Source organism: Paraburkholderia solitsugae (genome assembly GCF_013177695.1).
In the GTDB taxonomy this organism is placed as follows: Bacteria; Pseudomonadota; Gammaproteobacteria; order Burkholderiales; family Burkholderiaceae; genus Paraburkholderia; species Paraburkholderia solitsugae.
In genome coordinates this window covers 57,672-159,464 of record NZ_WOEY01000015.1, presented here as the reverse complement: position 1 = coordinate 159,464, position 101,793 = coordinate 57,672, and the positions used below count along the sequence as shown (strand labels likewise).

88 protein-coding genes and 1 pseudogene (1 of these 89 cut by a window edge) are annotated in these 101,793 nt (G+C 62.0%); 40 read left to right on the top strand and 49 right to left on the bottom strand.

Annotated features, from left to right (window positions below):
* The first annotated feature begins 495 nt into the window (after nt 1–495).
* The gene (locus GNZ12_RS03750) at nt 496–1,752 is read left to right on the top strand and encodes a tetratricopeptide repeat protein (RefSeq protein WP_172309064.1); all 1,257 of its coding nucleotides are present in this window, start codon (nt 496–498) and stop codon (nt 1,750–1,752) included.
* Between the two features lie 163 nt (nt 1,753–1,915).
* On the opposite strand, the gene GNZ12_RS03745 is transcribed toward GNZ12_RS03750, so the two are convergent.
* The gene (locus GNZ12_RS03745) at nt 1,916–2,185 is read right to left on the bottom strand and encodes a DUF1488 family protein (RefSeq protein WP_172309063.1); all 270 of its coding nucleotides are present in this window, start codon (nt 2,183–2,185) and stop codon (nt 1,916–1,918) included.
* A gap of 686 nt (nt 2,186–2,871) precedes the next feature.
* On the opposite strand from GNZ12_RS03745, the gene GNZ12_RS03740 reads away from it, so the two are divergent.
* Entirely contained in the window at nt 2,872–4,224 is a 1,353-nt protein-coding gene (locus GNZ12_RS03740; RefSeq protein WP_172309062.1) for a hypothetical protein, read from the top strand.
* A 1,080-nt stretch (nt 4,225–5,304) separates the two neighbouring features.
* On the opposite strand, the gene GNZ12_RS03735 is transcribed toward GNZ12_RS03740, so the two are convergent.
* The 5 genes from GNZ12_RS03735 to GNZ12_RS03715 all read right to left on the bottom strand — a co-directional run bounded on the left by GNZ12_RS03735 (nt 5,305) and on the right by GNZ12_RS03715 (nt 11,686).
* Nucleotides 5,305–6,942, bottom strand: a complete 1,638-nt coding sequence (locus GNZ12_RS03735; RefSeq protein WP_172309061.1) for an APC family permease — start codon at nt 6,940–6,942, stop codon at nt 5,305–5,307.
* A gap of 134 nt (nt 6,943–7,076) precedes the next feature.
* Entirely contained in the window at nt 7,077–7,613 is a 537-nt protein-coding gene (locus tag GNZ12_RS03730; protein WP_235993577.1) for a glycine cleavage system protein R, read from the bottom strand.
* Nucleotides 7,614–7,672: 59 nt separating this feature from the next.
* Nucleotides 7,673–8,806 carry an aminomethyltransferase family protein gene (locus GNZ12_RS03725; protein WP_172309060.1) on the bottom strand — a complete coding sequence of 378 codons (1,134 nt, stop codon included), beginning with the start codon at nt 8,804–8,806 and terminating at the stop codon, nt 7,673–7,675.
* Between the two features lie 300 nt (nt 8,807–9,106).
* Entirely contained in the window at nt 9,107–9,694 is a 588-nt protein-coding gene (locus GNZ12_RS03720; protein ID WP_235993582.1) for a helix-turn-helix domain-containing protein, read from the bottom strand.
* Between the two features lie 72 nt (nt 9,695–9,766).
* Entirely contained in the window at nt 9,767–11,686 is a 1,920-nt protein-coding gene (locus GNZ12_RS03715; protein ID WP_172309058.1) for a PAS domain-containing protein, read from the bottom strand.
* A gap of 79 nt (nt 11,687–11,765) precedes the next feature.
* On the opposite strand from GNZ12_RS03715, the gene GNZ12_RS03710 reads away from it, so the two are divergent.
* Entirely contained in the window at nt 11,766–13,577 is a 1,812-nt protein-coding gene (locus GNZ12_RS03710; RefSeq protein WP_172309057.1) for a histidine kinase, read from the top strand.
* Between the two features lie 105 nt (nt 13,578–13,682).
* Here GNZ12_RS03710 and GNZ12_RS03705 read toward each other — a convergent pair whose 3' ends face one another.
* The 4 genes from GNZ12_RS03705 to GNZ12_RS03690 form a co-directional block, all read right to left on the bottom strand.
* Nucleotides 13,683–14,273 carry a dimethylamine monooxygenase subunit DmmA family protein gene (locus GNZ12_RS03705; protein ID WP_172309056.1) on the bottom strand — a complete coding sequence of 197 codons (591 nt, stop codon included), beginning with the start codon at nt 14,271–14,273 and terminating at the stop codon, nt 13,683–13,685.
* A 16-nt stretch (nt 14,274–14,289) separates the two neighbouring features.
* Nucleotides 14,290–15,966 (bottom strand): APC family permease, encoded by a 1,677-nt coding sequence (locus tag GNZ12_RS03700; RefSeq protein WP_172309055.1) that lies wholly within the window; start codon nt 15,964–15,966, stop codon nt 14,290–14,292.
* A gap of 162 nt (nt 15,967–16,128) precedes the next feature.
* Nucleotides 16,129–17,199: a heme-dependent oxidative N-demethylase family protein gene (locus GNZ12_RS03695; RefSeq protein ID WP_172309054.1), complete on the bottom strand. Its 1,071-nt coding sequence runs from the start codon at nt 17,197–17,199 to the stop codon at nt 16,129–16,131.
* 23 nt (nt 17,200–17,222) lie between these two features.
* Nucleotides 17,223–18,179: a PDR/VanB family oxidoreductase gene (locus GNZ12_RS03690; protein WP_172309053.1), complete on the bottom strand. Its 957-nt coding sequence runs from the start codon at nt 18,177–18,179 to the stop codon at nt 17,223–17,225.
* Between the two features lie 427 nt (nt 18,180–18,606).
* Here GNZ12_RS03690 and GNZ12_RS03685 point away from each other — a divergent pair, with 427 nt between their 5' ends.
* The 8 genes from GNZ12_RS03685 to GNZ12_RS03650 all read left to right on the top strand — a co-directional run bounded on the left by GNZ12_RS03685 (nt 18,607) and on the right by GNZ12_RS03650 (nt 30,827).
* Complete coding sequence (locus tag GNZ12_RS03685) at nt 18,607–19,719, top strand: aminomethyltransferase family protein (RefSeq protein ID WP_172309052.1); 1,113 nt, start codon at nt 18,607–18,609, stop codon at nt 19,717–19,719.
* Nucleotides 19,720–19,862: 143 nt separating this feature from the next.
* Nucleotides 19,863–22,055, top strand: a complete 2,193-nt coding sequence (locus GNZ12_RS03680; RefSeq protein WP_172309051.1) for an oxidoreductase — start codon at nt 19,863–19,865, stop codon at nt 22,053–22,055.
* A 164-nt stretch (nt 22,056–22,219) separates the two neighbouring features.
* Nucleotides 22,220–24,382, top strand: a complete 2,163-nt coding sequence (locus GNZ12_RS03675) for a heterodisulfide reductase-related iron-sulfur binding cluster (RefSeq protein WP_172309050.1) — start codon at nt 22,220–22,222, stop codon at nt 24,380–24,382.
* A 21-nt stretch (nt 24,383–24,403) separates the two neighbouring features.
* Complete coding sequence (locus tag GNZ12_RS03670; RefSeq protein ID WP_172309049.1) at nt 24,404–26,008, top strand: hypothetical protein; 1,605 nt, start codon at nt 24,404–24,406, stop codon at nt 26,006–26,008.
* The gene (locus GNZ12_RS03665) at nt 26,005–26,805 is read left to right on the top strand and encodes an electron transfer flavoprotein subunit beta/FixA family protein (RefSeq protein ID WP_172309048.1); all 801 of its coding nucleotides are present in this window, start codon (nt 26,005–26,007) and stop codon (nt 26,803–26,805) included. The genes GNZ12_RS03670 and GNZ12_RS03665 overlap by 4 nt, the downstream gene beginning before the upstream one ends.
* Nucleotides 26,802–27,761, top strand: a complete 960-nt coding sequence (locus GNZ12_RS03660) for an electron transfer flavoprotein subunit alpha/FixB family protein (protein ID WP_172309047.1) — start codon at nt 26,802–26,804, stop codon at nt 27,759–27,761. Before GNZ12_RS03665 ends, GNZ12_RS03660 begins: the two co-directional genes overlap by 4 nt.
* A 246-nt stretch (nt 27,762–28,007) precedes the next feature.
* Nucleotides 28,008–28,652 (top strand): two-component system response regulator NarL, encoded by a 645-nt coding sequence (narL, locus tag GNZ12_RS03655; protein ID WP_172309046.1) that lies wholly within the window; start codon nt 28,008–28,010, stop codon nt 28,650–28,652.
* A 171-nt stretch (nt 28,653–28,823) separates the two neighbouring features.
* Nucleotides 28,824–30,827, top strand: a complete 2,004-nt coding sequence (locus GNZ12_RS03650; RefSeq protein WP_172309045.1) for a sigma-54-dependent Fis family transcriptional regulator — start codon at nt 28,824–28,826, stop codon at nt 30,825–30,827.
* Between the two features lie 18 nt (nt 30,828–30,845).
* Here GNZ12_RS03650 and gph read toward each other — a convergent pair whose 3' ends face one another.
* From gph to GNZ12_RS03620, 6 genes are all read right to left on the bottom strand, one after another.
* Complete coding sequence (gene gph, locus GNZ12_RS03645; RefSeq protein ID WP_172309044.1) at nt 30,846–31,619, bottom strand: phosphoglycolate phosphatase; 774 nt, start codon at nt 31,617–31,619, stop codon at nt 30,846–30,848.
* A gap of 53 nt (nt 31,620–31,672) precedes the next feature.
* Nucleotides 31,673–32,545, bottom strand: a complete 873-nt coding sequence (locus GNZ12_RS03640; RefSeq protein ID WP_172309043.1) for a phosphoribulokinase — start codon at nt 32,543–32,545, stop codon at nt 31,673–31,675.
* A 135-nt stretch (nt 32,546–32,680) separates the two neighbouring features.
* Nucleotides 32,681–33,745, bottom strand: coding sequence for a class 1 fructose-bisphosphatase (locus GNZ12_RS03635; RefSeq protein ID WP_235993576.1), 1,065 nt, complete (start codon nt 33,743–33,745; stop codon nt 32,681–32,683).
* A 34-nt stretch (nt 33,746–33,779) separates the two neighbouring features.
* The gene (gene cbbX, locus GNZ12_RS03630) at nt 33,780–34,670 is read right to left on the bottom strand and encodes a CbbX protein (RefSeq protein ID WP_172309042.1); all 891 of its coding nucleotides are present in this window, start codon (nt 34,668–34,670) and stop codon (nt 33,780–33,782) included.
* A gap of 44 nt (nt 34,671–34,714) precedes the next feature.
* A complete protein-coding gene (locus GNZ12_RS03625; RefSeq protein WP_172309041.1) occupies nt 34,715–35,131 on the bottom strand; it encodes a ribulose bisphosphate carboxylase small subunit in 417 nt (138 codons plus the stop codon).
* A gap of 34 nt (nt 35,132–35,165) precedes the next feature.
* Entirely contained in the window at nt 35,166–36,635 is a 1,470-nt protein-coding gene (locus GNZ12_RS03620) for a form I ribulose bisphosphate carboxylase large subunit (protein WP_172309040.1), read from the bottom strand.
* Between the two features lie 163 nt (nt 36,636–36,798).
* On the opposite strand from GNZ12_RS03620, the gene GNZ12_RS03615 reads away from it, so the two are divergent.
* The 8 genes from GNZ12_RS03615 to fae all read left to right on the top strand — a co-directional run bounded on the left by GNZ12_RS03615 (nt 36,799) and on the right by fae (nt 44,787).
* The gene (locus GNZ12_RS03615; protein ID WP_172309039.1) at nt 36,799–37,755 is read left to right on the top strand and encodes a LysR family transcriptional regulator; all 957 of its coding nucleotides are present in this window, start codon (nt 36,799–36,801) and stop codon (nt 37,753–37,755) included.
* Nucleotides 37,756–37,970: 215 nt separating this feature from the next.
* Nucleotides 37,971–38,993 (top strand): beta-ribofuranosylaminobenzene 5'-phosphate synthase family protein, encoded by a 1,023-nt coding sequence (locus GNZ12_RS03610; RefSeq protein WP_172309038.1) that lies wholly within the window; start codon nt 37,971–37,973, stop codon nt 38,991–38,993.
* 25 nt (nt 38,994–39,018) lie between these two features.
* Nucleotides 39,019–39,936: an NAD(P)-dependent methylenetetrahydromethanopterin dehydrogenase gene (locus GNZ12_RS03605; protein ID WP_172309037.1), complete on the top strand. Its 918-nt coding sequence runs from the start codon at nt 39,019–39,021 to the stop codon at nt 39,934–39,936.
* Between the two features lie 77 nt (nt 39,937–40,013).
* Nucleotides 40,014–41,231 (top strand): ATP-grasp domain-containing protein, encoded by a 1,218-nt coding sequence (locus GNZ12_RS03600; RefSeq protein ID WP_172309036.1) that lies wholly within the window; start codon nt 40,014–40,016, stop codon nt 41,229–41,231.
* On the top strand, nt 41,206–42,234 hold the full coding sequence (mch, locus tag GNZ12_RS03595) for a methenyltetrahydromethanopterin cyclohydrolase (RefSeq protein ID WP_172309035.1): 1,029 nt from the start codon (nt 41,206–41,208) through the stop codon (nt 42,232–42,234). The genes GNZ12_RS03600 and mch overlap by 26 nt, the downstream gene beginning before the upstream one ends.
* A 1-nt stretch (nt 42,235) precedes the next feature.
* On the top strand, nt 42,236–43,213 hold the full coding sequence (locus GNZ12_RS03590) for an ATP-grasp domain-containing protein (protein WP_172309034.1): 978 nt from the start codon (nt 42,236–42,238) through the stop codon (nt 43,211–43,213).
* Nucleotides 43,210–44,184: a triphosphoribosyl-dephospho-CoA synthase gene (locus GNZ12_RS03585; RefSeq protein ID WP_172309033.1), complete on the top strand. Its 975-nt coding sequence runs from the start codon at nt 43,210–43,212 to the stop codon at nt 44,182–44,184. Before GNZ12_RS03590 ends, GNZ12_RS03585 begins: the two co-directional genes overlap by 4 nt.
* A gap of 93 nt (nt 44,185–44,277) precedes the next feature.
* Nucleotides 44,278–44,787 carry a formaldehyde-activating enzyme gene (gene fae, locus GNZ12_RS03580; RefSeq protein WP_172309032.1) on the top strand — a complete coding sequence of 170 codons (510 nt, stop codon included), beginning with the start codon at nt 44,278–44,280 and terminating at the stop codon, nt 44,785–44,787.
* Between the two features lie 105 nt (nt 44,788–44,892).
* On the opposite strand, the gene GNZ12_RS03575 is transcribed toward fae, so the two are convergent.
* On the bottom strand, nt 44,893–45,396 hold the full coding sequence (locus GNZ12_RS03575; protein WP_172309076.1) for a dihydroneopterin aldolase: 504 nt from the start codon (nt 45,394–45,396) through the stop codon (nt 44,893–44,895).
* 330 nt (nt 45,397–45,726) lie between these two features.
* On the opposite strand from GNZ12_RS03575, the gene GNZ12_RS03570 reads away from it, so the two are divergent.
* The 4 genes from GNZ12_RS03570 to GNZ12_RS03555 are packed head-to-tail and all read left to right on the top strand — an operon-like array spanning nt 45,727 to nt 49,046.
* Complete coding sequence (locus tag GNZ12_RS03570) at nt 45,727–46,326, top strand: flavoprotein (RefSeq protein ID WP_172309031.1); 600 nt, start codon at nt 45,727–45,729, stop codon at nt 46,324–46,326.
* 22 nt (nt 46,327–46,348) lie between these two features.
* Complete coding sequence (locus tag GNZ12_RS03565; RefSeq protein WP_172309030.1) at nt 46,349–47,734, top strand: DUF6513 domain-containing protein; 1,386 nt, start codon at nt 46,349–46,351, stop codon at nt 47,732–47,734.
* Nucleotides 47,735–47,736: 2 nt separating this feature from the next.
* Complete coding sequence (locus tag GNZ12_RS03560; RefSeq protein WP_172309075.1) at nt 47,737–48,321, top strand: DUF447 domain-containing protein; 585 nt, start codon at nt 47,737–47,739, stop codon at nt 48,319–48,321.
* The gene (locus tag GNZ12_RS03555) at nt 48,318–49,046 is read left to right on the top strand and encodes a (5-formylfuran-3-yl)methyl phosphate synthase (protein WP_172309029.1); all 729 of its coding nucleotides are present in this window, start codon (nt 48,318–48,320) and stop codon (nt 49,044–49,046) included. The genes GNZ12_RS03560 and GNZ12_RS03555 overlap by 4 nt, the downstream gene beginning before the upstream one ends.
* On the opposite strand, the gene GNZ12_RS03550 is transcribed toward GNZ12_RS03555, so the two are convergent.
* From GNZ12_RS03550 to GNZ12_RS03540, 3 genes are read right to left on the bottom strand one after another with little or no spacing between them, the layout of a single operon-like run.
* A complete protein-coding gene (locus tag GNZ12_RS03550; protein ID WP_172309028.1) occupies nt 49,028–49,618 on the bottom strand; it encodes an amino acid kinase family protein in 591 nt (196 codons plus the stop codon). The two genes, GNZ12_RS03555 and GNZ12_RS03550, sit on opposite strands and share 19 nt — an antisense overlap.
* A gap of 36 nt (nt 49,619–49,654) precedes the next feature.
* Nucleotides 49,655–50,710 (bottom strand): hydantoinase/oxoprolinase family protein, encoded by a 1,056-nt coding sequence (locus GNZ12_RS03545; protein WP_172309027.1) that lies wholly within the window; start codon nt 50,708–50,710, stop codon nt 49,655–49,657.
* On the bottom strand, nt 50,700–51,713 hold the full coding sequence (locus GNZ12_RS03540) for an ATP-grasp domain-containing protein (RefSeq protein ID WP_172309026.1): 1,014 nt from the start codon (nt 51,711–51,713) through the stop codon (nt 50,700–50,702). The genes GNZ12_RS03545 and GNZ12_RS03540 overlap by 11 nt, the downstream gene beginning before the upstream one ends.
* 12 nt (nt 51,714–51,725) lie before the next feature.
* On the opposite strand from GNZ12_RS03540, the gene GNZ12_RS03535 reads away from it, so the two are divergent.
* From GNZ12_RS03535 to GNZ12_RS03515, 5 genes are all read left to right on the top strand, one after another.
* Nucleotides 51,726–52,490, top strand: coding sequence for a HisA/HisF-related TIM barrel protein (locus GNZ12_RS03535; protein WP_172309025.1), 765 nt, complete (start codon nt 51,726–51,728; stop codon nt 52,488–52,490).
* A gap of 265 nt (nt 52,491–52,755) precedes the next feature.
* Entirely contained in the window at nt 52,756–54,036 is a 1,281-nt protein-coding gene (locus GNZ12_RS03530) for a molybdopterin-binding domain-containing protein (RefSeq protein WP_172309024.1), read from the top strand.
* A complete protein-coding gene (locus GNZ12_RS03525) occupies nt 54,033–55,733 on the top strand; it encodes a formylmethanofuran dehydrogenase subunit A (protein ID WP_172309023.1) in 1,701 nt (566 codons plus the stop codon). The genes GNZ12_RS03530 and GNZ12_RS03525 overlap by 4 nt, the downstream gene beginning before the upstream one ends.
* A gap of 14 nt (nt 55,734–55,747) precedes the next feature.
* Nucleotides 55,748–56,695, top strand: coding sequence for a formylmethanofuran--tetrahydromethanopterin N-formyltransferase (gene fhcD / locus GNZ12_RS03520; RefSeq protein ID WP_172309074.1), 948 nt, complete (start codon nt 55,748–55,750; stop codon nt 56,693–56,695).
* Nucleotides 56,692–57,516: a formylmethanofuran dehydrogenase subunit C gene (locus tag GNZ12_RS03515; RefSeq protein WP_172309022.1), complete on the top strand. Its 825-nt coding sequence runs from the start codon at nt 56,692–56,694 to the stop codon at nt 57,514–57,516. Before fhcD ends, GNZ12_RS03515 begins: the two co-directional genes overlap by 4 nt.
* 32 nt (nt 57,517–57,548) lie before the next feature.
* Here GNZ12_RS03515 and GNZ12_RS03510 read toward each other — a convergent pair whose 3' ends face one another.
* A complete protein-coding gene (locus GNZ12_RS03510; protein ID WP_172309021.1) occupies nt 57,549–58,460 on the bottom strand; it encodes a LysR family transcriptional regulator in 912 nt (303 codons plus the stop codon).
* A gap of 289 nt (nt 58,461–58,749) precedes the next feature.
* Between GNZ12_RS03510 and glyA the strand changes: the two genes are divergently transcribed.
* The 7 genes from glyA (at nt 58,750) to GNZ12_RS03475 (ending at nt 68,487) form a co-directional block, all read left to right on the top strand.
* Nucleotides 58,750–60,045 (top strand): serine hydroxymethyltransferase, encoded by a 1,296-nt coding sequence (gene glyA, locus GNZ12_RS03505; RefSeq protein WP_172309020.1) that lies wholly within the window; start codon nt 58,750–58,752, stop codon nt 60,043–60,045.
* A gap of 42 nt (nt 60,046–60,087) precedes the next feature.
* Nucleotides 60,088–61,323 carry an aminotransferase class V-fold PLP-dependent enzyme gene (locus GNZ12_RS03500; protein WP_172309019.1) on the top strand — a complete coding sequence of 412 codons (1,236 nt, stop codon included), beginning with the start codon at nt 60,088–60,090 and terminating at the stop codon, nt 61,321–61,323.
* A 43-nt stretch (nt 61,324–61,366) separates the two neighbouring features.
* Nucleotides 61,367–62,323 carry a D-2-hydroxyacid dehydrogenase gene (locus tag GNZ12_RS03495; RefSeq protein WP_172309018.1) on the top strand — a complete coding sequence of 319 codons (957 nt, stop codon included), beginning with the start codon at nt 61,367–61,369 and terminating at the stop codon, nt 62,321–62,323.
* A 71-nt stretch (nt 62,324–62,394) separates the two neighbouring features.
* Nucleotides 62,395–63,573, top strand: coding sequence for a malate--CoA ligase subunit beta (locus GNZ12_RS03490; protein ID WP_172309017.1), 1,179 nt, complete (start codon nt 62,395–62,397; stop codon nt 63,571–63,573).
* Nucleotides 63,574–63,583: 10 nt separating this feature from the next.
* Complete coding sequence (sucD, locus tag GNZ12_RS03485; protein WP_172309016.1) at nt 63,584–64,489, top strand: succinate--CoA ligase subunit alpha; 906 nt, start codon at nt 63,584–63,586, stop codon at nt 64,487–64,489.
* Nucleotides 64,467–67,433 (top strand): phosphoenolpyruvate carboxylase, encoded by a 2,967-nt coding sequence (locus GNZ12_RS03480; RefSeq protein ID WP_172309015.1) that lies wholly within the window; start codon nt 64,467–64,469, stop codon nt 67,431–67,433. Before sucD ends, GNZ12_RS03480 begins: the two co-directional genes overlap by 23 nt.
* A gap of 76 nt (nt 67,434–67,509) precedes the next feature.
* Complete coding sequence (locus GNZ12_RS03475; protein ID WP_172309014.1) at nt 67,510–68,487, top strand: HpcH/HpaI aldolase/citrate lyase family protein; 978 nt, start codon at nt 67,510–67,512, stop codon at nt 68,485–68,487.
* Between the two features lie 74 nt (nt 68,488–68,561).
* On the opposite strand, the gene GNZ12_RS03470 is transcribed toward GNZ12_RS03475, so the two are convergent.
* The 21 genes from GNZ12_RS03470 to GNZ12_RS03370 all read right to left on the bottom strand — a co-directional run bounded on the left by GNZ12_RS03470 (nt 68,562) and on the right by GNZ12_RS03370 (nt 89,379).
* Nucleotides 68,562–70,139 (bottom strand): pyridoxal phosphate-dependent decarboxylase family protein, encoded by a 1,578-nt coding sequence (locus tag GNZ12_RS03470; RefSeq protein WP_328805942.1) that lies wholly within the window; start codon nt 70,137–70,139, stop codon nt 68,562–68,564.
* Nucleotides 70,140–70,194: 55 nt separating this feature from the next.
* Nucleotides 70,195–71,094: a bifunctional methylenetetrahydrofolate dehydrogenase/methenyltetrahydrofolate cyclohydrolase FolD gene (folD, locus tag GNZ12_RS03465; RefSeq protein WP_172309013.1), complete on the bottom strand. Its 900-nt coding sequence runs from the start codon at nt 71,092–71,094 to the stop codon at nt 70,195–70,197.
* Nucleotides 71,095–71,097: 3 nt separating this feature from the next.
* Nucleotides 71,098–72,456, bottom strand: a complete 1,359-nt coding sequence (locus tag GNZ12_RS03460; protein ID WP_172309012.1) for an FMN-binding glutamate synthase family protein — start codon at nt 72,454–72,456, stop codon at nt 71,098–71,100.
* Between the two features lie 16 nt (nt 72,457–72,472).
* Nucleotides 72,473–73,171: a GltB/FmdC/FwdC-like GXGXG domain-containing protein gene (locus GNZ12_RS03455; protein WP_172309011.1), complete on the bottom strand. Its 699-nt coding sequence runs from the start codon at nt 73,169–73,171 to the stop codon at nt 72,473–72,475.
* Entirely contained in the window at nt 73,159–74,067 is a 909-nt protein-coding gene (locus GNZ12_RS03450) for a class II glutamine amidotransferase domain-containing protein (protein WP_172309010.1), read from the bottom strand. The genes GNZ12_RS03455 and GNZ12_RS03450 overlap by 13 nt, the downstream gene beginning before the upstream one ends.
* A gap of 59 nt (nt 74,068–74,126) precedes the next feature.
* Nucleotides 74,127–75,455, bottom strand: a complete 1,329-nt coding sequence (gene glnT / locus GNZ12_RS03445; RefSeq protein WP_172309009.1) for a type III glutamate--ammonia ligase — start codon at nt 75,453–75,455, stop codon at nt 74,127–74,129.
* A gap of 98 nt (nt 75,456–75,553) precedes the next feature.
* A complete protein-coding gene (locus GNZ12_RS03440) occupies nt 75,554–76,243 on the bottom strand; it encodes a hypothetical protein (RefSeq protein WP_172309008.1) in 690 nt (229 codons plus the stop codon).
* Nucleotides 76,240–79,209 carry a glycine cleavage T C-terminal barrel domain-containing protein gene (locus GNZ12_RS03435; RefSeq protein WP_172309007.1) on the bottom strand — a complete coding sequence of 990 codons (2,970 nt, stop codon included), beginning with the start codon at nt 79,207–79,209 and terminating at the stop codon, nt 76,240–76,242. The genes GNZ12_RS03440 and GNZ12_RS03435 overlap by 4 nt, the downstream gene beginning before the upstream one ends.
* A complete protein-coding gene (locus GNZ12_RS03430) occupies nt 79,210–79,467 on the bottom strand; it encodes a sarcosine oxidase subunit delta (RefSeq protein WP_172309006.1) in 258 nt (85 codons plus the stop codon). It abuts the gene before it with no gap.
* A gap of 15 nt (nt 79,468–79,482) precedes the next feature.
* Nucleotides 79,483–80,724: an FAD-dependent oxidoreductase gene (locus tag GNZ12_RS03425; protein WP_172309005.1), complete on the bottom strand. Its 1,242-nt coding sequence runs from the start codon at nt 80,722–80,724 to the stop codon at nt 79,483–79,485.
* A gap of 81 nt (nt 80,725–80,805) precedes the next feature.
* The gene (gene purU, locus GNZ12_RS03420) at nt 80,806–81,666 is read right to left on the bottom strand and encodes a formyltetrahydrofolate deformylase (RefSeq protein ID WP_172309004.1); all 861 of its coding nucleotides are present in this window, start codon (nt 81,664–81,666) and stop codon (nt 80,806–80,808) included.
* A 150-nt stretch (nt 81,667–81,816) separates the two neighbouring features.
* Nucleotides 81,817–82,176, bottom strand: coding sequence for a hypothetical protein (locus GNZ12_RS03415; RefSeq protein WP_235993574.1), 360 nt, complete (start codon nt 82,174–82,176; stop codon nt 81,817–81,819).
* Entirely contained in the window at nt 82,163–82,840 is a 678-nt protein-coding gene (locus tag GNZ12_RS03410; RefSeq protein WP_172309003.1) for a hypothetical protein, read from the bottom strand. Before GNZ12_RS03410 ends, GNZ12_RS03415 begins: the two co-directional genes overlap by 14 nt.
* A 62-nt stretch (nt 82,841–82,902) precedes the next feature.
* Nucleotides 82,903–84,297 (bottom strand): APC family permease, encoded by a 1,395-nt coding sequence (locus GNZ12_RS03405; protein WP_172309002.1) that lies wholly within the window; start codon nt 84,295–84,297, stop codon nt 82,903–82,905.
* A 36-nt stretch (nt 84,298–84,333) separates the two neighbouring features.
* Entirely contained in the window at nt 84,334–84,474 is a 141-nt protein-coding gene (locus GNZ12_RS03400) for a hypothetical protein (RefSeq protein ID WP_172309001.1), read from the bottom strand.
* Nucleotides 84,475–84,478: 4 nt separating this feature from the next.
* Nucleotides 84,479–84,859: a hypothetical protein gene (locus GNZ12_RS03395; protein WP_172309000.1), complete on the bottom strand. Its 381-nt coding sequence runs from the start codon at nt 84,857–84,859 to the stop codon at nt 84,479–84,481.
* A gap of 53 nt (nt 84,860–84,912) precedes the next feature.
* Nucleotides 84,913–85,242 (bottom strand): hypothetical protein, encoded by a 330-nt coding sequence (locus GNZ12_RS03390; RefSeq protein ID WP_172308999.1) that lies wholly within the window; start codon nt 85,240–85,242, stop codon nt 84,913–84,915.
* A gap of 463 nt (nt 85,243–85,705) precedes the next feature.
* Nucleotides 85,706–86,101: a group II truncated hemoglobin gene (locus GNZ12_RS03385; protein ID WP_172308998.1), complete on the bottom strand. Its 396-nt coding sequence runs from the start codon at nt 86,099–86,101 to the stop codon at nt 85,706–85,708.
* 13 nt (nt 86,102–86,114) lie between these two features.
* Nucleotides 86,115–87,143: an NAD(P)H-dependent flavin oxidoreductase gene (locus GNZ12_RS03380; protein WP_172308997.1), complete on the bottom strand. Its 1,029-nt coding sequence runs from the start codon at nt 87,141–87,143 to the stop codon at nt 86,115–86,117.
* Between the two features lie 85 nt (nt 87,144–87,228).
* Nucleotides 87,229–88,371, bottom strand: a complete 1,143-nt coding sequence (locus GNZ12_RS03375) for a porin (RefSeq protein WP_172308996.1) — start codon at nt 88,369–88,371, stop codon at nt 87,229–87,231.
* A 489-nt stretch (nt 88,372–88,860) separates the two neighbouring features.
* Nucleotides 88,861–89,379, bottom strand: coding sequence for a hypothetical protein (locus tag GNZ12_RS03370; protein ID WP_172308995.1), 519 nt, complete (start codon nt 89,377–89,379; stop codon nt 88,861–88,863).
* 368 nt (nt 89,380–89,747) lie between these two features.
* On the opposite strand from GNZ12_RS03370, the pseudogene GNZ12_RS03365 reads away from it, so the two are divergent.
* Nucleotides 89,748–90,953: pseudogene (locus GNZ12_RS03365) on the top strand (chorismate-binding protein); the annotation flags it as partial.
* Here GNZ12_RS03365 and GNZ12_RS44115 read toward each other — a convergent pair.
* The 3 genes from GNZ12_RS44115 to GNZ12_RS03355 all read right to left on the bottom strand — a co-directional run bounded on the left by GNZ12_RS44115 (nt 90,929) and on the right by GNZ12_RS03355 (nt 92,242).
* Entirely contained in the window at nt 90,929–91,198 is a 270-nt protein-coding gene (locus tag GNZ12_RS44115; RefSeq protein WP_328805943.1) for a M20/M25/M40 family metallo-hydrolase, read from the bottom strand. The pseudogene GNZ12_RS03365 and the gene GNZ12_RS44115 sit on opposite strands and share 25 nt — an antisense overlap.
* Before the next feature lie 181 nt (nt 91,199–91,379).
* The gene (locus GNZ12_RS03360) at nt 91,380–92,033 is read right to left on the bottom strand and encodes a PLP-dependent transferase (RefSeq protein ID WP_328805941.1); all 654 of its coding nucleotides are present in this window, start codon (nt 92,031–92,033) and stop codon (nt 91,380–91,382) included.
* Entirely contained in the window at nt 91,973–92,242 is a 270-nt protein-coding gene (locus GNZ12_RS03355) for a Sir2 family NAD-dependent protein deacetylase (RefSeq protein WP_235993571.1), read from the bottom strand. The genes GNZ12_RS03360 and GNZ12_RS03355 overlap by 61 nt, the downstream gene beginning before the upstream one ends.
* A 1,417-nt stretch (nt 92,243–93,659) precedes the next feature.
* On the opposite strand from GNZ12_RS03355, the gene GNZ12_RS03350 reads away from it, so the two are divergent.
* Nucleotides 93,660–93,857, top strand: a complete 198-nt coding sequence (locus GNZ12_RS03350; RefSeq protein WP_172308993.1) for a hypothetical protein — start codon at nt 93,660–93,662, stop codon at nt 93,855–93,857.
* A gap of 121 nt (nt 93,858–93,978) precedes the next feature.
* Here GNZ12_RS03350 and GNZ12_RS03345 read toward each other — a convergent pair whose 3' ends face one another.
* Nucleotides 93,979–94,164 (bottom strand): hypothetical protein, encoded by a 186-nt coding sequence (locus tag GNZ12_RS03345; protein WP_120298521.1) that lies wholly within the window; start codon nt 94,162–94,164, stop codon nt 93,979–93,981.
* 1,104 nt (nt 94,165–95,268) lie between these two features.
* Between GNZ12_RS03345 and GNZ12_RS03340 the strand changes: the two genes are divergently transcribed.
* The 3 genes from GNZ12_RS03340 to GNZ12_RS03330 all read left to right on the top strand — a co-directional run bounded on the left by GNZ12_RS03340 (nt 95,269) and on the right by GNZ12_RS03330 (nt 97,270).
* Nucleotides 95,269–96,252: a GlxA family transcriptional regulator gene (locus tag GNZ12_RS03340; protein WP_172308992.1), complete on the top strand. Its 984-nt coding sequence runs from the start codon at nt 95,269–95,271 to the stop codon at nt 96,250–96,252.
* A 16-nt stretch (nt 96,253–96,268) separates the two neighbouring features.
* On the top strand, nt 96,269–96,448 hold the full coding sequence (locus GNZ12_RS03335; protein ID WP_172308991.1) for a hypothetical protein: 180 nt from the start codon (nt 96,269–96,271) through the stop codon (nt 96,446–96,448).
* A 513-nt stretch (nt 96,449–96,961) separates the two neighbouring features.
* Nucleotides 96,962–97,270: a hypothetical protein gene (locus GNZ12_RS03330; protein ID WP_172308990.1), complete on the top strand. Its 309-nt coding sequence runs from the start codon at nt 96,962–96,964 to the stop codon at nt 97,268–97,270.
* Nucleotides 97,271–97,501: 231 nt separating this feature from the next.
* Here the strand turns inward: GNZ12_RS03330 and GNZ12_RS03325 are convergent, their stop codons facing one another.
* The 3 genes from GNZ12_RS03325 to GNZ12_RS03315 form a co-directional block, all read right to left on the bottom strand.
* Nucleotides 97,502–98,242 carry a carboxypeptidase regulatory-like domain-containing protein gene (locus tag GNZ12_RS03325; RefSeq protein ID WP_172308989.1) on the bottom strand — a complete coding sequence of 247 codons (741 nt, stop codon included), beginning with the start codon at nt 98,240–98,242 and terminating at the stop codon, nt 97,502–97,504.
* A 19-nt stretch (nt 98,243–98,261) separates the two neighbouring features.
* Entirely contained in the window at nt 98,262–100,640 is a 2,379-nt protein-coding gene (locus tag GNZ12_RS03320) for a YjbH domain-containing protein (protein WP_172308988.1), read from the bottom strand.
* Between the two features lie 852 nt (nt 100,641–101,492).
* Nucleotides 101,493–101,793, bottom strand: the 3' portion of a protein-coding gene (locus tag GNZ12_RS03315; protein WP_172308987.1) for a hypothetical protein. The gene runs 32 nt beyond the window's last position; the window shows 301 of its 333 coding nt (coding positions 33–333); its start codon lies off the right edge, out of view; it ends in the stop codon at nt 101,493–101,495.

Sequence of the window (101,793 nt, the reverse complement as noted above, 5' to 3'; positions counted from 1 at the left end):
CGACATGACGAGTCTGGATCGTGCGAGCTCAGACTCAAAGGAACTGCGTATGACCTGAATACCGCATACCGCTGATTGCAACAAAAAGAGCTGATCGGCGCTTGACAACTCACTGCTCATAGAAGTCCGTCCTGACTAATTACGCCTTGCTGATGTTTCACTCATGCGACACTTCGGACCGAAGCCACGGCGTCCAATAATCCGTTTAGGGGGCCACCACCTCCACACGCAGGGACGGGGGAATCAGGAGTGAGCCCTGGTAGTTTGGAAATCATGCGCACGAATCGCGCTATTGAACTGTGCCATTTCCTCGTTTCGTCATTGAAACAATTCAGCGAAGAAACGAAGGAAATGGCTTTCCACGTCCTGCCTTCGGCGCTTCAATCGAGATGTGGCTCCCTTCTTGCTTTGCAGCTGTTTGCTTGGGATGGTCCCAGGCGCCAGTGGACAAGAACAACACATGCAATAAGTAGAACTACCCCGGGGGAGTAAGACATGCCTAATTGGATGCTACTTGTCATTGCCGTCACCATGCTGGCAGGATGTGGGCAAGACGTTACGGACGGAATCAAAGCCTACAAAGCCGAGGACTTCGCGAATGCGAAGAGAATATTCGAAGGGCACTCAACGAACGGGGATGCCCAACTCTACCTCGCTAGGATGTACCGGTACGGCGAGGGGGTGAGCAAAGATTTAAAGACTGCTGATGTGTGGTACCAGAAGTCTGCTGGTCAATCTCAGCCAGAGGCAATGCGCGAATACGGCGCCGAGCTATTGGATAGCCCGGATCCCAGTAAGGGAGTTCGTTTGTTGGACGAGGCTGGTCAAGCTGGTGATCCGCGCGCGTACGCCGACCTCGGCTTCCATTACCTGTACAAGGACCGCACAGGCAAACTCGCTCTCGATGCCTTCCAGAAGGGAGGGAACTACTTCCAAGCCCTGTACGGCACAGCTCAGGTCCTGGAGATGGGCGGCACTGCCGTATCCCAGGATCCGAAGGCGGCAAGAGCAAAAATGGAGGCTGCTCTTGCAAATCCCGATCCCGAGCTATCGGGGATGCTGGAGTCCGTGGCGTTCAACCTCGCAGAGTACTACATGTATGGATTCGGTGGGCCAACCGATTCTGCGCGAGCTTTCGATCTGGTCAGCAAATACCCCGGCCCGGAAACCCGTACGCTTGCAGCATGGATGCAATTTCTTGGTATGGGAACCCCCAAGAAGGAGCAGGAAGCCGTCGCTGAATGGAAAAGGATCGAGAGTGGTCACGAGAGACTGATTTATTCGGAACCTTACCTTTGGGCCGGACTATCGATGGCCTACTTCAGTGGCATTGGCGTCGAAAAAGATGCGGTAAAAGCGGAGCTCTACCGGCAGAGGATCCTCCCCGTGTTTGCCGGCAGCTTCCTTCCCGCGTTGTTAGGCACGCAGGGACTCATCCCAGGAGGGTGCGAACTACGCAGGTTGACGTTGTCACACGGAGAAAAGCCAGACCGCTATCGCGCAGTACTCGCCATGACCTGGCTAGAGGTCGCGAAATGTGAAAATAAAAAAGGCGATCTTTCCGGCGCTTTCCAATCGGCGAGAGTGGCAGCTGACCTAGGCAACGTCGACGCACGGATTTTTAGAGTAAGCGTGCTCGCACAGATGACGCCGGGGGATGCAAAACACGCGTTAATGTTCGAGAGTGTCATCGATGGACTCACAGCACTCTCGCAAACCGGCGTATTAGACAAGGCTGAGCGGAAACCGTAATCGGTGCGGAAAGGCCACGTTGACGCTCAGGGCAGCGCGCACATGCGCGATCAGCACGCAGCTTTTGACATAACACCTGGTTAACAACATTTGAACGATCGTGCTTTTTTAGGTGTCTGTCAGGCGCACCTCGACGCGACAGTTATCGTTAGCCAGCCGTCGGTTATCGGGTCAGGAAATCGTTGACGGTCAGCCGCAGCGGCTCGTCGGGCCGCGCAAGGAACTTTCTTTGTGCGACTGCGACGATACGGTTGCGACCGTTTTCAAATATTTTGAGCGTGCGCGTCGCGTCGGCGCTACGCGTTAGCCAGAAATGCTCTTCGAGTGCGTCACGCGCAATTGCGCCTTCGACCTCGCGGCCCCGGATCGACAGCATGAAAACCACAACGCGTCCGTCCGGCGAGACGGCGGGCGCGCGATCAAGAACGTCCATGAAGCACCTCGACGATATCATTCGCGGCCTTTGTATTTGTACTGCGCCGCGCACAAATAAATCTACCAGAAGTTGAAAGCAGCACGATCGTCAATGACGCAACGATTCAACCTCACCAGGTATCCGTTATCGATAGTCGCGAGGCGGCTGAGGTGTTGCAGGCGGTTTTGTGTGTTGAGGTGTACGCAATCGATACAGACGGTTAGTTGCGTATTAGAAGTCAACATTCTCCGTTATGGTGAGCTTTTTCGGGAGTGCGCGTGTACCACCATCTGGCGAGTGGTCCGGCACTACAGCGTGAAGACACCTACCTAAAAGGCTGAATTTACCAGCGAGAACGCAATAGTCGTTTCTGGAGAAGCATTCGTAGATCGCGGCGCGTATCAGTGACGACGTCAATGTAAATCGTGTCGTCGCGCACCTCATATATAGTCCGATTCTGCCCGCTCAAGGCTTCCCGGAAATTCAGACCGCCGAAATCTGCAAGCTTTCAGTTTGTTGAGTTGACGCACAGACTGGCGGCTTATCGCGCGCTTTCGCTATTGGCACCACAACCGACGGGTGCAACGCCGTCAGCGCTTGGGTGACCAGAACGGCTCGTTGGCTGACGACAAGCCCGGCGTGAGTACCCCCTCGCATATAATCCCCGCATTGATAGTGATTTCACCGGCGGAGAGCCCCACTTTATGAGTCAGCCACATGGGCGATATGCGGGACCTCGAGACAAGGGCCCGCGTCAATCGCGCCAACCATCGACTTCTCATCGACAGAACAAGCCATACGTAAAAACGCCACCTTCGCGGGATCCAAACCAGACGGCATCCATTTTCAAAACGCGTTCGTTTAAATGGCTGGTCGATGCGGTGGGCGCGGAGAATATTGCACTGGGACTCGATTCCAACCTGACGCGCGTGGCCGAATTAATAAACGGCGAGAGATTCACACCCGAGACGGCCTTCCACATTGAAACGACGCTCGGGCTACCCGATGGGTTTTTCGATCAACCCAATCCTGCCCTCACATCCGAGACCATCAGTCGTTTGAAGGCGCCGCTTGACTTTATTCGCGCTAACGCTGAACCGGAATCGGCGGACGAGCAGGCATCGGAACCGGCTCCTGCAATATCAGCGAACCACCACCCTACCCCCACTGACCGTTTGCCCAGGGAACCAGAAATGTCAAAGAGAACCGATGGCGGCTCGCCACAGGCCGTCGCGAAGGGCAAGCCCACAGCAACAAGGACTGCCACGGTTACTTCGTCGAAACCGACATCAGCGAAAGCTAAAGCGTCCCTGAAGTCGGGGGCCCAGCAATCCTTGCCGTTGAACCACGTGGCGGCTCTGCAAAACATTCGTCGCGCCAACCTGCACGTACTCACCTCTCGGAAGGGATCGAAGGTGCGGCTCAGCGCGGCAATGAGTATCAGCGCCTCCAACCTGGACAATCGTCTGTATGGGCAGAAGCGCATGGACGATGCTGAAGCCAGCCGCTTCACTGAACGCCTCGGGTTGCCAACTGCCTGGCTGGACATTCCGCGTTCAGTCACGGACATTCCTGAGTCGGTGTCGGCTCTGCTTGATCCACAGTTGGGTCAACCTGCGTCTGATCAACAGGAGCTATCAGCTGCGATAAGGCCGGAAGCGGCGGTGGCAAGAAAGTCCGCGGGTAAGAAGGCGAAAACCGCGAGCGATCGACACGCCCAACCGTCCGAGGCGGATCACGCCAGCGATGCCGCCGTGACGAAGGCAGTCGTGGAGCAACTGGATCCAGTACTCCCGCCTGCCTCCGATCTGGCGATCCGGCAAACTGTTGACAACGATGTCCCACCGCCCGCCTCTCACCAGCAGCCTGCGCCGGCCTCCGTCACAGATGTCATTGCGGAGCCGCGCCGTTCCGCTCCCGTGACGAGCGTGGACGATCTGATAGGCATTGAACCAATAGCAGAAGCGCTGATCAAGACGCTCGCAGGCAAAGCACGGACTGGGCGGCTGGATGAGATGAAAGCGCTGGAACTATTGCGACAGATCGTGTCGCTCTGACCTGAATCGACAGTTCAGCAGAACTCCGTGGCGGCGGGGCTGCCCGCGGAACGGCGCGCCCTTTCAGCAGACGCCACGCACCCGGTCGTTGAGAAGAGAAGCCTGCCTCTTCTCATCGCAGCCTTGATTGCTTGCGCCGGCTGGAGCCGAGCTCTGGAAGCTGCGGGCAACTCGCGTGGCGTCGTTTCTTCGTCTGCTGCACTGGTCGGCTCGCGAAGTGATTCGGCCAGGACGAAAACTTCACTATCGTTACGCGATCTGGGTAATCGTACCTTTCGTGCAATTTCTGGCGGCTAGTCATGTCATAAAAGTGACCATTTCTTTTATGTAAAATGCATAGGATTACGAACCATATTACACCCACGCCGCTGCTGGCCGTAATGTTGTTCCTGCCATCTCGGGCACGGCAAAGCGCCGACATTAAACAAACTTACGCCGTGAATAGGGTCGGTTCTTTGCATGCGGATGAGTCCTTCGCGGGGCCTCGTAGGCGACCGGCCTTTCTGCGATAAGCAAGCCAGATTGCCTCGCCGAGCAGTCTGGAAAGCTGGATTTGACGTTGCGGCGTACGTAACTGCGGCAGACCGTTACTTGCATTGTAATCTCGTAAAGCCCGCCCGAACGGTGAGCTTTTGCGGGATTGCGAAGCTTCGGCAACGCGACTGGAGTGAGTGGGCCGTCAGAGATTGTGTTCGACAACCAACCGCGTTTTCCGACCTGCCTCCATTGCACGTACACGGACACACCGAGAGCTAAACTCGATGTCGATCACTCGCCTGCGACCCCTCGTCGTTCAAACCCGTGAATGCGCTGCGCGGTTGCATGCAGGTCATGGAGACATTTCTGCTTCGCGAACCCTGCGCACGGAAAATATAGATGGTTATTTTCAACAATGCGTGCGGCAATGCGAAACAGCCGAATCCAGCCGTCCCCGAGGCAAGCGCGAGATTTTCCATGCGATTGTGGAGTGGCACATTGAGCACAAGCGGATAGCCATTCACGCTCGCGCGTCAGAGTGTTCGCACAATAGTTACGCGATATTTTTGAGGCGACGGGCTAAACGGAGGCGCCCGGCGAAGTCTAGATCGGCAACACAGCAAATTTATGCGACAACCAGATCACCAGAACCGTCAAAACAAGCGTCAGATAGGGAAGGTATCCCGCATGCCGCTGGACGCCTTCGTCCTGACGTAATTCGAGGTCATCGAGCATCGCGTCGGGAAATCTGCCCTTGTCCTGAATGTAATGGCGATACACAAAAACTGGAATGATCAGCGCGATTGCGATGAGGCCGTTGCGCAATGTCCCGGGGCCCCAGATATCGGCCCCCGCACCGATGCAAACGAGGTCGATGAATCCACAAAGCACACCCAGCGCCAACAGCCAGTTCGGGCACTTGAACGGCCGCGCCCAGTGCGGCCGATCGAGCCGGTGAATCCAGCCCGCCTGAAGGTTCAGAAAGACAAAGGCGAAATAGCAGACATTGGACATGGCCAATATCGCAACATTGTCCGACATCAGCAGCAGGATCAGGTTGAAACACAGATCCGTCCACATCGCGCGCGTCGGGGCGCCATGTTCGTTCACATGCGACAGATAACGTGGCAGCCAACCGTCGACGGATGCCTGGTACAAGGTTCGCGACGACCCCATCATCGAGGTCATGACCGAGAGTAACAAGGTGAAGACGAGCATCACCACGATCACATAGAAGACGACAGCGCCACCGCCGATGATGTTGGCCATCGCCGCAGCCACGCCCGTGCCGTCATAGATACCCGGCTCCAGCAGCCCCTTCAGTCCCATCGCCCCCTGGAACGACAGCGGCACCAGAATATAGATGCCGAGGCACAACAGTCCGGAATAGAAGATCGCCTTAAACGTATCCGTTTTCGGGTTCTTGAACTCACGCGTGTAGCAGACCGCTGTTTCGAAGCCATAGGTCGACCATCCGGCGACGAACAGCCCGCCGATCGCAAGCGTCCAGCCGGCAGCATTCCAGCTCCCCATGACCACATTGCCTTTTGCGTCGTGGGCCAACGGCAGCAACGGGAACCAGTTATGCATATGCACGCCATTGGTAACCAAGGGCACGATACCGAAAAGGGTCAGCGGGATCAGGGCCGCAATCCCCATGTACTTCTGAAGCTTTGCAGCACGTTCCGCACCGTGGTGTTGCACGAGAAACGTCAGCAGCAGGAGCGCGGCACCCAGCACGAAGGTGGCGTTGATCCGCAGGCTCAGCCCTTGCTTGACGGCATCCAGGTTCAGCAGAGTAATCGACCAGGTGTTAATGGCCGCATCGGCCGGAAACAGCGTCGAGAGGACGTAGCTGGCGCCGAGCCCCGTGCCGAGCGCCAGCACCGGCGACCACGCGAACCAGTTGCACCACACCGAAACGGGCGCGAGAAATTTCGAATACCGGACCCAGGCAATCGCACCGTAAATCGATGCCCCACCCGATTTGTGCGGGAACAAGCCGGATATTTCGGCATAGGTAAAGCATTGAATGAACCCTATGGTGATCGAGGCTATCCAGATGATCCACGCGGGCTGCCCAACGGTTGCGGCGATGGCGCCGAGCGTAAAGAGCACAAACGCGGGTGATCCACTCGCCACCCAGAATGCGTCCTTCCATGTCAGGGTCCGCCGCAGGGTCGACGGAGTGCCGGCACCGGGTATACCTTCCAGACCGCTTATCTTTTCGGTTGCACTCAATTCCAACCTCCTCGATCCAGTTCTTTCATGACTTCAGCGCGGCATTCATCAATCCGTTTTACGAATGACATGGCGCAGCGTCTTCGCCGAAGCCGATTGACTCAATACGCAAGTCAACGGCATGACTCACGGTTCTAATTCGTTACGCCCTCATCGAGGCTGATGTCGGCCATAAGCTCGTTAGCCAGATTCTCGATCATGTCGCGCAAAACCACGACGTCGAGTCCCCACGGTGCGCGCAAGCGGGCGCGTGCCCTGAACAGGTTTTCACCTGAAAATGAGCCACTGACAAAATCAGTCTCAAGTTCTTCAATGCTGATCTTGTTTCCCGCCAGCAGGCCCGCAATTTCGCGCACGATACCTGGCCGGTCATGACTGACCAGTTCGAGCCTCAGGCCACGCGCCGGCGTCAACGCGGCGGCGTCAATGCGTCGTTCAAGAACGAGACTCAACCTGTTCGAGCGCAGACTGTGCAACGCGTCAACCAGTGCATCTTCCCTAACTTGTGGCACGCTCAACAGCACGATGCCAGCGAACTTTCCTTCGAGACTGACGAGGCGGGTGTCCAGCCAGTTGGCGCCGAATTCGGTGGTTTTTTCTGCGATGGCATTGAACAGTCCGGGTCTGTCCTCGCCAATGACGGTCAATACGAGAGTCGTCGTCAGAGTCATGTCTCCCTCACTCCTTATGGATGGGTGCGCGTGCTGTTACCCAAATCGCCGCTGACCGTTCAACCCTTCGCCAGGCGCTTGGTCTTTTCGGGGTCATCGAACGGCAGTGTGTGGCTCGACGCGCCCAGAACATAGTCCTTGCCGCGCACCTCCAGCTTTGCGCCGTGGACAGCCAATGCAGGATCCAGGCGGGCAATCGCCATCGACTTGCCGGCGCGTCTCGAGACCATGCCGCACGTGATGACGCCAACCTGCCGCTCGCCCACCCACAACGTGTCGCCGGCTTGCGTCGCCCTCGTTCCGTCTACGAGAACCCCGAAGATCCTGAAACGCTCCTTGCCCTGGAAGCGGAAATGTTCAGCCGCACCACGGAACTCACGCTTGTTCTTTGATACTGTGAAGTCGAGTCCCAACTCCCACAGCGTGTCGCCCGCACGCTGGTGCGCGAACGGATACATCTCGGAATGATCGAACGGATAGAACAGTAGACTGCTCTCCACACGCAGCCAGTCGAGTGCGGTGAACGAACAGGGGATGATGCCCATCGACTTGCCTTTCTCCAGAACCGTATCCCAGATCAACGGCGCGTCTGTGCGCTTGCAGAAAATCTCATAGCCGCGTTCGCCGGTATAGCCCGTTCTCGAGATCATCACGGGCTTGCCGAACAGCGTCGTCTGAGTGTGATGGAAATACGGCAGATCGCGAATGCCAGGAACATGCTCAGCTAAAAAATCAACGGCAACCGGACCTTGCAGCGAAAGATCCTGCAGGTCGTCGTCGAATAGAACCGACACGTTGCGACCTATCCCACCCCGGTTCAGGAGTTCATGCCCCTCGCCAGAACCGTGCACAACCATGAAAGCGTTCGGACCGTTTCGATAGATGACGCAGTCGTCGACGAAATGTCCGCGCTCATTGAGCATGGACGCATAAACCGATTTCCCTGGATACAGCAGCGAGACATCGCGAGTCGTCGCGTAGTCAATCAGCATTTCCGCGTGCGGACCCACTACGTGAACTTTTTTCAAGCCGGAGACGTCCATCAGACCCGCGCGCGTGCGGATCACTTCATGCTCGTCGGCGACGCTCTGGTTATAGGTCCATGCGGTCGGCATGCCGTTCCAGTCTTCAAGCCTGGAACCCAGTGCGTTGTGTCGATCGGCGAGCGCCGCTTGCCGCCATGATTTGGCCATTCCCATACCTCGCCATTGGTTCAATGTAATCAGGACAACACGTCACCAATGCGTAACAAGCGTGTTACGCATTGGGCGTCTGATCATTAGAACCGACTGGTTTTGGCAGAGCAATGCTCCGGAGGGAGTACACCGTTGGCGCAATTGAGGGATGTTTCTGGCCGCGTGATTTGCCGTGTGGCATCGCTTCACGAACCCACCGGAAGCCGTCATGAGACACGCTCGCCACGGCTAAAGGCGAAGCGCCGCGCGTCAGCCGTTATCTGCCGAACTCACCCAGTTCGATGAAAACACCGGCTTTCAGGTGTCGCCGCCTTGCGTCTGTCCGTACATGATGATCGTGATAAACCGGATCGGCAACTTGATAAGCCGCTCCGGTCCATGCGGTACAGAGCCGCGAAACGTGAACGAATCGCCAGGTTGCAGCAGATAGCTGCGACTGCCGTGCCGATACTCCATTTTCCCTTGCAGCATGTAGATGAATTCCGTTCCCGGATGTTCGAAAGTCGGGAAGATCTCGGCTTCGTCGTCCATCGTGATGAGAAACGGTTCGAACAGTTTGACGGGCCCTTGGTCGTAGGCGAGCAGATGATAGGTATGCCCTTTCGTCGTCCCGCGCCGCACGACTTCCATGCCCTTGCCCGCTTTCACATGCTGCGCGTTACCCTCGCGGCCTTCGAAGTTCCGGAAGAGCGTCGACATCGAAATACCGAGCGCACGCGCGATGTTCACCATCGAATCGAGGCTCGTCGACACCTGGCCGTTTTCGATCTTCGACACCATGCCGCGCGACAGCCCGCTTTGCTCCGCAAGTTCGGCGATCGTCAAGCCCTGGTTGGTGCGATTTTCGCGCACCACCTTGCCGATGAAATGCTCGACCGACACCATCTGGCTATCGTCGTCCCGGGACGTTTCCGCTGGATTTCCCGCCTGTTGCTTGGTCATCTGCTTTTTTTCCTGTTAGGCCGCCGTGGTCGACGGGCCAGGCATCTCGCTCATCCCACCCATTCCGCTCGCAATTGGCGCCACACTGGCCGCCGACATTGCACTGTCGAGCAGGTGCTGCGCGCTGGTCAATTCGCTCTGCACCACGGCCCAGCCAATCCGAACCGACACGTTGAACTCATATCCCTCAAGACGCAGCGGCCGACAGACAACATTCTGCAAGCCTGCAGCAAGCACACTGAGCACCGCCGTGCTCATGGGTGACGCAGACTGCCCGATCTGCGTGGCCGAATCGCACCATGCGAGCGACGCCGCCTCAAAATCCGCAACCATCATCGCAAAGTCCTGCTTGTCGAGCAACGTCGCACAGTTCAGATCGTTTTGAGTCAAATGCAGTCGCCGGCCGAGTTCAACCAGCGCGCGGTCCGCATACTCCTGGCCGAAACGCTCGGCCACATGATCAAGCCCCTTCACGCGCATGGCAAATACCGCGCAGGGTTGTCCGGTGCGGCGAGCGAGCGCCGTAGCAAAACTCAGGCGATCCATGAACATGCTCGCGTTGGTGAGGCCTGTCGAGCGGTCGAACACCAGTCTGCGGCGCGCGCTCTCTTCTGCGAGCCGGCGCCGCGTCACTTCGATGATGAAACCCTCGAGTCCAACCAGCTCGTCGCGCGCCGAGAAAATGCCGCGGCCCTGGTCCCACACCCACTTGGTTTCGCCTGAGCGGTCGACGATCCGGTACGTCAATTCATACGATTCGCCGGCCAATATGCGCGACTGTACTTCATTCCAGACAAATTCGCGGTCATCGGGATGGATCAGCGAACTGAAGCTCATCCGCGCGTCGTCGAGCAGTTCGCTCGGCTCGTAGCCGGTCAGCTCGAAGCATCCCTCGCTGACGAATTCCATCGACCAACGCCGGTCGTTCTGTCCGCGGTAGATCATGGCGCGCATGTTGGCAAGCAACATCCTCAAACTGCGACGGCTCGCACGCAGCGCTTCTTCGCTGCGACGCCGGTTCGAGATGTCCATCGCGAGGCCCGCCGCGCCGATCAGCGTGCCTTCCTCATCGGTCACGCCGTGACAGCGCAGCTCGACGTGGATCATCGTTTCGTCGGCGCGAATCATGCGCGCCTCGGTAATCAGTTCGCTGATATGTCCATCGAGCAGCGTAGCGAGCCGGGCGCTTAGCGTCTGACGATCTTCGGGATGAAAGAAACCGGCAAACGGCGGACACTCGGCGCTGTTGCCGACGGTCCGCAGCAGGTTGCGCCAGGCCGGGTTCGAGAAGATCAGATGCAACTCCCGGTCGACACGAAACAGCGCCTGCGGCAATTGCTCCACGACATCGTGACAATGGCGCTGGATCTGCGCTTCGCTGCGCTGTGCGTCGGCGCTCGCATAGGGCGCGGGAAATTGAAGCAGCGTCAGGCGTGAACCTCTACCGCGCAGCGCCGTCGCCGGATGCAGTCTGAACGTGCCGTCGCCATAGGCGAGGCGCAGCGACCCGGAAGTGCGCTCCTCGCCATCTCCGGCCTGCCCGAGCAGCTTCGTCAAATCCAGCAGCGATTGTGGATGCACGAGGTTGCTGAACGGCATGCCGACAATCTCGTCGGCGTAGGGCTCCCAGCGCGCGTGCTTGAGGAATGCGCCGTTGACGAAGACGAGCGCGTCGTTGTCGAGCAGCACCGCAGGGGTCGAAAGATTCGCGGCAAACGCGCTTAGTTCCGGCGACGCGGAACCTGGCGTGCCACGCCGCGCCGCACGTTTGGCGCCGAACGCGAAGGCGAGTGTGAGAAGACCTGCCGCAAGGCCACCTGCCAGCGCCAGAGCAACATACAATAAGATGTCCTCGCCCGGATTGACACCCAGCCGCGGAACCACCAGTGCAGCCACGGCCAGCAGCAGCGCAGTGGAAAACAGATAGACTGTCATGAACCTTTTGGTCTCGCGAAACCGGAACATGGGGCATGGACGCGGGCCGCTCCCCACCTCTCCTCGCCACTATCCCTTGATGAATGCAGTCGACCCCGCTCCGTTCCGCCGCTACCCGCTGTACGCGAAGACGTGCATCGTGCTGGCTTGTCTCGTCGCGCTGGTTGCGCTGCTGTTCGTCAGCACCCGGGTGCAACTCGATGGCGAAGCCGCCTACAGGCAAAGCGCCTTTACCCTGCGGGAAGCGGCGCGGCTGCAGCGCATTGCCGGACACATCGAGACAAGTTCGCCGGACACAGCGGCGCCGCTGCTCGCGCAGGCCAACCAGCTTATACGCAACGATACGTTATTAGAGGGCTGGAGGCAACGCGGTGCGCCCACGCCGGAGCTCGGCAAGCAACTCAGCGCATTGGACAGCGCCAGCGGCGCACCCTCGGCCACGCACGTCGTGCCCGATGCCCTCGACCAGTTGGGGGCAGAGATCGAGCACGAAAGCGACGTGCGTAACGCGGTAATCGCCCTACTCGAAGCGTGCGCGGCTGCGCTGTTGCTCGGCGGCTTTGTCGCGCTCGCGTGGGGTGCGCGACGCTCGCTCGTCGTACGCCCCGCCCTCACGTTGCAGAACCTCGCGCAAACGGGCCACCGGCCGCCCGATGGCCTCGACGAGATCGATCGTCTGCTCAAACTGCAGAACGACCTCTCCGTGCGGCTGCGAAGCGAGCAGGACGAGTCGGCGCGCCTGAAACGCATCGTCGAAGACCATATCGCGTTTGCGGACCAGTCGCTCGATCTGCTTCACTACATCTGCGCGCAACTGGCGGAAGACGTGCCATCACGCGGTACGCTCGAAGCACTGCTGCAACGTCTCGTCGGGGTCTCGCGCGTCCAGCGGATCGCGCTCGTGCTGTCCGAACCGTCGGCGCAGTTGCTCGGCGTCGATGTCGTCGTGTCGCCAGGCGGCGACGCCCCGCTGATCGTGCGCGACCGTGTCGTGCATGAACTGATGTCGCTCGCCGGCGTGCGCAGCTTCCCGGCCGGCAAAGATACCGGTGTCATGCTGCCGATCCTCGCCGCGCCCGTGCGCGTGCCATCGGCAAGCTACGGCCTGCTGATCGGCGAAGGCGCACCGGACACCCGCTTCGAGCCGCGTCACCTGCATCTGATGGAAACCATCGCCAGCGTGCTCGCTCATGCCATCTCCAACCTGAGTCGCGACGTGCGCGACCATCGCATGGCGCTGCTCGAAGAGCGCAACGCCATCGCGCGCGAGCTGCACGACTCGCTCGCCCAGTCGCTGGCTTACATGAAAATCCAGCTTGCGCGCCTGCAGGCGGTGCTGCCGCCCGAACTTGCACAAGACGACGCCGGCCAGATTGCGCGGGCCATCCGCGAAGGCATCGACAGCGCCTACCGGCAGCTGCGCGAACTGCTGACGACGTTTCGCACGGCGATCCACGCGCATGGCCTCGCGTCCACGCTCGAAGAAGTCGCGGATGAGCTCTCGTCGCGCAGCCACGTGCAGATTTCCATCGACAACCGGATTCGCCGGATCCGTCTCACGGTCAATGAGGAATTACACGTCGCGCAGATCGTGCGCGAGGCGCTCACCAACGTGATCCACCACGCGCGCGCGTCAACCGCACTCGTGCAACTGTCGTCGAGCGGCAATGAAGTCACGGTGCTGATCGAAGATAATGGCCGCGGCATCACGACCGAGGACGGCGGCGAACATCACTACGGGCTCTCGATCATGCGCGAGCGGACACGCAGCCTCGGCGGGAAGCTCGACATCCGCGCGGTGCCAAACGGCTCGCGCATTGCGCTGACCTTTGTACCCGCCGTGTTGTTGGCGGAGAAAGCGCGTACCGGAACCGGCAGCGCGGCACACTGAAAAAAAAGATCCTGATAAACGAGCGGCGCCCCACAACCAGCAGGCACACGTCGTCGATCAGGATCGGTTGAAACGGCAGAGCGACCGGGAAAACGACCAGGAAAACTACCGGTAGATGTGCTCGCGCTCAGGCAGTTCACCGGGCATTTCCGCATCCGCCTGCACGCCCATGAAAGCGGCAAGCCGGCGCGAGAAATGATCCCGCACGAACAGATGTCGTCCGCACCCCTCACAGGCCACGAGATTGCTCGTCACCTGCTCGTTCAGCGCGCGGCAATGAATGCAATAAACGCGGCGACGCAGACTGCCGCTATGCGCGACATGCACCGCCTCCGGTGCAATGGCGTAGCGTTCCGCCAGTTGGCGGACCGACCAGATGAACGGTTCACTACCGAGCGCATAGATCCTGATGCCGATGCACGCGTCGCGCATCGCCGGCTCGAGTGCGGAAAGCAGACCCTTTTCGTCATCGAAACGCCGAGGTGCCTCAGCCAGCGCATGCAATGAATCGGCACCTGCGCGAGATGCGTCCGCCTGCACCGCCCAGACTTCGAGCGGCGCAACGCGGCTCAATGCGACCACCGCCCGCGCGCGGTCCTCGTCGGTCGCGCCGGAGGTAACGAACCAGTGCTCTGTCCCGTGCGGGTCCGCATCGAGCGGCGCGTACACGGGGCGGCTCTTGTTGGGAGAAGTCATCGCGGCGCCATCCCTATCAGTAAATCGCAAGGCTGTGCGTGACCACGAGCACGATAATGCCGGCCACGACGGTCACATAAGGCAGAATCCCGGCGCGTTTGACGACCTTGCCGCCGTCAGCCAGTTGCATGTCCTCTTTCATCGCCTCGGGGAAATGCCCCTTGTCGACCACGTAGTGGCGGAACAGGAACACAGGGATGATCAGTGCGGCAAAGCACAGCCCCGATACCAGCGTCCCCGCACCCCAGATATCCGCGCCCATGCCGAGCAATGCGAGATTGACGAACGAGAACAGTGTGCCGAGCGCGATCAGCCAGTTCGGTGCGCGGAACGGCCTGCTCCAGTCGGGTCGGTCAAGCCGGTGAATCCACGCGGAATTCAGGTTCAGGAAGTTGAAGATGATGTAGCCGACGTTGGACATCGCCAGCACGAACACATAGTCCGACATCATCAGCAAAACCAGGTTGAAACACAGGTCGGTCCACATCGCGCGGGTCGGTGCGCCGTGAGCATTGACGTGTGACAGATACTTCGGCAGCCAGCCGTCCACCGAGGCCTGATACAGCGTACGCGACGACCCTGCCATCGACGTCATGATCGCAAGCACGAGTGCGAGCACCAGCATCACCACGAGGACCCGCTCCACCAGCAACCCGCCGTGGATCATCGGCGCCATCGCTTTCGCCACGCCCATGCCGCTGTAGATGTCGGGTGACAGCATGCCGTTATACACCGCCGGCGTGATGATGTTGCCGGCGGCGTCCTTCACTTCCGGGGTCACCAGATGACCGAGACCGAGCACGCCCTGGAACGACAGCGGTACCACCGTGAAGACGAAGATGCAAAGAAGACCCGAGTAGAGAATGGCCTTGAACGTATCGACTTTGGGATCGCGAAATTCACGCGTGTAGCAGACGGCCGTTTCGAACCCATACGTCGACCATGCGGCGATGAAGAGGCCGCCTGCCATCAGCGTGACGCCGGCGCGCCCCCACGTACCGTCGATAACCTGCCCCGCGCTGTCCTTCGCGAACGGCACGAGCGGCAGCAGGTTATGCAGCGGCAGATCGCCGGTCAGAAGCGGCACGGTGCCGACCAGGATCAGCGGAATCAGTGCGGCCACGCCGAGAATCGCCTGAATGCGCGCCGCGTTCAGGATGCCCCGGTGCTGGATCGCAAAGGTCACCAGCAAAATGGCCGCGCCGAGAATGAACGTCGAGTTGATCCGCAAGCTCAGCCCGCTGCGCAGCCAGTCGAGACTCACCAGTGTGATCTGCCAGGTGTTGATTGCCGCATCGGCTGGAAACATGATCGACAGGACATAGCCTGCCGCGAGCCCTGACCCGATCGCCAGCACAGGCGACCACGCGAACCAGTTGCACCATACCGAGAGCGGTGCAAACAGCTTCGAGTAGCGCACCCATGCGATTGCACCGTAGACCGATGCGCCACCCGACTTGTGCGGAAAGAGTCCAGCGATTTCCGCATACGAAAACGACTGGATGAAACCCAGTCCGATCGAAATAATCCACACTGCCCACGACAATTTGCCGACCGTCGCTGCAATCGAGCCGATCGAGAACAGCACCAGCGCTGGGACACCGCTTGCTACCCAGAACGCGCCGGTCCAACTGATCTTTCTCTGTAGAGCACCGTCTGTTTCAACGGCATAGTCATCGGAAATCGCACTCATCGCTGCCTTCCTTTTCCGGCCAGGGCGCCGGGTTGGTTACCAACAGGTGGGGTCATTTCTGGCCGACATCCGGTGACCTGCCGCCAAGGGCAGACCACAGGAGCGAGACACTGCGCAGGTACGGGTTAAACAAAAGCGTGGCAAACCGATCTCGACCCGCCGCTAGGCCAGTTCCGCGGTGAGCTGTTCGATCTCGGACTGGGTGCCAGCGCTGGTTGGCGAGCCGTCGTCGAACGGCGCAAGCCATTGCACGGCGATGTCGCGATAGCGGGTCAACCCTTTGTATTCGATGAGTTCGGGTGGCAGCGTGCCCAGTACCCGATGCAGGCGCTTGCCCCATTTCGGCACGCGCGCCAGTTCATCGAGCGCAATCAGATAGCAACGCACGCAAAAAAGGATCGCATTGCTGCGCGGCAATCTGAACAGCGTCTGCAATTCGACGCGCAGATGGAGCTTGCGTCCGACGTTCACCGGCGTGATGCTCGCGCGGTCCGGGCCCCACTCGGGATATTGTTCGGGCGAGGTGTCCAGCCGCGGGTTGACCGTCATCGTCCAGTTCAACCGCCGCACCGGTGCGCCGAGTTGCAGACGCAGCAGGAATTTCAGTGCGCGCTCGAAGATACCTGCCCGGTGCGCGAGCGGCACAGGGCCATGCCACTCCATGAAACTCATGCCGAGGTCGAAGTCGAGCGACCAGTCCGCCTGAGTCGTCACCGTGCCGCCGTCCATGAACAGGTTGTCGTCGCGATGGTCGAGCAGGCAGAAGTCACCCTGCCCCTGGCGCGTGATGTATTCGAACGGGGGGCATGGAAGCGTGCTTGCGTCGCCGAACACTAACTGCTGCGTCAGGCCGAGCGGCCGATTCGTCCAGTGCCAGCGATCGCCATCGCGTTTGAGTTGAAAATGCTCCGGGTAATCGCGCGCCAAGCTTTCCATCATCAGCTCGAGCGTATCCCACTGCGCGGCGTCCATGTGATCGAGCACCTGAGAACGCAGCGGATCGCGCTCCAGCGTGAGCGCGCGATCGCGGCATTCGGCGACGTAATGCTCGTCGACATCGAAGGCGCTCTGGAACACCGGCGATGCGCCACCTGGCACATGCGGCTCGATGTTCACCGAGTACATGTAGCGGTCTTCGGGAAACGGAAACGGAAACCGCATGATGGCTTCGTCGCTGTTGCGGAACGTATAAGAATCTCGAAAGGTTTCTTCTGTTTTGAAAGCGATGGACATGGCGGTTCCGCTCCTCGTGTTCATCAAATGTTCAGAACGATCCGCGCGCTGCGGGCGCGCGAAACGCAGGGCAGTACGTTGCAGTTCGTGGCGCGCTCAGCCGCGCTCTGGAAGAAGTCGCGATGCTCGGGCTCGCCCTCCAGCACTTCCAGCGCACAGGTGCCGCATGCGCCACCGCGGCACATATAGGGCGTGTCGATGCCAGCCGCCTCAAGCGCTTCGAGCAGACTCTGATCGGCGCCGACTGCTACCTCGCTGCCGCTCTTTGCCAGTACCGCGACGAACGGTTCGCCGTGCGACGCGCCGCCAAAGCTCTCCTGGTGAAAATGGCTTTCCGGCCAGCCAAGCGAGCGCGCGGCGAGTGCAACACCGTCCATCAGTCCCGCGGGACCACAGGTGTACAGGTGCGTGCCGGCCGGCTGCGCCGCGAGCAGCGCGCCAAAACGCTCTCCCGCGTCCTGCAGATCCACGTAGACAGCGACGCCACCCGTGGTTCGTGCGGCGATCAGATCCGTAAACGCATCGGCATCTTCCGGGCGGCAGCACAGGTGCATCTCGACGCGAGCACGCGCATCGGCCAGTTCCGGCAGCATCGACAGGAACGGCGTCACGCCGATGCCGCCCGCGATCATCACATGCTTGCTACCCCGTCTGGCAAGTGGAAAAAAATTCGACGGCATCGAGATATCGAGCGTCGTGCCTTCGTTCACCTGCTCATGCATGAACGCCGAGCCGCCACGCGACGCGGGCACGCGGCGCACCATGATCTGGTAGGCGTCGCGTGTGCCGGACGGTGTCGTCAGCGAATAGGCATTGCGCCAGACGCGTGTCTCGCCGCGCATCGTGACGACGATGTGGCTGCCCGCCGAATACGCTGTCAAATGCCCGCCGTCGGCCGGCACAAGCGTGAAGCGCCGCACGTCGCTCGCAATTGGCTCAACGCGTGCCACACGTACTGGGATCGTTCTCGGTCCATTCATGCCCGCTCTTCCTCGCATTGGAATTGGTACGCACCCTGTGCCCCGGGAAGACCCCAGGTCAGGCCACGTATCTATGCAGCGAATTCACGGAACTAGAATCGGGCGGCAAAAAAGCGATATCAATGATTCGTTGGGGGTAGCCCCCGCGCTGTAGGTATCGCGCTGCCGCGAACGGCTGAGATAACCGTTTGATGCCGCTTTCGCGGCGATACATCATCGACAACCCCACCTCTGACCCCTTGTCTTTCTGTTTTTCCGGCTCAGGCGAAGTAGGACGCCTACCCACTCGGAGGTAGCGCCATTGGGCGATTGTGACGCCAATTTTAACGGCCGAGACTTGCTGTCATCCAGCGGCCCAAGGTCTGGCCTTCCACGGCCCAGGCACACCGGCCATCACTCACGTACGGTCCACTCTCGGGAAAACGCTATGACAAGGCAATCAATTCTGAATATCCGCCATCGTGAACTCGGCTCAAAACTTGACGGCGATATGTGGAACGACATGCCGCTGCCCTGGTACTACAACAGCGATCCCAACGACGAAGTCGCCGCCGTCCGCACAGCAGCCGGTCTCTACGATATCAGCGCGCTGAATATTCTCCACGTCACGGGCCCCGATGCGGCAGCCGTGATCGACAGCATCTGCGCGATCGATGTCACGAAGATGAAACCAGGCACCGCGCGTCTGGCCGCCGAAGTCGACGAACGTGGCGCGATCTGCGACGACCTGATGGTGATCTACGATGCGCCGAATCGCTACCGGATCTCGCATGGCGGCGGTTCGACTCAGGAGAACCTGCGCCGCGCCGCGGAGAAGCGCGACGTCGAGTGGCACCAGGACTTCGACGTGCACATGCTGTCGCTGCAAGGCCCGCGCGCCACGGCGATCCTGCAGCCGCATATCGGCATCGACCTGAACCAGCTGCCGTATTTCGCGCACGTCGAAACGAAACTGTTCGATCGCAAGATCGTCATTTCGCGCGGCGGTTATTCCGGTGAGCAGGGTTTCGAAGTGTCGTGCAGCGCCGACCATGCGATTGCGCTGTGGGACGCCATCCTCGAAGCCGGCAAGCCGCATGGCATCGTGCCCGCGTCGTGGACTTCGCTGGAACTGGCGCGCATCGAAGCCGCGCTGCTGTTCTATCCGTTCGACATGCCCGAAGGCGATACCACTCCATGGGAGGTGAATCTCGACTGGATGGTCGATGTAGACAAGCCTGGCGACTACGTCGGCAAGGCCGCGCTGCTCAACGCGCGCGGCAAGGAGCGCTTCAAACAGGCCGGCGTGGTCGTCAAGCACGAAGGCCCCGTCACAGCAGGCGCGAAGATTTTCATCGGCAACGAAGAGGTGGGCGTCGTGACGAGTGCATCGTTCAGCCGCTACCTCATGCAGTCGCTCGCCATGGTGCATCTGAAGCCCGGGCATACCGCGCTCGGCACCAAGGTCGAGATTCGCGATGCCGCGGGCAACTTCAGCGGCATCGTCACCAAGACGCCGTTCTATGACCCGATGCGCCTGCGCACCCGCGTCGCCGCCTGACACGCGGATCAGCCAACGCCGTCACTGGCAGATGCTTCGACGTATCCGGAGCATCTGCCGGCTTGGCCCGCAACGGCGCACAAGCCTGCCAGCCATATCCACCTCGACTTAAGTAGTCAAAAGCCAGCCAGGAGAGACACCCCATGCCACGCGATCCCCGCTATGACGTCCTGTTCGAACCCATCCAGATCGGTCCGAAGACGTTGCGCAACCGTTTCTATCAAGTTCCGCATTGCATTGGCGCCGGCAGCAACCTGCCCGGCTTCCAGGCCGCCCACCGGTCGATGAAAGCCGAAGGCGGCTGGGCCGCGATGAACACCGAGTACTGCTCGATCCACCCGGAATCGGACGATACGCATCGTCTGTCCGCGCGTATCTGGGACGAAGGCGACGTGCGCAATCTGCGCGCGATGACCGACGAAGTCCATAAGTACGGCGCGCTCGCCGGTATCGAGATGTGGTACGGCGGCTCGCACGCCCCCTGCATGGAAAGCCGCGCGACGCCACGCGGCCCGAGCCAGTTCGCGTCCGAATTCGAGACCCTCACGTACTGCAAGGAGATGGATCTCGACGACATTCGCGACGTCCAGCAGTTTTACGTCGATGCAGCCCTGCGCGCACGCGATGCAGGCTTCGACATTGTCTACGTGTACGGCGCCCACTCGTATCTGCCGCTGCAGTTCCTTTCGCCGTACTACAACAAACGCACCGACGGCTACGGTGGCTCGCTTGAAAACCGCGCGCGCTTCTGGGTCGAAACGCTCGAGAAAGTGCGCCGTGCGGTGGGCCAGGACTGCGCGATCGCGACGCGCTTCGCGGTCGATACGCTGTATGGCAGTGGCGGCATCGAAGTCGAAAAGGATGGGATGAAGTTCGTCGAGATGGCCGACTCGCTGGTCGACCTGTGGGACGTCGATGTAGGCGACATCGCCGAGTGGGGCGAAGATGCCGGCCCGTCGCGCTTCAACCTGCAAGGCCACCAGATTCCGTGGACACGCTTCATCAAGGAAGTATCGAAGAAGCCGGTGCTCGGCGTGGGCCGTTTCACCGATCCGGAAAAGATGACGGAAATCGTCACGAAGGGCATTGCCGACATTATCGGCGCAGCGCGTCCGTCGATCGCCGATCCGTTCCTGCCGAAGAAAGTCGAAGAAGGCCGCATTGACGACATTCGCGTTTGCATCGGCTGCAACGTGTGTATCTCGCGCTGGGAAATCGGCGGGCCGCCGATGATCTGCACGCAGAACGCGACAGCCGGCGAAGAATATCGCCGCGGCTGGCATCCGGAAAAGTTCGCCGAGTGCAAGTCGAACGATTCGGTGCTCGTGGTCGGCGCGGGTCCGGCCGGCTCCGAATGCGCCCGCGTGCTGATGCAGCGCGGTCACACGGTCCACCTGGTCGATTCGGCCGACAAGATCGGCGGCCATCTGAACAGCGTCGGCACGCTGCCGGGCCTCGGTGAATGGGGTTATCACCGCGATTACCGCGAAACGCAGATCGCCAAGCTGCTGAAGAAGAACAAGCAGAGCCAACTGGCGCTCGGCCAGAAACCACTTACCGCCGACGACGTGCTCGACTACGGTGCCGACAAGGTGGTGATCGCAACGGGTTCGCACTGGGTCACGGACGGCACGAACTGCCTGACGCACGATCCGATTCCGGGCGCGGATGCCTCGCAACCGGACCAGCTCACGCCGGAACAGGTGCTCTCAGGCAAAAAGCCGCTCGGCAAGCGCGTGGTCATCCTGAACGCGGACACCTACTTCATGGCGCCGAGCCTCGCGGAAAAACTCGCGACAGCGGGCCACGAAGTGACGGTCGTAAGCGGCGTGCATCTGGCGAACTACATGCACTTCACGCTCGAATATCCGAACATGATGCGCCGCCTGCACGAACTCGGTGTGCACGAACTGGGCGATCACTTTGCGAGCCGCATCGAAAAAGGCCGCATCGAGATCTACAACATCTGGGGCGACGGGTCACGCCGTACCTACAAGGGCGCGGGGCAACTGCCGCGCGATGCGAACAAGTCGCACCGCTGGCTCGAATTCGACTCGCTGGTGCTCGTCACGGGCCGCCGCTCGAACGACACGCTGTACCGCGAACTGAAGGCGAAGCAGGACCAGTGGGCCGAAAAGGGCATCAAATCGGTCTACCTGATCGGCGACGCTGAAGCACCGCGCCTGATCGCCGACGCGACCTTCACCGGTCACCGTCTGGGCCGCGAAATCGAAGAGCCGAACGCGCAGATTCCACTGCCGTACAAGCGTGAAGTGGCCGTGTGGGGCACACCGTATCAGCCTGGCGGTACCTTCGAGATCGTCTACAAGAAGTAACGAAGCGTGGTCGCGGCTGTGCGATGACCTCGCATCCACAGCCGCTCTCCCGCGCGAGAGACCTTCAGAACAATGAGCACCACGTCATCAAGGCCTCGCAACGAAGGCCATAGGGGGGCGCGCAGTCTGCGCCCTTCCCCTCCCCAATCCAACGGACGAGTCCCATGCTGAGCTCAGCGAATTTCGATCAAGCCACCGTGACACGCATCCTGTTCGAGGGTTTCCCAGCGTTCGCGATCGTGCTGTTTTATCTGGTAGCCGTGGCAGCGATCGCGGTGTTCGCCTGGGGCGTCTACGTGCAGATTCGCAAGTACCGGCGCGGACAGGCGGTGACGGGGCCCATCGACTTGCGCGCGCGTTTTGCCGACATGGTACGCGTGGTGCTGAGTCACCGCACCGTGGCGCGCCGCGACCCTGCCGCGGGCCGCGCTCACCGGCTCATCTTCTACGGCTTCGCCGTGCTGTTTCTCGGTACCGCGACGGTCACGGTCGACTATGACATCACCGCCCGCTTCCTCGGCTTTCACTTCTGGAACGGCAACTTCTATCTTGGCTTCAAGCTCGCGATGAATCTGGCGGGCGTCTCGCTGATCGGCGGCCTGATTTACATGATGGCGCGCCGCGGCTGGATCAAGCCACCGAAACTCGACTACAAGCGCCTCGACCGCCAGCCCGGCGATCCGGACTACGACCGCAGCGGCTATCGGCGCGAGGACTGGGCGTTCCTGTGGACCCTCATCCTGATCGGCATCACCGGCTTCGTGCTGAGCGCGCTTCGGCTGGTGTGGCTGCAGGATCGCGCAGTGGTGTGGGACACGCGCTGGTGGTCGCCGGTCGCCGCGCTGCTCGCTGAAGGCATGCGCGGAGCGGGACTCGATTCATCTGCCGCCTACGTGATACGCACCGGCCTTTGGTGGTTCCATGGACTGCTGGCGCTCACCTTCATCGCGCTGATTCCGTACACCAAGGTGAAGCATATCTTCACCGCCAGCGGCTCGCTGATGATGCGCGACCCGCTCGCGGCGCAACGTCTGCCGCGCATCCCGGCAAATAGCGAAAAAGTCGGCTACAAGACGATCACCGATTTCACGTGGAAACATCTGCTCAATCTCGATGCCTGCACGAAGTGCGGCCGCTGCCATGAGGCGTGCCCGGCCAACGCAGTCGGCGCACCGCTGTCGCCGCGCGACGTGATCCTGTCGCTGCGCGAATTCGCCAACGAAGCCTTGCAAAAGAATGCGCTTCCTGACGAGGTCAAACTCGACGTACATGGCAAGGACATCGGCCAGGTGTTCATGGAAACCGTCTGGTCGTGCCGTACCTGCATGGCGTGCGTCGAGATCTGCCCGGTGGCGGTCGAACACGTGCCGATCATCGTGCAACTGCGCCGCAAGCTGGTCGAGGACGGCGAGATGGAACCGCAGGTGCAGAAAACGCTGCAGGGCATCCACAAGAACGGCAACTCATTCAACGAATCGAAGAGGAAGCGCGCTGCGTGGACCAAGCCCCTGCCCTTCCAGATCAAGGACGCACGCAAGGAGCCGGTCGACCTACTGTGGTTCGTGGGTGACTATGCGTCGTTCGACCCGCGCAATCAACGCGTGACCCAAGCCTTCGCCACGCTGTTGCACGATTCGAACGTCGACTTCGGGCTGCTCTACGAAGGTGAATCGAACGCGGGCAACGACGTGCGCCGCGTGGGTGAAGAAGGGCTGTACGAACTGCTCGCGGAAAACAACATCGCGATGCTCGGCGCCTCGAAATTCAAGCGCATCGTCACCACCGATCCGCACTCGTACAACACCATACGCAACGAGTATCCCGACTTCGGCGGCAAGTACGAGATCGAGCACTACACGAGCGTCGTTGCGCGCATGCTGGCTGAGACGCGCATCAAACCGAAGCGCTCGTTGGGCTATCGCGTGACGTTCCACGATCCCTGCCACCTCGGACGCTTCAACAAGGGCTATGACGCACCGCGGCAGATTCTTTCGGCACTCGGTTGTGAACTGATCGAGATGCCCCGCTCGCGCGACAACTCGTTTTGCTGCGGCGCGGGCGGCGGACGCATCTGGATGAGCGATCCGGTCGGCGTCGAAAAGCCGTCGCAGAACCGCATGCACGAAGCGGCGCGCATTGAAGGACTCGAAGTGTTTGTCGTGTGTTGTCCGAAGGATCTGACGATGTTCGAGGATGCGCTGAAGACGAGCGGCTATGAAGGCCGGTTCGTGGTACGCGAACTCATCGAACTGATCGCCGAGAGCCTCGTCGATGCGGACGGCGACGGACCCGCCGCGTGCGACGCCCGCGAAATCGTCGCTGCGTGAACCCTGCGAGGAACGGCGAATATGTCGACTCCCGTCGCGGACACCGGCCACCCAGCCTGCATGGCAGAGACGCCTGTGGTGCGTACAACCACGACGCGGCGTCATTGGCGTGAGCTGATCGGCCTCGCGCTCGACGCCGACGATGTCTACGGCGCAGCCGCCCTGTATCCCTACGCACGCGCCGCCGATCGCGAACGGCTCGGCGCGCGGCTGTTCGGCACACGGCGTGAGCGCCTGGCGTTGGCGGCCTTCGCGTTCGCGCCGCCGGCCGTGCTCGCACAGCTGGCCGCGCTTGCCGCCGCCCAGCATGACGAAACGCTGAAGCTGCGGCTCGCCCGCAATCCGTCGACCCCCGACGGCGCGCTCGACGTGCTCGCCGCCGCGGCTCAACCGGTCCCCGTGCGTCTGTCGCAACTGCTCGCGCGTCACGCTCATGCGCCCCATGCGCTGCTCGCCAGCATCGCCGCGCACACCGACGACGTCAGCGTCCTGCACGCGCTGTGCGAAAACGTCGGCGTGCCGTCGAATCTGCTCACCCAACTGGAGCAGCGCGGCATCGCGATGCTGCAACGCGTCCTGGCGATTCACCTCGCCACCGACGCGCAAACGCTCCTGCGCCTCTGGAAAACCACGCGTGCGAGCGCCGTACGCGCTCAGGTGTTGCGGCACCCCTATTGTCCCGACACGTTATTGCACACGATGCCGGCCTCGGTCGCCGAACGCCGCAGTCTCGCGCTCCATCCGCGTGCCCCGGCCAACGCGCTGGTCCAGCTCGCCCGCGACGACGACGCGGCGGTACGGCGCGCCACGGCCCTGAACGTCAACACACCGACCGGCGCGCTGATCGCATTGTGCTTCGACGCCCAGGCCTCCGTGCGACGCGCGGTGGCCGTGCGCGACGATATTCCGCTGAAGGTCGTCGACTGGCTGGCCGACGACGCCGACGCGTGGGTACGGCGCGCGCTGGCACGCAACCCGGCCTGCCCGGGACTCTGGCTCGAACGGTTTGTCAAGGATAGCGAATCCGAAGTGCGTCGCGCGGTCAGCCGGCATCCGCGCTGCCCCGCGCACCTGCTTGCGATGCTCGCCGACGACGCGGTGCCGTGGGTGCGCGCGGGCGTCGCCTATCGCGACGACCTCGCGAGAGCGGTGCTGCATCGCCTGACGGCAGACCAGGATATCGACGTGCTATCGGGCGTCGCGCGCAATCCGGCGACGCCGCAGGCGCAGCTAGCGCGACTCGCCGCACACCCGGTGCCCGACGTGCGACGCGGCGTGATCCTGAATCGGCACGCGAGCCGCCGCGTACTCCTGCGTCTGCGTGACGAAGCTTACCCGCTGCACCGCGTGTTGGTGTTCGAGCATCCCAATCTCACCGACGCGGACCGCTGGCGCATGCGCTTCGACCCGGACAGCGAAGCGCGCGCCCGCATCTTTGGCCACCTGGGCCGCACGCTCGGCCCAGTGGGGTCAGCCGCCTCAGCCACCTCAACAACGAAAGGGCGCCGCCACGCGCATAGCCACGCTATTTCGCAGCCCACCTCAGAAGCAGATTCACCACAGGATTCAACGCAACACGAGCCGCCCTACCCGCATTACCCGACGAACATGATGGAGCCAAGATGAAAATACTCGTAACCATTAAGCAGGTCGTGTCGCTCGATGAGGATTTCGAGCTACGTGACGACGGCCGCGATGTCGAAGCCGACTTTCACGTCTTCGATCTGAACGAATGGGACCATTACGCGCTGGAAGAAGCCATGCGCCTCAAGGAGGCCGCGGGCGGCGATATCGAGGTCGTGGTCGCGACCATCGGCCCTGACAGCGCCGACGAAGAGCTACGCAAGTGTCTGGCGAAAGGCGCGGACCGCGCGGTCCGTATCTGGAGCGACGACCTGGAGGAATCCGACCCGATCGCCATCGCCCGCGTTTTGGCCGCGCTGGCCCGCAAGGAAACGCCCGATATGATCTTCACCGGCGTGCAGGCGTCGGACCACGCGTATGGTGCGACCGGCATGGCGCTCGCCGGACTGCTCGACTGGCCGCATGCGGCGGTCGTCGCGGGACTCGACTATGCGCCGGGCGCACAGACGGCTACCGCACGCCGTGAACTCGAGGGCGGTGCGTATGCGACGGTCAAGTTGCAATGCCCTGCCGTCCTGACGCTGCAACTCGGCATCAACACACCGCGCTATGCATCGTTGCGTGGCATCAAGCAGGCCGCGTCACGGCCGATCGAAACCGTCACGCCCGACGCGCTGGGGCTGGCCGCCGGACAGATCGGCGCAGCCGGTTCGCTGTCGCGCGTGCGGCGCGTCTATGTGCCGAGCGTCGGTCGAGCCACCATGCTTGAGGGCACGCCGGCCGAGCAGGCCGCGCGCCTGGCCAATCTGATCAAGGAATTCCGGGGAGAAGCGAAATGAGCGGCATTCTGCTAGTCGTTGAACATCGCCAGGGACAACTTCGGCCTGTGAGCCTCGAAGTCATCGGCGCCGCCGTCGCGGCGAAAGAAGCGAGCGGCGAGGCCATTACCGTCACCGTGCTGGCAGCCCAGCCCGATGCGTACGTCGATGCACTGAAACTCGCTGGCGTCGACGAGATCGTGACCGTGCAAACGGCCCACGACGCATTCGATCCCGACACCTACGAAGCGGTGACGCGCGCGCTGATCGATGCCCGTGCCCCCTCGCTCGTGCTGCTGCCGCACACGATTGACACGCTGGGCTACGCGGCGCCACTCGCGGCCAAAGGCAATTACGGCTTCACGACCGATGCATTCGGCCTCGCGCGCGATGGCGACGCGTGGCTGGCAACGCGCTCCGGCTACGGCCAGAAGGTCAACATGGAGATCGAGTTTCCCGATAAGGCGACCGTTGTCGTGACGTTGCGGCCCGGTTCCTTCAAGGCGCCCGAAGACGTTGCCACGCCCACCGTCAGCACATTTGCCGCACCGGCCGTCACGCTGCGCAGCACACACATCGAGTTCGAAGAACCGGCCGCCAGCAGCGCAGTCGATATTCCGGGTGCCGAATTCATCCTGTCGATCGGCCGTGGCATCGGCGAAGAAACCCATGTCGAACAGTTCAAGGAACTGGCCGACGCTGTCGGCGCGGCGCTCGGCTGTTCGCGTCCGATCGCCGATTCGGGGTGGTTGCCAAAAGCGCACCAGGTCGGACAATCGGGCAAGACCGCTGCCGCCTGCAAGCTGTATATCGCGATGGGCATCTCGGGCTCCGTGCAGCACATGGCGGGGATGAAGCACGTCGACAACATCATCGCCGTCAACACCGATCCCGAGGCGTCCATCTTCACGATCGCCCGCTATGGCATCGTCGGTGACATCTTCGAAATCGGCGAAGAACTGCGCACCCACTTCTGAACCCGGGTATACGCGAATCACCCCGCAGGCCGGCGCGTCGCGAGATGCCCGGCCTGCAGTTTTCTTTAACACTCAACATTTTTTTCAAACGCAATCCACAGGTAGACTGTTCAATAATTCAAAAAACATCACAGTTCCCAGCCGGCGCGATGCACTGCACCCGCGTCCAACGCACGGCTGCAAGACTGGATGACAGGCCGTTCCAGTAGAGACAGGTAGTCTGGTCAATGAGCCAAGGAAAAGTCGATGGACCCCAATACAGTTCTTCTCATCGACGACCATGCATTGTTTCGCAAGGGCGTCGCGCAACTGATCCAGATGAACCCGGCGTTTGCGATCGCCGGCGAAGCGTCCTCGGGACGTGACGGCGTCGAGATGGCCGTCCGTCTCAAGCCTGATGTCGTGCTGATCGACCTCAACATGCCGGAGGTCACCGGCATCGAGACCCTCGGGCTGATGCGCGAGGCCGGTGTGGACGCGCGCTTCATCATGCTGACGGTGTCCGACAACGAGCGCGATGTCGTCGCGGCGCTGCGGGCCGGCGCGCATGGCTATCTTCTGAAGGATATGGACCCCGAGGATCTTTGCGTGAGCCTGCAAAAGGCCCTCAAGGGCACCGCCGTGCTGAGCGAGGCGGTGACGGGGAGTCTCGTGCATGCGCTCTCGGGCGGCCAGCGCATGCCGGCCAGCCAGACTGATCTGACTGCACGCGAACTCGAGGTGTTTGACTACCTCGTCGCCGGCCTGTGCAACAAGGCGATTGCACGCAAGCTTGATATCAGCGTGGGTACGGTCAAGGTGCACGTCAAGCATGTGCTGCGCAAGCTCGACCTGCATTCGCGGCTCGAAGCCGTGGTGTGGCGGCACGAGCAAGGCGCACGGGGGCACTGAGGCCCCGGCCTCGCCTCCGGAACGCCCCCAGGACCGCTGCAAAAAACGCGCGACTACCTCCAAGGAGGTAGTCCCTTAAGGCGAATTGTCACTGGAAATTCGACCACGAATAATCGGACTCAGGGTGAATGCACTGCCCTGTCTGTCCTTCATTATTCGGAGATGCGCGTCATGCAGTCATCCCAGTTCATCGAGGAGTGCGTAGAGGAGCGCGGCGGCCGGGTCGACGACGTTCTGCGCCAACGGCTCGGACGCTTCGAACCGAGCGCGCCCGTGGTCCGTTCCTGGACACGTTGCCTGCAGGAGTATGGGCTCGACCCTGACGCGTGCAAGCCGCCGCCGGTGCTCACCAGCGCCGAACTCGCGGTGCGTCGCGACCGCCAGAGCGATCTGATCGGTTGCGCGAAACTCGAGATGACGACGCTCTACCAGCAACTCGGCGATGCCGATCTCGCGGTCGTGCTGACCGATGCCGATGGCGTGATTCTGCATCTGGTGTCATCGACGGAATTCGCGGATCAGGTCGAGGACTGGGGCTTCTGCGTCGGCGCCGTATGGAGCGAACGGGAAGCCGGCACCAACGGCATGGGGACGTGTCTCGCCGAAGGCGAAGCGATCGCCGTGCGCCAGCATGAGCACTTCTTCTCGCGCTATACCGCGCTGACCTGCTCCGCCGCGCCGGTGTTCGACGAACGCGGCAAGCTCGCGGGCGTACTCGACGTCACCAGCCGATCGCAGCTACTGCAGCAGCACTCGCTCGTGCTGGTCGGAATGTCCCGGCAGATGATCGAGAATCGCCTGCTCGATGCGCGTCACGCTCAGGCCCATATGGTGCATTTCCACAGCCGGCCAGAATTCGTCAACACGCTGCACGCCGGCAAGCTCACGATCGCCGACAACGGCATGGTGCTCGGGGCCAACCGCAGCGCGCTGTTCCAGCTGGGTTTCAGCACGCTTGCCGAGGTCGCGGGCAAAAGCATTACCGATCTGTTCAACGCATCGCTATCGGATATCGTGGCGCGCAGTGTGCGGAGTTCGTTTCATCCGGTGGCCATTTACCGGGCGCATGCGTCGAATCGTTTTTTCGTCGTTGCCCAGGAGCCGCGCAGTCAGGCGGCTGCGGCAGTGAAATCTGCGGCGCGAAACCGGGTGCCGGCTACCCCTGTCACGATCGAACGGGTCCGCCGTCCGGGCGTGCCGCGCGTCGAATTCGGCGATACGCAACTCGCCGGCCAGCTCAGTCTCGGCGAGCGCGTGATTGATCGCGGCATTGCCGTGCTGGTGCAGGGCGAAACCGGCAGCGGCAAGGAGGTGTTTGCCAATGCACTGCACGCGGCCAGTGCCCGTCATCGCGGTCCGTTCGTGGCGGTGAACTGTGCGTCGCTGCCTGAGCATCTGATCGAAAGCGAGTTGTTCGGCTATCGCGCGGGCGCCTTCACCGGCGCACAGCGTGAAGGGCGACGCGGCAAGATTCTGCAGGCCGATGGCGGCACGCTCTTTCTCGACGAAATCGGCGATATGCCGCTGGCGCTTCAGGCTCGCTTGCTGCGCGTGCTCGAAGAACGCGAAGTGACGCCGCTCGGTTCGGAAACCGCCATCAAGGTCGATTTTCAGCTGGTCAGCGCGAGCCATCGCGATCTCGTCGAATGCGTCGCCAACGGGCAATTCCGTGAAGACCTGTACTATCGGCTCAACGGTGTCGCCCTGCATTTGCCCCCGCTGCGCGATCGCGAAGACAAACTCGCGCTGATTCACCATCTTCTGGAGCAGGACAGCGACACGCCGCTCTCGCTCAGTACAGACGCCCGCCAGATCCTGCTCGATTGTCCGTGGCCCGGCAACGTTCGACAGTTGCGCAATGTCCTGCGCACGGCCGCTGCACTATGCGACGGACCCGAGTTGACCTGCGCGCATCTGCCCCCTCACCTCGTGCGCAACGCCGGCCGCCAGATCCGCGAGGCCGGTGCGAACGTGGCGGCGCAGATCACCGCGGAGGCAAGCGAAGATACCGCCCCCGCCGCACCGACGCTCAATGCAATCCTGCAAGCCGAGCGCGAAGCGCTGCTCACGCTGCTCGAAAAGCATCATTGGAACGTGAGTCAGGTGGCGCTGGCGCTGGGCGTTACACGCAACACGCTGTACCGGAAGATGCGGCGCGTCCATATCAAGCCCTGACGCACCGCACGTTTCAGTTCAGATCCGCGGGCTTGCCTGCTCCTCCTCCGCGCGATACACACCACTTGCTGCGCGGGTCGGCTGCCGCCACCGGCGCGGCCCGCCGATCAGTTCGGGCAATTCGGCGAGATCGTCGATGACCCGCAGGCAAGGCAATTCCGATACCGGATGGTCCGCGCTATAGCCGTAGCTCACGCAGATCATCGCCATCCCGGCGGCCTGCGCGGCCAACGCATCATTGACCGAATCGCCGACATAGAGCGTGTGGGCCGGTTCCACCCCTAGCGCGTCGCAAGCATGCAGCAGCGGCGCCGGGTCGGGTTTGCGTTGCGCGAGCGTGTCGCCATCGACGACGATATCGAACCAAGCCGACAACCCGAAACGCTGCAGAAGCGGCGTGACAAAGCGCTGCTCCTTGTTGGTCACGACACCGAGCTTCAGTCCCATCTGGCGCAAGCCATCCAGCGCGGCTTCAACGCCTGGGCACAACTGCGTCTGATGCCCATCCGCACTCTGGCAGATTGATTGATAACAGGTCTCGTAGCGCCGCAGCACGAGATCGTGCGAATGCGCCTCGTGGCTGGCGCCAAGCAAGGCGAACGCACGCTCGACGAGGACGGCCGACCCGCCGCCGATCAACGTTTGCGTCACATCCGTACTGAGCGCGGACAGGCCACGCTCTGTCAGTGCGCGATTGAGCGCGCTGCCGATATCCGGCGAGGTATGCAACAACGTGCCGTCAAGATCAAACAGGACGGCATCGACGGGCAGGTTGCGCGACATGACTTGCATGACTGTATCTCCTGTAAACGGGTATTCACTGCATGGTGGCGAGCACGCGCGCGTCAAACCGCGCGTCGTTGCCGGTCGATCATCTGCAGGATCATCGGCGTGAAAATCAGTTGCATCGCGAGACCCATCTTGCCGCCGGGCACCACGATCACGTTCGGCCGGCTCATGAACGAGTCGTGCAGCATGGTCAACAGATAGGGAAAATCGATACCCTTCGGGTTGGTGAAGCGGATCACCACGAAACTCTCATCGGCGCTCGGAATATCGCGCGCCGTGAAAGGATTCGACGTATCGACAGTCGGCACACGCTGGAAGTTGACATGCGTGCGGCTGAACTGCGGACAGATGTAGTGCGCGTAATCGGGCATGCGGCGCAGGATGGTGTCCATCACCGCCTCCTGCGAATAGCCGCGCAGCGTCTTGTCGCGGTGCAGCTTCTGGATCCATTCGAGATTGATGATCGGCACCACGCCGACCAGCAGATCCGCATGCTGCGCCACATCGATGCCATGGCCGACAAAGCCGCCATGCAAGCCCTCATAGAACAGCAGATCGGTATCGGGCACCACGTCGGTCCATGGGGTGAACATGCCAGGCTGTAAATCATATTTGGCGGCGTGTGCCTCGTCGTGCAGGTATTGGCGCACGCGGCCCCGGCCCGATGCGGCGTATTGCTGGAACAGTTCAGCAAGCTGTTCCAGCAGATTCGCCTGCGGCCCAAAGTGGCTGAACTGCTGGCGGCTCTCCTCCGCGTCCTTCATCGCCACTCGCATCGCAGCACGGTCGTAGCGATGAAACGCGTCCCCTTCGACGATCTGCGCGTTCAGCTTTTCGCGCCTGAAAATATGCTGAAAACTATTCATCACGGTGGTGGTGCCGGCACCGCTCGAACCCGTCACGGCCACAATCGGGTGTTGAATCGACATAATGTCCCGCTCATCAGGCAAAGCCTCGCCGGCGCGCAAGACACACGCACGGCGAAGCGCTGGTCAGGTCCCGTTTCATGGATCGACGCCGGAACTGCGCCAGGTCCAATCCGAAATCCATTCCGGTGACACGCGTCAGGCGCGCGCTTCCGGGCGAAACAGCGAACGTTCGTTAAAGAGCGGCGAGATGAATGGCGCATCCGCGCCGCTTTCATATTCGCGGTGATAGCGCTCCAGCCGTTCGACCTCGCAAGTCGAGCCCAGGATCACCGGCACGCGCTCATGCACGGTTTGAGGCTCGAGTTCGAGGAGCCGCGCGCGCCCGGTGCTCGCGATGCCGCCGGCCTGCTCGACGAGCAATGCCAACGGGTTCGCCTCATGGAGCATCCGCAGGCGACCCGGACGCGCCGGTTGTCTGCGCTCACGGGGCTGCAGGTAAACGCCGCCCAGCATCATCAACCGGTGCACGTCGGCGACTGTCGAACCCATCCAGCGCGTGCTGAAATCCTGCTGGCGTTCGCCCGTGCTGCCCGCCCTGCACTCACGCACGAAACGCAGCACAGGCGGCTCCCACAAGCGCTCATTGGCGCTGTTGATCGAAAACCCGGTCGCTTTCCCGGGCAGACGGATCGATGGATGCGTCAGGATGAACGTGCCGGTTTCGCGATCCAGCGTGAAACCGTGCGCCCCGCTGCCGACCGTCAGGACGAGCATCGTCGACGGGCCATAAATTGCATAGCCTGCCGCAACCTGGTCGCGGCCTGTTCGCAGAAAGGCGGCGTCCCCCGCCGGTTGGTGATCGTGCTGACGCAACACCGAAAAAATCGTTCCGGCCGTCACGTTCAGACCGGCATGCGCGGCGCCATCCAGCGGCTCGAATGCGACGAGGTACGCTCCCTGCGTGCCGTCGGCGGCCGTGGCCGCCTCCATCCTTGCCGACGCGAAAGCCGCCACTAGCGCGCTTTGCTCGCACATCGCCGCGAACATGTCGTGCGCGGCGACATCGAGCGGCTTTTGTCGCGCGTCGCGCCCGCCGAGCGCGCCCTGGCTCACGAGCGACGAAATCCTGCTAACCGTCCGCGCAATCTCGCCGAGCAGAACGTCGAGACCGGCGCGGTCCGCTTCGTCGACCATTGCGCCGACCGGCTCGCGAAGTTGTCCGGTCAGACAATCCGCCAGCGTCATGTGTCTGTTCTGCATAGTCGCCTCGTTTCAGGAAGGTTGGATGGATTGATTAGCCTTGCGCGCGGCGGCAAACACACGGCTCGCTCAGGCGAATGTCGGCGACGTCGAGCCGTGCCAGTTCGTCGGGGGTGAGTACCGCGCCCGCAAGCGCGGCCTCGAAAATTCGGTTCGCCTGGCGCAACCGCGCGCGCTCCAGGGCGTTGCGCACCGACCGCGCATTCGCGAAATGCGATTGCTGAAGGCGTTCTGTCAGGTAGTCGGCGAACGCGCTGCGTGCGGCCACATCGAAGTGGTAGTGCTCGGCACCGAGCATGCTGTCGGCGATCGACATCAATTCGTCTTCGCTGTAGTCGGGAAAACCGATGTGATGTGCGATACGCGACTTGAATCCCGGATTGCTCTGGAAAAAAGTGTCCATCCGGTCCTTGTAGCCGGCGAGGATCACCACCAGATCGTCGCGCTGGTTTTCCATCACCTGCAGCAGGATCTCGATCGCTTCCAAACCGTAGTCGCGCTCGTTCTCGGGGCGATACAGGTAGTAAGCCTCATCAATGAAGAGCACCCCGCCCATTGCCCGCTTGAGCACGTCCTTCGTCTTGGGCGCCGTATGGCCGATGTACTGGCCAACCAGGTCGTCGCGCGTCACCGACACCAGATGGTTCCTGCGCGTGTAGCCCAGCCGGTGCAGCACGTCGGCCATGCGCAGCGCCACTGTCGTCTTGCCCGTCCCGGGGTTGCCGGTGAAGCACATGTGCAGCGTCGGCGTACCGCCGGCCATGCCGAGTTCGGCGCGCGCCTGCTGGACGACGAGGTAGGCCGCCACTTCGCGCAAGCGCGTCTTGACCGGCGCGAGCCCAATCAGATCCCGATCGAGTTCGGCAAGTGCGTCACCGATTCCCGCGTCGCGATAGCGGCCGGCAAGATCGATCGATGCGGTCATGTCTCCTCCTTTGTCTTGTCGTGTGTCACCTATCGTGGCCTATGTCAGTAACGCGACCCACCGGGTTTGTCAGCGGCATAGGCACGCAGGCTGTACCGCTGGACGCGGCCAGGCCCTTGCTGCCGGTCCAGGTTGAAGCCAGGTTCGGTCGGCGGACGGTTGACGATGAACGACATTCGCATCGTTTCGAATCCGCGCGTCGAGTCGAAGGCGTTGACCTTGATGTAGTGATGCGGGTAGGTCTTGCGGCATGCATTGACTTCCAGCAGCACGCCCGCGGCATCCCGCAGATCGAACATCGGCAAGCCCCACATCTCCCAATACGAGTTGCGCGGATGCGGATCGTCGGTGAACTCCACCGAGCACGCCCAGCCCTGGTTCAACGCGTAGTCGATCTGTGTCGCTATTTCGGCATCGGTCAGTTCGGGCAGAAACGAAAACGTCCCCTGGGTCAGCTTCATATCGTGTCTCCTTCAGCGCTTGCGGGACACCTGCCTAGGCGGCGGTCGGTGTGGCAATGTAGTCAGGCGTATCGGTTGATGTGTAGTTGAAACTCACGTCCTTCCATGTATCGAGCGCCTGCGCGAGCGGCCTGCACCAGCGTGCCGCCGCCTCGAGAATCTCCGGACCTTCGTGGCGGATGTCGCGCCCCTCGTTGCGCGCCTTGACCATGGTCTCCAACGCGACGCGGTTCGCCTGTGCGCCGGCCTGAATGCCTGCCGGATGCCCGATCGTCCCGCCGCCGAATTGCAGAACCACGTCGTCGCCGAACAGGTCGAGCAACTGGTGCATCTGCCCCGCGTGAATGCCACCCGACGCGACCGGCATGACGCGGCGCATGCCGGCCCAGTCCTGATCGAAGTAGATGCCGCGTTGCAGGTCCACGGGATTGCGCATTTCACGCAGCACGTTGTAGTAGCCCTGCACCGTCATCGGGTCGCCGTCGAGCTTGCCGACCGCCGTACCCGCATGCGTGTGATCGACACCCGCGAGCCGCAGCCATTTCGCGATCACCCGGAACGACACACCATGGCTCTTCTGCCGCGTGTACGTACCGTGACCCGCGCGGTGCATGTGCAGGATCATGTCGTTTTCGCGTGCCCAGTTGGAGATCGACTGCGTCGCCGTCCAGCCAATGATGAGATCGACCATCACGATGCACGAACCCAACTCCTTCGCGAACTCCGCGCGACGGTACATCTCCTCCATCGTGCCGGCGGTGATGTTGAGGTAGTGCCCCTTGAGCTCACCGGTTTCGGCCTGGGCACGCTCCACCCCTTCCATCGAAAACAGAAAGCGATCGCGCCAGTGCATGAAGGGCTGCGAGTTGATGTTCTCGTCGTCCTTCATGAAGTCGAGCCCGCCCTTCAGGCCTTCGTACACCACGCGTCCATAGCTTTTTCCCGACAGCCCGAGTTTCGGCTTCACGGTGGCGCCGAGCAGCGGACGGCCGTACTTGTCGAGCCGCTCGCGTTCCACGACGATGCCGGTCGGCGGCCCGCGAAATGTCTTCACATACGCGACAGGCAGACGCATATCCTCGAGCCGCGCCGCCTTCAGCGGCTTGAAGCTAAACACGTTGCCGATAATCGAAGCGGTCAGATTGGCAATTGATCCCTCTTCGAACAGATCCAGGTCATACGCGACGTAGGCGAAATACTGCTGCTCGGTCGCACAACCCGGACCCGTATTCGGGACGAGATCGACCCGATACGCTTTGGCACGATATGTCTCGCAGGCGGTCAGGCGGTCGGTCCAGACAACCGTCCATGTCGCGGTGGAGGATTCCCCCGCGACGGCCGCGGCAGCCTCTTGCGGGTCGACGTTTTCCTGCGGCGTGATGCGAAACAGCGCAATCAGATCGGTTTCTTTCGGTTCATAGTCCGGTTGCCAGTAACCCATTTCACGGTACTTCATCACGCCGGCCGCGTATCGATTCCTCAGATTTTCCGTTGGCGCATTCATTGTGGCTCCTGGTAGGGGTGAACCCTCACGCATCATGGAATCCATGACCTGGGTCCGATGCATGGGTTCGACGATAAGCGCTCGCACGACCAAGATAAATTCATATATTCTTAGTCCTCCTATAAGCGATGCGTTATCTGTCGCTCGATCTACTCATCCGCCCATGCTCAACTTCGTCCGCACGCTCACGCTGCGTCAACTGCAGATCTTCGCCACCGCCTCGCGGCACAACAGCTTCGTGCGCGCTGCGGAAGAACTGCATTTGACGCAACCCGCGGTTTCCATGCAGATCAAGCAGCTGGAAGAAACCGTGGCTCTGCCGCTGTTCGAACGCCTGGGTCGCCGGCTCACGCTGACCGAAGCGGGTGAAACGCTGTCTCACCATGCGAACCGCATTCTCGGCGAGGTCAAGGACGCGGAAGATGCACTGCAGTCGCTCAGCCTCGCCAACAGCGGCGCGATTTCCATCGGTCTCGTCAGTACCGCGAGATACTTCGTGCCGATGCTGATCGCGCGCTATTCAGCGCAGTTTCCTAAAGTGGACGTGCGGTTCTCAATCGCCAATCGCGATGCGTTGCTGCGCCTGCTGCAAGACAACGCGATCGATCTCGCTGTAATGGGCCGTCCGCCGCGCGACCTCGATGCGGTTGCCGAACCGCTCGCCTACAACCCCCAGGTGATCGTCGCGTCGTCGCAGCACCCGCTTGCCAGCGCGCCGCGATTTGACTTGCAGGAATTGCGCCATGACACGTTCCTGATGCGTGAAATGGGCTCGGGCACGCGCACGGTCGCCGAACAGATGTTCAAGAATCATCTCTTCACGCCCGCGAAACTTGTCACACTCGACAGCAACGAAACCATTAAACAGGCCGTGATGGCCGGCATGGGTATCAGCCTGTTGTCGCTGCATACGCTGCGGCTGGAACTGCGCACGCATGAGATCGCGCTGCTCGACGTGAGCGGCACACCGATCGATCGGGCCTGGCAGATCGTGCATCTCAACGCAAAGCAACTATCGCCGACGTGCCAGGCATTTCGCCGTTTCGTGATCGAGCAGGCCGGCCCGTATCTCGCCGACGAATACGCGGGCGCGCCGAGACACGTCACCGTGCGCGGATAGGATCGGCCAGCCGCGCGTGACACTGTGTCACTGATTCGGCACAACAACGTGATGCACCGCTAGCGCCAGTATCGAGTGAATCGCCCGGATCGCTCGACGGCACAGCCTGCGAACAGCAATCGGCGCTGCATGCCTGCGTGACACACCCGCATGGCATGGCGCTTGCGTTAATCGGTCAGGACCCGCCGTCCGCTCACTGATCGAAGGAAGCGCTCATGACGCAAGACGCCGTATCCACTCCGCGTACGAAGCCCGCGAGCGCCGTCACTGTGAATGCACCCGGGCGGCTGCATCTCGGCTTTCTCGATCCAGGCGCGTCGCTTGGGCGACGTTTCGGCAGCCTCGGCCTGGTGGTCGACGGCATCAGCACGACGCTCGACGCGCGCCTGTCCAGCGACGCTGAGGATCACTACACGGCACCGCCCTACGCACGCGATGAACTACCGCGCATTCGCGCCCACATCGACACGCTCAAGCGGCTGACCGGCAAACGTGAAGCCATCGACGTCCGGCTGAGGCACGCGTTGCCCGCCCATGCCGGTCTCGGCTCCGGCACGCAGCTCGCGCTCACGGCGGGCCACGCATTCGCGCAACTCCACGGGCTGGCGCTCGACGCGACGCAACTTGCGCTGGCACTCGCACGCGGCGGACGTTCGGGCGTCGGTGTGGCGGGTTTCGAACAGGGTGGCCTGATCCTCGACGGTGGACCGTGCAGCGCGACCGAGCTGCCGCCGGTACTCGCGCGCTTCGCCTTCCCCGGCGAATGGCGCGTGCTGCTCGTACTCGACGACACGCGGACGGGACTCTCAGGCAAGGCCGAGCGCAACGCGCTGGCTGAGCTGCCGCCGTTTCCACAATCGCTGGCCGCCCACGCCTGTCACCTCACGTTGATGCAGATTCTACCCGCCGTCGCAGAACACGACTTTGTGCCGTTCGCGCGCGGCGTCAGCGAGTTGCAAGAGGGTGTCGGCCACTATTTCGCTGCGTCGCAGGGCGGCGTCTATACCAGTCCTGCGGTCGCGCAGGTACTCGACTGGATCGGCGCGCGCTATCGCGCGGGGATCGGACAAAGCTCGTGGGGCCCCACCGGGTTTGCGATCCTGCCTTCACATGACGAAGCCGCGCGTGTCGTGGCCGCGGCACGCGCAGCCGGTGTGGTCGGCGCATCACTGCGGCTTGAAATCGTCAAGGGGCGGAACTCGGGCGCGACTGTCATCCATACGCCCACCGCCAGTTAAATTACTTCTCCTTCGCAGAGGAAAGATGGAACACCCGTTCATTCTCCATATGTTCACGCCAACCCGGCAAATGAGCCCGTTCGATGTGAACATGGCCGTCGATGCCGGTTATCAGGTCGTCGTACCGTACGCCGATGTCGGGATCGACAACGTCGCCGCGCTGACACAGGACGCGATCTTCTCGCGCGGACCGAAAGGCGTCGCGCATACCGGCATTTTCATTGGTGGGCGTGATGTCGTGCTCGCCGCCGACATGCTGAACCGCGCGCGCGAAGCGATGGTCCCGCCATTCGCGGTGTCGCTTTTCGCCGACCCGAGCGGTTCATACACGACGGCCGCGGCGCTCGTCGCCACGGTTGAATGGCATCTGCAGCGCACCCACGCTACGGGACTCGCGGGAAAACAGATTCTCGTGCTGGGCGGCACCGGGCCGGTCGGCGTCATCGCAGGCGTGCTGGCGGCGCGGGCCGGTGCACAGGTTGCGATTGCCAGCAGCCGCGGTCTGGACGCCGCGCAGGCGGCGAGCGAGCGGATCAACGTGCGCTTCGGCGTGCAGACAACGGGCGCCGATGCTCAATCGACGGACGCGCTGGGCGCTGCCCTCGCCCGCAGCGAAGCCGTATTCGCCACTGCCGCGGCCGGTGTGCAGGTCATGAGTGCGGCTCAGGTCGACGCAGCGGCGCAGTTGCTGATCGCAGCCGACGTCAACGCCGTGCCGCCCGCGGGCGTCGAAGGCGTGGGCGTCATGGATGACGGCAAGCGTTTTGGCAAGCACGGCGCGCTTGGCATCGGCGCGCTCGCGATCGGCAACGTCAAGTATCAGGTGCAGCGACGACTGTTCGAGCAGATGCTCGCTGCGAACAAACCCCTGCACCTCGGCTTTGAAGAGGCGTTTGCGCTCGCCCGCGACGTGCTCGCCGAGCGCACGGCGCAGGCGGCCTGAACGACCCTTGTCTCCTTCCGGCGGCGCGTGGCGATGATCTGCCCACGGTCGCCGGTAACCGACCACCCAGCGAGCCCATGAATCAACCCACCCTCGTCGTCGCCGGACTTTCGGCGCGCATGCTCGCCGAATCGGCACGGCGGGCAGGCTGGCGCGTGATCGCCCTCGACCTGTTTGGCGACGTCGACACCCGCGCCGCGGTCGACGAGTGGCATCAGATCGGCGACCCGGCCACGCTCCAACTCGACCCGGCACGCACGTACGCCGCACTTGAGCGTGCGGCCAGCTTGCCTGGGGTGATGGGTTGGGTTGCGGGCAGTGGTTTCGAAAGTTGCCCGCAACTGCTGCAGGCGCGATTTCCGGCATTGCCGTTGCTCGGCAATCCATCGCAGGCGTATGAAGCGGTGCGCACACCCGCCCGCTTCTTTGGATTGCTCGCCGCGCAAGGTATTCCGTTTCCGGAAACGCTCGCGCGACGTCCTCCTGAAACGACCGGCTGGCTGCGTAAGGATGCACGCGGCACGGGCGGCTGGCACATCCGGCGAGCCGGCTTCCGCGGCGACGTGGTGCATGAAGCGCATCCGGATGTGTATTTCCAGCGCACGTGTGCGGGCCGCTCGATGTCGGCAATGTTTATCGCCAATGGCAGCAGCGCCACCGTGCTGGGTTTCAACGAACAGATCATCGTGCCGCAGCACCGCCATCCGTTCACCTGGCGCGGGGCAATCGGGCCGGTTCAGATGCCTGCCGATCTCGCCGCGCAAGTGCATCACGCCGTACAGACGATCGTTGCAAGCACGCGTCTGGTTGGCCTGAACAGCCTGGACTTTCTGCTCGACGGCGAGCGCTTCTTCGTGCTCGAAGTCAATCCGCGGCCTTCCGCAACGATGGCGCTGTATGACGGCCACCTGCCGCTATCGCCGCTTGCGCTGCATGTCCGTGCATGCAAGGGTGAAGCGCTCGATCCGCCTCAACACACACCCCACACACCGCACGCCGTGCCTACGCCACACACCTCGCCTGCGCCGCTGATTCGCGGCGAACAAATCGTTTTCGCGCGCACCGGCCACACCGTTTCAGCGGCGTTCGTCGCGAGAGCCCAGCAACGCGGCTGGTGTCACGACATTCCGGCCCCCGGCAGCACGATTGCAGCCGGCACGCCGCTATGCAGCGTGTCGGTCACCTGCGCGCCCGGTACCTCCACCGACGCCGTACGCGCCGAACTTGCCGCCCGCGCATCCACCATCGAATCCATGATGAAGGTATCCCATGACGACCCAATCACCGTTCGCTGACACCGTATCCAGCGCCATGCCGCTCAGCGTCAACGCGCTCGCTCAACCCCTGCTCACGAAGCTGCTCGACCGGCTGCCGCAGCTCGGCCTCACGGCGCGCCGCGATGCGCGTGGCGTACTGATCGTCGATGCCGGCATCGATGCGCCCGGCAGCGTCGCCGCGGGCGCCGCCATTGCTGAAATCTGTATGGGCGGGCTCGGTGAAGTCCACGTGCGCACAGCTGGCTCGCACAGCGCGCGCGACGAATGGCCCACAATCGTGGATATTGCCAGTGCACAGCCGGTACTGGCCTGCCTTGCGAGCCAGTATGCCGGATGGAGTCTCGCGGCAAGCAAGGAGGAGACCGGCGGCAAGAAGTTCTTCGCGCTCGGCTCCGGACCCGCCCGTTCACTCGCCTGCAAGGAACCCCTCTACGAAGAACTGCGCTATCGCGACAACGCGTCCCACGGATGCCTTGTCCTGGAGGTGGACCGCGCACCGCCCGAGGTCGTCATCGATAAGATTCTGCGTGACTGCAAGCTCGACGCGCGTCACCTCACGCTGATTCTCACGCCGACTGCGAGCCGTGCGGGCACGACGCAGGTGGTGGCTCGCGCGCTCGAAGTCGCGCTGCACAAGGCGCATGTGCTGGGTTTTTCGCTCAGCGACATTGTCGAAGGCACGGCAAGTGCCCCGCTGCCACCGCCGGGTCACGAGTCCATCGACGCAATGGGCCGCACCAACGACGCCATTCTTTACGGCGGCCGCGTCCATCTGAGCGTGACGGGCAGCGACGACGCGGCACGCGATCTCGCCCAGCGCTTACCGTCTTCGGCTTCACGTGACTTCGGCCGTCCGTTCGCCGATGTCTTCAAGGAATACGAATACGACTTCTATCGCATCGATCCGGCGCTGTTCGCGCCAGCCGAGGTATGGGTCAGCAACCTCAGCACCGGCCACACGTGGCACGCGGGCGCAACCCGCTTCGATCTGCTGCGCCCGCTGTGGCTCGCCGAGGCCTGACATGCACACCCATGCACTGCGCGTTGCAATCATGAGCGACGAAACCGGCTGGCATACGTCGCGGCTCAAGAAGGCGTTACGCGAGCGCGGCGCGCAGGGTCGCTGCGTGGATCTCGCGGACTGCCGCTTCGACACGACCTGGGCGGCGCACGGTCTCGTGATTCCAGGCTATGGACGCGGACTGCCGGACGCGGTGATCGTGCGTGGCATTGCCGGCGGCACCTTCGAGCAGGTCACCGTGCGGCTCGGCATCCTGCATGCGTTGCGTGAACTCGGCATTCCCGTCTACAACGATGCGCGCGCGATCGAGCGCAGCGTCGACAAGTCGATGACCACTTTTCTTCTGCATCGCGCCGACATTCCGACGCCGGCGACGTGGGTCAGCGAATCGGCGCCACACGCACAGCGCATCGTCATGCGCGAAGCGGCGGCAGGACGACAGGTCATCCTCAAACCGCTGTTCGGTTCACAAGGCAAAGGGCTGCTGCGGCTAGGCGCCGACGACACAGGATGCACGCCGCTGCCCACGTTGAAGGCCTATGGGCAACTGGCCTATCTGCAACGCTTCATCGAACCGCTCGAGACGCCGGGCTTCGACTGGCGCGTTCTGGTGATCGGCGGTAAAGCGGTCACGGCGATGCGGCGGGTGAGCGAACACTGGGTGCATAACGTCGCGCAAGGTGCGCGCTGCGAAGCGGCGCCGTTGACCGCCCCGCTCGCGCAGCTCGCCGAACGCGCAAGCGCCGCGCTCGGGCTCGACTATGCGGGCATCGACCTGATCCCGTGCCGCGACTCGCCGGCTGGCGCGCAGGTCATTGAAGTCAACGGCGTGGCCGCGTGGCGAGGTCTGCAGTCGGTCACGCCTTTCGACATCGCCAGTTGTATCGTCGACGATCTGCTGAACCGCAAGCTGGCGCACAGCCCGCGCATAACGTCGCACAACACGCTGCACGACACCCCGCACGCGGAGGTTGCTTGAATTCGCCACCGGCCACCGCGTCGATCGAAGCGGCGTTTCTGTGGGCATGCGAACTGGACGTCGCGTGCGCGAAGCCGGGCAACGTCAGTGTCGCGTCGCCGGGGCACAGAATGACTGCCGATCTTTTCATGGCGAGCGCCCACGCGGCATGCGGCCCGCTGGTGCGACGCGGCGCGACAATCGGCGCGCGGATCGAAGCGGCCATCGCACGCACACACGAGGCAGCCGGGTGCAATACGAACCTCGGCATCGTGCTGCTATGCGCGCCGCTTGCCGCCGCCTTCGAAACGCAAGCGGAGTCAGCCGATACGCCAGATACGCCCGATACGCTGGGTAGTGCGGTACACGACGTGCTTGCGGCTTTGAGCGTCGACGATGCGAGCGCCGCCTTTCGGGCGATCGCGCTCGCCAATCCTGCCGGTCTCGGCAAAGTGCCGAGCCAGAATGTCGGTGCACCGCCGAGCGTCGATCTGCGCGCCGCGATGAATCTCGCCGCCGACCGCGACAGCATTGCGCGCCAGTACACGGTCGATTTCGCCGACGTGCTGGACTTCGGCCTCGCGCAGTTTCATACAGCGCTCGCGGCGCGGGCTGGATCGCCATCGGCGCTGCCCCAGGCGGTGCTCGCGACCTGGCTCGCGTTCCTCACGCAATGGCCGGATTCGCACATCGCGCGCAAACACGGTCTCGCATGGGCGCAGTCGGTGACGCGCGAAGCCGCCGGCTGGCTCACACGAGCCACGGAGGGCCGGCTCGATCCGCACGCACTCGAAGCATGGGACCACGCGCTCAAGTCAGACGGGATCAATCCCGGCACCAGCGCGGACCTCACCGTGGCGACACTATTTGCCGCGGCGTGCCTTGACCCGTCGCTGATGCGACTGCCCTTTCCTCGCGTGCCCGTGCTCAACGCACCAGCAGAAGCATCGTGCGCGAATCGCACAGGCTGCATCCCCGAAGCAATGCCCTGACCTCACCCTGACTTCAGTCAGGCATCACAGCAATCAACCCAATCCGGAGCATTGATCCGGAGCACCAAGCTCAACTCACAGGAGACAGACAACATGGCAAAAATCGATCGCGTACTGGTGGGCGAATCGCTCGTCGGCGACGGCAACGAAGTCGCTCATATCGACCTGCTCGTCGGGCCGCGCGGCTCGGCTGCCGAAACCGCTTTCTGCAACGCACTGACCAACAACAAAGACGGTTTTACGTCGCTACTCGCAGTGGTCGCGCCGAACCTGCTCGCCAAGCCGAACACCGTGCTGTTCAACAAGGTGACGATCAAGGGGGCAAAGCAGGCCGTGCAGATGTTCGGGCCGGCTCAGCGCGCCGTGGCGCTCGCGGTGGCTGACAGCGTCGAGGACGGCACGATTCCCGCCGACGAAGCGGACGATATTTTCATCAGCGTGGGTGTGTTCATTCACTGGCAAGCCGAGGACGACCAGAAGATCCAGGACTTCAACTACCGCGCGACGCGTGAGGCGCTGAAGCGCGCGGTGAACCGGGAACCGCGCGCGGCTGACGTGGTGAAGCAGAAAGGCGCCGCGAAGCATCCGTTCGCGGCAAGCTGAATGGTCCGCTCGATGGACTGCCTGCCGGTCCGCTTGCTGGTCCGCTGGGCGACGTGCTTGCGGCACGTCGCATCCGAAGATGAAACCCCTCCCGCATCCTCTTCTTCACAAGGTGTTTTGCGGGGGGAACATGCCGGCGCCGAGCAGCGCGAGCCCGGTGCCTTCGCGCCTCGGTGCGCTGCCCGCCTGGCGGCGGCGCCGTTCGATCGTCACGCCCACCGCCTTCACATTCGCAAACTTGTGCGGTTTCACAAGGGCGATCCGCACCCAATGCGCGCCGAAGTCGACCAGCAGCGTCTGCGCAATCGCCTCGGCCAGCGCCTCGAGCAATTGCACGCCATGATCGGCCAGCAAGCTTAGCAGCGCGCCATGCACCCGGCCGTAGTCGATCGTGTCGTGAATCTGGTCGGTGTCGCAGGCGAGACTTCTCGGCAAGCCCGCCCATAGATCGATCAGCACCGGCTGCGGCGTGTGCAATTCCTCCGGGTCGATGCCGATCACGGTTTCGCCCGCGAATCCCTCAATGAAAATGATGTCCATCGGCTGAGCCGCATCTGCGTCGGCGTGCCCAGTGGCGCTGCCCGCATGCCTCGAAAGCCGTTCAAACATGCTCGTGTCGATTGCGTTCATCGATGCTCCTGTCGCTCGTATTGGAAGTGTCATGCCCTGTTCCTGCGCGCCCGGTCCCGCTCTTCGTAACTCGTCGGGAAAACGCGTCGGCGCGTGACTCATCATGCAAGAACCGGCCCAGGCACGAATGTCGCAAGAGATCTCCGTGTGTGCGGTCGAGCGCTGTACCCATCACCCCGGCAATCCTCCGCCAGCCGCACGCACAGGCCGATCGTCGGCGCAGTGCTGTCGCTGGATGTTCCGACAGCCTGCCTGCCAGCGGTCACACTCTGTATCGCAAACTGCACAAACTGCCTGCCCAGGTGGCTGATGACCCAGTCTCACGAAACGCCACACACGCTCCGGGCCACCCGGCCGCGCCTCGCATGGGCAATTACCGGATCGGGGCATTGTCTGGAGGAGTCCCTCGCGCTTGCCGCCGAGATGCCGAACGTCGACCTGTTCCTCTCGCGGGCGGCGGAGGAAGTGCTGCCGCTTTACAAAATTCACCTTGCGCACCTGAAGGAACGCTTTCGCGTGTTTCGCGACAACAGTGCGAGTTCGGTGCCGGTCGGGATGTTCTACGAGGCGGGCTACTACCACACCGTCGTGATCGCGCCCGCCACCAGTAACACGGTCGCGAAATGCGCGCTCGGCCTGTCCGACACGCTGCCCACCAACATCTTTGCGCAGGCCGGCAAGCTCGGCATTCCCGGGATCGTCTTTGCCTGCGATACGGAGCCCGTGGTCGTCACGAAGAGTCCACAGGACTGGGTCGAGCTGCGGCCACGCAACATTGAACTGGAGAATGTGGCACGCCTGCAGCAAGCCGATCATTGCCAGGTCGTCGGTTCAATCCGCGAGTTGCGTGCCGCGCTCGAAATCCGGCTCCTAGCGCTGGGTACGCCCTCGCTCCTGAGTCCCGTCTGACTACCGGCTCGCCGAGTCCGCCATGGAACACATTGTCTTTCTCACCGGCCGCCTCGCGCAGAACGGCCTTGCGCGCGTGCTGCAAAGCCTCGAACCGGCGTCTTTCACATGGGAAATACGCGAGATCGGCTTGCAGGTCGCCGCGTTGATGACCGCGGACATGATCAAGCGCCGCGTCCCCGCCCCCATTGCCGCCGACCGTGTGATCGTACCTGGCCGCTGCCGGGGCGATCTCGACGCGCTGTCGTTGCACTACGGCATGCCGGTCGAACGCGGACCGGAAGAACTGAAAGACCTCCCTGCCTACTTCAACCGCGCGGCACGGCCGGTCGATCTGTCGAAGTACGACATCGCGATTTTCGCGGAGATCGTCGATGCGCCCAGGCTAACAGTCGACGCGATCTGTGCGCGCGCCGCGCAGTTGCAGGCGGACGGCGCCGATGTGATCGATCTCGGCTGCCTGCCGTCCACACCGTTCCCGCATCTGGCGGACGCCGTGCGCGCGCTGAAAGCGCAAGGGCTGAAGGTCAGCGTCGACTCGATGGACACGAAAGAACTCGTGCGCGGCGGGCGTGCCGGGGCCGACTATCTGCTGAGCCTGAACGCCGATACGTTGTGGATCCTGAACGAAGTCGATTCGACGCCGGTGCTGATCGCCCGTGAACCGGGCGACGAAGCCTCGCTCTTCTCGGCGGTCGAAACGATGACGCGCATGGGTCGGCCGTTCCTCGCCGATCCCATCCTCGATCCCATTCCGTTTGGCCTGATGAAGTCGCTGATGCGCTATCAGCGGCTGCGCGATGCGTTTCCCGATGCACCGATCCTGATGGGCGTCGGCAACGTCACTGAACTGACCGAAGCCGATACCTCCGGGATCAACGCGTTGCTGCTCGGGATCGGCGCGGAACTCGGGATCGCCGGCATCCTGACGACCCAGGTCAGCGGCCATGCACGCCGGGCCGTCTCCGAAGCCGATGTGGCACGGCGCGTGATGTACGCCGCCCGCGAGATGCAGACGCTCCCCAAGGGCATGTCGGACGCGCTGATGACCGTCCACGCAAAGCGGCCCTTCCCCGATACGCCCGACGAAATTGCCGAGACAGCGCGCGCGATCCGCGATCCGAACTTTCGCGTGCAGGTGTCGCCCGACGGCGTGCATGTGTACAACCGCGACGGTCATCATGTCGAACGCGATCCGTTCGCGCTATGGCCACGCCTGAAGCTCGAAGACGACGCCGCGCACGCGTTCTACATGGGTGTGGAATTGGCGCGTGCCGAAGTCGCCTGGCGGCTTGGCAAGCGCTATGCGCAGGATCAGTCGCTTGACTGGGGTTGCGCCGCCCCGCGCGACGCCGACAATCTGCTCGCGCAATGCGCGCCCGGCACCACGATGCGTAAGGAAGCCTGATGATGATTCACGAAACGGTTGTAACAACCTTATCGATGCACGGCACGGTGCATGTCGCGCCGATGGGCGTGCGCTTCGATGGCAACAGCGTGATCCTGATGCCGTTCCGGCCCTCCGTCACCTACGACAATATCGTCGCGACCCGCTGCGCCGTCGTCAATTTCACGACCGACGTGCGCGTCTTCGCGGGATGCGTGACGGGTCGACGCGTCTGGCCGACGCTGCCCGCCAGTGAAGTGCCCTGCGTGCGCCTTGCCGGCGCACTCGCGCATGCCGAATTGCGCTTAACCCGTGCAAGCGACGACCCGCTGCGGCCGGTCCTGACGATGCAACGGGTTGCTGACGCCACCCACGGTGCCTTCACGGGTTTTAACCGCGCGCAGGCCGCGGTCATCGAGGGCGCGGTACTCGTCAGCCGCTTGCACCTGCTGCCGCGCGAGAAGATCGAGACGGAGATCGGCTACCTGAAAATTGCCATCGACAAAACCGCCGGCCCCGACGAGCACGAAGCCTGGCAATGGTTGATCCACGCCATTGCTGCCCACTATGAACGCAACGAACCTGCTCGCATGGGAGCGCTATCATGATCCGACTCCTCACCAGTGTGCGCGACCTCGACGAGGCACGCGAAGCCGCCGCAGCGGGCGCTGATTTCATCGACCTCAAGGAGCCGCATGCCGGCGCGCTCGGTGCGTTGCCTGCCACGCGCGTCGCGGCCATCGTGCGCGAGTTGCGCATGACGTATCCGGGCATACCGATCAGCGCGACGATCGGCGATCTGCAACCGGGCGATGACGCTGCCATCGCGTATCACGCGGCGGTGATCGGACAGTGCGGCGTCGACTATGTGAAAGCAGGCGTCTCGCCCGGGCCCGGCGCACGCGACACGCTCACACGCATGCGCGCGCTGCCGTGGAAGATGGTGCCGGTGCTGCTGTGCGACGATGGGCTGGACCTCACGCTGGTCGAACACGCCTCTGAACTGCGCTTTTCAGCGGTGATGGCCGATACCGCGCGTAAAACGGGAAGCCTGTTCAACGGCGTGTCGCTGGCCGTACTCGACAGCATGGTGCAGATCGCCCGCGCGCATGAGGTGATGGTGGGTCTCGCCGGCGCGCTGAGGCTCGAACACGTCTCGCGCCTGCGGGCACTCGCACCGGATTTCGCCGGGTTTCGCAGCGCGCTGTGCGACGGGCCGCGTACAGGCAAGCTTGAGGGCGCACGGGTGCGGGCACTACGCGAACAGTTGACGGGCGTACCTGCGTGCGCAGCCCCCCACGCACAGCCGGTCAATCAGGGCGTCGCCGCATGAAGCAGCTGGTCGCGCACGCGCGACCAGTCGTTCTTGTTGACCAGTTCGACCAGATATGACGCATCGCGCGTAAACTCCGCGAAGCGCCGGTCGAGCACGCCCTGCGCCGTATAGTGCGCGATGCTTTGCCCCGGTTCGATCTTGCACGATTTAACGACGAAGAGCCGCTCGGCGTTCAGCCGGTTGGCCAGCCATGCGGCCAGGCTGTCCGAGCTCACGTCCCAGTTGGTCAACAGGTTCGCTTCCTGGCGCAACATATCGAGCGGCGCCCAGACAGCCGCGCGGCCATCGTGCAGTGCGCGCCGGATCTGCGCCTCGGTGGCCGCGACCACGAGATTGCGGCACACGCCCTGCATCAGCAGCGCATGCTGCGCCATCGCGAGCACCGCCATGTTGTGGGCCGCGACATCGTCGAAACGCCACACGGCCTGGTGCTCACGGACCTGATCCGCGAAACCGCCGCCACCCGGCACGATCACGACGCGACCGCCGCCGAGATCGCTTAGCTGACGCAGCCATTCTTCCAGCAATGGGTCGCGGCTCAGACTGCCGCCGATCTTCACCACCCACATACGCGCTCCCTTCGCAGCTTCGGCGATGCGGTTGGTTCAGGCGAATGCCATATGAGTCTCTTCGGCGAGCAGCACGCCGACTGCCACACTCGGCGCGCAGACCTGCGCCCATTCGGCGGTCGGGCCGTCGACGTCGAGCAGCGTGTCGAAGCGCACCACGTCGCGACCAAACGGCGCGGCCAGCGCGTCCGCGAGGAACGCACCGCAACCCGCTGCCACCAGCACGACACTGTGTGCAAGGCCGCTGCGGCCGAGCACACGTGTGAGGTTCGACGACAGGTGCGCCAGTTGCGCGCTGCGCCACTGTTGCGCGAAGCTGTTCCAGTCGGTGTCCGCGGCTTCGCGCGCATCGCAGCCGATCATCCGCGCGAGACGCTGGCAGGTCGCCGCGCGATCCTTGCGGCCATTGTCGGCCGCCGGGTACTGGTCGTGCAGCGGATTGAGCGAGCCCGTGAGACGGTAGACGTCCGCCGTCGTGGCAAAGTATTCGTTCATCACGTTGTAGTGCTCGCCGCGAAAACGTATGCGCTGCGCTAGCGCGCACAGCGGCGTGCGCACCACGCCCTGATAGACCAGTTCGCCCGAGCGCAGGCGCCCCGCGTCATCGGCGCCGTGCGCGACGATCTGAGCGCCGAGGATCGGAATCAGGTCCGTCGTGGTGCTGCCGATATCGACCAGCACGGCATCGGGTAGCCGGCTCGCAATCACCTGGGCGGTCGCGAGCCAGTTCGCTGAAGCAATTTGAGCCCAGTGAGCGGCCACGGCGCCATGCCCGTGCCAGCCCGCCGCGCCTGCATAGAAAGCGACGCGCTCGCCGAAACGTGCAGCGAGGCGCTCCGCAAGTGCCGCGACGCCCGCCTCACGATGCTCGAACAGATCGGCCATTTCGCCTGTCATCGTCACTGCGTGATCGGCCGCTGCGAAATCGGGCCAACGCGCGGCGGCCTGCTCCAGTGCGCTGTCGACATGGGTAAGTCCCTGCCACAGCGGACAGGGCCATTGCACGATATCGCGTACACGCCCCGCCTCGATCCGCGCCGCCTTGATGTGCGCGCCGCCGATATCCCAGCCGATCACGAGTTCACGCGGCATGACGGGTCCGTTCGTCGTCAGCTTGTTCGGCGCGATGATTGGCGAGGATGCGCGCCGCGAGGTCGAGCTCGCCTCGTTTCGCCAGATCCGCGTAAGCACACGTCGCGCGCGGATTGATTTCGATCACCACCGGACCGCGCTCCCGATGCCACACGACGTCGATGCCGACAAAACCGGCAAGACCGGGCAGCGCTGCCGCAATGCGCCTCGCGAGTTCGCGGCATGAGTATCCGACGAGGCTGTTCAAGGCGATCGAGCCAACCGTGACGCCGTCATACCGGACCCGTCCTCCCACGACGCTGACGTGCTGCCAGTTGATGCTCAGCAACTCGGCGCTGCCGTGGTTGCAAAGCAGCGACAAGCTCATTGCGTCGCCTTCCACCCACTCTTCGAACGTCACGCGCTCGTGCGCCGCCGCGCGATGCAAAAAGGCATATTCGGCGGTACGGAAGTCGTGATAAAAAAGCGTGTCGACAGCGCCCGCCCCATCGTCGGGTTTCACGACCCATGCGCCGGGGCCGGGCTGTAACGGTGCATCCACCGACCACGCGCGCGTCGTGGCAATGCCTGCCTGCGCAAGACGGCGCGCGGTGCGGCGCTTGCTGCTCGCGATCCGGATCGACTCCGCGTCGCAACCGATCCAGCGTGAGGTCTCGACTGCATCACAAAACCGGGCTAGCACACCGTCGGTCTCCGGCGCGATCACCCAGACCGCGTCGTGATGCAGCGCCTCTTTGCCAACGAAGTGACAAGGGTCACTGCCGGCGGGTGGCTGGCAATAAGCCAGTTGCCGGGTATCCGGGGCGCGCCGTGCTGCATCGCCGGCCTCGCTTGCAGTCATCGCGCAAGTCACCGAGACGCCGGCCACGCGGGCGAGGTCACCGGCAATCGCGTTGCGCATCGCGCGTCCCGCTGGCAGCAGCTCACGCATGACGTCGGCATCCGCGCAGCCACCGCCACTGATATATTCGTACACCAGCACTTTCGTCGGCATTTTCGTCATCACTCGCTCCTCATGCAGATCATTCCAGTCATCGATGTGCTCAACGGCTCGGCGGTACGCGCCGTGCGCGGTGAACGCAGCCGCTATCAGCCCGTCGAATCGCAGCTATGCAGCGGCAGCGATCCGGTCGATATCGCGCAGGCCCTGCTCGACTACAGCGCCGCGTCGGTGCTCTATGTCGCCGATCTCGACGGCATCATGCGCCGCGCGCCGCAGCGTGACACCCTGGCGCGTCTTGCCCACGCCCTGCCCGGCATCGAACTCTGGCTCGATGCCGGATTCACGCATCCCACTGCAGCCGACACGCTCATCACGTCGCTACATGAAGTCGGCGCGAAACTCACACCCGTGTTCGGCAGTGAGTCGCTGCGCAGCGATGCGGCATCTGATGTGCATGCCGACAGATCCTCGCTACCGTCCGCCTCGCCCGGCCGTACCGTGCTGCCTGGGCGTACGCCCCCACGCTTACCCGAGGACGCCATCCTCTCTCTCGACCGCCGCCACGACACGCCCTTAGGCGACCCGCTGTACTGGACCGACACCGCGAACTGGCCCGCCCGGCTGATCGTGATGACGCTCGAACGGGTCGGCTCGTTCGACGGCCCCGACCTCACCGCGCTCGCCGACGTGCGGCGCCGGGCAGGCAAACGCCAGATCATCGGCGCGGGCGGCGTGCGCCATACCGACGACCTGCGCGCCGCCGCCGCGGCCGGCGCGGATGCATGGCTGATTGCGTCCGCGCTGCATGACCGGCGTATTCCTGCGGCATCGATCTGAGCACGCCTCGGTTCATTGCCTTCATTGCGTACCGCATGGCATGACGATGCTCACTATCACGTTTCATGCCAATGGCGCTCGCGCAGGACGCGACCGTCTCAGCTGAGCGCTCGCCTCACGCAGCGCATCCTCTCGCGTGACAGTTTGTGGCGCCTCGCACACGGCGCGCGGCGCATTGTGTGTCACCCACTGCACGTCACATCGCCGCCCTTGTCGGTAAACGTTGAAGCGCGTCGCATGGCATATGCCTTGCTCAACAGCACACATGACTTCGACTCCATCTCCCCCGCTCTGGACCTGTCCGTTCTGCGCTTTGCTGTGCGACCGCTTCACGGTCAACACCGGCGAGACGCTGACGCCGGCCGGCACACACTGCCCTCGCGCAACGCATGCGCTCGCGCAGTTCGGCAACCGACCCTCGGCCGCAACGCCGCTGTTGAACGGCCAGCCGGTGGATCACCAGAGCGCGCTCGATGCAGCCGCGCGATGGCTGCGTGAAGCGCGGCAGCCGCTCTTTGGCGGCATGGCCACCGACGTCGCCGGTACGCGCGCACTCTATCGACTGGCGAACACACGTGGCGCGATCCTCGACCACGCGCACGGGCGGGCTCTGATGCATGGACTCACCGCCCTGCAGGACCGTGGCAGCTTCACGACGACGCTCGCGGAAATCCGCTGCCGCGCGGATCTGATCGTCTGTATTGGGTCGATGCCGTCAGCACGGCATCCGGAATTCTTCGCGCGTTGCGGGATCGGCTCGACCGTATCCGATGCAGGACCGGTGCAACGCGACATCGTGTTCGTGGGCTGCGACGTCGATCCTGCCATCGCACAGACCGATGGCGTAGCGACACACGCCATTGCGCTGCAAGGCGACCTGTACGACACGCTCGCGACATTGAATGCCCTGTTGAGCCGCAAACCGCCGCACGCAGCCGACCCCGCGCTCACCTCGCTCGCCGCGAAACTGCGCGCCGCCCGTTACGCGACCCTCGTATGGACACCTGCCGATTTGCCGGGCGCGCATGCAGCACTGCTGGTCGAAGCGCTCGACCGTCTGTTGAAAACACTCAACCGCACGACGCGTGCGGGTGGCCTCGCGCTCGGTGGCGACGACGGCGGCGCAACGGTGAACCAGACACTCACCTGGCTCTCCGGCTTGCCACTACGAACCGGCGTTCATCGCAGTGGACTCGAACACGAACCGCATCGCAATGACACTGCACGCCTGCTCGCCGACCATGCGGTCGATGCGCTCTTATGGATCTCGAGCTTGACCGCCGATCTCGCGCCACCGCCAACCGATTTGCCGACCATCATCCTCGGCCACCCGCGGCTCGCCGCAACCTGCGTGGATCGCCCTGGGCCGACCGTCTTCATTCCGGTGTCGACGCCGGGCATCGGCTCACCCGGTCATCTGTTCCGTGCGGACGGCGGCGTCGTGCTGCCACTCACCCCGGTCTACGCGGACACGCTGCCGACCGTCTCCAGCGTTGCGACGGAGCTAGACAAGTGGCTCGCCACGCAACGGGAGAGCATTGTATGAGTACGTTTCGTTTGCGCGGCGGCCGAGTGTTCGATCCGGCCAACCGGATCAATGGACACATCGCGGATATTTGCGTGCGCGACGGCCGCATCGTCGAGCTGCCCGCTGAAGCGGCCGTGGATCGCGAATACGATGTCAGCGGCATGGCCGTGATGGCGGGTGGCATCGATATGCATTCGCACATCGGCGGCGGCAAGATCAATCTCGCACGCATGCTGATGCCGGAAGATCACCGGTTGCGGGCGCAACGGGAGGCCGAGGCCAATCCGCTCGAACTCGCGTCGTGTGGCGTCTGCACGCCGGGTACGCTGGCCACCGGCTATCGCTACGCCGAGATGGGCTATACCGCCGCGTTCGAGCCGGCAATGATGGCGTCGAACGCGCGTCACACCCACCTCGAAATGGGTGATACACCGATCATCGATCACGGTGCGTACGTGATGCTCGGCAACGACGAATTGTTCCTGCGCATGCTGGCGCAAGGCACGGACTTCGAACGCATTCGTGACTACGTGGGCTGGACGATCAATGCGACGAAGGCGCTCGGCGTCAAGGTCGTCAACCCCGGCGGGATCTCGGCGTTCAAGTTCAACCAGCGCGCGCTGGACGTCGACGCAACGCATGTGCACTATGAAATCACGCCACGCCAGGTGCTGCACACGCTGGCGCGCGCGCTGACCGAAATGCGTGTGCCGCATCCGCTGCACATCCACGCCAGCAATCTCGGCGTGCCGGGCAACGTTGAGTCGACGCTCGCTACCATCGATGCCCTCGAAGGACTGCCTGGGCACCTCACGCACATTCAGTTTCACAGCTATGGAATCGAGGGTCCTCGCAAGTTTTCGTCAGCGGCCGGGCGGATCGCCGACGCGGTTAACGCGAATCCCAATGTGTCGATCGACGTCGGCCAGATCATGTTTGGACAGACCGTGACCGCGTCTGGCGACATCATGAAACAGGTCAAGCAGGCGGAGTTCGCGTCGCCGCGCAAATGGATCGCTGGCGACATCGAATGCGATGCGGGTTGCGGCGTCGTGCCGTTCCGCTATCGCGAGCAAAGCTACGTCAACGCACTGCAATGGACGATCGGACTCGAACTGTTCCTGATGGTGAAGAACCCGTGGCAGATCACCTTGACCACCGATCATCCGAATGGCGGCCCGTTCACCAGTTATCCCCATCTGATCCGGCTGCTGATGGACAAATCGTTCCGTGACGAACAGCTCGCGAAGCTGCATCCCGATGTCGCGCAGCAAGCCGCGCTGGCGAGCATGACGCGCGAACTGAGCTTCGACGAGATCGCCATCCTGACGCGCGCCGCCCCAGCAAGGTTGCTCGGCCTGCGCGACCGTGGACGTCTGAACGCGGGCGCTGCCGCCGATATCGCCGTGTATCGCGAGCAGGCCGATCGCGAAGCGATGTTTACCGCGCCCGAGTATGTGTTCAAGGACGGCGAACTGGTCGCGCGTAATGGCCGGATCGTCGCGACGCCCACCGGCGGCACGCACTATGTCGAGCCGGAATTCGACCGCTCGATCGAGCGCACGCTGGCCGAATACAGTGACAACTATCTGGCGTTCAACTTCCGTCACGCCGCGATCGGCCGCGACGAGTTGTGCACGTGCTGCAACGGTGGACGGCTGCTGCCGGCTGCCTGCAGCGTCCACCAGGACGAGCCAGCGGGACAGCAACCATGAGCGGCGCCGTTAGCATGCCACCCGACACCCGCGCGACGGCTACGCCACTCGCCATCAACGGCGTGACGATCGACGACACGTTCGCCGAAGCGTTCCCGATGAAAGCGACGCGCCTCATCATCACCGCTCGCAACGAAACCTGGGCACGCCATGCGGCAATCGCGGCGACGGGCTTCGCGACGTCCGTGATCGCCTGTGGCTGCGAGGCGGGCATCGAACGCGAAGTCTCGCCCGAGGAATCGCCGGACGGCCGACCCGGCATCGCCATTCTGCTCTTTTCGATGTCGGGCAAAGAGCTGGCCAAGCAGGTCGAACGCCGGGTGGGCCAGTGCGTGCTTACCTGTCCGACCACTGCTGTCTATGCGGGTATCTCAGACGGCGAAGCCATCGCACTGGCCAAAAACCTGCGCTTTTTCGGCGATGGCTGGCAGATCTCGAAGATGATCGACGGCGTGCGCTACTGGCGCATCCCCGTGATGGACGGCGAATTCGTCGCCCAGGAAACGACTGCGGTCATCAAGGGCGTGGGCGGCGGCAACCTGCTGTTCCTCGCGCGCGATACGGATGCCGCGCTCGCCGCAGCGGAAGCCGCCGTTGAGGCGATGCGGTGCGTGCCAAACGTGATCATGCCGTTTCCGGGTGGCGTGGTGCGCTCTGGTTCGAAAGTCGGCTCGAAGCATTCGGCATTGCCCGCCTCGACCAACGACGCGTTCTGCCCCACCCTCGCCGAACTCGCGCCCCGCACCGAATTGACAGCGGATACGCGCAGCGTGCTGGAAATCGTCATCGACGGACTCAGCGACGCCGACGTCGCACACGCGATGCGCGCGGGTATCCGGGCCGTGACGGCGCGCGGCGCGGAAGCTGGCGTCCTGCGAGTCTCGGCAGGCAATTACGGCGGCAAGCTCGGACCGTTTCACTTCCATTTGCGCCAACTGTGCGGCGACGGGAAAACCTCATGAAGTGCATCACGCTGAGCATCAGACACGCGCCTGCGCTGCGCATCGATGCGCGGGGATTATTGCCCGCTTCGCTAGCCGCGCTCGCCGCCCGCGAGATCGAACATCTGCCGCTGTGGCACGGTACGGAACGCCTGGCACTGGCGGAGTTCTTCGACGTTCGTCTCGACGACGACGTGTCAGGCGATACGCCTTGCCTCGTGTTCGCCGGCGATCTGCGCCGCTTTGATCGAGTCGGCTGGAAGATGGACGGTGGTCAGTTAATCGTCGAAGGCAGCGTCGGCGATCTGGTCGGCGAGCAGATGACGGCGGGGTCCATCGTCGTCGCCGGTGACAGTGGCAGTTTCACCGCTTGCGAGCTGGCCGGCGGTCGCATCGAAATCGGCGGTAATACGGGAGACTTTGCAGCCGCCGCCTTGCCCGGTGACATGGACGGTATGCGCGGCGGCACGCTCATTGTGCGTGGCAATGCGGGAGAACGCTTCGGCGACCGGATGCGGCGCGGCACCGCGCTGGTGTTCGGCAATGCCGGCGCTTTTGCGGCGTCGCGGATGGTGGCTGGCACGATTGGGATCGCGGGCGAGGTAGGCGAGCATCTCGCGTACGGCATGAGACGCGGTTCACTTGTGTTGCCGGGCACGCAGCCGTCGCTCGCGAATCGCTTTACGGAAAATGACGGCGATGTCGACGTTTTCTGGCGACTGCTGTCGCGCAGTCTTGCGCGTGAAGGCGGCTCGTTCAGAGCGCTGGCGGAGATCAAGCCGCGGCGTCTGGTGGGAGATATCTCGGTTGAAGGTAAGGGGGAAGTGCTGGTCGCGGAGTGACGGCGTGACGCGTCGCTACACGCTGATGCCCCTTACTCTTCCCCCTCCACCAGTCCGGCTTCCGCCAGCAACGTATCCTTAAACGCATCCGCCGCAGCCGACAAATGCTTGCTCTCCCGATGCACGACATACAGATACCGCACGATCGGAAAGCGTTCCACGTCGAGCACCTTGATGCGCAGCGTCTCCAGTTCCGGCATGATGGTCTGTAGCGGGACGATGGACAACCCCATCCCGGCGTGCACGCCGCACTTGACCGCATCGTTACTGCTCACCTCCATGCCCGGACGGAACGTGATGCGATGTTCGGCAAAGAAGCGCTCCATCGCGCGCCGCGTGCCGGAACCCGGCTCGCGCACCAGAAATATCTCGCCTTCCAGCGCTGACAGCGGAATAGCGCGCTGTCGGGCCAACGGATGATCGGGCGGCGCAATCACCACCAGCGGGTTCTTCATGAACGGTTGCGCGAAGAGCCCCTGGCCCTCGGGCGGCTGTCCCATGATCGCCAGATCCGTTTCGTTACTCGCCAGCTCACCCAATACCGTTTCCCGGTTGGCGACATTCAGATGCACACGCACGCCGGGAAACGCCTTCGAGTACTTCGCAATAAGTTGCAGTGCAAGATGACTGGCCGTCCCTGACACCGCAGAAACCTTGATCTTCCCCTGCTTCGTGTCGCGCAACTGATCGAGCGACTCTTCGAGAATCGTCAATTGCTGTTGAATCGACCGGGTGTGGCTGTACACCTGCCGCCCCGCTTCCGTCAGAAAAATGCGCCGCCCCATCTGTTCGAAGAGCGGCATGCCGATGCTTTCCTCCAGATGTTTGAGCTGCCCCGATACGCCAGGTTGCGTCAGGTGCAACTCCTCCGCGGCGCGGGAAAAGCTCAAAAGGCGCGCCGTCGCTTCAAAGACCCTCAGTTGACGCAATGTCAGATGCAGCATCCCCTCTCCGCTTAGCTCTCGCACAGCCTCCACAGGCTCGGTTCTGATGCCCTCACTGTATCAGCGGTGGTTACGACGGCAATGCCCATAACGGAGTACAGCTTTGCGCTCGAGGCCCGCCGTGATTGGGTCGCAGGGCAGGTTATGGGTTGGATAAGAAACCCGAATGAGTCATTTCAGCATCACGCCACTAACATCGTTTCAACAGACGAGGCGGATCACGACATGCTGCGAAGCCTCGCGACTGATGTGCTCAACAGGTTACCGACAACAGACAAGAGGCGTGCCCATGTTCAGCTTCAAACAGACCATCGCAGCGACCGATCCGGAACTGCGCCGAGCCATTTTCGCGGAATCGATTCGGCAGCAGGACCATATCGAACTGATTGCGTCGGAGAACTATGCGTCGCCGGCTGTGCTGGAAGCGCAGGGGTCGCTGCTCACCAACAAGTATGCCGAAGGCTATCCTGGCAAGCGCTATTACGGCGGTTGCGAGCATGTGGATATGGCTGAGCAGCTGGCGATCGATCGCGCCAAGCGGCTTTTCAACGCCGAATACGCGAACGTGCAGCCGCATTCCGGTTCGCAGGCCAATCAGGCGGTGTATCTGGCCATGCTGAAACCGGGCGACACGATCCTTGGCATGTCGCTCGCCCACGGTGGACACCTGACTCACGGCGCCTCGGTGAACGTGAGCGGCAAACTCTTCAAGGCAGTCTCCTATGGCCTCCATCCGGACACGGAAGTCATCGATTACGACGAAGTCGAACGGCTGGCGCGCGAGCACAAGCCGCGCATGATCGTCGCGGGCGCGTCGGCCTACTCGCTCGTGATCGACTGGCAGCGCTTTCGCGCCATTGCGGACGCCGTGGGCGCCTACCTGTTCGTCGACATGGCGCACTACGCCGGCCTGATTGCCGCCGGACTGTATCCGAGCCCGGTGGGTATCGCGGACTTCGTCACGTCGACCACCCACAAGACGCTGCGCGGCCCGCGCGGCGGTCTCATCCTGTCGAGCCTGGAACACGAAAAGGCGCTCAATTCGACGATCTTTCCGGGCATCCAGGGCGGCCCGCTGATGCACGTGATCGCGGCGAAAGCCGTCGCATTCCGCGAAGCAATAAGCGACGAGTTCAAGCAGTACCAGCAGCAGGTCATGACCAACGCACGAATCATGGCGGAAACGCTACAGTCGCGCGGCCTGCGCATTGTGTCGGGGCGCACCGACTCTCACCTCTTTCTCGTCGACCTGCGTCCGAAGAACATCACCGGCAAGGACGCCGAGGCGGCGCTCGGCAAGGCATCGATCACCGTCAACAAGAACGCGATTCCGAACGATCCGCAAAAACCGTTCGTGACGAGCGGCATCCGCGTCGGCTCGCCCGCCATGACAACGCGCGGTTTCCGCGACCACGAAGCTCAGCAGCTTGCCAACCTGATCGCCGATGTGCTCGAAGCACCGCAAAATGATCTGGTGATCCGCCGCGTAACGGATGCGGTGAAGGTGCTGACCACCCAGTTCCCGGTTTACGGTGACGCGCCGAGCCATCCGCACGAAGCCATCGCAAGCCATACCGCAAGCTGAACACACCTGTAAATACCGCTAGAAGAACGGAGGAGTCAAAATATGTCGAATACATCAGGCACGCGCATCCCGGGTCGTAATTTTCTCGCCGTTCCGGGCCCCACGAACATCCCCGACGCGGTGTTGCGGGCGATGATGGTCTCGATGGAAGACCACCGTTCAAGCCGCTTTCCCGAGTTGGCCAACGGCATATTGAGCGATCTGAAGACGATCTACAAGACCACCAGCGGCCAGCCGTTTGTCTTTCCGTCGTCGGGAACCGGCGCATGGGAAGCGGCGCTCACCAACACACTGTCGCCGGGCGACAAGGTGCTGGTCGCGCGCTTCGGACAGTTCAGCCACCTGTGGGCCGATATGGCGCAGCGCCTCGGTTTCGAAGTCGAGATCATCGACGTCGACTGGGGTGAAGGCGTGCCCGTCGAGCGGATCGAGGAAGTGCTGCGCGCGGACAAGCAGCACACGATCAAGGGCATCCTCGCGTGCCACAACGAAACCGCGACCGGCGTGACGAGCGACATCGGCGCCCTGCGCCACGCGATGGACAGCGCGCACCATCCGGCGCTGCTGTTCGTCGACGGTGTGAGTTCGATCGGCTGCATCGACTTTCGCATGGACGACTGGCGCGTCGACCTCGCTGTCACGGGTTCGCAGAAGGGCCTGATGCTGCCGGCGGGTCTGGGCATCCTGTGCGTCAGCCCCAAGGCGCTGAAGGCCATTGAACACGCGAAATCACGCCGCTGCTATTTCGATCTCGCCGACATGATCAAGGCCAATGCGACCGGCTATTTCCCCTATACACCGGCGCTGTCGCTGCTCTACGGCTTGCGCTCGGCGCTCGATCTGATCTTTCAGGAAGGGCTCGACAACGTCTTCGCTCGCCATCATTACCTGGCGCAAGGCGTGCGCGTCGCAGTGACGGAAGGCTGGGGGCTCGAGCTGTGTGCCAAGGCGCCGAAATGGCATTCAGATACGGTCAGCGCGATCGTCGTGCCCGAAGGATTCAATGCGGCCCAGGTCATCGACGTCGCGTTCCGCCGCTACAACCTGGCGCTCGGTGCCGGGTTGTCGAAGGTCGCGGGCAAAGTGTTCCGCATCGGCCACCTTGGCGATCTGAACGAGTTGATGCTGATGGGCGCGATCGCAGGTGCGGAGATGGCGATGCTCGACGTCGGCATCGACGTGCGCCCGGGCAGTGGCACCGGCGCCGCTGCGCAATACTGGCGCACGCGCGACCGCGCGCAGAAACAACAGCCCGCGCGCATCGCAGCCGCGGCTTGACCCCGACCGGCCCGCTCTCCCGGCAACCCAGGACGCCGACACCATGCGACACGACATCGTTTTTCTCGACCGCTCCACGTTGAAGGCCGACGTGCGGCGTCCGGCCTTCGAGCATCATTGGCAACAGTATGCGATGACCGCGGCCAACGAAGTGGCGGACCGGCTCGAGGGCGCCGCCATCGCGATCACGAACAAGGTGCCGTTGCGAGAGCAGACGCTCGCCAGGCTGCCGCGTCTGAAGCTGATCGCGGTGGCGGCAACCGGCTATGACGTCATCGATACCGCGTACTGCAAGGCACACGGTATCGCCGTGGCGAACATCCGGCAATACGCCACGCACACCGTGCCTGAACATACGTTCGCGCTCATTCTCGCGCTGCGCCGCAATCTGCTGGCGTATCGCGACGACGTGCGGCGCGGCCGGTGGCAAAGCTCGAACCAGTTCTGCTTCTTCGATCATCCGATTCGCGACCTGCATGGCGCGACCCTCGGGATCATCGGCGAAGGCTCGCTGGGACAAGGCACCGCCGCCATTGCACGCGGGTTCGGCATGCGCGTGCTGTTTGCGGAGCACGCTTCGTCGAAGGCGAAGGCGAAAGACATCGCCTACACGCCGCTCGATACGCTGCTGCGCGATTCGGACGTCGTGTCGCTGCACATGCCGCTCAAGCCGGAAACGCGCCATCTGATTGCACTCGACCAGCTACGCATGATGAAGCGCACCGCCTTGCTCATCAACACCGCACGCGGTGGCCTCGTGTGCGAAGCGTCGCTCGCCACGGCACTGCGCGAAGGGCTGATCGCGGGCGCGGGCTTCGACGTACTGACCACGGAGCCGCCGAAGGAAGGCAATCCGCTGCTCGATCTGGACCTGCCGAACTTCATCTTGACGCCGCACGTCGCGTGGGCGTCGGACGGTGCGATGCAGTTCCTCGCGGACCAGCTGATCGACAACCTTGAAGCATTCGCGCGCGGCGAACCACAGCATCTCGTCGTCTGAGCGCGGCTGGAACACATATTCGACGCAGCTTCGGACGCACCCCACCCTTTCACTCGTTCGGGAAGACCAACATGGATATCCATGAATATCAGGCCAAGGAACTGCTGTCCGGTTTCGGTGTGCCGATCCAGCGCGGCGCAGTCGCCTATACGCCCGACCAGGCTGTGTATTGCGCAACAGAACTGGGCGGCTGGCACTGGGCCGTGAAAGCGCAAATTCACTCAGGCGCACGTGGCAAGGCTGGCGGCATTAAATTGTGCGAGACCTACCATGACGTGCACGAGGCCGCGAGCTCATTGTTCGGCAAACGCCTCGTGACGGGACAGACGGGGCCGGAGGGCAAGATCGTCGAGCGGGTCTACGTTGAAGTGGCCGAAAAATTCGAGCGCGAGATCTATCTGGGCATCGTGCTCGATCGCAAAGCCGAGCGCGTGCGTGTGATCGTGTCGGCACAGGGCGGCATGGACATCGAGGAAATCGTGCACACCGCGCCGGAAGCGGTGCTTCAAACAGTCGTCGAACCAGCCGTCGGTCTTCAGCCGTTCCAGGCGCGCGAGCTGGCGTTCGGACTCGGTCTGAACAGCAAACAGGTGAGCCGCGCCGTGGCCGCGATCATGGGCGCTTACCGCGCGTTCCGCGATCTCGACGCGACCATGGTGGAAATCAACCCGCTCGTCGTGACCCATGACGACCGCGTCATCGCACTCGACGCCAAAGTCTCCTTCGACGACAACGGTCTGTTCCGTCATCCGCATGTCTCCGAGATGCGCGACGCCGCGCAGGAAGACCCGCGCGAAGCCGAAGCCGCGCAATTCGGACTCAACTACGTCGGGCTGGAAGGCGACATTGGCTGCATCATCAACGGTGCCGGTCTCGCGATGGCCACGATGGACACCATCAAATACGCGGGCGGCGAGCCGGCGAACTTTCTCGACGTGGGCGGCGGCGCTTCGCCCGAGCGTGTGGCCGCCGCATTCCGGCTGGTCCTGTCGGATCCGAATGTATCCGCGATTCTGGTGAACATCTTCGCCGGCATCAACCGTTGCGACTGGGTCGCCGAAGGTGTCGTGCAGGCGGCGAAAAACCTGCGGGTGCCGCTCGTCGTGCGGCTGGCAGGCACCAACGTCGAAGAAGGACGCCGGATCGTGCGCGACAGCGGACTTCCCATCATTGCTGCCGAAACGCTGCTCGATGCAGCGCAAAAGGCCGTCGAAGCATCCAAGGCGCACCGCGCCAAAAAGAGCCACTAGGAGCGCATCCATGAGCATCCTGATCGATGAAAACACCCCGGTGATCGTGCAGGGTTTCACCGGCGACAAGGCCACCTTCCACGCGAAGGAGATGATCGCCTACGGCACCAATGTGGTCGGTGGCGTGACGCCTGGCAAAGGCGGCCAGCGGCACCTCGACCGTCCGGTGTTCAACACGGTGAAAGACGCCGTGCGTGCCACCGGCGCCACCGCAAGCCTCGTGTTCGTGCCGCCGCCCTTCTGCGGCGATTCGATCATGGAAGCCGCCGACGCCGGTCTGCAACTCGTCTGCGCGATCACCGACGGCATTCCCGCGCAGGACATGATGCGCATCAAGCGCTATCTGCTGCGCTATCCAAAGGAAACCCGCACGATGGTCGTGGGGCCGAACTGCGCCGGCATCATCAGCACAGGCCGCGCCATGCTCGGCATCATGCCAGGCCACATCTACCGGCGCGGCTCGGTCGGTATCGTGTCACGCTCGGGCACGCTCGGTTATGAGGCTGCTGCGCAACTCAACGAGCTGGGCCTGGGTGTCACGACGAGCGTCGGTATCGGCGGCGATCCGATCAACGGCAGTTCGTTCCTCGATCATCTGAAGCTGTTCGAGCAGGACCCGCAGACCGAGGTGGTCATCATGATCGGCGAGATCGGCGGCCCCCAGGAAGCGGAGGCCGCCCGCTGGGTGAGCGAGCACATGACCAAGCCGGTGGTCGGCTATGTCGCCGGGCTCACTGCGCCCAAAGGCCGCCGCATGGGCCATGCCGGTGCGATCATTTCAGCGACTGGCGACAGTGCCGCGGAAAAAGCCGAGATCATGAAGTCGTATGGCCTGCTGGTGGCGCCGAGCGCCTCCGAGTTGGGTTCCACTGTGGCTATGGCGCTGGCTCAAAATGTTACCCGCCGCGTCGCTTGAGCGGGTGCCCGCCCCCACCCCGCGCGCCGAATCGGGCGGCGAAGAGGACGTCAACGCGGGCATCAACGCGGCCGTCGAAGCGTGCGTCGAACCGCTAAACCAGGCGCGCACGGACGAGCCGCCACCACAGTCGCAGCCTCTGCCATCAGCGCTGGAGATCGAGCGGCTCGCGGTGGCTTCCGCCGCGCTGCCCGCCTTGAATGCAGCGGCCTATGAGCCCTGCGTCGTCGATCTGTTGTTCGGCTTGTTGTGCGACGTCGCGCGCCGCCGTCAGCCGCAGGTCGAACTCGCGTTGCGCGGCGACCCGCTGCCCACCGATGTGCCACGCGCGGTGTGGAGACGCAGTTTGCAGGCGCAGGGGATCTGGTTTCAGCTGCTGAGCATTGCCGAGCAGAGCACGGCGATGCGCCGGCGGCGCGAGATCGAAATCGAAAGCGGCTATGACAGGCTGCCCGCCTCGTTTGCGCGAGTAGTCGCGGAAGCGGCTACGGCGGGTGTGCGGGTCGAGGAAGTCCGCTCGGTGCTGCAGCGCCTGAAGATCCGCCCGGTCATCACGGCCCATCCGACCGAAGCAAAGCGCGTCACCGTGCTGGAAATCCACCGTCGCATCTACCGGCGGCTCATGGATCTGGAGTCGCCGCGCTGGACGCCACGCGAGCGCCGCGCGCTCGTTAGCGCGCTCGGCAACGAAATCGAACTGCTGTGGATGAGCGGCGAACTGCGTCGCGAAAAACCAACCGTCGCGCAGGAAGTGGCATGGGGTCTGCACTTCTTCGGCGAAACGCTCTTCGAAGCGGTGCCGCTTCTGTTCGAAAAGCTCGAGGACGCGCTGCGTCAATCCTATCCCGGTGAGCACTTCGAGACGCCGCGCTTTTTTCAGTTCGGCTCATGGATTGGCGGCGACCGTGATGGCAATCCGTTCGTCAACAACGAGGTCATGCGTGCGACGCTGCACGAGAATCGTCTTGCGTGCCTGAAACGTTATCGTCAACGGCTGATCGAGTTGACGCAAACGCTCAGCATCACCGCTGAAGCCATGCCCGTGCCGGAAGCCTTCCAGAAGGAACTGACGCGTGCCCTCGAACGAAGCGGCGACGGCGCGGCGATTGCCGCGCGCAATCCGGGCGAGTTGTTTCGCCAGTATCTGACCTGCATCCAGCGCCGGCTCGACGCGACGCTCGCCGATGCGCAACGGCGCGGTGTGGGTGAACCTGTTGAAGGCGGCTACGCCAGCGCGGATGAGCTCGCCGCCGAGCTTCGCGTGATCGAGCAGGCGTTGCTTGGGACCCAAAGCACGGCGCTCGCCGGCTCGCTGGTGCGGCCATTGCGGCATGAAGTCGAGACGTTTCGCTTCTGCACCGTGCAGCTCGACTTGCGCGAGAACACGACGGTCACGGGGAAAACGCTGGTGGCGCTCTGGCGCGCCCAGCCGGGGCTAGTCAATGAGCCAGGTGAGGAGCCAGACGCAGAGCCGCCCGCCCCTCAATCGCCCGAGTGGAAGGCATGGCTGCTCGCCGAACTGGCTCGGCCTCGCGAAAAAGACGCATCCTGTGACGACGTACTGAAAACGCTGCCTGCCGTCGAAGCGGAGACGTTGCAAATTTTCCGCACGGTGCGCGACATGCGCAAGCAGGTGGATCGCAATGCATTCGGCGCGTTCGTCCTGAGCATGACCCATCACGCGACGGACGTGCTGGGCGTCTATCTGCTCGCGAAGGAGGCAGGCCTTTTCACCGATGCGGCCGGCGTCGAAAGCTGCACGCTGCCGGTGGTGCCGCTGCTCGAAACCATCGACGACCTGAGACGCGCGCCCGAGATCCTGCGTGAACTGCTGGCGGTGCCGATGGTCCGGCGCAGCATTCGCGCGCAGGGCGGTGTGCTCGAAATCATGATCGGCTATTCGGACTCCAACAAGGACGGTGGATTCTTCGCGAGTAACTGGGAGTTGTCGAAGGCACAGACCAAGATCACCCGGGTCGGCAATGAACTCGGCGTAAGCATCGCCTTCTTCCATGGGCGCGGCGGTTCGGTCAGCCGGGGGGGCGTGCCCGCGGGCCGCGCCATCGCGGCGCTGCCGGCCAGTTCGGTCAACGGCCGCTTTCGCGTCACGGAACAGGGTGAGGTCGTCTCGTTCAAGTACGCGAATCGGGGCACGGCGCAGTATCACGTCGAATTGCTCGCGTCGAGCGTGCTCGAACACACCTTCAAGTCGGAGCGCGAAGACGAACTCGTGCCGAGAGGCGAATTCGACGAGGCGATGGAAGCGCTCTCCGGCGCGTCGCGCGCCACCTACGCGAAGTTCATCGAGCAGCCCGATCTCATCACCTACTTTCAGGCCGCCAGCCCGCTCGAAGAGTTGTCGATGCTGAACATGGGATCGCGCCCCGCGCGGCGCTTTGGGGCGCGCAGCATGCAAGAGCTGCGCGCCATTCCATGGGTGTTTGCGTGGGCGCAGAACCGGCACGCGCTGACGGGCTGGTATGGGGTCGGCAGTGCCATTGCCGCGTTTCTCGATGTCCGCAAGGAACGTGGGCTCGACCTGCTGCGCCGGATGTTCGACGAGTCACGGCTGTTCCGTCTGATCATCGACGAAGTTGAAAAGACGCTCGCGCAGGTCGACCTCGACATCGCCCGTGGTTACGCGAATCTCGTTCCCGACGAAGCGGTACGGGAGGCGATCTTCGCGCAGATCGAACAGGAACATCGCCTCACGACCGAGATGGTGCTGAAACTGAGCGGCGGACGTGAAGTCGCCGAGCGCTTTCCGCAGTTCCGCGAACGCCTCGCACGTCGACTGCCGGCAATCAACCAGGTGGGACGTCAGCAGATCGAGTTGTTGCGGCTCTATCGGCAAGCCGTCAACGATCAGGAACGAAGGAGCTACCTGATGCCGCTGCTGCTTTCGATCAACTGCATTGCGTCCGGCTTCGGCGCCACGGGTTGATGCATCCGCTGAAATTCGAAACGAAACCCGCGGCTGCCGTTGCGCCGCGAGCGAACCCTCAACAAGGAGATCCACTATGAGCTTTACCGTGATCGAACAGGCGCCACCGCGACTGCATCGCTCGGAACTGGCGGTACCCGGCTCCAATCCGGCGATGTTCGAAAAAGCCGCGAAATCCGCCGCCGATATCATCTTTCTCGATTGCGAGGACGCAGTCGCCCCTGACGACAAGGAGCAGGCTCGCAAGAATATCGTCGAAGGACTGAACGATATCGACTGGGGCACGAAGACCACGATGGTCCGCATCAACGGTCTGGATACGCACTACATGTATCGCGACGTGGTGGATATCGTCGAAGCCTGTCCGAGGCTCGACATGATCCTGATTCCGAAGGTGGGCGTGGCGGCAGACGTCTATGCGATCGACATGCTGGTCACCCAGATCGAGAATGCGAAGAAACGCAGCCGCCGCATCGGCTTCGAAGTCCTGATCGAAACCGCACTCGGCATGGCGAATGTGGAGTCGATCGCACAATCGAGCAAGCGGCTCGAGGCGATGTCATTCGGCGTGGCGGACTATGCGGCGTCCACGCGGGCGCGCACCACTGTGATTGGCGGTGTCAATCGCGACTATGGCGTGCTGAGCGACAAGGACGAGCACGGTGAGCGCGATTATTTCTGGGCTGACCAGTGGCATGCCGCGCAAACACGCATGATGGTGGCGTGCCGCGCGTACGGACTGCGTCCAATCGATGGACCATTCGGCGACTTCAGCGATCCCGACGGTTACGACGCCGCGACAAAGCGCGCCGCCGTGCTGGGCTACGAAGGCAAGTGGGCGATCCATCCGTCGCAGATCGAATTGGCCAACCGCGTGTTTACGCCGACGGACGCCGAAGTCACCCGGGCGCAACGCATCATGGACGCCATGGCGCAAGCCGCAAAAGACGGCAAGGGCGCGGTCTCGCTGGATGGCCGGCTGATCGACGCGGCGAGCATCCGGATGGCCGAAGCGCTGCTCGCGAGCGCGAATGCGGCATCGAGCAAGCGTTAGAGGCTAATCAACGGGGGTTGGGAACACGGCGATGCGGCGACGAATCAGGTATTTCATTCGTCTACCGCGCGCCGCTACGCCTGAATCGCAATCCGCGCGGAATCGAGGAGCTCATGGGCATGGCGGCGCCGCACCGCTCGCCACGCAGCGATCATCGAATCAGCACTGTGATCGATATCCGCTGCCGTGGTTGGCCATGAGATCACCGACACGCGCATCACTTCGCGTTCACGCCAGCGTGCGCCGCCGGCATGGCAAACCCCTGCCGCTTGAATCCGTGCAATCGTTTCGACGGTCAACGCGTCGCGTTGCTGGGCCGCTTCGCCCGCGCCGAATTGCACGACGAATTGATTCAATACGACATCGTTGAGAATTTCGATGCCAGGCTCCGCGGCCAGGCGCCGCGCCATGCGTTGGGCCAGTACGCAATGCCGTTCGATCATCGCAGCAACGCCCTGTCGGCCGAATGCGCGCAGCAACGCCCACAACGCAAAACCACGTGCGCGACGGGACAGTTCGGGGGCGTAGTGCAGTGGGTCGCGAATCGCGTCGTTGGCACCAGCGTCGGGCAGGTAGCTCGCAGCGATCGTCATGGCACGACGATGCGCCTCCTCATCCCGTACGAATGCGCAACCGCATTCATACGGCGCCTGGAGCCACTTGTGCGCATCGGTGGCCCACGAGTCCGCGCGATCGAATCCCTGTGCCAGGTTTGCGCGCGCCGGCGCGGCTCTGGCCCACAAACCGAATGCGCCGTCGATATGCAGCCAGCCGCCACGCGCATGCGTGAGCGTCGCGATTTCGTCGACGGGATCGAATGCGCCCGTCATGATATGACCGGCCTGCGCAATCACGATGAGCGGACCCGGGCAGCGAGCGAGCGCTGTGCGCAATGCGGCGACCTTCATGCGCCCTGCCTCATCGGTCGCGATCCTGACGACGCGGCGTTCGCCAAAGCCGAGATAGCGCAACGAGGCCAGCACGCTGGTGTGCGCATCGTCGCCGATACACACCGTGATCGGCGGTGCGCCGAACATGCCGTCCAGATCGACGTCCCAACCCATGCGCCGCAGCAACGCACCACGCGCGGCCGCAAGGCACACGAAGTTGCTCATCGTCGCGCCCGTCGTGAAGCCTACCGAGCATTCGCGCGGCAGATGCAGGATATCGATCAGCCATTGCGCCGCGACCTGCTCGGCCACTGCCGCTGCGGGCGCGCCTTCATAACAGCCCGCGTTTTGCCCCCAGACGCTGGTGAGCCAGTCCGCCGCCACGCCCACCGGATGCGAGCCGCCAACGACCCAGCCGAAAAAACGCGCGCCCGCCGTTCCCATCAAGCCGGGTTCGGCAGCCACGACAAGACTTTCGATGACCTCGGCGGCAGGCGCGCCGATTTCGGGCGTGGGACCGCCGAAGGCTTCGAGCAAAGCGTCGAAGTCTGCTGTGGCAGCGGGCGGCAGTGAGCGGCGCGCCTCATGAAAGCGAAGCGCGCGCCGATAGGCGGTTTCGAGCGCGGCGCGAGAATTGCCTACGTCGCTCGAAGCGTCGGTTTTACCTGAAGCGCTATTGTCGCCTGAAGCCACTGTGTCGCCTGAAGGGTCGGTGTTACCTGAAGCGCTGAGGTTACCTGAATCGCCGATATTCCGGGACACGATGCTTTCCGCCCTGCCTGCGAAGTGAGCACGGCTCGCCGTCACGTCTGAGCGGCTAACGCGCGGGAACCTGCCAGAACGGCTGCGGCGGATGAAACGCCTGACCGTCCGCAAAACGCTCAGCCGAGCGCAAGGTGTTCTCGATCAGCATGGTCACCGTCATCGGGCCGACCCCGCCCGGCACCGGCGTGATCCATGCCGCGCGCTCACGCACCGCCTCGAAATCGACATCGCCGACAATCCGGCCGTCAGCCACGCGATTGATGCCGACGTCGATCACGATCGCCCCTTCCTTCACCATCTCTGCCTTGATGAGCCCGGGCTTGCCGGCGGCCACGACGAGGATGTCCGCGTGAATCGTGTGATGCGCGAGATCGCGCGTCTTCACGTGACACACCGTCACGGTCGCTTCTTTCTGCAGCAGCATCAGCGCCATGGGTTTGCCGACGATATTGCTCGCCCCGACCACCACGACGTTCTTGCCCGCCACGTCGATACCCGTCGTTTCGAGCAGCAGTTGCACCCCATACGGCGTGCACGGCGGAAAGACCGAATTGCCGATGACGAGCGCACCGACGTTGTACAGATGAAACCCGTCGACATCCTTATCGACGACGATGCCCTCCAGCACCCGCCGCACCTCGACCTGAGGCGGCAGCGGCAGTTGCACGAGGATGCCGTGCGTGGTGGGATCGACATTGAGCGAGGCGATGCGGTCGAGCAGTTCGGTCTCCGCGCAATCGGCAGGGAAACGGTGCATGAACGAACGCACACCGCTTTCCTCGCACGCCTTCACCTTGTTCGCGACATAGACCTGCGAAGCCGGGTTGTCGCCGACCAGCACGACGGCGAGCCCGGGCACGATGCCGCGCGCCGACAGCGCGGCGACGCGTTCACGAAACCGTGCCCGCAGCCGCCGTGCCAGATGCTTCCCATCGATGATCTGCGCCGTCATCGATCAGACCACGCCCGGAATCCAGCTGGTTCCGGCCAACGGCACACGCGCCATGGCAGCAGCTTCCACCGTCAGCGCGACGAGATCCTCCCGCTCCAGGTGGTGCACATTCTGCTTGCCGCAAGCACGCGCGATCGTGGTCAATTCCATGTTGAGCGTCTTCAGATAGTTCTTCAGCCGCTTCGCGCCGATCTCGGGCTGCAGACGCTCCTGCAATACCGAATCCTGCGTCGTGATGCCGACCGGACACTTGCCGGTGTGGCAGTGGTGGCAGTAGCCCGGCGCCGTACCGAGGTTCGCGTAGTCGTCGAGCGCGGACACATGCTGGCCGTTCTCCATGTACGTGCTGCTGTTGCAGCCCAGCGACACCAGTACGCCCTGGCCGATCGCAACCGCATCCGCGCCCATCGCAAGTGCCTTCGCGATGTCGGCGCCGCTGCGAATCCCGCCCGACACGATCAGTTGCACGACACCCTTCATATTCAGGTCTTCGAGCGCGTCGACCGCCTGGCGCAATGCCGCGAGCGTCGGAATACCCACGTTCTCGATGAAGCAGGTTTGCGTGGCCGCGGTGCCGCCCTGCATGCCGTCGACCACGATCACGTCCGCGCCCGCATGCACCGCGAGCTTCACGTCGTTGAAGGTGCGGGTCGCGCCGACCTTTACATAGATCGGCGTCTGCCAGTCGGTGATTTCGCGCAGTTCGTGAATCTTAATCAGCAGATCGTCCGGTCCGGTCCAATCGGGATGGCGCGATGCCGAGCGCTGGTCGATGCCTTCAGGCAGCGTGCGCATCTTCGCGACGCGCGGCGAGATCTTCTGACCGAGCAACATGCCGCCGCCGCCCGGCTTCGCGCCCTGACCGATCACGACTTCGATCGCATCCGCACGGCGCACGTCGTCCGGGTTGAAGCCGTAACGCGAGGGCAGGCACTGATAGACGAGTGTCTTCGAGGAGCGGCGCTCTTCCTGCGTCATGCCGCCGTCGCCGGTGGTGGTCGAGGTGCCCATTTCGGTCGCCGCGCGGCCGAGCGATTCCTTCACGTTGGCCGACAACGCACCGAAGCTCATGCCCGCCACCGTGATCGGGATCGCCAGTTCGATCGGCTTTTTGGCGAAACGCGTACCGAGCACAGTTTTCGTCGTGCACTTCTCGCGATAGCCTTCGAGCGGATAGCGCGACAGCGACGCGCCGAGAAACAGCAGATCGTCGAAGTGCGGCACGCGCCGCTTGGCGCCGAGACCGCGGATTTCGTACAGGCCGTGCGCCGCCGCATTCTGGATGTAATCGATGGTCTTGCGATCGAAACCCCAGGATTCTTCGGTGGCGATTTGCTTCATGTGGATGGGCTTGATTTCCATGGCGAGGATCCTTGGGTCAATATTCCTGGTTCGCGTCCGCGTTCCAGTGATACAGCGAACGGGCCGAAGCGATGCGCTTGAATTCCTTCGGATCGAAGCCGGCGAAGGCCGGACCGGCTGCGCGCAACAACTGGGCGACCGCCTCGACGTCGGCGCCGGTCATCGGCTCCTCGCGTGCGTCGGCGCCGAGCGACTTGATGCTGCCGCGCACGTAGAGCACCGCTTCGTAGAGCGAATCGCCGAGTGCGTCGCCCGCGTCGCCGCACACCACGAGACGTCCCGCCTGCGCCATGAACGCGGAGAAGCTGCCGACCGAACCCTTGACGACGATATCGGCGCCCTTGAGCGAAATGCCGCAACGCAGGCCCGCGTCGCCCTCGATCACCAGCAGCCCACCATGCGCCGAGGCACCCGCCGCGTTCGACGCAAAACCCTTCACGTGCACCCGGCCGCTCATCATGTTCTCGGCGACGCCGGTACTCGCGCTGCCGCTGATCGTCACCTTCGCTTCCTTGTTCATGCCGGCGGCGTAGTAGCCCGCGTGGCCGTCGATTTCGATCTCGATCGGCAGATCGAGTCCGACCGCGATGTTGTGCGCGCCATCGGGATTCGTGATGCGCACCATGCGGGTGCCCTTGCCAGCGGCGTCCTTGTGCAGGAACCGGTTGAGCTCGGTCACTGGCGTGCTCGCCAGGTCAAAGTTCATACTTTCCATACGTACATCTCCTCGGGAGCCGGTTCGAACACGCGTGCATGCTTGATGTCAGGCAGATGCGCCAGCGAGCGGAACTCAGAGGCGATCGCCACGTAGTCGTCGGTTTCAGCAACGACGGCCGGCTTGCAGGCGAACGGATCGCGAATCAACGCGAGCTTGTCGGGCGTGCCCATCAGGAACGTGTAGAACCCGTCGAGCTGCTCGAAGCCCTTTTGCAGGGCGGTTTCGAGATCGTCACCTTCGCGCAGGCGGTATTCGAGGAAACGGCACGCGGCTTCGGTGTCGTTGTCCGTATCGAAGCGGATGCCGTACGGCTCGAGCATCCGGCGCACGCCGTAGGGATTCGACAGCGAGCCGTTGTGCACGAGGCAGAAGTCCTCGCCCGCGGTGAACGGGTGGGCGCGATCCGGCGTGACCGCCGATTCGGTCGCCATCCGCGTGTGGCCGACGAGGTGCGTGCCCGTCAGGCCGCTGAACGCGTACCGGTTCGAGACTTCCTCCGGCGTGCCCACGTCCTTGTAGAGATCGATCGTGCGGCCGGTCGACAGAATGTGCAGCTTCGGATGCTGCTCCTTGATCCAGCGCTTGACCGTGTCGGGTGCAAGCCCGACGCTCAGCACCGCGTGGTTGCCCTTCGCATGCACGGATGCTTTTGCACCCAGGTGTGCGTTCAGTTCGTGTACAAGCCCTTGCCAGTTGAAGTCGTCACCGTCATCGGTGAGACCTGAATAGAGGCTGATCTTGCGTGTGCCTTCGCTCACCGGATCGGTGAACACGGCAAGGCCGGCCGAATCCGGGCCACGCTCGGTCATACCGAGCAGCATGGGCACCATTAATTCGCCCAGCCGCTCGCGCAGCGCCGGCTGCTTGACGAGTAATCCGACAATTCCACACATGGGTTTTTTCTCCTGCGCACAGTCCTGCGTTCAAATGATTTTTGGCAATCGGTCAGACGTTAGAAAAATTCGAGGTAGGACTTCTGTTCCCAGTCCGACACATGGCGCATGTACTCGATCCACTCCATATGCTTCAGACGCAGGAACTCGCCGCCCGCCGGCCCGAGCGCCTCAAGCATCATCTCGTCGCGCTCGAGTGCGTGCAGCGCGTCCTGGAGGTTCTGTGGCAGGATGCTGATGCCGTTGTCCTTCAGTTCCTGCGGGTTCAACTCGTACAGATTCAGATTGCAGGGTTTGCCCGGATGCAGCTTGTTGTTCACGCCATCGAGACCCGCCGCGATCACTGCCGCGGTCGCGAGATACGCGTTGCAGGCCGCATCAGGCAGACGCAACTCGATCCGGCCACCCGGAATACGCACCATCGACGAGCGGTTGTTGTCGCCGTAGCTCACATACGCGGGCGCCCACGTCGCGCCGGTCAGCGAACGCCCCACCACCAGCCGCTTGTACGAGTTCACGGTCGGCGCGCAGATCGCGGCCAGTGCCGGCGCGTGCTTGAGCAGCCCCGCCGTCCAGTGATAGGCGAGCTTCGAGAGACCAAGGCCGTATTCGTCGCGATCGTCGGCGAAGAGATTGCGCTCGCCGTCCGAAATCGACATGTGCATGTGCATGCCGTTGCCTGGCCGGTTCGCGAACGGCTTCGGCATGAACGAACAGATCAGGCCGAGTTCATTGGCGATCTCGGATGCAGCCATCTTGAAGAACACGTAGTGATCGGCGGACTTCAGACAGTCCGTGTACGTGTAGTTGATTTCGAACTGACCGTTAGCGTCCTCGTGGTCGATCTGATAGACGTCGATGCCTGCCTTGATCAGCGACTCGGTCAGGCGTTCGAGGAATACGCGCGAGCGCGACAGGCCTTTGTAGTCGTAGCAGGGTTTCGGCAGGGAGTCCGAATCGTCGCACGGCACGATGCGGCCTTCTTCCGTGCGCCGCAGCAGCGAGAACTCCGGTTCGAGGCCGGTGTTCAGAATCCAGCCGTGTTCAGTCAGACGCCGGACCTGCTTTTTCAGCGTGACGCGGCTTTCGAAATCCCACGGCTGTTTCTTGACGTGGCCGTCGCAGGCGATGCGCGCATAGCCCGGTTGCCACGGCACCAGCGACAGCGTGTCGAGATCGCCGACGGCCATGAAGTCAGGGCCCTGCGGATCGATCCCGAGGCCCCAGACCGCGAAGCCCGCAAAACCGGCGCCTGCCGTCAGAATGCTGTCGAGGTGCGCCGCCGGCACGGACTTGGTCTTCGCGACCCCGTGGATGTCGACGAACTGCGCGAGGATGTACTTAACATCGTTGTCTGCAAGGAATTTCTTGGCTTCTGCGGGGGTCATGTCGATTGTCCTCAAGCGTCATGGGTGCTATGTCGGAGAAGCGCCCGACGCGCTATGCCGGCGTTTGGCCAGCGTGATCGGGCCTTCCTGTCATTGGCCTACCGGGATGCTGCCTGGTCGATTTCGGTGATCGTGGCGAGACCGACCGGCCCGCCGCCCAACTCGGCAGCGATGCCGACGAGGGTCTCCCACAAGTACGTGCCGTACGTGCCGTCGGCCCATAGACGGTAGTACGGCCGGCCCAGCCGCTCGCCCGGCAGCACCGTGACGGCGACACCCGCCATCGACGTGAGCACGACGGGTCTCGCCTCCAGGTCCAACGCGCGAAAGTTGACATTGCAGGTCTGCAACAGCAACTCGTGCAGGGCCTCCCCGCAGAGGGCCAGCGCCAGGTCCTGGCGCAGCACCGGGTAGACACGCAACGCCGGCTCGCGATGGGCCAGCTTCGCCGAGGTCCGGCTGGTGAGGCCATCCTCGATCAGGTATTCGGTCATGCCAAGACGCGCGATGAAACCGCCTTGCGCGATCGGCTGCCACGTATTGGGCGCCTCGGGCACAGGTACGCCCTGCTCGGCGAGCCATGCCGCCACGCCCTGCCCTTTGAAGCCGGTGCGATGCAGATACGACACGTCTGCGATGCCGAGCGTCCTGGCGAGCGCGGCGTCGCCGGCGCCAAAGCGCTCGACGACCTGCATGTTCTCCAGCACGGTCCACTGCGCGTGGGCTGCCTGCTGCGCATCGCGCGCAGGACTGGAGCGCAACGCCGTGGCTGCGTTCGACGGGTTCATGCGGCCTCCTTCTTCGGTGCAACGGTCTTCGACGGCGCGGCCTCTTTTTGCCGCAGGTTCTCTGGGTCGTAGAACGGTGTCGGCACCACGGTGGCGGACACCATGCTGCCGTCGCTCACGCGAAACGTGATGCGGGTGCCGGCTGCGGTCAGCGCGGGGCGCACAAACGCAAGACCGATCGTCTTCTGCACCGTCGGACTCCACGCGACGCTCGTCACGCGCCCGGCAATTTCTCCGTTGTCGATCAAGAGATGACACTCGCGCAAGCTCGCATTCTTCACGCCGTCATCCAGTGCGAAGCCGACAAGCCGCTGTTGCGCGGACTGTTTGTCAATGATCTGCAGGCTGCGCTGGCCCACAAAAAACGGCTTGTCCATCTTGACGGCCCATTCCATGCCGGCATCGCGGGGCGTGGTGAGGCCATCGGTATCCTGGCTGACAATCACATGGCCTTTTTCGAGCCGCAGCAGTCGCTGCGCTTCGACACCGAACGCACGGATACCGTATTCGGCACCCGCTTCGACAAGCGTCGTCCACAACGCCTCGCCGTATTCGGCGGGAATGTGAATTTCATAACCCCATTCGCCGACGAAGCCGACCCGCATCAGCCGCGCAGGGACACGATGCGTGCCGAGCGCGATACCGGTCACCCGAATGCCGAGATACGGAAACGCTTCGGACGACAGATCGAGATCGACCAGCTTTTCCAGCACGGCCCGCGCGTGGCTGCCCGCCAGATTGACAGCCGCATAGCCGCCCGTCACGTTGACGATGCCGCAGTCGAGGCCCCAGATCGTGTTCAGACGCGACAGCTCGCGATAGATCGCCGCAGCCCCCGACGTCGTGGTGGTGAAGTAGAAATGATCGTCGGAGAGGCGCGCGATCACGCCGTCGTCGATCACCACGCCCGATTCGTCGCACATCAGCGCGTAGCGCGTCATGCCGGGCTTCAGCCCTGCATACTTGGACACATAGACGCGTTCGAGGAACTCCGCCGCCTGCGGTCCGCGCACCTCGAGCTTGCCGAGCGTGCCGACGTCGATGATGCCGACGCCGTTGCGCACCGTCTGCACTTCCTCCTGGATACACGTCGCGCGATCCTTGCCCGCCACCGCGTAGTACTCGGGACGCTGCCAGACGCCCGCAGGCATCCACTGCGCGCCGAGCTTGTCATGTTGCGCGTGCAACGGCGTGCGCCGCTCGGGATTGAAGCCGCGTCCGGCCAGCCAGGACATCGGCACCGGATGGAAGAACGGGCGCGCCGTGGTCGTGCCGACCTGCTGTGGTTCCTTACCGGTCAGTTGCGCGAGGATGCGCAAGCCATTCATGTTCGAATGCTTGCCCTGACTCGGACCCATGCCGTTGGTCGAAAAGCGCTTGAGCAGTTCGATGTTGTCGAAGCCTTCCTGCACGGCGTTGGCGAAGTCTTTCAACTGCAGGTCTTCATCGAAATCGACGAAGTTCTTGCCTGCCGCGTGCGGGACGATCGGCCATGCATGCGACGGCGATTCCGGCTCCGCCGGGACAATGACCGCGTATTCACCGAAGCTGGCCGCGCTCGCGGCGTGACCGCTGTGTATCGCGGCGAGCTCACCTGCACGGCGGCCGTCCTGCAGTTTGCTATCGAAGCTGAACACGCCGTTCACACGGCCGCATGCGAATACACCTTCCGGTAGCCGGTCAGGAACGAATTGCTCGACCGGCTTCTCGTAGCGCATGCTCGTGCCGGCCTGATACAGCAGGTTGGCCGCGGGCGCCCAGCCGACGCTCATCAGCAACGTGTCGCACCTGATCTCTCGCGTCTGCACGGCGACGGCCTCCGTACCGACTGGCGGCACCGCGCCGACCCGTACGGCCACAAGCCGGTCGCCTGCTACATTCGGTACCGCTTCGATCACGCAGCTGGACGTCATCACTTCGACACCGCGCGCTTCCAGTTCGCGTGCGAGTTCTCCAAAGCGATGCGATGCACGCAGATCGACCACGGCCGCGACCGCGATACCGCGCGCCAGCATGTCGAGCGCGGCGCGGTAGCCATCTGCGTTGGCCGTTAGCACGACCGCGCGCTCGCCTGGCCGCACCGAATAGCGATAGGCCAGCCGCTGCGCGGCGGAGGCCAGCATCACGCCGGGCAAATCGTTGTTGTGAAACACCGCCGGTTGCTCGAACGCGCCGCTCGCCACCACGACCGCCTTGGCGCGCATCTTCGTGATGCGCGTGGCATCGACGAGCGGGACCCAATGATCGGCGTAGTAAGCGGCGGCCAACGTGCCGGTCATCACGCGAATGCGCGGATGAGCGCGCACCGCATCGTCGAGCTCGCGCACTGCCTGAAAGCGCGCCTCGTCGCCACCGATTTGATACGTGCCGCTGCCACCCAAGCGGGCGTTTTCGTCGACGATCACGACATCCGCGCCACGTTTCGCCGCCGCCAACGCAGCGGACAAACCGGACGGTCCCGCGCCGATTACCAGTACGTCGCAAAATCCATAACGCTTCGGTGTGCGAATGTGCGGCGCGTCGAACTCGACCTTACCCAACCCGGTCATGTTGCGGAACATGCGCTCCCAGCGTGGAAACCAGCGCTTGCTATAGAACGCCTTGTAGTAGAAACCGACCGGCAGGAACGGCGCGAGCTTGCCGATCCAGCGGGCACGATCACCGGCCACGCCGCCGACCGTATTGACTGAATGCCAGTTGGCGCCCGCAATGACTTCCGTGACGTCAGCCCGCACGTTGATACGCTCACCGTCCTGCAGCATCACGTTGACATCGTGATTGGCGAGCGACAGCACACCGCGCGGCCGGTGATATTTGAAACTGCGCCCGAGTACCGACACCTCCGATGCCCACAGCGCACTCGTGATCGTGTCGCCAGCGAAGCCCTTGTATCGCTTGCCTTCGTACGAAAAATCGAGCGTCGTATTGCGGTCGATCCATTCGCCTGCGTGTTTTGCCAAACGCATTTATGCCCCCTCGCCACTCAGATAGGTTCGGACGACACGATCCTTCGCAGTGTCACGTTCGGCGATAAACCACGTATTGCTCGGCGTATGGCACCACCATTCGTTTTTGAGCGCCGCTGCGCCGTTGCGACAGAACACGTAGTCCGCCCATTCGTCGTCGGTGGCTGCCGCCGGGTCGGGAATCTCGCGTATTTCGCCCCAGTAGGTGAACTCGGACACGGGTCGTGCGCCGTTGACAGGACAGGTCATGATCTTCATTGCCGTCGCTCCCGATCAATGGCCAACCGACGCCGCGCCCTTCTCGCCCGTCAATGAGAATTGACGGAAGCGGTCGAGCGTGAAGCCAGTAATCAGCGGATGGTTCGTGTCGTTCACCACCGTGTGCGACATGGTCTTGCCGCAGATCGGCGTGGCCTTGAAACCCCAGGTGCCCCAGCCGGAATCGAGGTAGAAACCCTCGACTGGCGTCTTGCCCATCACGGGTGCGAAGTCAGGCGTCATGTCGGCCATGCCGGCCCACTGGCGCATTACTTTCACCTGCGACAGGAACGGGAACATTTCGAGCATGTGCGACGTTAGCCCTTCGACGAAGTCGAGTGTCGAGCGCGTCGAATGCAGTTCATACGGATCGAGCGAGGCGCCCATCACGAGTTCGCCGCGCGCCGACTGACTGATGTAGACGTGCAGGCTGCCGGAGACGAGAATCGGATCGAGCCATGGCTTGAGCGGCTCGCTCACCATTGCCTGTAGCGGGTGAATGTAGATCGGCGTGCGCAGTCCGACCATGTCCGTCATGCGCGGCGTGGAACCCGCCACCGCGCACAGCACCTTGTTGGTCGAGATGTAGCCGCGCGAAGTCTTCACGCCTTTCACCTTGCCGCCCACCACGTCGATGCCGAGAACTTCCGTCTGCTGATGGATCTCGACGCCGCGCTGATCGGCGCCACGGCCGTAGCCCCACGCCACCGCGTCGTGCCGCGCGACCGAACCGGGCGCGTGGTATAGCGCGCCGAGAATCGGCGCGACACCGCCGCACGACAGGTCGATCATCGGCGCGGATAGCTTCACGTCCTTCGGGCCGACCACTTCGGATTCGACGCCGTAGTGCTTGTTGACTTCAGCACGCCAGCGCATCGTGCGCATCGCCGAATCCGTGTGGGCGAGCGTGTAGTGGCCGCGCGTCGAGTAAAACAGGTTGAGGTCGAAATCCTGCGCCAGGTCCTGCCACAGCTTCACGGACGCGTCGTAGAACTGCACGCCTTCCGGTGTCAGGTAATTTGAGCGGATGATGGTCGTGTTGCGGCCGGTGTTGCCACCGCCGATATAGCCCTTTTCCAGCACGGCGACATTCGTGATGCCGTGTTCGCGGGCGAGGTAGTAGGCTGACGCCAGACCGTGGCCGCCGGCACCAATAATCACAACGTCATAAGAACGACGCAAAGTGTCATGCTGCGTGAACATCCTCGGTTCGGGATGTTTCTTCGACAGTGCGAAACGCGCGAGACGCCACGGCATAGCTTGCTCCTTGTGCGGCCCCTCGCTGCTCGTTGCAGCGCGAAGCCGGGACGATCCTGATCAGGGTTGACTGCTCACCGACTACCGAAGCACCACCGTCTTGTTGCCGTGAATCAGCACGCGGTCTTCGAGGTGATAACGCAAGCCCCGTGCCAATACGGCCTTCTCGATATCGCGGCCCAGGCGCACCAGATCGTCAGGACGGTCTGAATGACGTACGCGGATCGTGTCCTGTTCGATGATCGGCCCCTCGTCGAGGTCTTCCGTCACGTAGTGGCAGGTCGCGCCCGTCAGCTTCACGCCGCGCCCATACGCCTGGTGATACGGCTTGGCACCGACGAAGCTCGGCAGGAACGAATGATGGATGTTGATGATGCGACCCGGGTAGGCCGAGCAAAGCTTTGGCGACAACACCTGCATGTAGCGGGCGAGCACCATGGTGTCGGCGCGTGCGTCCTCGAAAAGCCGCTGCACTTCGTCGTAGGCCTGCTGCTTGTTGTCAGGCGTGACCGGCACGTGATGAAACGGAATGCCGTGCCATTCAACGAAGCTGCGCCACGTGTCGTGATTCGAGATCACGCAGGGGATGTCGATGTCGAGCTCACCCGCTTTCCACCGTGCAAGCAGGTCGTACAGGCAGTGTTCGAGCTTCGACACCAGAATGACCACGCGCTTCTTCACCGAATGGTCGGTGACTTTCCAATCCATCGAGAACTCATGCCCGATGCGCGCAAACCGTTCGCGGAACGCGTCGACGCTGAACGGCAGTGAATCGGTCGCGATCTCATGGCGCATGAAGAAGCGCTTCTCGATCTCGTCGGCGTGGTGTGTCGCCTCGATGATCCAGCCATGATGTTCGGCGAGAAATGTACTGACCGCGGCAACGATGCCAATCCGGTCAGGGCACGACAGAGTCAGCGTAAGGCGACGAGGTGCTGGCATGTTGGCGTCCAGTTCTCAATAGGAATAAATGTTTATTCAGAGTAACCATGACAAAACCACAAGTCAATACAGATAAACTTAATTTCCCACCAAGAAACACCTTGTAAGTACCACTTTGGAGATAGGGGCCGCCTCGGGCAGCGGCGTCCGCTAAAGCGAGGGCGCGGACAGACGCTGCCTGAACAGCGCCCACCGATAGCGCGCGGTCATGTAGGCATCCATAACGGCAATCGCATAGACGAAGAACCCACCGGCGTGCCGGCCGATAAACGATCGTCCCGGCGCGGCGAGTTCCATCGTGACGATCCCAAGGGAGAGCATGAAGAAAATCATGATCAGCCCGCGCGTGGGCATCCGGTTGAGCACCTGCCCGCCGCCCGGCAGGATCACGGCGGCGGCCAGCACAAGGTAGGGATGCAGGGGGCGGCGCAGGCGCGGCGCCGATGCGTTCTGTTCTGACTTCGGCCCATCATGGCGCGCGGAAGGTGGCATGGACTTACCCGCGCGCATGAGCACCTCCGCCAGCGAGATCGACGCACACGGCCACGGCCTGATCGAGCAGCGACCTGAGCAGCGCCGCCGGCACGTGCGCTTCGCGAAACGCAGCGGAGCGCATCACCAGGTATTCGCTGCGATTCCCGCTATGTGCCTGATAGACAATTCTTACGCCACGTCGCGTGACGACCAGCTCCTTCGACCGGGGGTCGGCAAAGAGCGTCCTGACATGCGGATCCAGTACGTTCATGGGTAACTCAGCGGCGGGACGGTCGGCTTTGAGCGTCGTATGTCGGGGCCATGCGTCCGGCGTGGCTATGCGCACCTGGAGACTGTCCGATGGCGAGTAAAACTCGACGTTCTGTGCGCGTGCAAGCAGGTCGAATGTGCCGTCCATCGGCAACGCGTGCTTGACGGTGACAAGCAGCCACAACGAAGGAATCTTGCGAAAGACCACGTGATCGGCCAGTGGTTCGATGCGGACATCGAACCCGCCGTACGAGCCCGTGAGTACCGGGAAATTCACGGCATCCTGGGTCAGCCGATGATGGTCGAACAGGGCGAGACACGCTTCAAATAGCTTGAAGCGGCGTGCTTTCAGCGCGTTGCGGTCGCGCCAGTAGATGAATCCGAGTGCGATGACGAACAGCGCGACCAATCCGGTGCCGGCGAGATGCATGGTGTGACACTCCGTTCGCGCGGCGCCACGCCATCCATACTCGCAGCGGCGCCGTGCCGCTATCAGTAATTTTTCGGCCGGGGCCAATCCATCGTGAATTGATCGCCACGTTTGACGTATTTGTAGCGATGCAACGCGAACCAGATGGAAGCGACGATGTAGAACGCCATGATCGACAGCAACGATGCGCCATAGCCCAGATACGTCGCGAAATAGGTCGCTACGCACAGCACTAGCAGCACAATCGCTGGAATCGGGTGAAACGGATGAACATAGCCGCGGTTGATGCTGCCAATTGGCCACTGCCGGCGGAACTTGACGATATTGATCGACATGAACGTGTAGCCGAGCAGGCCTGACAGGATCGAAAACGTGATCACCTGGTCGAGCAAGCCGGTGAACGCGAACGAAATCGCAATCGGTACAAGGAAGATAATCGCGCGGTATGGCGTGCGATAGCGTGGATGCACAGCGCCGAACCACATCGGCATGTAGCGATCGCGCGACATCGAGAACCATGCGCGGGATGCATCGTTGATGCAGCCATTGGCCGACGCGACGGCGGAGAACAGCGTGCCGACGAACAGCAGCGTTTGCAAACCCTTACTGCCGGACAGTCGCGCAGCATCGTAAAGCGGTGTCACCGCCTGTCCAAGGTATTCCCACGGCATCAGCCCGCTCGCAATGTACCAGGTCATCGCAGCGGCGACCAACAGCGTAATCATCCCGCACATCGTGCCAAGCGGAATCGAGCGGCCGGCCGAGCGCACTTCCTCCGCGGCCTGACATGTGCCTTCGATGCCGAGGTAGTACCACATGCCGAACTGCAAGGCAGCGACCACCCCCAGCCACCCGTAAGGCAATTGCGTCAGCAATTCGTGATGCAGCAGCGTATGCCCGGGGTTCCAGGGCTGCACGCCAAAAAATAGCACCACGATGGCGACGAATGCGACCGCCGTGATCACGAAATTGACCGTTAGCGTGACAAAAACACCGCGGTAATTAAGCCACGCCAGAAACGCAATGGTCACGAGCGCGAACGGCCGCGAATCCAGCCCCGGGAAACCCGAATCGGCCGCAACGGCCTTGATCAGGTCACCGACCACCAGCGCGTCGGCCGCCTCGAGCATGGTGTAGGCCATGACGAGATACAAGCCGACGTTGAACGCCATCAGCGGTCCGATGATATGTTTCGCCTGCGTGTACTGGCCGCCCGCCGCAGCAACCGTCGAGGTGACTTCGGAATCGATCATCGCCACGCAGGTATAGAGCAGGCCGATGATCCAGCACGCGATCAGCGACCCATACGCACCTCCTTTGGCGACGGAGAAATTCCATCCCATGAATTCACCTACCAGCACGATCCCGACGCCGAGCGCCCATACGTGAATCGGCCCTAGCACTTTCAGCAAGGCGATCCGCTCGCCTGGCTGTCCTGTCACCGCGGTGTCACTCATGAGCTGCTCCTGAACGGGTTGAGCGCAATGGCGCTGCTATTCGTTTCCTTCGGTCGAACTCATCAGGAAGTCGTCGTCATATTGGCGACGGACCTTGAGCGCATCGATCAGAATCCATAGGAACAGCAGGATCGACAGGCCCCAGGCGGCACGACTCAACAGTTGCCAGAAATTCATCAGTTCACTCCGAAAATTTTTCAGCAATGACCTGCCGGTATTGCCTGTCGGACACCAACAGGACGAAGCCGAAATAGCCGGCAATGACGAGCACCGTCACGATCAGCGAGACCGGCTCGATCTCATAGTCGAACTTGCTGGTGATGATCGGCGCGGCCTGCTCGCGGTCGTAGCCGAGCTTTTTCCACTGCGCCTGCATCGTCGGGTTCTGGCCAAGCTCTTGCCAGGACACCTGGGTCTTCGCAGCCGTTGCGTCTACCTGTTTTTCCGGCGCTTTCAGAAGGAGCGGTGCGAGTAAGCTGCAATACACGAGGACAAGCAGAAACAGACTGTCGACCAACTGGCCGAAGCCTTTCTGAACGGGGGGGACGTATTCGGCTGCCATGGGGCGCTTCCTCTTCGATGGGTGCTTGGGGGGCACTGCAGAGATGCTTCACCTCAGGGCTGCACGAGCACCTCATCGTCGACTGCAACGAGTTTGGCCTTGCGCGCCCGATTTTCATCGAGGTGGCGAATGTCGAGACCGTAGATGTGATTCTTGTCGTCCTTGTAATGCCGGACCATTGCCAGAATCGAAGCCGTATTGAACACCAGCACGCCTGTCACACCGATCGAAAGCGCGATACGCACCGCCGGATCGGTCGCGAAAGCAGTCACCGCGATATAAACGTAACCGAGCGTGACCCATAGCAGCAGCAAGGCGATACATGCCATCAGGCGATCCCGGGCAAACATTCGATTGATGCGCTTTTGCATTGTGTGTTCCATCTTCAAACCCTCCTCGGTCGTGTCGGCATACGCCGGCGGTGTGGGTAGTTCGGGTAGACAGACAAGCTGACAGGCGACTTCGCAATGACGTTGATAGATTCCCTTTCGGCAACAAAGTTTCTCCGTGGTATTTAGCGTGTCAGGCTACCCTATTGTCAATATGCTTTGAGTGGGTAGACACGGATCGGCTCGAACGAAGCCCGTTGATGCAGCACGGTAAGTTGCGGGCCGCCAAGGGCGACCGGCATCGCGGCGTGCAGCCTGTAATAAGCGCACAAGACTATGCCGCAGAGCAACATGAAGCCGCATTCCAGCCGCTGACGCCACAACGAAATTGTCACTGCACCCTGGGTAAACGACAGCGTCGGAGAGCGGCGCTTACATCATCTGGCACGCGAAGCATTCTCGCGCTGCCTGGCGGTGGTCAATGCGGGAGCAATCGGTATGCCGCGTTCGGCACGCGCTAGGATCTGCTTTTGAGCGACTCCGCTGATCGGGTGAAATGCTGCATCAGTTTTGCTTTTACGTCGGAGTCAAATTCAAGCGCGTTGATGGCCTTCTCCATGCATATCAGCCATGCTTTGATTTCAGTGAAGCCCATCTGTAAGTGTTCATGCATGGCCCGCAGGTTTGCATGTCCCATCCGCTCCGCGTAGTACTGGGGGCCGCCAAAGAAGCCCGACAGAAATTCAAACTGCGCCAGGCGGACGTGGTTTATTCCGAACCCTTTGAGATGAAGAGCGTGAACGATCGCTCCGTCTGGATCCGTTTCGATGATGTCGTAAAATTTTTCGACGAGCCGTTCAAGCGCCTGCTCGCCGCCGATCATCTGATAAACAGTTGGACGTTGCGCTTCCATTGTGCCGGTGCCCCTACACAGGTTGCATTGCCAGCCTGAGCCGGTTTGACGCCTCAAGCGCCTCACCCACGAGACGTTCGATCACCTCGGCCGCCGACGTGCCCGCGTTCACGAGCGCGGCTGACTCTCCAGCAAAGAGCGCCATCTTCTCGAGGTCGCCCACCGTGCTGCGCAGTGGCGAATCGGTGCTGAACTTGTAGATGGGCCGTCCATCGTCATGCGCAATCACTTCGCGCGGCAGCATGTCTGGATGATTGCCGAACAAATGCTCCGCCGCTTCCTGAGTCACGCTATTTGCCAGTACACGGACAGGAGAATGCGGCGGCCAGTTGATCGCGAAGAGGTCGGTGTACACCGTGTCTCCAGTCCGGGCATCGAGAATGCGCTGCTTGTGATAAGCATGCGCAAACGACTCATGCGTGGCCAGAAAAAGGGTGCCGCAATGAATGCCCGAGGCGCCAAGGGCGAGGGCAGCAATCAACCCTCCTCCGGTCGCAAACCCGCCCGATGCCACCACCGGGACGCTGACATGCCGCACGACCTCCGGTAGCAACGTCAGAACGCCGGTACGTCCGCGGACGTGGCCGCCGGCCTCGATACCCTGAGCGATGATGACATCCGCGCCGGCCTTCGCGGCGGCGAGCGCGTCTTCAACGGAGCCAACCTGATACAGCACAATCGCCCCGGCGTCCTTGGCTCGCCGTATCGCTTCGGGTACCACGTCCCAGAAAAAGCACAGCGCCGGCACGCGTGCTGCGAGGCACGCGTCAAGCTCTGCAGCAAAGAGCCCGGATTCTGTCGCGGATGGGATGAGATTGACGCCGAACGGCCGATCCGTCACGGCCCGCACCGCGGCGATTTCGCGTTCGATCAATTCGGGCGGTTCGCGAACCATGCCGAGCAGGCCAAACCCACCCGCTTTCGAAACGGCCGCAGCAAGTTCGGCGCGTGCTGGCCCGCCCATCCCAGCCGAGATAATTGGATGCCGGCAACCCAGCGCCAAGGTCAGTTCAGTAGCAAACGGGGCAGCGTTTGTAGTCATGGCAACCGCCTTGTTGCAAGTAGAAGGGTATCTTCTGCGCGAGGCACATCAGCCGCGTCGCATCGACCCTCGATGATAATCCCCTTCAGAACGAATGCCGCATCCCCACGCGCACATCGGCCTGAGTCGTTGTCGTGGACGGTGTGAAGCTGTAGCCGATCACCGCGTTCACACCGCTCGACGCCTTCAGGTAGTCCCCTGACACATACACGTCGGTACGCTTAGACAGCAGATAATGCAGCCCCAGCGTGCCCTGGTTCCAGTGATGGCCTTCGAACGACGTGTACTGATAGCCGCCGATCGCGCTGAACGCCGGTGTCACCTGCCAGATCGCGCCACCCTCTCCCACTTGCATGTGCGATGAATTGCCGAATGCCTTGATCGTCGTGTACGTGTAGTTACCGTTCAGCGTGACCGTGCCGATCGCGTAGCTCGCACCCACACCGAAGGTGCCCTGCTTGTCCACCGGGAACGAGGTGCTCGAATAGAGATCGGTGATTGCGCCCGTCGCCGGATCGACGCTGGTCGTCGGCCGGCCGAGGAACATGCTCGTGCCTATCATCGCGTACGGATCGAACGCGTAGATGCCGAACGGATTGTTCAACTGTGTATAGGCAGCGCCCATCGTGAACGCGCCGTGCGCATAGTGCGCGCCCACGCTGTAGGCGCTGTTCTGATGGAAATTGCCCGCCTGATTGCCGAATGAATACATGCCGCCGAACATGAAGCCGCCAAACTCATTCGAAAGGAACTTCACAGAATTGGGCAAACGGTCGCCATTGAAGCGGTCGAAATCGCCCTGGTGAATCGCGTAGCCACTACCCCATGCCGAGATGTTGTACGAGAACACCATTTCCTCGGTCATATCGAGCTGATTGCCGAACGACAAGGTGCCCCACGAATTCGCCAGCCCGACATAGGCCTGACGACCGAACTCCGCACCGTTGAAGCCGAGCGTACCGTTACCCAGGTGGAATCCGTTTTCGAGCGTGAACACCGCGGACAAACCGCCGCCGAGATCTTCGGTGCCCTTGATGCCCCAGCGATTGCCGTAGGACACGCCGTCGTCGAACTTGACGACGTGCGAGCCGCCAGTATTGTTCACGTAGGTGATACCGGCGTCGATGATCCCGTACAGCGTCACGCTGCTTTGGGCCTGGCTGGTCACGGGGGCGCTCGCGAACGCGAGCGCTACGCCAGACAGTGCTACGGCATTCAGTCTTTTCATTGTCAGGTTCTCTCTTGCCTTGCTGGAGTCTTGCCGGATAGATAGCGAGTTTTGCGCGCTGCCACGCGCAACCCGTCGGATACTGTGTGGCTAGAGCGGCCTTAATGAAGCAGCCGTCTCACACTGGCCAAACAGGACGACATCAGCGTCACACGCGAGAAATGCATGGGCAAGAGAGATGGCCGGGCGCTACAAGCCCCTGACTCGACAATTACGATGAAGCATAGAGTGATCGCATCGAGATGCGACAACGGAAGAAAATGCGTACGCGTTTTGGGAAGGCGTGGTGGTTCGAGGCCTGGCGGCCATTTGACGTAGTCGCCGGGCTTCGTGCGCAGTCGTGCATTGAGCTGCGCCTACCTCTTCCCTACGTCAGCGAGTACCCCTTTGTTGCGGAGGGGGTAGTCCTTCTTCTACCCCTTCATGGCGCGCTTCATGTCGCCTTTTTTGTTGTCTTTTTTCACACCCGGATGTTCATCGACCACATCGCTATGAGGTCGCGTCCATCAGAGCCATAACTTGCGCCAGAGACCGGGGGCCGTCACCGCTGCTCTCACACCTGAAAAACTCCAATAACACACGTTCGTGCTCGTAGAGCCAGTGAAGCACAGCTTTATCGGAGTCCGTCGCGTTTTCCGCCAGGAGGCGGTATCGCGCCACGTACGGAGGCAACTCCCTTGCAAAGGCCACTACGAATTCCAGCCAGCTCATAACGCAGTACGCCTCAGCGCGCTCAATACCCTCTTGCCGCTTGCGATCCGGTTCGTCCGTGGACATCCCCCATCGAGCAAGCAACGTCTTTAGCCTGGCTCGCGTCTCGCTTTCGAGACGCGCAAGCACCATCAGCTTCTCGCGCTCTCCCGCAAACGGCCCGTGCTCTGCCAGCTTCAGGAATACTGTCTCCCCCCAAATCTCGTCGTGATATGCGGCAAGAACACTTGCTTTGGTTTCCTTCGAATATTCAATCGTATGAGGGACGTGATCTCCGCAATCGTGATCAATGCTCATTCGGCATCCTCTGACCGTTAGTTTTTCTGCCCGGATCGGTTCGCTCGCCATCGTCACATCGCATCTAAACCGTAACTCTCCAAAGTCGATCGCACACCATCGGATAGGCCGAACGTTAGACTGAAAAAGTATCGCTGGGGTGGCCCACCGGAAGTGGCCATGCCAGCGAGTCATTCGAATTCCCGGTCGACCGACTGTACCAGCGGCAGTATTGACTTCCAACAATACCTAACGTGAGGTATTGCACTGGAGTCGCCGCTAAGGTTGAATGTCAAGCACACACACTTTCCGTTGGCCTTCGCAATTGTGCGGAGCACGGGCAGTCGAGCTTTCGTGCATGCGAATCCGTTTTTGTAAAACCGCAAGGAATGATGGAACGAGATAGTATAAGGTGCGGCATTTCGGACAACTTCGACACATTCGTACTACTTGACGACTGCGAAGCCACCGCTGAGAAGCCATATAGCCGTCTATATACCGGCTACGTGCGGGAAATCGTTTGTACCGGCTGTAATCAAATAGACAAGGTTGTCGCTGAGGTTGAGGATGAAATTCGCCGCGGCCTGCATGCGATTGTTGTCGCCGACTACGAGTTTGGTGCTCAACTGCAACTGCAAGGTGCGCACGAAGGGAAAGCACGGTTCCTTGTATTCGAGCAATGCACCCGGTTATGTAAAGACCAGGTGGACCGATGGCTTTGCCAGAAGGATGGAGGAGCCGCCACGCCATCGCTGGCAAGCGTGACCGGTATCACGCCGTCGGTCAGCGCTCCCGAGTTTGCCGATGCGATCCATTCCATACACGAATCACTCCACGCTGGCGACGCCTACCAGATCAATTTTACCTATCGGCTTGAATTCGACATCATCGGTCATCCTATTGGTCTGTATCGTCGCCTCCGCTCGCGTCAACCCGTGCGCTACGGTGCGTTGATCTCCTTGCCGACAGGAGAATGGGTGCTCTCCTGTTCGCCCGAACTCTTCGCCAGCAAGGGTGGACCGCTTGTGCGCTGTCGCCCGATGAAGGGAACTGCACCCCGGTCGTCAGATCTGGATGTCGATCGTGGGGCAGCCCATTTTCTCTCCACTGACCCGAAGAACCGGGCAGAGAACGTAATGATCGTCGACCTCCTGCGGAATGATCTTTCGCGCATCGCCGAGATTGGTACAGTCCGGACACCAGAGTTATTCACGATCGAGGAATACCCATCCGTATGGCAGATGACCTCCACGGTCGAAGCGACCATCCGCCGCGACTGCTCTTTCGCCGATATCTTGCGCGCGCTGTTTCCTTGTGGTTCGATCACTGGCGCCCCGAAGCACATGAGCATGCAGTTGATCAAGAAGCTCGAGAACACGCCGCGCGGAATATACACCGGGGCAATCGGCTGGTTAGAAGCTCCCCCTCTATCAGATGAAGATAGGGTTGTGTCCGCCTGTGGAGATTTCTGTCTTTCGGTAGCAATTCGCACGGTCACGGTCTCAGCCCCAAGTCCATCGAACACGCGCAGAGGGCGCTTAGGCGTCGGCGGTGGAATCGTACTCGATAGTCACGCCAAAGATGAACACGCAGAGACGTTGCTCAAGGCGAGCTTCCTGACTGAAACCGAGCCAATGGCTTGGGTAAGCGGAAACCGCTCGAGCAGTCCGTCATCGATCATCGCTTGTGCCCCCTTGCCCGCTTCCTCGTCGGGTTGAAAAATAAGGCGGCCCGTTCCGTTCAGGTCCTCGCGCTGTTTCAACAACTTTTCCGCGCCCACGACCATCGCCATATGGCCATCATGTCCACAGGCGTGCATGGTTCCCGGTAGCAAAGAGATGTGCGGACGACAGCTTGCCGATTCGGTAATAGGAAGGGCGTCCAGTTCGGCACATAGCGCAATGCCCCCCTGGAGCCGAAGCGAAGATTTCCGACGATCCCCGTCCCACCGATTCCGCTATGAACCTCGATCCCCATCTCACGTAGTGTTTCAGCAATGTATTCAGAGGTTCTAATGTTCATTAAAGCCTCTCTGGATACTTGTGAAGATGCCTTCGCCAAGCTGTGAGATTCGATTGCGGTGGGGTCGATTCTGCCCCCATGCTTCCTATTCCTCGTTCTGATTGAACTGCCATGCACAGTGGACCGCCGGTGGTCGATAGGCGCGGGCCGCGAAAGCGTTCTCTTGTGTTTGTCGCGCTAGCCGATCGCTTTAAGCGCATTAGCGAGATCCGCGATGAGGTCGCCGGGGTCTTCCAATCCAACATTGACTCGTACCAGGCGTCCCGCGTAGTCTTTTCCCGGTCTCTCCAGATTCGGATACACCAGTGCAAGGCTTGTCGTTCCCCCCAGCTCATGCCAATCTTGAAGAGCCTGAGACCTTCGACGAAGCTTGCAACTTGTTCGGCACTGACATCATCCGAGAAATGGATGGAAAAGACACTGGAGGAGCCCGTGAAATCGCGCTTCCAAAACTCGTGGCCTGGGCAAGAAGGCAACGCAGGATGCAGCACCGTCTCGATCACCGGTTGACTCTGCAACCACCGAACGACGACTAACGTTGACGCCTCCAGCCGAGCCAGTCGCACGCCTAGCGTCTGCAACCCACGCAGGGCTAGCCCGCATGTGGCGTCTGTTGCCGACAGACCTGTAGCGCGCGCCCGTAGAATCGCCACGTGTCGACAGGCTTCTCGACAAAACAGTCTCCCTGAGTCAGCGATCCGACGTCATGTTCGGTCATACCGGCAGGCAGTAGCGAAGTCCACAGGCCGCCGTTGCCGCGAAAGTCCGGCAGGCCGGAATCCACACTCATACCTGCGCCCGCCGCGATAACGATGGCATCGGCGCCGCGGATCAACTTCGCAGCGCGGACAGCCCACGACATTCAAATCGTTTCGGACACGATTTGACTATACGAGGCACCACACTATCAGCTTACTAACAGGAAGGATCTCGACAGTATGCGAAACCTTGATCTACATGCAGTGGAATTCAGTGGACACTCCGGCAATCGAGTCGTGCGATCTGATGACGTAGCGCTGCGCGTTGGGCCTGCGTTTGTAGGGCTTTAGCGAACCCGAGGTCGACGCGTGGGTGCCTAGTCTACCGGTACTGGATGTTTTAATATCCTGCGAGATCGCTCGCTAGCGGGACTGCGATGGCGTAGGCATGATAATCCATCTGGTCAAGTCCTCGCCTCGAGTGTCAGGGTCATTCTGCTAGAACTGCGTAGGTGCCAATGAAACCATTTGTGCTTCAGTAAGTACAGCGCGCACCGAAGCGGTATTGTTTTCCGGCGACGAGAGCCGCTTGCCTACCGTCCGATCCGGACTCTGGGCGATGGCAGGAAGCCGTCCCGCCGAAGCAGCGCTTCATGCACTGACTCACCCCATCATCATTCCGCGACGCCTCGCGTCATTTTCACGGTGGCGGCGTCGCGACGCTCGTTTGTCTCTTGCTGCTTCTCGATTTTGCAAGATCACAAAAAACGAGATGCGGGCCATTCTGGATCGGGAGTCAGCGTACGACTTGGATGATCGCAGACCTCCGTTGGGTCCGAGGCATAGCTGCACGAATGCCCGCCCTGGTTGACGACTCACAGGAGAAGATCGATTCGCAAAGATCCGCTAGCGGGATCGGCGCGAGAGTTCGAACAGCAGTAGTTATACTCGCGCCGACGCCTGAAGAAGGCCGGTTACCACCCCACCCACATCAAGGGCCACAACCTCGGGCTTAGGATCGGCCCGATTTGGCGCTCGTGATCCGTCATACTTTGCATGTTCCCGTTGAACCCTTAAGACCGGTCACCAATGCAAGCCCGCGGACCAGTCCTTGTACTGACAAACCTTCGGTTTTAGTGAGATGGACCCAGACGCTTACCTCTGAGGAGGAAGGATTTGACCCCATCTCGTCAGGACGAGCTTGCTTTCATGCCCTGTTCAGTCAACATGTTGACCAAATCCGCCGCTTGCGTCCGCCACATGTTCCGATCGAATAAGCTCCGCTTCGGTCTTTCGAGGGGCGCTTCTCTGAAGCAACCCCACCCCTCGATCTTTTAGCCTGCCGCTCCCCTGAGCGGCAGGTTCTTTTTTGTGGACATCTTCTTTACCAGGCGGTATGGATGTCGTCGGAGACTACTCGAGTGGAAGTTCGCGAAGCTCTGGAGATACTGTTGCTCAGGAAGCGGGATGGTCAGGCCGACACTCGCTCTGATTCGTTAGCGATTGCGACTGCCGTCCACGGACATGGACGAAAGACGATCGGTTTCAGTGGGAGAATCGCACGACGCTTTCGAGGAAAGCATGCAGCTACCGAACGTAGACAATTTCATCAAAGACCAGCAGCACGGCGTCACGTACAATATTTGCGCCTATCGCAAACTTTCAAGTCAAGAGATGACGCGCGCGATGCAAGTCTTCATTCAGCAACAGGGTGAGCGTCAACCGAAACCAGGAACAGTCGTCAAGATCTTTTCCCTGGTTGGTCTTGGTGACCACTAGTCGTCGTGAAGCTTCAGACGCCAATAGACGGGCGTCGGATATGTCCGCAATCGCGCGCCACGCGGCCGATTGTGCCACGACCTGTGGAGATGCCTCGCCTAAGCCGTGTCGACGACGCCGTCTAATCGAACATTGACAGCAGATCGGCGATGTTCGTGTTAGGCAATCGCTTGGCAAGCATGTCCCAGAAGATCACATCGCGCATCGCGCTGGCATCTTCGGCCGTCTTCCACTCGCGAGCACCGACGATCGAATCGGCCGTTTCGCGAGCCGCGGAAACAATTGTCTGAATGTCTTGTTTGTGCATGAACCCGTTAACGGTCGCGCGCAGAGGTTATTTAGGTTCACGCGCAATCGTTTGCTAAAAATTTTTTACCCCCCGCGCGCGCCGCCTGCAACCATGCCGGCGCGGCAAACGAGCTGAACATCGCGCGTCAAATAACACAAGCGTTCCCGTGCGTACGGGGGGACGGGGGGACGGGAAACGTCTTTCGTGAGGATCCGGGCAAATCGGAAACGACCACCTGCTGAACGGCAGCAGACCACATACGTCCAAAAAGCCGCCATTCGACGGCTGGCGTGGCTGACGAGTATTGAGCAATCAGGAAGGCGATCGACTCGTTCAAAGCCTGCGGCCCGAACGACGCCGAGTCCCACGAACCCTGATTGTTGGATTCCGGCGTGATGGCAAAGTCGAGTCGGCTCGCGCCGTATCGCATTGCGCTAACGAGCAGATGCACCGTATCCCAGGACGTATCGTGATGCAGTGCCTTCGAAACCGGCACAAGGCCGCTGCCCTACGGCGTAGACGGGCGACGATACGCGTGGCACGCATTTGCAATGCACATATCCTGAGCAGCCGAGCGAAATTCTACCTCTTCCGGTGTGTCGCACCGAATTGAGGCGGTTATCGGAAAACTTCTGTCCGAGAAGACCAAGCCGTTGGACGCCGCCCCACACATGGCCTGAGGCACCTACATTCCCGGCGTCGGCGGTGGCGCTTTGTGACAGCGTGCGACACGGCATTAGCGAACGCACTAGGTTGAGTCAACATAGCCCCAAACTGTATTGCTTACGAGATATTTCTGCCGTAATGGTCAATTCACCGATATTGACGAGAAATTATCGGTCACCACATATAGATTTATAAAAAAGATGCGCTATACATTCCGTCTCAATTTGTTGAGATATGCACTGGACATTCGATATCTTGCCAGTTCGCGGGGTAAAATCATAAGCTCGTCAATGCAGCCCTCCATCTCACTACTCAGTGTCCTCAACAGCCAATGTGTTGGCTGATTCGGCCATTAAATACTGACAAGCGAATCATATGTATAGCATGCTCATATAAGAAAAAGACAGAGTCTTGGAGAGAAGACTTTGCAGACCACACATTTCCGGGGAAAACTGAATGGATTTGGTACATACTCTGCCGCGCAGCGCGCGGCAAAGTGCCGTGCCGATGCAAACGAACGCGTTGACTTGCGTCGATATCGCGCTGTTCAATGGGTTTGCACTGCCTACGGTCGCAGCAATCATCGAGATCTTCCAGAAGGCAAACTCGCTCGTCGCCGCGCAGCGATCTGGTCGTGCGCGCTACGACGTCTCGCTGCTTTCCGCCGCGGGCGGGCGCATCGCCAGTTCGTCTTCGGTATTTGTTTGGACAGACGACGTCCAGTCGCACCGAGGCACGAACGAGACACATCTATTGTTCATTGCCGGCGGTGCGGGCGTACAGCAGGCGTGCCGCGACGAGCGGTTGGGGAACTGGCTGCGCCGCAGGCATCCGTTCAGCGAGATCGTGCATCCGATCGCGGAAGGCCAGTTGCTGCTGCAAGCAGCCGGGCTGCCCAGTCGCTACTGTCCGCTTCTCTATGGCGGTATTGAAGCGCACGGTCTGCGTCCAGCGCGGTCGCTGACAGAAGCGCCGGGCGCCGTATCAACGGCGCTGCGCATCGTCGAAGAGGATCTCGGCGCCGATCTGGCACAGCAGGTTGCAGAGTCGATTGCCCCGCAACCCAACACACCGTTCAGCTCGTCGATCCCGCTTGGCACGGCGCCGCAGATCAGCGAGAAGATCCTGGCGTCGGCGCGCTGGCTGGAAGCGAACGTCGATCGTCCCATCTCGATCGACGATGCGGCGCATGTCGCGGCGATGAGCGAACGCAACTTCCTGCGCCGGTTCAAGAACGAGATCGGTATGACACCCTCCGACTATCTACTTCGCGCACGATTAAACATGAGTTGTCGGATGCTTATTGAATCGCGTTTGCCAGTCGACAAGATCGCGCGCCGCTGTGGTATCAGCAGCGGCGGGCAGTTGTCGAAGCTCTTCAGGAAATATCTGGCGACGACACCGACGGACTATCGGATGCGCAACGAAGTGGCACTGTAGAAGGCCTCAAGCACAGGTGCCGCATCAACGACACGAGTCCAATCCGGGCGGCACCGCCGCCATGGCTGCCAGCGGCATCGAACAGGCAGCGCCAGACGTGCTCAATATCGATCCGGGTGACAGCGAAGCTGCGCTCATACCCGGCATCATCGAAGGCAGGAGCGTCCCACTGCCCTTTCTTCCCATTCCATACTGACTCAGCAACGCACTGCTCTGCGACGACATCTCGCTGCTCAGAGCACTGAAATTCGAAACGAGTTTGCTTGCCGAGCAGACCCAAGCCCGACATTTGTCGCCGGCCCTCACCCTCCCAACCAACTCGTCGAGCGACAAACTTTCCTATGTCATGGCGCTCGCCTGGCGAGGGACGATATCACCGGGCCACCTACCAACATTAGCGCTGCGCTTATCTATGCGCAGAACCGACTTATCGAGGAAGTCGCCCGTTTGAAAAGAAGGGCCGCGCGTGGATAGCGCCCGCCCGCTTTACGGAGCGCAACGCTTGACTATATCGGCCAATATTGTGGTTCATTCAGCCGCGCTTTCATTGCCCGGGTACGGTTTCGGTAACATCAAAACCGGTCAAATCGTTCCTCAATTCCGAAGGCCGATTGTCCTCAGCGGCCGGCGTCCGACGGCAACGTTCGAATGAGCGGCTTTCAATTTCAGATGGTCCAGGTGGGTTAACGTACCGGGTGAACGGGAAGTTATGGGTGAGTTTATTCCAGAGTATCTGCTCCGCGAACAGGCGGCCGTGGGTGCGCTCGTGTTATTCGGCGTTCTGCGCATTGTCGCCGCTGCTGTCGCTTTCGAGAAAGGCTGGCGCACGTCGGTCATGCAAGCTTATTGCATTGTGATCGCGGTGTTCTACTGCCTGCCTCAGCTATTCGATCTGTCCACGCACCTGTATGGAATGAGGGCCGCTGCTGCGGCCGCGGAGTTCGAGGGTAAGGCAGCGGGGTCTGCAATTGCACTCTTTTTCGCGCCCATTCTGAGTCACAGGCTCGGCTACGAATAGTTGGTTTTAACGTGTCAAGCCCTTGCTGTTCCGTTCGCAGATCTTCGCGGCTGAATCGCAAAGACCATCGTTATCCAATCCAGACCATCGCGACACGAAGCCTCAAATACCCTCCAGGCTTATTAGAGCGATTTCGTGTTGGACAAAGGCTCTTTAGCGAGCGGCCGGCCCTGCTCCGTTGGGAACCTGAAGCGGTCCGGCGGCCCGATTTTCTGCTTCCGTACGTGAAAACTATTGCGTTGTGGTTCCCGTGCCACCGGTGCCACCCGTTCCACCGGTGGCTCCACTGCCGTTGCCCCCGCCGGAGATCGGCGCTGCCGCCCCCGCCGCTGTCGCAGCGGCTGTCAACGAAGCTGCCGGCTGACCATTCGCGGTAATCGCGCCAGCAGTCAGCAAAGTGTCCAGATCCGCATCCGCGCCGGCCTGCCCTGGCGTGAACGAAACCGTCAAGAACGAAGATGACGAAAGCGTGATCCCGTACCGGGTCTTGATCAACTGGACAACGGCCGCCTGTGCGTTCGCGATTACCGTGCTATTCGACAGCGCGTTCTGATAAGTCGCGTTCGAAGTGATCCCAGCGAGCAACCCGCTAACGGTCGTGCCCAATTGCCCAGCCAAGTACTCCAACAACAATTCCGTCAGCGGCGTCACGTTGTACGTACCCGCGCCGGCCGCAAGCGAGTGAATCGTGGTGGAGCCGCCGGTCGCCGTAATCGTGCAAGGACCGTCAAACGCGAACGTCGCCGAGTACGCGCCGTTGGAATTAGCCGTCGCGCTGCCTGAACCGTTCTTACACGTCAGCGTGATACTTGCATTAGCCAGTGCCGCGCCAACAGCGGCCGTACCGCTCACCGTTGCACCCGGCGAACTGCCGCTACTGCTACCGCCACCGCACGCAACCAGCGCACTGGTCGCAAGCACTATCGATCCGAACTGCAGCGTGCGCAGCGTGGCGCCGTTAAGAAGCTTCATCGCCTATCTCCAAAGAAAGTCATTCACAATTGACCGGCACCAACGCCCGTCCATCGCTTACACCCTGAAAGCCGCTTCCGCAGACGCCATGTGAGAGCGCGGCGCCTGTCGATGCAGCAGGCACACTCACTTGCGGCTTAGGCTTCGTTCCGTCACTACCAGGCCGCCCGTAGCGCAGATACGCATCTCGCATCCGGTAAAGCTGGGTCGAGAAGTACTCGCCGCTAAAGCGGCCCTGATTCAGCAGGTACTGCTGCGTGCTATACGGGAAGGTCATGTTCTCGTCCGCATTGGTCGACAGATAATTCGTCGATCCCACCCGCGTGCGGAAGTCGAGCCCGAACTGCTCCGAGCCGTACACCTGACTGATCCCAGGCTTCATGCCCTGACGCAACGTCAGCGGGAAACTGACTGCGGCGCCCACAAACGTGCCCTGTCCGCTATGCTCGCCATGCACGCTCACCGATACGTCGTCGAACCAGCGCGTCAGCGTCGCTTCCGGCCCCTTGTCCCCGCCAACAAAGCGCGCCACGCCCGCTTCGATCCACAACTTCCAGGACGGCTGCACCCAGCGGTAAGTCAGCTCGGCATTCTTCTCACTCGGCAATTCGTCATGACCCGGTTCATGGTGCAGATAGGCGAGCCGCAAGCGGATCAGATCGGGGCGCCCCGGCACAAACATCGTTGTTTCGTTTTGCACGCCGACATACGAGTAATCGAACTTGCCGATCGACGTCACGTTGAACACTTGCGGGATGATCCAGAAGCTTTGCGCCAATGCGACTGCATTCAGCCCGCCGCGCAAGCGGTAATCGCTAAACACGCGGCCTTCGTCCATGTTCTTCGTGTTGTAGATCGGCGCGATATAGCTCGCGTAGAACTCCGCGCCACGCCACAGCGGCACGAACCCTTGAATGTTGGCGCCGAGCGAGATGTCGAAGTTGCCGTACTCGGTGCCGTAGAGGTAACTGACGATCGGTGCGATCTGAATCCGCGTCAGCCCATGCGTGTGCTCGTTGCCATGCCACGCGATCGAATCCGCGTCGTACGTCGGACGCGTGCGCATCGTCAGTGAGGCACTTGCGGCCGTCGGCGCGCCGCCCTCAACGAACTGCGCAAATGCATCTCGATCGACAATGACTTCGCCTAACGGCTCATTAGCCTTCTTGATGACTACGTGAATCTTGTCGGTGCCATGCGGCGCATTCACGCTCGCCACACCAAGCACAATGCCAAGTGCGTCAGCTTCGTTCTGGTTGTAGCGATGGTTCTCGTACTCGACCACCAGATCGCGACCGCTCATCCCGACACGCACACGCTCGAGCCCGGCGGCAAAGAGTTGCGCGGCGATTTCGTCGAGCGCGGACGTATCCAGCGCTTCAGGAATGGCGGGAGACGGCGCGTCCGACGCTTTGGGCGCCGTCACGTCACTCAGCATCACGGACGCATACGACTGCAGCGGCGGCACATACGTAATCGGCGCGGCGGCCAGCGCGTTGTCGTTAGCGGTGGCAGCACGCATGTCCACCGGTTGCAGGCTGGCGAGGCGGATCGGGCCGTCATCGCCGGCATCCGCGCTCTGGGCGACCGGCACTTGCGGGCCTTCGCACAACCCATCTGCACAACGCGTACTGCTGAAGCGCTTACCCAGCGGAATCTGAATGCCAACCGAGAACGACGTGCGTGGCGACACCCCATCTGTCGAACGGATCGACCGCGTGAACGTGCCGATCACGTTCGCATCGGCTAGCCAGCTAATCCGCGGCGACTGATAGCGCACGCCGGCATACGGCGTTTTCGAATCGTCTTCTGCGAGCAGCGACAACCCTGTGTTCCACAGCGAAACTTGCGCACCACCGAACACGCCGTCGAGGCGATCGCCCTGTCCGTAACCGGCAGTCAACGTCACCGGCCCAAACGCTTGCGACACCACGCCGTACTTCGAGCGGAAGAAATGCGTCTGGCCGCCAATGTCGGTTACACCAAATGCAATGCTCGGCTGATACTTAAAGAACTTCGGCACTTCGAGCTTGACGTCACCCATCAGGTGGCGAAACAGGAAGTGGTCGGCGTCGCTGAATGGCGCCGGGACATTCGCCGGGTAATTGGCGAGTCCACCAGACAACTCCACATAAGGCAGCAAACCCACTGCGCCCCAGTACATCTGCGAACCCGTTGCCTGCTTTCCGTAGTGCGGGTCAATGTAATTGTTGTACTGCGCTTCCACGGTCCCTTCGGGCAGTGCAAACGCATACGGAATCACCAAACCACCCGCCTGCCCGAGCGCATTGAGCGCAGGGTCAGCCGCTTGCGCCGAAGCGGAGAACGCTAAAGCTGCAGCAAGCGCCAGCGCACTCGGCGCCGATCGGGGCTGTTGTCCGCGTAATTTCATGGCCATGTGTATTTCTAATTGTTTGTATCAGTTCGCGTTGCTGTGGACCAACCTGTCGCGATCGCAGCGATTATCAGCCTCTCTTGATGTTTGATACTCGACATATCCGTCACAGCCCACGCGCTGCTACGTCACGCCCACATCCAGTTCAGTCGCCATGTGTTGAATCTCGCTAATTCTGGACGATGCGTGTCTTTTCATGTCACGCGCTTTCACAAGACCCCACGGCTGGATCGCATTATAAAAATCCCCCCATGGTATCATGGCGATACCTGCCACCATATCAATTAAGCATACCGAATCAATTACAACTATCTCATTATTTTATTTCAAGGAAATCTGACAATTTACTACGCACAAAAAATTGCCGATTTGGCGTTGATCAGCAAAGAGTATCGAACTACCTCACGCAGCGGCTTCCACGACTCGCTACAACGCAGAGTAAAGTCTATTTAGATTGCAGTGCATCATATCCATATTGCTGCATGGCGGAATGCCGCTGACGGAAAAAGCTAACATGTTGGCGGAATACTCCATTTTTTGAATCTATGCGGGAGGATCGGATATGATTATTCAAGATTGGATCTATGCCTTGCTCTCAGCCTGCGGAATGGCAACGAATGCCCAATTCGGACAAAATATTAACTATCACCGCCATTTGCGCGCCGCGCCATTCTTACCGCTCGATACTAGCGACTGGCCGATTCGAGGGGTCATCTCGGTCCGACGACACCCCTCGATTCTTTTTGCCCGCCGACACCTCGTCCGGCGGGCTTCTTTTTATTTCCTTGCGCTCACGTACGCGATCGCGAGCGCTTCAAGCTACCCCTGCCCACTCTCTCATAGCAGATGATCTCGCTACAATCGGTCGACGGCCAAGCCATGCGGCAGAGCGTGGCCGCCCCGTACCACCGTTTCCGGCCTGCTCGGCCACATTAATACGCCGTTGGTCAGAGCAACGGTTAGGATGCTCGGCCGCCCCGGTTCTTCGGCCGCGATCGTTGTCGCATATTCGTGCGCCGTTTCGGCATCGCCGGCTTCTACTGCGGCCCGAAATGCCTCGAGTTGGGCATTGAGTCGGACGTCCCCCTCAATGTTCGCAAGGTTCGCCTCGATGAGGTCGATCGCTTCCCGATATTTGCCTTGACCACGCAGCGCG

Excerpts from the sequence above, each read along its gene's own strand:
- GNZ12_RS03370 (WP_172308995.1), bottom strand. The coding sequence starts at position 89,379 with ATGAGCATTGATCACGATTGCGGAGATCACGTCCCTCATACGATTGAA.
- sucD (WP_172309016.1), top strand. The coding sequence starts at position 63,584 with ATGAGCATCCTGATCGATGAAAACACCCCGGTGATCGTGCAGGGTTTC.
- GNZ12_RS03450 (WP_172309010.1), bottom strand. The coding sequence starts at position 74,067 with ATGTGTGGAATTGTCGGATTACTCGTCAAGCAGCCGGCGCTGCGCGAG.
- GNZ12_RS03460 (WP_172309012.1), bottom strand. The coding sequence starts at position 72,456 with ATGGAAATCAAGCCCATCCACATGAAGCAAATCGCCACCGAAGAATCC.
- GNZ12_RS03430 (WP_172309006.1), bottom strand. The coding sequence starts at position 79,467 with ATGAAGATCATGACCTGTCCTGTCAACGGCGCACGACCCGTGTCCGAG.
- fhcD (WP_172309074.1), top strand. The coding sequence starts at position 55,748 with ATGCCACCCGACACCCGCGCGACGGCTACGCCACTCGCCATCAACGGC.
- GNZ12_RS03525 (WP_172309023.1), top strand. The coding sequence starts at position 54,033 with ATGAGTACGTTTCGTTTGCGCGGCGGCCGAGTGTTCGATCCGGCCAAC.
- folD (WP_172309013.1), bottom strand. The coding sequence starts at position 71,094 with ATGACGGCGCAGATCATCGATGGGAAGCATCTGGCACGGCGGCTGCGG.
- GNZ12_RS03340 (WP_172308992.1), top strand. The coding sequence starts at position 95,269 with ATGGATTTGGTACATACTCTGCCGCGCAGCGCGCGGCAAAGTGCCGTG.
- GNZ12_RS03320 (WP_172308988.1), bottom strand. The coding sequence starts at position 100,640 with ATGGCCATGAAATTACGCGGACAACAGCCCCGATCGGCGCCGAGTGCG.
- GNZ12_RS03650 (WP_172309045.1), top strand. The coding sequence starts at position 28,824 with ATGCAGTCATCCCAGTTCATCGAGGAGTGCGTAGAGGAGCGCGGCGGC.
- GNZ12_RS03535 (WP_172309025.1), top strand. The coding sequence starts at position 51,726 with ATGCAGATCATTCCAGTCATCGATGTGCTCAACGGCTCGGCGGTACGC.
- gph (WP_172309044.1), bottom strand. The coding sequence starts at position 31,619 with ATGCAAGTCATGTCGCGCAACCTGCCCGTCGATGCCGTCCTGTTTGAT.
- GNZ12_RS03545 (WP_172309027.1), bottom strand. The coding sequence starts at position 50,710 with ATGCCGCGTGAACTCGTGATCGGCTGGGATATCGGCGGCGCGCACATC.
- GNZ12_RS03690 (WP_172309053.1), bottom strand. The coding sequence starts at position 18,179 with ATGAATGGACCGAGAACGATCCCAGTACGTGTGGCACGCGTTGAGCCA.
- GNZ12_RS03640 (WP_172309043.1), bottom strand. The coding sequence starts at position 32,545 with ATGTCGATTCAACACCCGATTGTGGCCGTGACGGGTTCGAGCGGTGCC.
- GNZ12_RS03415 (WP_235993574.1), bottom strand. The coding sequence starts at position 82,176 with ATGCGCGCGGGTAAGTCCATGCCACCTTCCGCGCGCCATGATGGGCCG.
- GNZ12_RS03400 (WP_172309001.1), bottom strand. The coding sequence starts at position 84,474 with ATGAATTTCTGGCAACTGTTGAGTCGTGCCGCCTGGGGCCTGTCGATC.
- GNZ12_RS03480 (WP_172309015.1), top strand. The coding sequence starts at position 64,467 with ATGTTACCCGCCGCGTCGCTTGAGCGGGTGCCCGCCCCCACCCCGCGC.
- GNZ12_RS03540 (WP_172309026.1), bottom strand. The coding sequence starts at position 51,713 with ATGACGAAAATGCCGACGAAAGTGCTGGTGTACGAATATATCAGTGGC.
- GNZ12_RS03475 (WP_172309014.1), top strand. The coding sequence starts at position 67,510 with ATGAGCTTTACCGTGATCGAACAGGCGCCACCGCGACTGCATCGCTCG.
- GNZ12_RS03495 (WP_172309018.1), top strand. The coding sequence starts at position 61,367 with ATGCGACACGACATCGTTTTTCTCGACCGCTCCACGTTGAAGGCCGAC.
- GNZ12_RS03490 (WP_172309017.1), top strand. The coding sequence starts at position 62,395 with ATGGATATCCATGAATATCAGGCCAAGGAACTGCTGTCCGGTTTCGGT.
- GNZ12_RS03375 (WP_172308996.1), bottom strand. The coding sequence starts at position 88,371 with ATGAAAAGACTGAATGCCGTAGCACTGTCTGGCGTAGCGCTCGCGTTC.
- GNZ12_RS03565 (WP_172309030.1), top strand. The coding sequence starts at position 46,349 with ATGGAACACATTGTCTTTCTCACCGGCCGCCTCGCGCAGAACGGCCTT.
- GNZ12_RS03355 (WP_235993571.1), bottom strand. The coding sequence starts at position 92,242 with ATGTCGTGGGCTGTCCGCGCTGCGAAGTTGATCCGCGGCGCCGATGCC.
- GNZ12_RS03665 (WP_172309048.1), top strand. The coding sequence starts at position 26,005 with ATGAAAATACTCGTAACCATTAAGCAGGTCGTGTCGCTCGATGAGGAT.
- cbbX (WP_172309042.1), bottom strand. The coding sequence starts at position 34,670 with ATGACCGCATCGATCGATCTTGCCGGCCGCTATCGCGACGCGGGAATC.
- GNZ12_RS03605 (WP_172309037.1), top strand. The coding sequence starts at position 39,019 with ATGGAACACCCGTTCATTCTCCATATGTTCACGCCAACCCGGCAAATG.
- mch (WP_172309035.1), top strand. The coding sequence starts at position 41,206 with ATGACGACCCAATCACCGTTCGCTGACACCGTATCCAGCGCCATGCCG.
- GNZ12_RS03615 (WP_172309039.1), top strand. The coding sequence starts at position 36,799 with ATGCTCAACTTCGTCCGCACGCTCACGCTGCGTCAACTGCAGATCTTC.
- GNZ12_RS03730 (WP_235993577.1), bottom strand. The coding sequence starts at position 7,613 with ATGACTCTGACGACGACTCTCGTATTGACCGTCATTGGCGAGGACAGA.
- GNZ12_RS03660 (WP_172309047.1), top strand. The coding sequence starts at position 26,802 with ATGAGCGGCATTCTGCTAGTCGTTGAACATCGCCAGGGACAACTTCGG.
- GNZ12_RS03620 (WP_172309040.1), bottom strand. The coding sequence starts at position 36,635 with ATGAATGCGCCAACGGAAAATCTGAGGAATCGATACGCGGCCGGCGTG.
- GNZ12_RS03440 (WP_172309008.1), bottom strand. The coding sequence starts at position 76,243 with ATGAACCCGTCGAACGCAGCCACGGCGTTGCGCTCCAGTCCTGCGCGC.
- GNZ12_RS03530 (WP_172309024.1), top strand. The coding sequence starts at position 52,756 with ATGACTTCGACTCCATCTCCCCCGCTCTGGACCTGTCCGTTCTGCGCT.
- GNZ12_RS03560 (WP_172309075.1), top strand. The coding sequence starts at position 47,737 with ATGATTCACGAAACGGTTGTAACAACCTTATCGATGCACGGCACGGTG.
- GNZ12_RS03390 (WP_172308999.1), bottom strand. The coding sequence starts at position 85,242 with ATGGAACACACAATGCAAAAGCGCATCAATCGAATGTTTGCCCGGGAT.
- GNZ12_RS03425 (WP_172309005.1), bottom strand. The coding sequence starts at position 80,724 with ATGCCGTGGCGTCTCGCGCGTTTCGCACTGTCGAAGAAACATCCCGAA.
- GNZ12_RS03705 (WP_172309056.1), bottom strand. The coding sequence starts at position 14,273 with ATGACTTCTCCCAACAAGAGCCGCCCCGTGTACGCGCCGCTCGATGCG.
- GNZ12_RS03350 (WP_172308993.1), top strand. The coding sequence starts at position 93,660 with ATGCAGCTACCGAACGTAGACAATTTCATCAAAGACCAGCAGCACGGC.
- GNZ12_RS03670 (WP_172309049.1), top strand. The coding sequence starts at position 24,404 with ATGTCGACTCCCGTCGCGGACACCGGCCACCCAGCCTGCATGGCAGAG.
- GNZ12_RS03680 (WP_172309051.1), top strand. The coding sequence starts at position 19,863 with ATGCCACGCGATCCCCGCTATGACGTCCTGTTCGAACCCATCCAGATC.
- GNZ12_RS03330 (WP_172308990.1), top strand. The coding sequence starts at position 96,962 with ATGGGTGAGTTTATTCCAGAGTATCTGCTCCGCGAACAGGCGGCCGTG.
- GNZ12_RS03745 (WP_172309063.1), bottom strand. The coding sequence starts at position 2,185 with ATGGACGTTCTTGATCGCGCGCCCGCCGTCTCGCCGGACGGACGCGTT.
- GNZ12_RS03380 (WP_172308997.1), bottom strand. The coding sequence starts at position 87,143 with ATGACTACAAACGCTGCCCCGTTTGCTACTGAACTGACCTTGGCGCTG.
- GNZ12_RS03715 (WP_172309058.1), bottom strand. The coding sequence starts at position 11,686 with ATGACAGTCTATCTGTTTTCCACTGCGCTGCTGCTGGCCGTGGCTGCA.
- GNZ12_RS03700 (WP_172309055.1), bottom strand. The coding sequence starts at position 15,966 with ATGAGTGCGATTTCCGATGACTATGCCGTTGAAACAGACGGTGCTCTA.
- glnT (WP_172309009.1), bottom strand. The coding sequence starts at position 75,455 with ATGACCCCCGCAGAAGCCAAGAAATTCCTTGCAGACAACGATGTTAAG.
- GNZ12_RS03610 (WP_172309038.1), top strand. The coding sequence starts at position 37,971 with ATGACGCAAGACGCCGTATCCACTCCGCGTACGAAGCCCGCGAGCGCC.
- GNZ12_RS03710 (WP_172309057.1), top strand. The coding sequence starts at position 11,766 with ATGAATGCAGTCGACCCCGCTCCGTTCCGCCGCTACCCGCTGTACGCG.
- GNZ12_RS03410 (WP_172309003.1), bottom strand. The coding sequence starts at position 82,840 with ATGCATCTCGCCGGCACCGGATTGGTCGCGCTGTTCGTCATCGCACTC.
- GNZ12_RS03515 (WP_172309022.1), top strand. The coding sequence starts at position 56,692 with ATGAAGTGCATCACGCTGAGCATCAGACACGCGCCTGCGCTGCGCATC.
- GNZ12_RS03575 (WP_172309076.1), bottom strand. The coding sequence starts at position 45,396 with ATGTTTGAACGGCTTTCGAGGCATGCGGGCAGCGCCACTGGGCACGCC.
- GNZ12_RS03405 (WP_172309002.1), bottom strand. The coding sequence starts at position 84,297 with ATGAGTGACACCGCGGTGACAGGACAGCCAGGCGAGCGGATCGCCTTG.
- GNZ12_RS03685 (WP_172309052.1), top strand. The coding sequence starts at position 18,607 with ATGACAAGGCAATCAATTCTGAATATCCGCCATCGTGAACTCGGCTCA.
- GNZ12_RS03750 (WP_172309064.1), top strand. The coding sequence starts at position 496 with ATGCCTAATTGGATGCTACTTGTCATTGCCGTCACCATGCTGGCAGGA.
- GNZ12_RS03550 (WP_172309028.1), bottom strand. The coding sequence starts at position 49,618 with ATGTGGGTGGTGAAGATCGGCGGCAGTCTGAGCCGCGACCCATTGCTG.
- GNZ12_RS03510 (WP_172309021.1), bottom strand. The coding sequence starts at position 58,460 with ATGCTGCATCTGACATTGCGTCAACTGAGGGTCTTTGAAGCGACGGCG.
- GNZ12_RS03740 (WP_172309062.1), top strand. The coding sequence starts at position 2,872 with ATGAGTCAGCCACATGGGCGATATGCGGGACCTCGAGACAAGGGCCCG.
- GNZ12_RS03695 (WP_172309054.1), bottom strand. The coding sequence starts at position 17,199 with ATGTCCATCGCTTTCAAAACAGAAGAAACCTTTCGAGATTCTTATACG.
- GNZ12_RS03600 (WP_172309036.1), top strand. The coding sequence starts at position 40,014 with ATGAATCAACCCACCCTCGTCGTCGCCGGACTTTCGGCGCGCATGCTC.
- GNZ12_RS03625 (WP_172309041.1), bottom strand. The coding sequence starts at position 35,131 with ATGAAGCTGACCCAGGGGACGTTTTCGTTTCTGCCCGAACTGACCGAT.
- GNZ12_RS03395 (WP_172309000.1), bottom strand. The coding sequence starts at position 84,859 with ATGGCAGCCGAATACGTCCCCCCCGTTCAGAAAGGCTTCGGCCAGTTG.
- GNZ12_RS03435 (WP_172309007.1), bottom strand. The coding sequence starts at position 79,209 with ATGCGTTTGGCAAAACACGCAGGCGAATGGATCGACCGCAATACGACG.
- GNZ12_RS03635 (WP_235993576.1), bottom strand. The coding sequence starts at position 33,745 with ATGCAGAACAGACACATGACGCTGGCGGATTGTCTGACCGGACAACTT.
- GNZ12_RS03455 (WP_172309011.1), bottom strand. The coding sequence starts at position 73,171 with ATGGAAAGTATGAACTTTGACCTGGCGAGCACGCCAGTGACCGAGCTC.
- fae (WP_172309032.1), top strand. The coding sequence starts at position 44,278 with ATGGCAAAAATCGATCGCGTACTGGTGGGCGAATCGCTCGTCGGCGAC.
- glyA (WP_172309020.1), top strand. The coding sequence starts at position 58,750 with ATGTTCAGCTTCAAACAGACCATCGCAGCGACCGATCCGGAACTGCGC.
- GNZ12_RS03385 (WP_172308998.1), bottom strand. The coding sequence starts at position 86,101 with ATGGAAGCGCAACGTCCAACTGTTTATCAGATGATCGGCGGCGAGCAG.
- narL (WP_172309046.1), top strand. The coding sequence starts at position 28,008 with ATGGACCCCAATACAGTTCTTCTCATCGACGACCATGCATTGTTTCGC.
- GNZ12_RS03345 (WP_120298521.1), bottom strand. The coding sequence starts at position 94,164 with ATGCACAAACAAGACATTCAGACAATTGTTTCCGCGGCTCGCGAAACG.
- GNZ12_RS03590 (WP_172309034.1), top strand. The coding sequence starts at position 42,236 with ATGCACACCCATGCACTGCGCGTTGCAATCATGAGCGACGAAACCGGC.
- GNZ12_RS03570 (WP_172309031.1), top strand. The coding sequence starts at position 45,727 with ATGACCCAGTCTCACGAAACGCCACACACGCTCCGGGCCACCCGGCCG.
- GNZ12_RS03555 (WP_172309029.1), top strand. The coding sequence starts at position 48,318 with ATGATCCGACTCCTCACCAGTGTGCGCGACCTCGACGAGGCACGCGAA.
- GNZ12_RS03500 (WP_172309019.1), top strand. The coding sequence starts at position 60,088 with ATGTCGAATACATCAGGCACGCGCATCCCGGGTCGTAATTTTCTCGCC.
- purU (WP_172309004.1), bottom strand. The coding sequence starts at position 81,666 with ATGCCAGCACCTCGTCGCCTTACGCTGACTCTGTCGTGCCCTGACCGG.
- GNZ12_RS03325 (WP_172308989.1), bottom strand. The coding sequence starts at position 98,242 with ATGAAGCTTCTTAACGGCGCCACGCTGCGCACGCTGCAGTTCGGATCG.
- GNZ12_RS03720 (WP_235993582.1), bottom strand. The coding sequence starts at position 9,694 with ATGGTGTCGGTCGAGCATTTCATCGGCAAGGTGGTGCGCGAAAATCGC.
- GNZ12_RS03675 (WP_172309050.1), top strand. The coding sequence starts at position 22,220 with ATGCTGAGCTCAGCGAATTTCGATCAAGCCACCGTGACACGCATCCTG.
- GNZ12_RS03725 (WP_172309060.1), bottom strand. The coding sequence starts at position 8,806 with ATGGCCAAATCATGGCGGCAAGCGGCGCTCGCCGATCGACACAACGCA.